This window comes from Burkholderia sp. MSMB0856, assembly GCF_001524645.2.
Classification (GTDB): domain Bacteria; phylum Pseudomonadota; class Gammaproteobacteria; order Burkholderiales; family Burkholderiaceae; genus Burkholderia; species Burkholderia diffusa.
On the sequence record NZ_CP013427.1, the window covers coordinates 2166799 to 2282141 of the forward strand.

The 115343-nt window shown below is 65.3% G+C and carries 94 protein-coding genes, 2 tRNA genes and 2 pseudogenes (2 of these 98 only partly in view); 32 read left to right on the forward strand and 66 right to left on the reverse strand.

Annotated elements, in window-relative coordinates; all coding sequences use genetic code 11:
• The 20 genes and pseudogenes from WS87_RS11305 to WS87_RS33560 form a co-directional block, all read right to left on the reverse strand.
• On the reverse strand, positions 1 to 1202 hold the start of the coding sequence (locus WS87_RS11305; RefSeq protein WP_059815576.1) for a cytochrome P450. The gene continues 2830 nt to the left of window position 1, outside the view; only the first 1202 of its 4032 coding nucleotides appear in the window; it begins with the start codon at positions 1200 to 1202; its stop codon lies off the left edge, out of view.
• On the reverse strand, positions 1199 to 7231 hold the full coding sequence (locus WS87_RS11310; protein WP_059815580.1) for an SDR family oxidoreductase: 6033 nt from the start codon (positions 7229 to 7231) through the stop codon (positions 1199 to 1201). Before WS87_RS11310 ends, WS87_RS11305 begins: the two co-directional genes overlap by 4 nt.
• Positions 7232 to 7306: 75 nt before the next feature.
• Positions 7307 to 8911, reverse strand: coding sequence for an acyltransferase domain-containing protein (locus WS87_RS11315; RefSeq protein WP_082750553.1), 1605 nt, complete (start codon positions 8909 to 8911; stop codon positions 7307 to 7309).
• Positions 8893 to 10320 carry a TolC family protein gene (locus tag WS87_RS11320; RefSeq protein WP_059815586.1) on the reverse strand — a complete coding sequence of 476 codons (1428 nt, stop codon included), beginning with the start codon at positions 10318 to 10320 and terminating at the stop codon, positions 8893 to 8895. Before WS87_RS11320 ends, WS87_RS11315 begins: the two co-directional genes overlap by 19 nt.
• Before the next feature lie 3 nt (positions 10321 to 10323).
• Complete coding sequence (locus WS87_RS11325) at positions 10324 to 12540, reverse strand: peptidase domain-containing ABC transporter (RefSeq protein ID WP_059815589.1); 2217 nt, start codon at positions 12538 to 12540, stop codon at positions 10324 to 10326.
• An 11-nt stretch (positions 12541 to 12551) separates the two neighbouring features.
• Positions 12552 to 13829 (reverse strand): HlyD family secretion protein, encoded by a 1278-nt coding sequence (locus WS87_RS11330; protein ID WP_059815593.1) that lies wholly within the window; start codon positions 13827 to 13829, stop codon positions 12552 to 12554.
• Between the two features lie 151 nt (positions 13830 to 13980).
• Positions 13981 to 14175, reverse strand: coding sequence for a hypothetical protein (locus tag WS87_RS11335; RefSeq protein WP_059449338.1), 195 nt, complete (start codon positions 14173 to 14175; stop codon positions 13981 to 13983).
• 794 nt (positions 14176 to 14969) lie between these two features.
• Positions 14970 to 17294, reverse strand: coding sequence for a xanthine dehydrogenase family protein molybdopterin-binding subunit (locus tag WS87_RS11340; RefSeq protein ID WP_059815596.1), 2325 nt, complete (start codon positions 17292 to 17294; stop codon positions 14970 to 14972).
• Entirely contained in the window at positions 17291 to 17752 is a 462-nt protein-coding gene (locus WS87_RS11345) for a (2Fe-2S)-binding protein (RefSeq protein WP_059691184.1), read from the reverse strand. The genes WS87_RS11340 and WS87_RS11345 overlap by 4 nt, the downstream gene beginning before the upstream one ends.
• A 291-nt stretch (positions 17753 to 18043) precedes the next feature.
• Positions 18044 to 19045 (reverse strand): annotated as a pseudogene (locus WS87_RS11350) (hemagglutinin repeat-containing protein); the annotation flags it as partial.
• 329 nt (positions 19046 to 19374) lie between these two features.
• On the reverse strand, positions 19375 to 20367 hold the full coding sequence (locus tag WS87_RS11355; protein WP_059816369.1) for an IS5 family transposase: 993 nt from the start codon (positions 20365 to 20367) through the stop codon (positions 19375 to 19377).
• A 195-nt stretch (positions 20368 to 20562) separates the two neighbouring features.
• Positions 20563 to 20934 carry a hypothetical protein gene (locus tag WS87_RS33555; protein WP_159085659.1) on the reverse strand — a complete coding sequence of 124 codons (372 nt, stop codon included), beginning with the start codon at positions 20932 to 20934 and terminating at the stop codon, positions 20563 to 20565.
• Positions 20931 to 21257: a hypothetical protein gene (locus tag WS87_RS11360; protein ID WP_059815602.1), complete on the reverse strand. Its 327-nt coding sequence runs from the start codon at positions 21255 to 21257 to the stop codon at positions 20931 to 20933. Before WS87_RS11360 ends, WS87_RS33555 begins: the two co-directional genes overlap by 4 nt.
• Positions 21258 to 22668: 1411 nt before the next feature.
• Positions 22669 to 25065, reverse strand: a pseudogene (locus WS87_RS11370) (hemagglutinin repeat-containing protein); the annotation flags it as partial.
• A gap of 366 nt (positions 25066 to 25431) precedes the next feature.
• Complete coding sequence (locus WS87_RS11375; protein WP_059815608.1) at positions 25432 to 26523, reverse strand: IS5 family transposase; 1092 nt, start codon at positions 26521 to 26523, stop codon at positions 25432 to 25434.
• Between the two features lie 181 nt (positions 26524 to 26704).
• A complete protein-coding gene (locus tag WS87_RS11380; protein WP_059815611.1) occupies positions 26705 to 26974 on the reverse strand; it encodes a hypothetical protein in 270 nt (89 codons plus the stop codon).
• Positions 26971 to 36474: a two-partner secretion domain-containing protein gene (locus WS87_RS11385; RefSeq protein WP_236873182.1), complete on the reverse strand. Its 9504-nt coding sequence runs from the start codon at positions 36472 to 36474 to the stop codon at positions 26971 to 26973. The genes WS87_RS11380 and WS87_RS11385 overlap by 4 nt, the downstream gene beginning before the upstream one ends.
• A 71-nt stretch (positions 36475 to 36545) precedes the next feature.
• Positions 36546 to 37448, reverse strand: a complete 903-nt coding sequence (locus WS87_RS11390; protein ID WP_059815613.1) for a hypothetical protein — start codon at positions 37446 to 37448, stop codon at positions 36546 to 36548.
• A gap of 79 nt (positions 37449 to 37527) precedes the next feature.
• A complete protein-coding gene (locus WS87_RS11395) occupies positions 37528 to 39234 on the reverse strand; it encodes a ShlB/FhaC/HecB family hemolysin secretion/activation protein (RefSeq protein WP_059815615.1) in 1707 nt (568 codons plus the stop codon).
• Positions 39235 to 40260: 1026 nt separating this feature from the next.
• Complete coding sequence (locus WS87_RS33560) at positions 40261 to 40590, reverse strand: recombinase family protein (RefSeq protein WP_236873183.1); 330 nt, start codon at positions 40588 to 40590, stop codon at positions 40261 to 40263.
• A gap of 42 nt (positions 40591 to 40632) precedes the next feature.
• Between WS87_RS33560 and WS87_RS33565 the strand changes: the two genes are divergently transcribed.
• The 12 genes from WS87_RS33565 to WS87_RS11460 all read left to right on the forward strand — a co-directional run bounded on the left by WS87_RS33565 (position 40633) and on the right by WS87_RS11460 (position 52044).
• On the forward strand, positions 40633 to 40956 hold the full coding sequence (locus WS87_RS33565) for a hypothetical protein (RefSeq protein WP_059815623.1): 324 nt from the start codon (positions 40633 to 40635) through the stop codon (positions 40954 to 40956).
• A gap of 316 nt (positions 40957 to 41272) precedes the next feature.
• Positions 41273 to 42535, forward strand: coding sequence for a tyrosine-type recombinase/integrase (locus WS87_RS11410; RefSeq protein WP_059815626.1), 1263 nt, complete (start codon positions 41273 to 41275; stop codon positions 42533 to 42535).
• 297 nt (positions 42536 to 42832) lie between these two features.
• Positions 42833 to 43042, forward strand: a complete 210-nt coding sequence (locus WS87_RS11415; protein ID WP_059815629.1) for a helix-turn-helix domain-containing protein — start codon at positions 42833 to 42835, stop codon at positions 43040 to 43042.
• Positions 43043 to 43045: 3 nt separating this feature from the next.
• A complete protein-coding gene (locus tag WS87_RS11420) occupies positions 43046 to 43870 on the forward strand; it encodes a hypothetical protein (protein WP_059815631.1) in 825 nt (274 codons plus the stop codon).
• A gap of 66 nt (positions 43871 to 43936) precedes the next feature.
• Positions 43937 to 44191 (forward strand): helix-turn-helix transcriptional regulator, encoded by a 255-nt coding sequence (locus WS87_RS11425; protein WP_236873184.1) that lies wholly within the window; start codon positions 43937 to 43939, stop codon positions 44189 to 44191.
• A 145-nt stretch (positions 44192 to 44336) separates the two neighbouring features.
• Positions 44337 to 44552: a hypothetical protein gene (locus tag WS87_RS11430; RefSeq protein WP_159085660.1), complete on the forward strand. Its 216-nt coding sequence runs from the start codon at positions 44337 to 44339 to the stop codon at positions 44550 to 44552.
• Entirely contained in the window at positions 44549 to 45184 is a 636-nt protein-coding gene (locus WS87_RS11435; protein WP_059815638.1) for a hypothetical protein, read from the forward strand. The genes WS87_RS11430 and WS87_RS11435 overlap by 4 nt, the downstream gene beginning before the upstream one ends.
• A gap of 39 nt (positions 45185 to 45223) precedes the next feature.
• A complete protein-coding gene (locus tag WS87_RS11440) occupies positions 45224 to 47461 on the forward strand; it encodes a VapE domain-containing protein (protein ID WP_159085661.1) in 2238 nt (745 codons plus the stop codon).
• Between the two features lie 1227 nt (positions 47462 to 48688).
• Positions 48689 to 49333 (forward strand): recombinase family protein, encoded by a 645-nt coding sequence (locus WS87_RS11445; protein ID WP_236873185.1) that lies wholly within the window; start codon positions 48689 to 48691, stop codon positions 49331 to 49333.
• Between the two features lie 333 nt (positions 49334 to 49666).
• Positions 49667 to 50653 (forward strand): SET domain-containing protein-lysine N-methyltransferase, encoded by a 987-nt coding sequence (locus WS87_RS11450; protein WP_159085662.1) that lies wholly within the window; start codon positions 49667 to 49669, stop codon positions 50651 to 50653.
• Between the two features lie 143 nt (positions 50654 to 50796).
• Positions 50797 to 51717, forward strand: coding sequence for a hypothetical protein (locus tag WS87_RS11455; RefSeq protein WP_059815651.1), 921 nt, complete (start codon positions 50797 to 50799; stop codon positions 51715 to 51717).
• Positions 51718 to 51762: 45 nt separating this feature from the next.
• Entirely contained in the window at positions 51763 to 52044 is a 282-nt protein-coding gene (locus WS87_RS11460) for a hypothetical protein (protein WP_059815652.1), read from the forward strand.
• A 399-nt stretch (positions 52045 to 52443) separates the two neighbouring features.
• Here WS87_RS11460 and WS87_RS11465 read toward each other — a convergent pair whose 3' ends face one another.
• The 6 genes from WS87_RS11465 to WS87_RS11485 all read right to left on the reverse strand — a co-directional run bounded on the left by WS87_RS11465 (position 52444) and on the right by WS87_RS11485 (position 56688).
• Entirely contained in the window at positions 52444 to 52806 is a 363-nt protein-coding gene (locus tag WS87_RS11465; protein WP_059815656.1) for a hypothetical protein, read from the reverse strand.
• A gap of 67 nt (positions 52807 to 52873) precedes the next feature.
• The gene (locus WS87_RS11470; protein ID WP_082750557.1) at positions 52874 to 53944 is read right to left on the reverse strand and encodes a tyrosine-type recombinase/integrase; all 1071 of its coding nucleotides are present in this window, start codon (positions 53942 to 53944) and stop codon (positions 52874 to 52876) included.
• Positions 53945 to 54450: 506 nt separating this feature from the next.
• Positions 54451 to 54699 (reverse strand): hypothetical protein, encoded by a 249-nt coding sequence (locus WS87_RS11475; protein WP_159085663.1) that lies wholly within the window; start codon positions 54697 to 54699, stop codon positions 54451 to 54453.
• Positions 54692 to 55027, reverse strand: a complete 336-nt coding sequence (locus tag WS87_RS11480; protein ID WP_159085664.1) for a hypothetical protein — start codon at positions 55025 to 55027, stop codon at positions 54692 to 54694. Before WS87_RS11480 ends, WS87_RS11475 begins: the two co-directional genes overlap by 8 nt.
• On the reverse strand, positions 55020 to 55193 hold the full coding sequence (locus WS87_RS33955) for a hypothetical protein (RefSeq protein ID WP_179952334.1): 174 nt from the start codon (positions 55191 to 55193) through the stop codon (positions 55020 to 55022). Before WS87_RS33955 ends, WS87_RS11480 begins: the two co-directional genes overlap by 8 nt.
• A 346-nt stretch (positions 55194 to 55539) precedes the next feature.
• Positions 55540 to 56688 (reverse strand): AlbA family DNA-binding domain-containing protein, encoded by a 1149-nt coding sequence (locus WS87_RS11485; RefSeq protein ID WP_059815675.1) that lies wholly within the window; start codon positions 56686 to 56688, stop codon positions 55540 to 55542.
• Positions 56689 to 56812: 124 nt separating this feature from the next.
• Here WS87_RS11485 and WS87_RS11490 point away from each other — a divergent pair, with 124 nt between their 5' ends.
• The 3 genes from WS87_RS11490 (at position 56813) to WS87_RS33570 (ending at position 59127) form a co-directional block, all read left to right on the forward strand.
• On the forward strand, positions 56813 to 57358 hold the full coding sequence (locus WS87_RS11490) for a YfbU family protein (RefSeq protein WP_059815678.1): 546 nt from the start codon (positions 56813 to 56815) through the stop codon (positions 57356 to 57358).
• A gap of 117 nt (positions 57359 to 57475) precedes the next feature.
• The gene (locus WS87_RS11495) at positions 57476 to 58429 is read left to right on the forward strand and encodes a HipA domain-containing protein (RefSeq protein ID WP_159085665.1); all 954 of its coding nucleotides are present in this window, start codon (positions 57476 to 57478) and stop codon (positions 58427 to 58429) included.
• Complete coding sequence (locus tag WS87_RS33570) at positions 58426 to 59127, forward strand: HIRAN domain-containing protein (RefSeq protein WP_159085666.1); 702 nt, start codon at positions 58426 to 58428, stop codon at positions 59125 to 59127. The genes WS87_RS11495 and WS87_RS33570 overlap by 4 nt, the downstream gene beginning before the upstream one ends.
• Before the next feature lie 208 nt (positions 59128 to 59335).
• Here the strand turns inward: WS87_RS33570 and WS87_RS11505 are convergent.
• Both WS87_RS11505 and WS87_RS11510 read right to left on the reverse strand, forming a co-directional pair.
• Positions 59336 to 59412, reverse strand: a tRNA-Arg gene (locus tag WS87_RS11505).
• 173 nt (positions 59413 to 59585) lie between these two features.
• Positions 59586 to 60416, reverse strand: a complete 831-nt coding sequence (locus tag WS87_RS11510; protein WP_059506104.1) for an undecaprenyl-diphosphate phosphatase — start codon at positions 60414 to 60416, stop codon at positions 59586 to 59588.
• 484 nt (positions 60417 to 60900) lie between these two features.
• Between WS87_RS11510 and WS87_RS11515 the strand changes: the two genes are divergently transcribed.
• From WS87_RS11515 to WS87_RS11535, 5 genes are all read left to right on the forward strand, one after another.
• Complete coding sequence (locus WS87_RS11515) at positions 60901 to 61812, forward strand: aldose epimerase family protein (RefSeq protein WP_059815689.1); 912 nt, start codon at positions 60901 to 60903, stop codon at positions 61810 to 61812.
• Between the two features lie 136 nt (positions 61813 to 61948).
• Complete coding sequence (locus tag WS87_RS11520) at positions 61949 to 62641, forward strand: peptidoglycan DD-metalloendopeptidase family protein (RefSeq protein ID WP_059815694.1); 693 nt, start codon at positions 61949 to 61951, stop codon at positions 62639 to 62641.
• 379 nt (positions 62642 to 63020) lie between these two features.
• Positions 63021 to 64640 carry an acyl-CoA synthetase gene (locus WS87_RS11525; RefSeq protein ID WP_059815699.1) on the forward strand — a complete coding sequence of 540 codons (1620 nt, stop codon included), beginning with the start codon at positions 63021 to 63023 and terminating at the stop codon, positions 64638 to 64640.
• Between the two features lie 88 nt (positions 64641 to 64728).
• A complete protein-coding gene (locus tag WS87_RS11530; protein WP_059523428.1) occupies positions 64729 to 65055 on the forward strand; it encodes a DUF2288 domain-containing protein in 327 nt (108 codons plus the stop codon).
• Positions 65056 to 65065: 10 nt separating this feature from the next.
• Positions 65066 to 66436: an MATE family efflux transporter gene (locus WS87_RS11535; RefSeq protein ID WP_059815703.1), complete on the forward strand. Its 1371-nt coding sequence runs from the start codon at positions 65066 to 65068 to the stop codon at positions 66434 to 66436.
• 25 nt (positions 66437 to 66461) lie between these two features.
• Here WS87_RS11535 and WS87_RS11540 read toward each other — a convergent pair whose 3' ends face one another.
• Positions 66462 to 66647: a hypothetical protein gene (locus WS87_RS11540; protein ID WP_059523432.1), complete on the reverse strand. Its 186-nt coding sequence runs from the start codon at positions 66645 to 66647 to the stop codon at positions 66462 to 66464.
• Positions 66648 to 66783: 136 nt separating this feature from the next.
• On the opposite strand from WS87_RS11540, the gene WS87_RS33960 reads away from it, so the two are divergent.
• Positions 66784 to 66954, forward strand: coding sequence for a hypothetical protein (locus WS87_RS33960; protein ID WP_162840567.1), 171 nt, complete (start codon positions 66784 to 66786; stop codon positions 66952 to 66954).
• A 206-nt stretch (positions 66955 to 67160) separates the two neighbouring features.
• Here the strand turns inward: WS87_RS33960 and WS87_RS11545 are convergent, their stop codons facing one another.
• Together WS87_RS11545 and sixA are read right to left on the reverse strand one after the other, a co-directional pair.
• Positions 67161 to 67967 (reverse strand): GNAT family N-acetyltransferase, encoded by an 807-nt coding sequence (locus tag WS87_RS11545; RefSeq protein ID WP_059815707.1) that lies wholly within the window; start codon positions 67965 to 67967, stop codon positions 67161 to 67163.
• 159 nt (positions 67968 to 68126) lie between these two features.
• Complete coding sequence (sixA, locus tag WS87_RS11550; protein WP_059815711.1) at positions 68127 to 68588, reverse strand: phosphohistidine phosphatase SixA; 462 nt, start codon at positions 68586 to 68588, stop codon at positions 68127 to 68129.
• 162 nt (positions 68589 to 68750) lie between these two features.
• Here sixA and WS87_RS11555 point away from each other — a divergent pair.
• Positions 68751 to 68827: transfer RNA gene (locus tag WS87_RS11555), tRNA-Pro, on the forward strand.
• Positions 68828 to 68979: 152 nt separating this feature from the next.
• Positions 68980 to 69420 carry a hypothetical protein gene (locus WS87_RS11560; protein ID WP_059691228.1) on the forward strand — a complete coding sequence of 147 codons (441 nt, stop codon included), beginning with the start codon at positions 68980 to 68982 and terminating at the stop codon, positions 69418 to 69420.
• Positions 69421 to 69472: 52 nt separating this feature from the next.
• Here the strand turns inward: WS87_RS11560 and ppx are convergent, their stop codons facing one another.
• Complete coding sequence (gene ppx, locus WS87_RS11565; RefSeq protein ID WP_059815716.1) at positions 69473 to 70987, reverse strand: exopolyphosphatase; 1515 nt, start codon at positions 70985 to 70987, stop codon at positions 69473 to 69475.
• 279 nt (positions 70988 to 71266) lie between these two features.
• Here ppx and ppk1 point away from each other — a divergent pair, with 279 nt between their 5' ends.
• Entirely contained in the window at positions 71267 to 73330 is a 2064-nt protein-coding gene (ppk1, locus tag WS87_RS11570) for a polyphosphate kinase 1 (RefSeq protein WP_059815721.1), read from the forward strand.
• Between the two features lie 120 nt (positions 73331 to 73450).
• Here ppk1 and phoR read toward each other — a convergent pair whose 3' ends face one another.
• The 11 genes from phoR to WS87_RS11630 all read right to left on the reverse strand — a co-directional run bounded on the left by phoR (position 73451) and on the right by WS87_RS11630 (position 85691).
• Entirely contained in the window at positions 73451 to 74770 is a 1320-nt protein-coding gene (gene phoR, locus WS87_RS11575) for a phosphate regulon sensor histidine kinase PhoR (protein ID WP_059815725.1), read from the reverse strand.
• A gap of 57 nt (positions 74771 to 74827) precedes the next feature.
• Positions 74828 to 75529 (reverse strand): phosphate regulon transcriptional regulator PhoB, encoded by a 702-nt coding sequence (phoB, locus tag WS87_RS11580; protein WP_006750313.1) that lies wholly within the window; start codon positions 75527 to 75529, stop codon positions 74828 to 74830.
• A gap of 30 nt (positions 75530 to 75559) precedes the next feature.
• A complete protein-coding gene (gene phoU / locus WS87_RS11585) occupies positions 75560 to 76264 on the reverse strand; it encodes a phosphate signaling complex protein PhoU (protein ID WP_059523442.1) in 705 nt (234 codons plus the stop codon).
• A gap of 18 nt (positions 76265 to 76282) precedes the next feature.
• Positions 76283 to 77131, reverse strand: a complete 849-nt coding sequence (pstB, locus tag WS87_RS11590; RefSeq protein WP_059815729.1) for a phosphate ABC transporter ATP-binding protein PstB — start codon at positions 77129 to 77131, stop codon at positions 76283 to 76285.
• Between the two features lie 15 nt (positions 77132 to 77146).
• Positions 77147 to 78040, reverse strand: coding sequence for a phosphate ABC transporter permease PstA (pstA, locus tag WS87_RS11595; protein ID WP_059691171.1), 894 nt, complete (start codon positions 78038 to 78040; stop codon positions 77147 to 77149).
• On the reverse strand, positions 78037 to 79020 hold the full coding sequence (gene pstC / locus WS87_RS11600; RefSeq protein WP_059815732.1) for a phosphate ABC transporter permease PstC: 984 nt from the start codon (positions 79018 to 79020) through the stop codon (positions 78037 to 78039). Before pstC ends, pstA begins: the two co-directional genes overlap by 4 nt.
• A gap of 94 nt (positions 79021 to 79114) precedes the next feature.
• Positions 79115 to 80149 carry a phosphate ABC transporter substrate-binding protein PstS gene (pstS, locus tag WS87_RS11605; RefSeq protein ID WP_059815736.1) on the reverse strand — a complete coding sequence of 345 codons (1035 nt, stop codon included), beginning with the start codon at positions 80147 to 80149 and terminating at the stop codon, positions 79115 to 79117.
• 455 nt (positions 80150 to 80604) lie between these two features.
• On the reverse strand, positions 80605 to 81960 hold the full coding sequence (gene glmM, locus WS87_RS11615; RefSeq protein ID WP_059523459.1) for a phosphoglucosamine mutase: 1356 nt from the start codon (positions 81958 to 81960) through the stop codon (positions 80605 to 80607).
• Positions 81961 to 81996: 36 nt separating this feature from the next.
• On the reverse strand, positions 81997 to 82890 hold the full coding sequence (gene folP, locus WS87_RS11620) for a dihydropteroate synthase (protein WP_156437262.1): 894 nt from the start codon (positions 82888 to 82890) through the stop codon (positions 81997 to 81999).
• Between the two features lie 76 nt (positions 82891 to 82966).
• Positions 82967 to 84862: an ATP-dependent zinc metalloprotease FtsH gene (gene ftsH / locus WS87_RS11625; protein ID WP_059465595.1), complete on the reverse strand. Its 1896-nt coding sequence runs from the start codon at positions 84860 to 84862 to the stop codon at positions 82967 to 82969.
• 166 nt (positions 84863 to 85028) lie between these two features.
• Positions 85029 to 85691, reverse strand: coding sequence for an RlmE family RNA methyltransferase (locus tag WS87_RS11630; protein ID WP_059523464.1), 663 nt, complete (start codon positions 85689 to 85691; stop codon positions 85029 to 85031).
• 193 nt (positions 85692 to 85884) lie between these two features.
• Between WS87_RS11630 and WS87_RS11635 the strand changes: the two genes are divergently transcribed.
• Positions 85885 to 86412, forward strand: coding sequence for a YhbY family RNA-binding protein (locus WS87_RS11635; protein ID WP_059815739.1), 528 nt, complete (start codon positions 85885 to 85887; stop codon positions 86410 to 86412).
• Positions 86413 to 86470: 58 nt separating this feature from the next.
• Here WS87_RS11635 and WS87_RS11640 read toward each other — a convergent pair whose 3' ends face one another.
• From WS87_RS11640 to gloB, 8 genes are all read right to left on the reverse strand, one after another.
• Positions 86471 to 86929, reverse strand: coding sequence for a DUF4149 domain-containing protein (locus WS87_RS11640; protein WP_059523468.1), 459 nt, complete (start codon positions 86927 to 86929; stop codon positions 86471 to 86473).
• A 14-nt stretch (positions 86930 to 86943) separates the two neighbouring features.
• Entirely contained in the window at positions 86944 to 87420 is a 477-nt protein-coding gene (greA, locus tag WS87_RS11645) for a transcription elongation factor GreA (protein ID WP_021163362.1), read from the reverse strand.
• Between the two features lie 118 nt (positions 87421 to 87538).
• On the reverse strand, positions 87539 to 90793 hold the full coding sequence (gene carB, locus WS87_RS11650; RefSeq protein ID WP_059815741.1) for a carbamoyl-phosphate synthase large subunit: 3255 nt from the start codon (positions 90791 to 90793) through the stop codon (positions 87539 to 87541).
• A gap of 59 nt (positions 90794 to 90852) precedes the next feature.
• Positions 90853 to 91512 carry a leucine efflux protein LeuE gene (leuE, locus tag WS87_RS11655; RefSeq protein ID WP_059523472.1) on the reverse strand — a complete coding sequence of 220 codons (660 nt, stop codon included), beginning with the start codon at positions 91510 to 91512 and terminating at the stop codon, positions 90853 to 90855.
• A gap of 37 nt (positions 91513 to 91549) precedes the next feature.
• Positions 91550 to 92695, reverse strand: coding sequence for a glutamine-hydrolyzing carbamoyl-phosphate synthase small subunit (gene carA / locus WS87_RS11660; protein WP_059523474.1), 1146 nt, complete (start codon positions 92693 to 92695; stop codon positions 91550 to 91552).
• 361 nt (positions 92696 to 93056) lie between these two features.
• Positions 93057 to 94289 (reverse strand): MFS transporter, encoded by a 1233-nt coding sequence (locus tag WS87_RS11670; protein ID WP_059815744.1) that lies wholly within the window; start codon positions 94287 to 94289, stop codon positions 93057 to 93059.
• 163 nt (positions 94290 to 94452) lie between these two features.
• Positions 94453 to 96039 (reverse strand): transglycosylase SLT domain-containing protein, encoded by a 1587-nt coding sequence (locus WS87_RS11675; protein ID WP_059815747.1) that lies wholly within the window; start codon positions 96037 to 96039, stop codon positions 94453 to 94455.
• Between the two features lie 152 nt (positions 96040 to 96191).
• Positions 96192 to 96998 carry a hydroxyacylglutathione hydrolase gene (gene gloB, locus WS87_RS11685; protein WP_059523480.1) on the reverse strand — a complete coding sequence of 269 codons (807 nt, stop codon included), beginning with the start codon at positions 96996 to 96998 and terminating at the stop codon, positions 96192 to 96194.
• 18 nt (positions 96999 to 97016) lie between these two features.
• Here gloB and WS87_RS11690 point away from each other — a divergent pair, with 18 nt between their 5' ends.
• The 3 genes from WS87_RS11690 to dnaQ are packed head-to-tail and all read left to right on the forward strand — an operon-like array spanning position 97017 to position 99042.
• A complete protein-coding gene (locus WS87_RS11690; RefSeq protein WP_059523482.1) occupies positions 97017 to 97829 on the forward strand; it encodes a class I SAM-dependent methyltransferase in 813 nt (270 codons plus the stop codon).
• Complete coding sequence (rnhA, locus tag WS87_RS11695; protein ID WP_059815751.1) at positions 97826 to 98269, forward strand: ribonuclease HI; 444 nt, start codon at positions 97826 to 97828, stop codon at positions 98267 to 98269. The genes WS87_RS11690 and rnhA overlap by 4 nt, the downstream gene beginning before the upstream one ends.
• Positions 98270 to 98307: 38 nt before the next feature.
• Complete coding sequence (gene dnaQ, locus WS87_RS11700; protein ID WP_059815754.1) at positions 98308 to 99042, forward strand: DNA polymerase III subunit epsilon; 735 nt, start codon at positions 98308 to 98310, stop codon at positions 99040 to 99042.
• Between the two features lie 34 nt (positions 99043 to 99076).
• Here dnaQ and WS87_RS11705 read toward each other — a convergent pair whose 3' ends face one another.
• Positions 99077 to 99409, reverse strand: coding sequence for a YnfA family protein (locus WS87_RS11705; protein ID WP_059523489.1), 333 nt, complete (start codon positions 99407 to 99409; stop codon positions 99077 to 99079).
• 539 nt (positions 99410 to 99948) lie between these two features.
• Here WS87_RS11705 and proP point away from each other — a divergent pair.
• Positions 99949 to 101436, forward strand: coding sequence for a glycine betaine/L-proline transporter ProP (gene proP / locus WS87_RS11715; protein WP_059815757.1), 1488 nt, complete (start codon positions 99949 to 99951; stop codon positions 101434 to 101436).
• Positions 101437 to 101545: 109 nt separating this feature from the next.
• Here the strand turns inward: proP and WS87_RS11720 are convergent, their stop codons facing one another.
• Entirely contained in the window at positions 101546 to 101743 is a 198-nt protein-coding gene (locus WS87_RS11720; RefSeq protein WP_044844954.1) for a hypothetical protein, read from the reverse strand.
• A gap of 349 nt (positions 101744 to 102092) precedes the next feature.
• A complete protein-coding gene (locus tag WS87_RS11725; protein ID WP_059815760.1) occupies positions 102093 to 102722 on the reverse strand; it encodes a glutathione S-transferase in 630 nt (209 codons plus the stop codon).
• 145 nt (positions 102723 to 102867) lie between these two features.
• On the opposite strand from WS87_RS11725, the gene phaZ reads away from it, so the two are divergent.
• Positions 102868 to 104091, forward strand: a complete 1224-nt coding sequence (phaZ, locus tag WS87_RS11730) for a polyhydroxyalkanoate depolymerase (protein WP_059815763.1) — start codon at positions 102868 to 102870, stop codon at positions 104089 to 104091.
• Here the strand turns inward: phaZ and WS87_RS11735 are convergent.
• From WS87_RS11735 to madL, 11 genes are all read right to left on the reverse strand, one after another.
• The gene (locus tag WS87_RS11735; RefSeq protein WP_059816374.1) at positions 104078 to 104746 is read right to left on the reverse strand and encodes a phosphoribosyltransferase; all 669 of its coding nucleotides are present in this window, start codon (positions 104744 to 104746) and stop codon (positions 104078 to 104080) included. The genes phaZ and WS87_RS11735 overlap by 14 nt on opposite strands.
• Before the next feature lie 174 nt (positions 104747 to 104920).
• Positions 104921 to 105442 carry a phospholipase D-like domain-containing protein gene (locus tag WS87_RS11740; RefSeq protein WP_059815765.1) on the reverse strand — a complete coding sequence of 174 codons (522 nt, stop codon included), beginning with the start codon at positions 105440 to 105442 and terminating at the stop codon, positions 104921 to 104923.
• A 150-nt stretch (positions 105443 to 105592) separates the two neighbouring features.
• Positions 105593 to 106525, reverse strand: coding sequence for an acyltransferase domain-containing protein (locus tag WS87_RS11745; protein ID WP_059815768.1), 933 nt, complete (start codon positions 106523 to 106525; stop codon positions 105593 to 105595).
• Positions 106522 to 107388, reverse strand: a complete 867-nt coding sequence (mdcB, locus tag WS87_RS11750) for a triphosphoribosyl-dephospho-CoA synthase MdcB (RefSeq protein WP_059815771.1) — start codon at positions 107386 to 107388, stop codon at positions 106522 to 106524. Before mdcB ends, WS87_RS11745 begins: the two co-directional genes overlap by 4 nt.
• A complete protein-coding gene (mdcG, locus tag WS87_RS11755) occupies positions 107385 to 108053 on the reverse strand; it encodes a malonate decarboxylase holo-[acyl-carrier-protein] synthase (RefSeq protein WP_059816378.1) in 669 nt (222 codons plus the stop codon). Before mdcG ends, mdcB begins: the two co-directional genes overlap by 4 nt.
• A complete protein-coding gene (gene mdcE, locus WS87_RS11760; RefSeq protein ID WP_059815773.1) occupies positions 108040 to 108747 on the reverse strand; it encodes a biotin-independent malonate decarboxylase subunit gamma in 708 nt (235 codons plus the stop codon). The genes mdcG and mdcE overlap by 14 nt, the downstream gene beginning before the upstream one ends.
• The gene (locus WS87_RS11765) at positions 108734 to 109669 is read right to left on the reverse strand and encodes a biotin-independent malonate decarboxylase subunit beta (protein ID WP_059815776.1); all 936 of its coding nucleotides are present in this window, start codon (positions 109667 to 109669) and stop codon (positions 108734 to 108736) included. Before WS87_RS11765 ends, mdcE begins: the two co-directional genes overlap by 14 nt.
• Positions 109666 to 109980 (reverse strand): malonate decarboxylase acyl carrier protein, encoded by a 315-nt coding sequence (gene mdcC / locus WS87_RS11770; RefSeq protein ID WP_059815779.1) that lies wholly within the window; start codon positions 109978 to 109980, stop codon positions 109666 to 109668. Before mdcC ends, WS87_RS11765 begins: the two co-directional genes overlap by 4 nt.
• A 10-nt stretch (positions 109981 to 109990) precedes the next feature.
• The gene (gene mdcA, locus WS87_RS11775) at positions 109991 to 111637 is read right to left on the reverse strand and encodes a malonate decarboxylase subunit alpha (RefSeq protein WP_059815783.1); all 1647 of its coding nucleotides are present in this window, start codon (positions 111635 to 111637) and stop codon (positions 109991 to 109993) included.
• A 154-nt stretch (positions 111638 to 111791) separates the two neighbouring features.
• Positions 111792 to 112559: a malonate transporter subunit MadM gene (madM, locus tag WS87_RS11780; RefSeq protein WP_059523510.1), complete on the reverse strand. Its 768-nt coding sequence runs from the start codon at positions 112557 to 112559 to the stop codon at positions 111792 to 111794.
• Between the two features lie 11 nt (positions 112560 to 112570).
• Positions 112571 to 112966, reverse strand: coding sequence for a malonate transporter subunit MadL (madL, locus tag WS87_RS11785; protein WP_059449382.1), 396 nt, complete (start codon positions 112964 to 112966; stop codon positions 112571 to 112573).
• A gap of 333 nt (positions 112967 to 113299) precedes the next feature.
• Here madL and WS87_RS11790 point away from each other — a divergent pair, with 333 nt between their 5' ends.
• Together WS87_RS11790 and WS87_RS11795 are read left to right on the forward strand one after the other, a co-directional pair.
• Positions 113300 to 114148 carry a LysR substrate-binding domain-containing protein gene (locus WS87_RS11790; RefSeq protein ID WP_039322076.1) on the forward strand — a complete coding sequence of 283 codons (849 nt, stop codon included), beginning with the start codon at positions 113300 to 113302 and terminating at the stop codon, positions 114146 to 114148.
• A 176-nt stretch (positions 114149 to 114324) separates the two neighbouring features.
• The gene (locus WS87_RS11795; RefSeq protein ID WP_059815786.1) at positions 114325 to 114603 is read left to right on the forward strand and encodes a DUF4148 domain-containing protein; all 279 of its coding nucleotides are present in this window, start codon (positions 114325 to 114327) and stop codon (positions 114601 to 114603) included.
• A 39-nt stretch (positions 114604 to 114642) separates the two neighbouring features.
• On the opposite strand, the gene WS87_RS11800 is transcribed toward WS87_RS11795, so the two are convergent.
• On the reverse strand, positions 114643 to 115343 hold the 3' portion of the coding sequence (locus WS87_RS11800) for a 3-hydroxyacyl-CoA dehydrogenase NAD-binding domain-containing protein (RefSeq protein WP_059815789.1). It continues 217 nt past the right edge of the window; 701 of the gene's 918 nt are visible here — the last part of the coding sequence; its start codon lies beyond the right edge, outside the window — the gene reads right to left on this strand; it ends in the stop codon at positions 114643 to 114645.

Genomic DNA, 115343 nt, shown 5'->3' on the forward strand with positions numbered 1-115343 from the left:
GCGGTCTGGTAGCCGATGCATTTGCGCATCCCGCCGCCGAACGGAAAGTACGCGTACTTGTGACGCGCCGGCGCGTACGATCCGAAGTTCTCCGGATCGAATGCGTCGGGGTTCGCCCACAGCGCCGGATGACGATGCGTGACGTATGGCGACATGAATACCGACGAGCCGGCCGGCACGTGATAGCCGCCGATCTCGTCGTCGTCGACCAGATCGCGCGTGAAGCCCCAGATCGGCGGATACAGGCGCAGGATCTCGTCGACGGTCTGCACCAGGTATGGCAGGCGTTCGAGATCGGCCGCGTCGGGCGCACGGCCGCCGAGCACCGCATCGAGCTCCTCGCGCAGGCGGCGCAACACGTCCGGATGCTGCGCGAGCGCGTAGAGCCCCCACGCCATCCCGCTGCCGGTGGTTTCGTGGCCGGCGAGAAACACCGTCATCACCTCGTCGTGCACCTCGCGCTCGGTCAGCGGCGCACCCGTTTCCGGATCGCGCGCGGCGAGCAGCAGCGAGATCACGTCGCTCGTTTCGCAGCGCCCCGCGCGATGCTCGGCGACGATCGCGTCGACGATCGTGTCGATCCCGCGGCGGGCATGCGCGATCCGGCGATTGAACGGCGTCGGCATCCAGCGCGGCACGAAATCGTTCAGGTTGCCCTGCGGCATCATCGCCGCGATGCCGAAGCGCACGGCCGGCCCGACATCGTCCGCATGCCGCGAGATGTCCGCGTTGAACAGCATCAGCCCGAGCATGCGCAGGCTCACGCGCATCATTTCCTCGACGACGTCGAACGGCGCATGCGCCGGCTGCTTCAGCCAGCGCTCGACGAGCGCGAGCGCCGCATCGCCGAGCGCGGCCGTATGCGACTCGACCTGCTTGCGGTGAAACAACGGCTGCACCACGCGGCGATGACGCCGCCAGAACTCGCCGTCGGTCGTCAGCAGGCCGTCGCCGAAGAACATCTTGAAGTTGTCGTAGAAGCGGCCGCGCACGTAGTTGCGGTGGTTGTCCTGCAGCACGTGCTGGACACCGTCGGGATGCGCGAGCGCGTGCGTGAGAAACGGGCCGAGACGATTGCGCGCGATGTCGCCGTACTGCTGCTGCAGCTTCAGCAACATGGTGACGGGATTGCGCTTGTACTCCGCGAGATTGCCCATCACGACGCTGCCGCGCGGGCCGGGCGCGAGTCGCTTCATGGTCATGCGCTCACCTGCTCGGAAGCCGCGCGGCCGGCGAGCTGCGCGTCGACCTCGCCGCGCGCGGCGAACGCACCGGTCACGCGATGCACGTAGCCGATCACGATGCCCGTCACGTCGCGCATCTGCATCAGGATCCTGCCGTCCGGGCGCACCGCGACGAACCGGTTGCCGCTGCTCGCCGGCCCCTCGAGCGCGAACGCGCGCGGCGTCACGCGCAGCGCGATCGACGCGTGGCGGTTCGACAGCTCGCAGTCGTTGCCGGCTTCGTAGATGTCGATGCGGCCGATCGACATCGGCGCCGCGAGCGGGATATAGTCGCCGGCAACGTGATCGAGCGCGGCCACGCGCGCGAGCCCGTCGAGCAGGATACTTGGCACCACGAAGCGCGAGAACACCGGATCGTCACCCGGCACATTCAGCCGGAAACGCGCCTGCTTGCCCGCGTCGCTCATGCCGGTATCGGTCGTCGACACGAACATGCCGGTCAGCCGCACCGGCGCCGCGTCGAAGTGATACGGATCGGCGACGGGCGTGAACGTCGCCATTGCCGGTTCATGCCACACCGGCGCCGGCGCATACGCGTCGGCCAGACAAACGGTGATCTCGAAATGGGGCTTGTCGCGCACGAGCACCTGCCCGCCCGGCGCCAGCACGTCGCCGGAGATCCGCACGTGCACGTGCACCGCGTCGCCGTCGCGCGACGCGATCCGCGCATGGATGCGCTTCACGCTCGGCCGCTTCGCATCGTAGACGCGCAGGAAATGCAGGAATGCCGCGTCCGCGAAGCCGACGACCTTGAGCCCCGGCACGAGCCGCAGCGCGGCCTCGGCGGCCACCTCGGGCACGAAGGTCCCCGGCAGCGTCGGAAAACCGTTGACGACGTGATGCTGCAGATACGCGTCGCGTTCGAGGTCGAACACGCGCTCGAACGTCACGCTGTCGTCGGTGCGCGCGAGTTCCGCGCCGAGATAGAAATCCGGATCGCGCGATGCGTCGGCGGCGGCCGGCGCGCTTTCGCCAAGATCGAAGTAACCGGGCAGGTGCGTCTCGATCGCGCGCCGCTCGGCCTCGCCGAGATGCACGGACATCGCCGCGCGCTCGCCGAGACCGAGCTCGCGCATGAAGTGATGCTGCCCTTCCGCGGTGCGCATGCTCGTGAACAATCCGCTCTTCTCGAGAAACGCACGCGTGACCGGATTCGCGCCGAGCCCGACCGAGCGCCACAGCGTCCAGCCGATCGTGAATTCGTCGTGACCGAGCGCCGCGCGGTGATACGACGCCTGTGTGTTCAGGAAGTCGTTGCCCGACGCGTAGTCGGTTTCGCCCGCCTGCCCGGTCAGTCCGATGAACGAGCCGAAGTTGCACCACAGGCGCGGCTGCCGCGTGCCGAACGCGTCGCGCAAATTCCAGTAGCCGCGCACCTTGATGTCGCGCACCGCGACGAAATCGTCCAGCGACTTCACGCTCACCGACGCCGAACGGTTCAGCCCGGCCGCGTTGACCAGCAGGTCCACGCGCGGCTCGCGCGCGAGAATCGTGTCGATGGCCACCTTCACGCTGTCGGGATCGAGCACGTCGGCGCGCAGGTAGGTCACGCGATGCGTGCCGCAGAACGCGCGCATCGCCTCGATGTTCATGCACGCCGTGCGCGCGTCGCCACGCCGCTCGAAGGCGCGGATGATCTCCGGCAACGGCCGTTCCGGATGCCGCGCCTTCTGCTGGCGGATGTAGTCCGGGCGGCTCTTCGCGAACGTTTCGTCGTCCATCGCGAGCAGGTCCGCGTCAATCGCGTCCAGCGCACTGCTGCCGATCAGATACAGCGTCGGACGCACGTGCGCGGCCAGCGTTTTCATCAGTTCGCCGGTGATCCCGCGCGCACCGCCGACCGCAACGACGACCGAATCCTGACCGAGCGACAGCCGCTCGTCCGCGCGCAGTTCGCCCGCATCCGCGATCACGCGCGGCGTTCGGCGACGACCGCCGCCCAACGCGACGACCGGCAGCCAGTGACGTGCACCGCTTTCGCGCTCGGCATCGCGCAGCGCGTCGGGCAGCGCGCGCGTATCGGTCAGCACGGCAACCGGGCGCGCTTCCGGCATCTCGATCGCGAGTGCCTTCACGAGGCCCGTGAACAGGCCGGCATCCGGATGCGGCACGTCGCCGGCGAGCGCGTCGAGCAGCAATGCGATGAAGGTGCCGCCGCGCTCGAGTGCCGCATGGCAGCGCTTGACCGCGAGGAACGCCAGGTCGTGCAGTGCGAGCCGCTCGGGCGTGGCCGGCGCGGCGGCGCCCGTGGCGAGCGTGCCGGCGTCGAGCGACGTGAGCACGCGCACGTGGCCGATATCGTCGGGCACGATGTCGAGCGCCGCTGCGTCGATCCGCTCGATCCAGTGCCAATCCGGCCGGTGCGCGGCGAACGGCCGCGTCGACAGCACCACGCAGCCGGGGCCCGGATTCGCCTGGCCGGCCAGCGTGTCCGGCATGTCGGTCACGATCACGCAGCGCGGCGCGATGAACGGCGTCGGCCGGCCCGCCGGCCGCCACGGCGCGTCGCGCCATTCGATCCGGTAACGCGCGACGCCGAGCGGCTCGCCGTCGGCCGCGACGCCGGTCCGGCGCAACGTGCCCGGTATCAAGGTGCCGGGTTCAACAGGTGCGGCCGCAACGGTCGTCGATGCGGCCGGTTCGACGGACGCAGCGACCGGAGCCGCCTCATGTGTCGGCGGCACAGGCCGTGCCTCGCGATCCGGCTCGCGCGGCGTGGCCCGTTCGCATGCAACATGCAGCGCGTAGCGCGCACGATCGCCGCCGCCGTCTCGCGTGAGCGTCGTGCCGGCTTCGTGCGCGACGATTGCACGCAGCACGTCGATCGCCGAATCGGCACCCGCATACGTGACCGCGCGCCCCGTCGCGTCGCGCGGCGCGGCCGGTTCGACCGCGGCCCGCGCGTCGTCGCCGCCGACCACCGCGAGCACCGGCAGCCCTTCCGTGTGCGCACGCCGCACCGTCGTGACCGCGAACAGCACGATGCCCTCCGCGAGCGGCAGCCCGAATGCCGGGCGCACTTCTTCCGCCGAGTTGCCGTTGATGCCGCCGACGATCGCCATGTCGAGTTCGCCGCTGCACAGGAAGCGCTCGGCCGCCTCGAACGCGGCCAGCGTCGACGCATGGCCCGCATCGACCGTCATGTTCATGCCGTGCAGGTCGTGATAGTTGGCGACGCGCGCGGGGATCACGTTCGGCATCATCCCCGGAAACGAATTCTCGGTCGTCGGCGCGACGAGCCGCTTCGTCGCCGCGCGCATCGCCTCCAGCACGCGTTCGGTTGCCGCGCGTTCGTCCGGCCGCGTCGCGTCGAGCACCGCGGTCGCGATGTCGTCCAGATAACAGCGGCTCGCGTAAAGCGCCGCATTGCGCGTCGGCCCCATGTGCCCCATCACGAGGCCGATCGTGTCCGCGTGCTCGCGCCAGAATGCGCCGAGGCGTTCGCGCAGGTCGTGCGCCGCGTCGAGCGCCATCAGCTGGCAGCGATCGAGCGCGCGAAGCACCGCCGGCGGCATCTTCACGCGCGCGAAGCTCGGCAACGGGTAGCCGATCCCGAAGCTCGCGTCGGGCGCGCGGCCTTCGCCGCGCAGCCACGCGGCAACCTGGGCGTCGTCGTCGAGGCCCGGAAACTTCGCGGACCAGCCGACGATCGCGAGCGGCTCGCGAGCGAACCGGCCGCTCGCTTCGCCAGCGGGCAGATCCGCGCGGTATTCCGACACGATCAGGTGGCCGTTCGTGCCGCCGAAGCCGAACCCGGACACCGCCGCGACGCGTGCCGAATCGCGCCGAACCGGCCACGAAACCGGCGCCACCGGAATCCGCAGGTTCGTGCCGGCGATGTCGAATTCCGGCGGCGGCTCGCTGAAGCGGTGCTGCGGCGGGATCACCTGATGCCGCAACCCGAGCAGCACCTGAATCACCGACACGACACCTGCCGCCCAGCCCGTATGCCCGACCAGCGACTTGTTCGACGTCACCTGCACCGGGCGGTCGCGCCGGATTGCATCGCGCAGGCTCTGGAACTCGGCGAGATCGCCAGCCGGCGTGCCCGTTGCATGCGCAACCACCCAGTCGACGTCGGCCGGCACCGTCGCGGTGCGCGCATACGCGCGGTCGATTGCGATGCGCTGGCCGGCCGAGTTCGGCGCGTAGATCGCCTTGCCCTTGCCGTCGGACGACGAGCCGAACGATTTCAGCACGCCGAGGATGCGATCGCCGTCGGCGCGCGCCCGCGCGACGCGCTTCAGGATCACGACGCCCGCGCCGTCCGCGAACAGCACGCCGTCGCAGTTGCGGTCGAGCGGCCGCACTTCGCCGCTGCGCGACAGGCCATGCAGCTTCGAGAACAGGATCGAGCCGCGCGGCGCAAGCGCGAACGCGCCGCCGCATGCGACCACGTCCTGCTTGCCGAGCAGCAGTGCCTTGATCCCGAGATCGATCGAATACAGCGACGACGAGCACGCGGTGTCGACCATCATGCATTGCGCGTCGTCCGGCAGCACGCCCTTCATCGCGTTCAGGCCGACCCGGTGCGGGAAGAACGATGCGAGATCACCGGCGCCGCGCGCATAGCGCGCACTGAGCACCGCATCGAGCGCGGCCACGCGGCGCTCGCGCTCGGCCGCGTCCATGCCCGCCTCGATCAGCACCGCGTTCAGGCGCTCGCGTGCGGCGGCCAGCACCATCCCTTCCTCGAGATGCTGGCTGCCGTCCGCCGTGTAGCCGACGAGGAACGCCACGCGATCGGCATCGCGCAGCGTCACGCCGTCGAGCGACTGACATAACGCGTGACGCAGCCACAACGTCGTCAGCTCGCGCGGCGCGGTGCCCGCGTCGAGCTCGGCGCGCACCGTCGGGCACGGGTCGAAATGCTCGATGAAGACCGAGCGCGACTGATAGCTCTTGTCCTCCGCCGACGTGTCGGGCGAATAGAACGAGCGGTAATCCCAGCGATCGGGCGGTACGTTGCCGAACAGCTCGGGGCCGTCGAGCAGCGCGCGCCAGAATGCGTCCGGGTCGCTCGCGCCGGGCAATGCGAGACCCATGCCGACCACGGCGATGTCGTCACTGTCCGGCGCGTCGTCGGGCGATGCGGCGGGTCGACCGGTCAGCGCCGAGGCCGGTTGCTGCCGGGTCTTTGCAGGAGCCGTCGGCACGGAAGCGGGCACGGTCTCGCTCGCGGCACGCTCCGCGCTCGCCCATTCCGCGCGCGGCGACAGCCCCTCGCTGCACAGTGACAGCCCGCCATCCGCGACGACCACCTGACCGGTGATCCAGCGCGCCGCGTCCGAGGCGAGAAACACGACGAGATCGGCAAGGTCTTCCGCCCGTGCGAGCCGCTTCAGCGGCGTCGCCGCGATGCTCGAACGCTTCGTGTTCTCCGGGTCCGGAAACTGCGCGGCGACGTCGCCGTCGATCAGCGTCGACGATGCGCCGTTCACGCGAATGTCGCGGCCCGCGTATTCGACCGCGAGATAGCGCGTCAGCGATTCGAGCGCCGCCTTCGCGGTGCCGACGACCAGATAGTTCGCAGGCACGAGCGTCGCGCCCACCGACGACACGTTGACGATCGCCCCGCCGCCCGAGCGCGCCATCAGCGCCGCGGCTCGACGCGCGCACCAGAACGCGCCCTTCAGGTTGGTGTCGAGCGCGCGATCGAAATGCTCGGCGCCGATCTCGTCGACGCCGAGCAGCGCACCGGACGCCGCATTGTTGACGAGCACGTCGAGTCGGCCGTAGCGCCGTTCGATCTCGTCGAACATCCGGTCGACCTGCGCCTGCTGCGCGACCGACGCGCGGATCACGTCGACGGTCGCGCCGAGCGCGCGCAGTTCGTCGGCCGTCTGCTTCGACGCGTCGAGCGAGTGGAAGAAATTCAGGATCACGTGCGCGCCCTGCTCGGCGAAACGCCTGCAGATCGCCTTGCCCACGTTTTTCGCACCGCCCGTCACGAGAACGAGCTTGCCGCGCATGCTGGTATTCGACATGGATCGCCTGCCTATCGAGAACTTGTCATTACGGGCAGGGCCCCCCCTGCCGACCAACGTTTCGGCCACCGGCCGTCAAGCGACTGCTTTTCCCTGGTTCTCGTAGACGAAATCGACGATCTGCCCCATCGCCTTGAAATCGCCGCTGCGGAAATTGGCCGGCAGCGGCGGCAGCGCGTAGCGCGCGGTAATGCGCTGGATGATCTCCGTCTGCTTGACCGAGTCGATGCCGAGTTCGGCTTCGAGCTCGATCGTTTCGGAGAACACCTCGGCCGGATATTCCATCGCTTGCGCGTAGATATCGACGAGCTCCGCGAACAGCCGATCGCGCGGCACGTGTGCGGGCTTCGCCGCCGCGAGCGGCTCGTGCGGCATCGACGGCGACGGTACCGCCGTCAGTGTCGGCGCGGCCACGGCGACCGCAGCAAGACGCGGCGCGGCCGCACCGAGCGGCTCGGCCTGCGGCGCGAATGCGGCGACCGTCGGTGCCGCGGCCGGCACGGCGCCGGCCGATGCCGTGCTCGCCGCATCGAACGCGTGACGCAGCTCGCCCTTGAGCCAGTCGACGATGTGCGGCCCGCGCGCAAGCCAGAACGCGTCGAACCCGGAGCCGGCGTTGCCGATGCGAATATCGTCCTTCATGATGTTGTCCTCCTGAAAATAACGGGTGATCGTCGTGACGACGCTCGATTCCTCTGCTGCGTTCGACGGGCCGCCGAACGTCCTGACCGTGCCGGGTCCCGCGATGCGCACGACGATGCGCGCCAGCGCGTTGAGCGCGCCGCATTCGACATAGCGTCCGATGCCGTCCGCGCACGCGGCGCGAATCGCATCCGCGAACCGCACCGGCAGCACGAAGTGCGACGCGAGCCGCGCGCCCGGATCGTCTGCGCCGCTGTAGCGGCGGCCGAGGATCGGCGAATACACGGGAATCGCGAGCGGGCCATGCCGATACGCGGCAAGACGCGCGGCGAACTGCTCGCGCGCGCCGGCGAGATCGGGGTGATGAAAGCCATACGGAGACCTGAGCGTCTGCGCGGCGACACCGCGTGCCGCACAGGCCGCGACGAAGCGCTCCAGCGCATCGCGCGGACCGGACACGACGGTCTGCGACGGATGGTTCTCGACCGCGACGCACACGTTGCGCACCGCATGCGTGACGGCGCTCGCGTCGATCAGCTCGCGCGTCGCGTCGGCACCCGCGGAGATCGCCGCCATCATCCCGTCGGGCGGCGCCGCCGCCTGCAACGACACGATCCGGTCGCAGACGATCCGCGCACCCTGCTCGATCGAATACATGCCGCCGCACACCAGCGCCGCGATCTCGCCGAAGCTGTGTCCGATCAGCACGTCCGGCACCACGCCGTGCGCACGCAGCACGCCGAACATCGCGACCGATGCGCCGTAGATTCCGAGCTGCAGCAGATCGGGCGCTTCATGCAGCCACGCATCGAGCCCGGCATCGTCGCGCCACAGCGCGCCCGTCAGCGGGCGGCCCAGGCGCTCGCTCGCGACCGCGTCGAGCATGTCGAGGGTCTGCCGCACGCTCCCGTGTTCACGTGCGAGCTGCCGCAGCGCGCCCGCATAGAACGCCCCCTGCCCCGGGAACAGGAACGCGCATCCGCGCGCCTGCGCGCCGCGCGCGTGCGGCCCGGCGTCGTTCAACCCGCGTCGTTCCATAATCCCAATCTCCCAAGGCTCTCGGCCAGCTTCAGTCTCGCGATCCGCCATTTCGACACCGCGAGCACGCGCTGCCGCCGCGCATCCGCGAGCGCCGACTGGGCATTCAGCAATTCCGTGAACGTGCCGACGCCGGCCTTGTAGCGGCCACGCGCGATGTCGAGCGAATGCAGTGCGGTGTCCAGCAGATGCCGCGAGTTGTCCAGGTTCGTCGTGTCGGTCTGCAGGCTCTGGTAGCTCTTCCATACGTCGAGCGACACCTTGAGTTCGGTGTTGCGCACGTCGGCTTCCTGCGCGTCCGCCTGCGCCTTCGCCTCGGCGACGCGGTAGCCCGACGCGAACCCTTCGAACAGCGGAATCGAGATCTGGATGCCGATCGAGTTGCTGTGACTGCTCTGCAACTGAAGAAACGACGCCTGCTGCTGGTATGACGGGTTGTTGCGCGCGAGGCTGCCCATCAGCGAAACGGTCGGCAGCGACTGCGCGCGCACCGCGCGCACTTCGTCGCGCGCCGCTTCGAGCTTTTCGCGCGCGGCGATCAGTTTCGGGTGATGGCGCTTCGCTTCGGCGATCAGGTCGGCGACGCCGCGCGTGAAGTCGTCGCGATCGGGCGACGGTTCCGCGTCGGCGATGCGCAGCGGCGTATCGGCGTCGGCGCCGAGCGTGGTCGCGAGCGTGCCGATCGCGTTCTGCAGGTCGCCTTCCGCGCTCACGCGATCGAGCAGCGCCTTGCGGTAGGTGGTCTGCGCCTGCAATGCATCGCCGAGCGTGCCGGCGCCGCCGTCGTGCCGCGCGCTCGCCTCGGCCAGGCTTTCCTGCGCCGCGTGCTCGACCGCCTGCGCGGCGGCGAGCGCCGCCTGCGCGTCGCGCAGCGCGTAGAACGCCTGCGCCGCATCGTAGAAGACGCTCTGCAGCGCATCGTCGTGCGCCGCGTTCGCCGCGCGCAACAGCGCGCGCGCACGGTCGAGCGTCGCGCCGCGCTTGCCGAAATCGAACAGCACCCAGCTCAGGTTGAGCATGCCGTAGCGGCTGGTGCTGCGCTGGTCCTGCGAGTAGCCGCCGCTGTAGTTCGTCGTCAGGTTGTCGCGCTCGATACCCGCCGTCGCATTGAGCGTCGGCCAGTACGCGGCCTTCGACACGCCGACCTCCGCCGCCGCCGCACGCGCATCCGACCACGTGCGACTCAGTTGCGGATGCGAGCAGATCGCGAGCAGGATCGCGTCCTCGAGCGCGAGCGGCCGCTCGTCGACATGCCGCGCGCCGCATGCCGTGGCCGACGCCATCGACCCGGACGGCGTGGCCGCGACTTCATTGCGCGTGCCGTAGACGTCGAGCATCTGCGCGCATGCCGTCGGCACGCACGCTGCGAGCGCGGCGACAGCCAGCACGGTAGCGAGTGGACGCTTCATCGCTCAACGCCCCGCGACCGGTTCCGCGGCGCCGGCGTCATGCGTCGTCGGTGCCGGCGGCGCGCCGGCGGACGTCCTGGCCGCCATCGCCGTGCGCATCGCGGCGGTCGACTGGTCGAGCACGACCTTGCCGCCCTGCAGCATGATGACGCGCTGCGCCGACGCGATCGTCTCCGGCCGGTGCGCAACGATCAGCCGCGTCATCGCGAGTTGCGTGACGGCCGCGTTGACCTGCATCTCGCGCTGAATGTCGAGATGGCTCGTCGCCTCGTCGAGCACGAGAATGCCCGGCCGCTTGTACAGCGCGCGCGCGAGCAGCACGCGCTGCTTCTGCCCGCCGGACAGCACCGTGCCCATGTCGCCGACCAGCGTGTTGTAGCCCATCGGCATCGCGGCGATGTCGTCGTGCACGGCGGCGATGCGTGCGCATTCGGCGACCCAGCGCGGGTCCGCATCCGGATCGAAGAAGCTGATGTTGTCCGCGATCGAGCCCGCGAACAGCACGTCGTCCTGCAACACGGTGCCGACGAGCCCGCGCAACCGCTCGATGCCGAGCCGGCCGACCTCGAGCCCGCCGATCCGCACCGTGCCGCCCGTCGGCTCGTGGATGCCGAGCAGCACGCCGATCAGCGTCGTCTTGCCGCAACCCGACGGCCCGACGATCGCGACCGACTCGCCCGCCGCGATCTTCGCGCTCACGCCGTCGAGCACCAGCGGCTCGCCGTCCGCGTAGCGGAACGACAGCCCGTCGATCTCGATGCTCGCGTCGAGCGCATCGGCCTCGCCCGGCACGCTGCGCAGGCTCGCGTCCGGCTCGCTTTCCGCGAACACGATGTCGGCCAGCCGCTCGCCCTGGAGCTGCAGCATCCTGACTTCGAAATACTTGTCGATCAGGCTGCCGACCCGGCTGTCGAACTGGTTCTTGTACGCGTTGAACGCCATCAGCACGCCGACCGTGAACTGGCCGTCCATCACCATGCGCGCGCCGAGCCAGATGATCAGCACGTTCTCGATGCCGAACAGCAGGCCGTTGAGCTGCTGGTAGAAGATCTGCAGCTTCTGCACGTGCAGGCTCGCATTGACCTGCTCGACCAGCAGCGTGATCCAGCTCGCGCGGCGCTCCGTCTGGCGGTTGAAAAGCTTGATCGTCTTCACGCCGCGCACCGTTTCGAGGAAATGGCTCTGCTGCTTGGCCGCGTGCACGATCTGGTCCTCGGTCGCGCGCCGCAACGGGCCGTACCACAGCCACCGGACGAGCGCATACAGCGCCATCGTCGCCAGCGCGACGAACCCGAGCACGCGGCTGTAGACGAACATCATCGCGAGCGTGACGATCGTCATCAGCCCGTCGATCACCGCGCCGAGAAACGACGTCGTCAGCGTCTGCTGGATCGTGTCGATCGAACCGAAGCGCGACACGACATCGCCGAGATGGCGTCGCTCGTAATAGCGCACCGGCAGGCTCAGCAGGTGCGTAAACACGTTCGCGCGCCACTGGATGTTCAGCGTGACGCCGACGTACATCAGCGCCCACGCGCGAATCGTGCCGGTCGCCTGCTGCATCAACAGCAACAGGCCGAAGCCGAGCGCCAGTACCGTCAGCAGATCGCGATCGGCGCTGACGATCACTTCGTCGATCACCCACTGCAGGAAGAACGGCTGCACCAGCATGAAGACTTCGAGTGCGATGGCGAGCGCGAGGATCTGCGCCAGCGAGCGCGACAGCCCGGACACCGGGCCCAGCAGCTCGCGCAGCTTCACCGCCGGACGCGCCGCGCGCGGCGCGAATCCGGCGGCCGGCCACAATTCGAGCGCGACGCCGGTAAACGCACGCGACACTTCGGCGAGCGGCACCTTGCGAATGCCGTGCGACGGATCGTGAATCGTCGCGCTCTTGCCATTCACTTCCTTGAGCACGACGAAGTGGTTGAAATTCCAGTGCAGCAGGCACGGCAGGCGAAGCTGGCCGAGCTGCGCCATGTCCAGCTTCACCGCGCGCGTGCCGAGCGCGAGGCGCTGCGCGACTTCGATCACGCGCCCGAGTCCCGCGCCCTTCAGCGATACGGGGAATTGTCCGCGCAGCGTCGCGAGATCCACGTGATGGCCGTGATAGCCGGCCACCATCGCGAGACACGCGAGCCCGCATTCCGCGGCTTCGGTCTGCAGGATCATCGGCAGCCGGCGGCCGAGGCCGAACGAGAGTCGATCGAGTAATGCCATGCGCGACCTCGTCAGAGTTTGCCGGTCAGGCTGTAAAGCGGCTCGAGCACCCACTCGTACAGGCGCCTGCGCTCCTGCAGGATGTCTGCCTGCAGCGTCATGCCGGCCTGCAACGGTTGCCGCGCGCCATACGCGGTGACGTGCTGCGCATCGAGCGCGACGATCACGCGATAGAAGGTCGCGTCGCGCCCCTCGCCCGGCGTCGCCGCCGGGCCGCCATCGTTCGCGAGTTCGGCCGCCGACAGCGCCGTGCGCGCGATCGACACGACCACGGCGCGATACTGGCCGAACTTCTGATACGGGAACGCCTGATAGCGGATCAGCACCGGCTCGCCGACCCGCACGAAGCCGATCGCCGTGCTCGGCACGAACAGATGCGCCTGCCAGCGCGCGCCGCCCGGCACCACGCTCGCGAGCGGCCGGGACGTATCGACCGACTGGCCGACGTCGGCGATCGCCGCCGTCACGACACCCGTTTCCGGCGCGGTGACGACGATCCGGCGCTTCGCCTCGCTTTCAATCAGGTTCTGGTCGACGTCGATCACGTTGCGATCGATCTGCGCGAGCTGGTTCTGCTGCTTGAGGTCGAGACCGGCCAGCTGGTTGTTCGCTTCCGTCAGCGACTGCGCCGTCGACGCGCGCTCGCGCAGCAGCCCGTTCAGCTTCGACTGCTGGTCGAGCAGGTCGGCCTCGCGCTGCTGCGCCTGATCCTTCGAAATGTAGTCCTGGGCCAGCAGGCCGCGATACCGTTTCGCGCCGTCGGCCGCGATCGACGTGCGCAACCGCTGCGCCGAAAGCTGATCGTCGATCTGCGCAAGCTCGCCGCGCAGGCTCGCGATCTTCGCGCGCACCGTCGCGCGTTCGTCCTGCTGCAGGCTGCGCGTCTTGTCCATTTCCGTGAGCAGCGACGCCTTGCGTTGCCGCGCCTGCGCGATCAGCGCGGCCTGCGTCGCGCCTTCCGCCGCGCTTTGCAGGTCGGTGGACACCGTATAAAGCGTCTGCCCGCGCGCGACGTGCTGCCCTTCCTTCACGTCGCGCTCGACGACGATGCCCGGCTGCAACGCATAGACCTTCACCAGCCCCGCATCCGGCATCACGACGCCGCTGACCGTCGTACGACGCGTGTAGGTGCCGAACGCAAAGAACAGCAGCACGCATGCGGCCATCACGGCCGCGGCGACCGCCAGCAGCGTCAGCGGCACGGGGCGCACCAGCACGATCTCGCCCAGCGCGCCGGCGCGCTGCGCCTGTTGCGCTTCGTGCCGGAAGAGAGAAGTCGGGTTCGTCAAGATACGGGATTACAGACAGTCAGTTGGGTTCGACGGATGCGTCCCGGTTGCCCGGGAAGATCGCCGCGGCGCCCCGCTCCGGTGCCGCGGCGAGCCGCGATTCACGCGATGGCGACGCAGCGCGCGCCATCGCACGGAAATCGCGTCCGGCTTACGCGTGCTGGCCGGTCAGCAGGCCGAGCAGCGCATTGCCCGTGCCGACGACAGCCGTCGTCAGTGCTTCGCCGACGTTGTAGAGCGTCTGGCCGTACAGCTCGACCACGTTGCCCAGCGTGTCGAAAATCGAGCCGCCGCTGTAGTAGCCGCCGGAAACTTGTGCGATTTCCTGCTGATTCAGTTCTTGCATTGCGTTTCTCCAGATTGAGAATGCTAGATAACCCATCTAGCGAGGCATCGAACCACGCCGCGATCGCGACGCAGATCAATATGTTAAATATGTTAAATTCATGGGCAATGCGATTGCATTGCGCTGTCACATTTCATTAACCAACTCGACAAAACGGCGCACATCGCTCCGCCCAATCGAATATTTCGAGCCACCTTTTCGCAATACTCTCGAGGTCAATCCGTATTCGATAACGCATTCCGCTTTCGATATACCGTCAATTCCTTCGACACCGGCCATCCGGCTCGGCGGTTTCGATCTGCAGACGAGCGGGCGCCACAGCTCAGGCGCCACCGCGGCTGGAACGCCATGAACCATCGGAATGAGAACGATAATGAATGCCCGCCTTAGGACTGACCGGTAACAAGCATGCGCTAAATTCCCCACCCAATCGGTCATTACCGAATGGCTGAATCACGCCCGATTTTTCTCATTGAATTTTTTACAAAATTGAATTCGACGCGCCAATGATCCGACACTTTCCGGTCGCTCTTTGTACGATACCGCACCATCGGGCAAACCCGATATCCGACGGCAATTGATTCTATTTCCGCGGGGAATTACGGGCTTGAATGCCGAGATTGAATTTCCGTGGTTGATTCTGGAAAGCGGTTGTCCCGGCGGCCGGACGGGCGGGTGGTCCCGTCGAATTTATATGCAAATGAAATGCATGAATGGGATCGCGTGCAATGGCCTGGGTGTGCGAGCGAATGCGCGCACCGGGCCATGCAGACGGCCCGGCGCGCGGCACTGCATCACCCCGCTTTCGGCTTCGCGAGTTGATCCGCGACGGGCAGGCTGCGGATGCGCATACCCGTCGCCGCGAAGATCGCGTTGGTCAGCGCCGGTGCGACCGGCGGCAGGCCCGGCTCGCCCACGCCGCCGAGCGGCGTCGCGTAGTCGTCCGGCGCGACAAGGTGCACGCGGATTTCACGCGGCGCCTCGTTCATCCGCAACACCTGGAAGCCGTTGAAGTTGCTCTGCTCCGGGCGTCCGTCCTTGAACGTGATCTCGCCGTGCAGCGCAATGCCGAGCCCCATCACCACCGCACCTTCGAGCTGCGAGCGCACGCGCTCCGGGTTGACTTGCGGCCCGCAGTCGATCGCAATGTCGACGCGCGGCACCGCGATCGCACCGTCCCCGCCGACCTGCACTTCGCACACGGCCGCCGTGTACGACACGAAGCTGCGATGCGCGGCAATGCCGAGCCCGTGCCCCTTCGGCAGCTTGCGTCCCCATCCGGCTTCGCGCGCGACCGTCTCGATCACGCGCCGCAGCCGTCCGGTATCGACCGGATACAACGCCGGATCCTCGCCGTAGTTCACGTTCTTCACCGTGATGTGCGGTTCGAATCGCCGCGCCGGCCCGATCAGGTCGAGCAGGAAATCCTTCGGATCGCGGCCCGCCGCATGCGCGAGCTCGGACACGAAACTCTGAATCCCGAACGCGTGCGGAATGTTGTACACCGAACGAAACCAGCCGATCCGCGTGTGCGCTTCCGCGGCCGGATTCTCGATCCTCACGTTCGGGACTGCGAATGGAAGATCCGCGATGCCTTGCGCGAGCTCGCCCGGCTGCTCATGCACGACGCCTGCCCTGAAAGTCGACTGGATCGAAGGCGCGACCGTGCGATGCTGCCACGCGACCACCTTCCCCGCCGCGTCGAGGCCGCCTTCGAACGCCTCCAGCGACACCGCGTGGAAATAGTCGTGCGCGATGTCGTCCTCGCGCGTGAACGTCAGCTTCACGGGCGCGCCGACTGCCTTCGACAGCAACGCGGCCTCCACCACGTAGTCCGGCTTCGACTTGCGGCCGAAGCCGCCGCCGAGCAGCGTCACGTTGACCGTTACCCGCTCGGTCGGCAACGCGAGCGCCTTCGCGATCTCGTCGCGCGTGGTCTGCGGCGCCTGCGTGCAGGTCCACACCTCGCAGCGGCCGTCGGCCACGCGCGCGACTGCCGCCGGCGGCTCCATCGTCGCGTGCGCGAGATGCGGAACGTAGTACGTCGCGCGCACCCGCTTCGCGGCGCCCGCGAGCGCCGCGGCCGTATCGCCGTCGTTGCGGATCACGTCGCCCGGTTGCGCGGCCGCCGCTTCGAGCGTCTTGCGGTAGGCGCCCGAATCGTAGCCTGCATGCGGCCCGTGCTTCCAGTCGATCTTCAACTGCGCGCGCGCCTGGATGGCCGTCCACGTGTCGCGCGCGATCACGGCCACACCGCCGAGCGGCTGGAACCCGGACGGCAGCGGTGCCGACGCGAGCTGCACGACCTTGACGACACCCGGCAGCTTCTCCGCGGCCGACGCGTCGAACGACGCGACCGTATCGCCATAAACCGGCGGACGTGCGACCACCGCATACAGCATGCCGTCGAGCCGCGTGTCGATCCCGTAGCGCGCGCGGCCACCGACGATGTCGCGTCCGTCGATCAACGCCGTCTTGCCCTTGCCGATATAGCGGAATTCGGCCGGCGCCTTCAACGGCACGCTCTTCGGATCGGGCACCGGCAGCGCGGCTGCCTTGGCGGCCAGTTCGCCGAAGCCGAGCTTGCGTCCGGTTTTCGTATCGACGACCTCGTGGACCGCCGCCTTCACCTGACGCACGTCGACGCCCCACGTCGCCGCGGCGGCCTGCTCGAGCATCGTGCGTGCAGCGGCGCCCGCGCGGCGCAGCGCCGCGAAACTCTGGCGCAGGCTGCGCGAGCCGTCGGTGTTCTGGTTGCCGTAGCGCGGCTCGTCGCCGACCGCCTGCGCGACCTTCACGCGCGCCCAATCCGCGCCCAGTTCATCGGCGACCACGAGCGCGACGCTCGTGCGTACGCCCTGCCCCATCTCGGAGCGGATGCAGGTCACCGTGACCGTGCCGTCCGGCGCGATCGCGACGAACAGGTTCGGATCGTCGCGCAATCCGTGCGGCATGCCCGCGCCGCCGTACTGCGGATTCGGGCTGACCGGCGGCTGCACCGGCGCGGCCGCGCGCGCGAGCGACGGCACACCGAACGCGAGCAGCAGCCCGCCGGCGGCGAAGCCGAGCAACAATGCGCGGCGGCTTTCGTTGTGGACGGAGAGTTCCGGCGCGTTCATGCGGCACCTCCACGGCGCACCGCCAGCCGGATCGCCGCGCGAATGCGCGTATAGGTGCCGCAGCGGCAGATGTTGCCGGACATCGCGTCGTCGATGTCGGCATCGCTCGGGTGAGGATTGGTCTTCAGCAGCGAGGCGGCCTGCATGATCTGTCCGGACTGACAGTAGCCGCATTGCGCGACGTTCAGTTCCTGCCAGGCTTGCTGCAGCGGGTGGGTCAGGTCGGTCGACAATCCTTCGATCGTCGTCACGCGCTTGCCGGCGGCGACCGCGACGGGCGTGATGCATGCGCGGATCGCTTCACCGTCGAGATGCACGGTGCATGCGCCGCACAGCGCCATCCCGCAGCCGAACTTGGTGCCCGTGTGACCGAGGACGTCGCGCAGATACCAGAGCAACGGCATGTCGGGGTTGCCGTCGAAATGCTGTTCGCTACCGTTGACGGTCAGCGTGATCATCGTTCATCTCCTGTTGGCGGCGCCGCGTCGCGCGGGCGTCGTGTGGGGATTTGAACGGCGCTGGGCACATTCCGAACGACCAGGTGGGCCTGACGCCGTTTCGTTTCCGGATTGCATCGGGTGGCGATGCAATCGCGGCGATGGTGCCGTCTGGTTGCCCGTGCAACGGTTCGGCGGGATTCGGACGATTGCGCGTATGCGGGGATCGCCGCAGGTATTATCAGACGAATTCGCGATTGTCGTCGGGTGGGGAGATTCAGGGTGGGGGGTGTGGTCGGTGCGGCACGACCTATCACGATTGAGCGTCGCCACATCCTGCTTCTGGTTCGCCGCCTTGTCCGTGATCGTGATGTTGCCGGCACTGATTGCGCTCTTCGTGGTTGCATTGCTGCTATCGCTCTCGCTCACGTAGAGCGGCAATACACCGCCTGCATTCTTACCGCTCGCCTGGCCGTGCGTGGCGTAGTTATTCCCACCGTCGCCAACGCCGCCACCGGCACCGGCACCGGCACCGGCACCGGCACTAATCGTGACGCTGCTCGCGTTGTAGCTCGAGCTGTTCTGAATATCCGAGAAGGACAGCGTCCCGGTCGTCAGTTGGTTCTTGTCCGGCGTCGCCGTACTTGCGATATACGCGCCCTTCAGGTCCGTATTGCCCTTCAAGCTGATGTCGAATCCGCCATCGCCAGCCTGGATACCGGCTTGCTCGTTCACGCCCGCGTAATTGCCGCTCGCATGACCACTCTGCGCGCTAAAACTCGCGCTGCCGCCGCCCTGCCTGACGCTGAACCCGCCGCCCGAACTGCTCTGGTGGGCCTCGCTATGGCTCGTATCCTGCACCGACGCGAGATTCAGGTTGCCGCCAACATCCGCGATCACCTTGTTCGCGTTGACGTTCGCGCCGACGATATTGGTGTCGCCTCCGCTGATGATCGTTGCCGTGTTACTCGCGTTGATGTGCGTATTGTTCTGCGTCGCTGCATCCGAGTTCGCGTCGCCGTGCGCGCGCGACATCGACGCCGACACGCCAAACCCGCCCGTGCCATACGAAACGCCCACGCTTGCACTCTTCGACTCGTTCGTGCTGCGCGTGCTGTCCGTGTCCGTGCTATTGACCAGGTTGACCGTGTTCGTTGCCTGCAACAGCACATCCTTCGCGCTCACGTCCGATCCCTGGATCGTCACGTTCCCCTGCCCGGCGTCTGCGTTCTTGTCACCCGTTGCGACGAACGCAGCCGTACCGCCAGCCTTCACGCTGCTGCCGTTGTTCTGCGTACTGTTCTCGGTGAACGTCGGCTGCCCCCGCTACAAACAACGAACCCGGCAAACGCCGGATTCGTCGTCTCAGGCTTTATCGCCCTGATCTCCTCTTCTCGCAAAACCACATTATCAATGTGCATGGCGGAATCACTAGACCCATCAGCGTCATCCATTTAAAAAGTCGATCCCACGACGGCAGATGGTAGCCTCCCGCCCCCGCTAACCACGCTAAGGAATCGCTGATCAATAGGCTATGCCGCGAGGTTGTCGGCGGCGCTGGCGATGAAATTTCGGACAATGAAGCAAAGCGCCCCCAATTCGGGGGAATTTGACGCGAGGATGCGCCTCATTTTCCGCATTTTTCACACACATGACGGTCTGCTCCCATGAACCGACCGCAGCCGGTTTCGCGCGATCACGAGGTTCGCCAGAGCGAACAGACTGAACAGCTGCGCCGTGTTCTTGGACAGTCCCTTGTAGCGCACCTTGCGATAACGGAACAGGTTCTTGACGATATGAAACGGATGCTCGACCCGCGCGCGGATTTGCGCCTTGGTTCGCTCGACCGCGGTCACGAGATCCTTCAGCGGACCGTCCTGCATCGCCTTGATCTTTCCGCGCTTGGCCGCCACACGCCATTTCACCGGCTTGCCCTTCATTTCGTCGCGTTTGTCCACACCGATGTAGCCCGCATCGCCGAACGCTTCATCTTCATGCCCGTGCAGCAGGGCGTGAGCCTGCGAAACGTCGGACACGTTGGCCGCCGTGCCCACCACGCTGTGAACCAGTCCCGAATCGGCGTCGACCCCGAGATGGGCCTTCATCCCAAAGTGCCAGGCGTTTCCTTTCTTCGTCTGATGCATCTCCGGGTCGCGGCTCTTCTCGGCGTTCTTGGTCGACGACGGCGCTTCGATGATCGTCGCGTCGACCAAGGTACCTTCCTTCATCATCAGCCCGCGTTCGCACAGCGAGATACCGATCTCATCGAACAGCTTGCGCGTCAGGTCATGCTCGAGCAGCAGGCGCCGGAACTTCAGCAGCGTGGTCGCATCCGGCACATTCTCGACAGCCAGATCGATTCCCGCGAAGGCACGCATCGCGATGCTGTCGTACAGCGTGTCTTCCAGACCTTCGTCCGACAGGCCGTACCACTGCTGCAGGAAATAGATTCGAAGCATCCGCTCCAGACCTATCGGCGGACGGCCGCGCTCACCCTTCGGGTAGTACGGCTCGATCGCCGTCAGCAACCGCGACCACGGCACGAGCTTCTCCATCTCGTCCAGGAAACGCTGACGCCGGGTCACGCGCTTCTTGCCCGCGCTTTCCGCTTCCGCAAAGCTCATCTGCCGCTTCATCATCGAGGGTCCGTTCCGTGAACTGCCTTCTACAACGTTCTCGGCTACGTCAGCGATGACCGCCGAGTTGGTTAAATCAGTGTTTCCCTAACCCTGGCCACACCAGAAACTCAAAGAAAACTCCAATCACAACAAATATCAGCGAAAAGAATATAAAAAAATAGACAATGGTCGCCAGTTCGCGCTTAAATTTCATCATTGATTGAAAGGTCGAGAAACATCACGATTAAATATTGCATTCACACTGCCACCGGCGCTTTCTGATCCAACCGCACCCGCAACCGTTCCACCTACCGACGGCAATGCACTTGGCGGCACATATTTTGATACTCCAAGCCCCAAATCAATCCAATCCGGCCGATACCACGGGTTGAATTTTTGATTCAATATTCCCGCAACTTTTCCGCCTGCACCATAACCAATCAGAGATCCAGCGGCTGCGCCGGCCATACCCATGTTCGGATTGCCTCCCTGGGGAGCCGAACCGGTCAGAGCAGCACCCGTATTCATCAGCAGGCCCGGTGATAAACCCGTACCAAACGTCAACGCTCCTGCGACGCCGGTCATCGCAGTATCAATAAAGTAATCTTCCCGTCATTGAAGACATACTGAGCACCGGCGTTCACTGCAGCGCCAATGCTACCGCCCGTCGCCATGCCAGCAGGAGTCGGAATGCCACCAGCCGTCACCATCCCGAGTCCGATCATCCCCACTCCAGCCAACGTCATTCCCACCGGGTCCTGCTTCGTATTCGACGTCACCAGATCGTTATACGTCTGCCCGTGGCCCAACTGCTGCTGTCCTCGGTCATACGCATCCTGATTCGGCTTGATGTACTCGCTGTTGTAAGCGTGATCGCATACTGCGGGTCGTTCTTGTAACCGGCGCAATTCAGATTTCGGCAGCCCACGATGCTCCGAACTTCGTAATCGTGCTTTCCCCCCGATGCCTCAGCCATCAACGCCGCCGCTCATCGAAATGACGGGCACATGAGTATGCCAACCCATAAATGCCGGGCTACAGTGAGGAAATAATAGTCAAAAGCCGCACTTTTGACGCGCCGAAGCATGCGCAACAAGACTGACCCAATGCCCTGTCTGGCAATCGCACACAGCAACCAGCACTGATCCCAAAGCTGCTCACGCTGTTCTGGACGTCTGAAAAGGAAAGCGTTCGAATCCTAGCGGCCTGATCTCTTTTTTTCGTAGAACCATATTAGCGTGCCAGACGCGAGACTGAACAGAACTACAAACACCGCCATCCTACCAACCCGGTTCCACGTCGGCAGCTGATACGGAGCGTCGTATAGCAACCATTGCAATGCAGGACTAGCCGCCAGCTCAACAATAACCACACTAATCCCCATACCTAAAAACCAAAATAAAAAATAATATGCCCAACGAAGTAATTCAAAATTTTTATTAAGCCTCATTTATTCACAGCTCCATTCAATCCATTTTGAACCAATCCACCGGCTTTTTCTTGTGTCACGCCCCCAACTGCCCCACCCAGCCATGATGGCAATACACTCGGGGGAACATATTTCGAAATACCCATACCGATACTCTGCCACTCCTGCCGGTACCAAGGGTTCAGCGCGTCATTGAGTCTACCTTCGATTTTAGAGCCGATCGGGTACCCAATCGCCGTCCCCACCGCCGCCCCCACCATTGCTCCATTCGGATTCTGTCCTTGTAGTGCCGAACCGGTCAACGCACCGCCGACCCCTGTCAGGAACACGGGAACAAACTTCATCCCCGTGGATGCAGCCCCCGTCGCGCCCGCCAGCGCAAAACCCGTCCAGTCAAACGGCTGATTACCCGTGAGTTGCACACCGCCATTCGCCATCAGTCCAACTGCCGCCCCGATACCCATCATGCCGACCGGGGCCAACGAACCTCCCGTCACCAACCCGAGCCCGATCATCCCCCCGCCTGCCAACGTCGTTCCCACTGGGTCCTTCTTCATATTCGACGTCACTAGGTCGTTATACGTCTGCCCTCGAGCCAACTGCTGCTGTCCAAGGTCGTACGCGCCCTGATTTGGCTTGATGTACTGACTGTTGTAAGTGTGATTTGCATATTCCGGATCGTTCTTGTAGCCGTTGCAATTCAAGTTCTGACAGCCGATGACGCTACGAATCTCGTAATCGTGTTTACCGCCAGATGCCTCCGCCGTCTGCTTATCGGAGTTCCTCAGAATCTCGGCAACTATCCGGCCCTCTGCTTGTTCCACGCTTATTCCAAGCTTTTCCGCAACAATCTTCGCATCCTTCTTCGCTCTCGAATACTCATCCGGATGGAGTTGTCGATTGAAACGATCCACACTGGCACCGGTCAACGCGCCGGTTCCGCCACCTACAAGCGCGCCGGCCCCACCTGCCAGCAGGTTCGAGGTCACGTTGCCGAGCAGCTCGTCGACATTTGCATTTCCGGTCGGCCCCGCATCCTTGATCGACTGCGCGATTTCATTCAGTTGCGGTGCGAGCTTCGCCGACACGCCAGCACCTGCAGCTCCACCGACAGCACCCAAGCCTCCACCGGTCAACCCGCCGGTCAGCGCCCCTCCGGCGATATGCAGCGCAACACGGTTGTCACCGCCCTCAGCCCAACTGTCAGCCTCCTGCTGATACTGTGCCTTGAGCGTAGGATCGGTTGCGCTGTCGGCATTCTTCTGTGCCGACTCCCGCTTCCTGTCCGCATAGCTGCCAATCTGCTTTGCGATCGCCTCCGACGCCGCCTGCGCGGCGTTGATCAGATCTGACTGACTGCTCAGGACCTGTTGCAGATCCGGGGTCTTGCTGACCGTGCCATTCAGGCCCGACGTATCACGATTGAGCGTCGCCACATCCTGCTTCTGGTTTGCCGTGTCCGTGATCGTGACATTGCCCGCGCTGATCGCACTCTTCGTGGTCGCGTTGCTGCTGTCGCTCTCGCTCACGTAGAGCGGCAATGCACCACCCGTATTCTTGCCGCTCGCCTGACCGTGCGTGGCGTAGTTGTTCCCACCGTCGCCAACGCCGCCACCGGCACTGATCCCAAAGCTGCTCGCGTTGTAGCTCGAGCGGTTCTGAATATCCGAGAAGGACAGCGTCCCGGTCGTCAGCTGGTTCTTGTCCGGCGTCGCCGTACTGGCGATATACGCCCCCTTCAGGTCCGTATTGCCCTTCACGCTGATGTCGAATCCGCCGTCGCCAGCCTGGATACCGGCCTGCTCGTTCACGCCCGCGTAATTGCCGCTCGCATGACCGCTCTGCGCGCTGAAACTCGCGCTGCCGCCGCCCTGGCTGACGCTGAACCCGCCGCCCGAACTGCTCTGGTGGGCCTCGCTATGGCTCGTATCCTGCACCGACGCGAGATTCAGGTTGCCGCCAACATCCGCGATCACCTTGTTCGCGTTGACGTTCGCGCCGACGATATTGGTGTCGCCGCCACTGATGATCGTTGCCGTGTTACTCGCGTTGATGTGCGTATTGTTCTGCGTCGCTGCATCCGAGTTCGCGTCGCCGTGCGCGCGCGACATCGACGCCGACACGCCAAACCCGCCCGTGCCATACGAAACGCCCACGCTTGCACTCTTCGACTCGTTCGTGCTGCGCGTGCTGTCGGTGTCCGTGCTGTTGACCAGATTGATCTTGTTCGTTGCCTGCAACAGCACATCCTTCGCGGTCACGTCCGATCCCTGGATCGTCACGTTACCCTGCCCGGCGTTCTTGTCACCCGTCGCCACGAACGCCGCCGTACCGCCGGCCTTCACGCTGCTGCCGTTGTTCTGCGTACTGTTCTCGGTGAACGTCGACTTGCTGTGAGACGAGCCAAAACTCAGTTCAACCTTCGCCTCGACCTTGCCCTTCGGATCGTTCAGTGCCTTGGTCATGCTGCCGGTCGCACCGACCAGATCCGCCATCCCACCCGCCGCCGCAATCGCATGAAGCGCTGCCGCCCGGCCGTCCTGACTGCCGCCCGCGCCCTGCGCCTGTTGATTCACGTTCTGGATCGCATCGATCACCGGCGACTTCACGGCCAGCGTGAAACCCGAACTTTTCACCTCGTGAGTTTCTTCGTGATGACGATCCGTTTGCGACGCATCGATCGTCACTTCCTTCGCGACGCCGGTCACGTCCTTGCCCGCAACGATGTCGGAACCTGTCACATGGAGCTTGTTGCCCGCCACCATCGACACGCTACCGTCCGTGCTGCCGATCAAGCTGCCCTGCGAACCCTTCACCGTATCGCGGCTGGTGTCGATCGTCTGGTTCGTGCCATACGAGATCCCGGCGCCCGCGCTGCCGAGGCCGGACTTCTTCACGTCCTTGTAGTGATACTCGCTCGAAGCCGTATCCGCTGTCGTGACCGTCACGTCGTGGCCGGCAGAAAGGCTCACGTCGTTGGTCGCCGCGATCGTTGCGGCCTTCGCCGTCAGGTCGTTGCCGGCCTGCACCGCAACCGTGCTGCCCGACAACGTCGTACCGACCGCATTCGTGTAGCTGCTCGAATCGATCGTGTGTGTCGACTTCGACGACAGGAAGCCGTTCTCCTTGCGATAGTGCTCGTCGTTCGCGCTCGCGCTCTGCTCGCCGGCGTTCAGGTTGACATCGTGCCCGGCGCTCACGCCAATTGCGCCCTGCGCGTTGGCGTACGCAGCCGTCGCATTCACGTCGTGGCCGGCGACTATCGCCAGGTTGCCCTGGATGCAGATCGCCGATGACCTGCTCGCTTACGCCGGATTCCTCCCCGGTCAGCATGTCCTCTTCCGCGGCGATCGTCACTACATGATCGCCGGCGCGCCCATGACCCGCAGCACATCAGACAGCGCACTCGCTCATCTCCGACTGAACAGCCACACACACAAACATCGAACCCGGCCATGGCCGGGTTCGATGTTTTTTACCTCCATGCATCAGTCTCGGCTAGCTAACAAGCCGTTGAATTACTGTCCGTCCTGACGTATTTTCCCTTCCGCCGTTCACGACGATCACCGCGAAGCGTTCGATTTCGGCTCGCTCTGCCGATTTCAATGCGAATGGATCAACGTCGCGGGCTTCCCGGTGCCCACTCTGCTACCTCAGGCGCTCTGCGGGCGCAACGCGGCCAGCGATCTCAACCGCGTCAGGTTGTAGGCTGCCATCGTCAGAGTCAGCAGTTGGTCCACTTTCTCGAGACCACGAACCATGACCTGTCGCAGCGGGCCTATCGTCTTGCCCCAGCCGAAGCACTGCTCAATGCATTTCCGTTTGCGCTGGCTCAGCGCGTAGCCCAGGTGCCGCGTCGTGCGTTTATCGATCGCGCTGCCGCCGCTGCGTTTCGTGTTCCGCGCCACATGCGGCGTCACGTTCGCGTCCCGGCAAGCCTTGATGAACCCGCGCGTGTCGTAACCCTTGTCGGCCCCGACCGTGATGCGTCGATCTGGTCGCGCGACGTCCTGCAACATCTCGGCGGCAACGTCGCGTTCGGCTCGGCCATTCCCCCGGCTGGCCTGTACATTGACCACCAGACCGTGCCGATTGTCGGTCAGCACATGACCGAGATAGCTCGGCAGCGCCGGTGCAACATTGCTCTTTCGGTACAGGCGGCTGTCACCGTCGCTCTTCGATTCATGGGTTTCGTTGCTGCGCGGCTGGCCGTGCCAGTTGCCTGGCGGCCGGTCGCCGTCGCTACCATCTTTGCGACGGATGCTCTTGTGGCTAGCCCAGGCCTGAATCAGTGTGCCATCGACGCTGAAATGTTCGCCCGACAGCAGGCCCCGTTTCTGCGTCGTTTCCACCGTCGCGTTGAACAGCTCCGTCACCGCGTCGAATTCCAGTAGCCGATCCCGGTTCTTGCTGAACACCGAGTGGTTCCAAACCGCATCCTTGATCGACAGGCCTACGAACCACCGGAACAGCTGGTTGTACGAGATCTGCTCGACCAGTTGCCGCTCGCTGCGGATGCTGTACAGCACCTGCAACAGTATCGCCCGCATCAGTTTCTCAGGCGCGATGCTCGGTCGGCCTCCCTTCACGTCGACTTCGTACATCGCCGAGAACTTCGCATCCATCTTCGACAGTGCTTCGTTCAGCCACGTCCGGATCTGGCGCAGCGGATGCGCCTGCGGAACAAATTCCTCTAGCCTTACCGTGCTGAACAACGATTCGTTGTAACCGTCCGCGCCTCGCATCTGCCTGCTCTTCCTTGATCTCGGGAGCCTACATCGTGCAGGACGGACCGACGTATTTCAACGGTCTGCTAATGTGCGACAAGAAAAGTGCAGCAAGGTATCGGATTTTCATCATGGCTTTTATTTTCTAAGCGAAAATATATTTAAATTATTACTTCGCTCAAAGCAACTTAATTAATTATCATCTTGACTTATCCGACTCGTCGGCCTTCACTTCGTAGCTCTTGCGCGCCTTTTTGTAACTGTTATCGAACGGCTTGATCTTCAGCATATGTGCTCGACTGGAAATTCCGCCAAGGGCCATCACCGCAAAACCAAAGAGGAACGCCCCAGCTCTGATCCATCGGGGCATTTGATCAAGTCCAAGCCCGCCCACAACCAGGCCCAAGCCAACTAAAAAAAGGACAACTCTAAGCCACCCTGAGAAATTACCGTCTTCGATGAGTCTCATTTCTTTCCCTTGTCAGCACTCGGACCGAAAATCGAATTCAACTGTTGGCCTACCCAGTTGCCGATCGTTGTTGAGAATGGCTGCTTTTTTATGAATTCGGATGCGCCATTGATTACCAGCGACGCGATAGGAACCTTATCTCCAACCACTTGACCACCCAGTGCCAAAGCACCTTCGTAAGTGTATTGACCTGCATTGGGACTTACCAGTTGAGACACGGCGTCAGCTCCGATACCTACGACCGTCGCTCCGTAGGCAATTGTTCCAAACGCTGGAGCAAAGGGTGATGGCACGGCGGCCCCAGTTGCCGCAGTCGACGAAATCCACCCTGCAGTATTCGACACCATCGAGGCCGTATCCGCAGTCGCGCCCTTCACATAGTTCGTATCCGACTGGTCGAACTTCGTAAACGGTCCCGTCAGATTGAATCCCGGCCCGCCGCCTGTAGAACGATCATAGTTAAATTGGCTCGGCACCTGACCAGGCGCAGCCGAGTTCGCGTTTGCCACGATGTATGCCTGCAGATCCGAATTCACCTGTGCCGTTGCCTGGGTCAGAATTGGTTTCCCGTCGGCCGTCGAACCCGCATAAATCCATTTAGCCTCAGAGTCCGTCGGCGCTTGCCCCACCAGCGTCTCCGGCGCACCTGATTGATGCTGGCCATCAACCGACACACCCATGATTCGCATTTGATCCTCGATCTGCGCTTGGGTATATTTACCTTTGCTCTTCTCTGCCAGCTGCTTCGCGAGCGTCTTTTCTTCCGGATGCAGTTGCCGATTGAATCGATCGACCGCCGCGCCCGTCAACGCACCGGTCCCTCCGCCGACGAGCGCGCCGGCACCACCGGCCAGCAGGGTCGAAGTCACGTTACCCAGCAGTTCGTCGACGTTCTTGTTGCCGGTCGGACCCGCATCCTTGATCGATTGCGCGATTTCCGTCAGTTCCGGAGCGAGCTTCGCCGACAGCCCGGCACCAGCTGCACCGCCTGCCGCACCCAGCCCGCCCGCCGTCAATCCACCGGTGAGCGCACCGCCTGCGATGTGCAGAGCAACACGATTATCACCGCCTTCAGCCCAGTTCTTCGCGTCCTGCAAATATTGCGCCTTGAGCGCAGGATCGTCGGTCGCGGCAGCGGCATCGCGTGCGGCTTTCTCCTTCCTGTCCGCGTAGCTGCCAATCTGCTTTGCGATCGCCTCCGCCGCCGCCTGAGCCGCATTGATCAGATCCGACTGGTTGCTCAACACCTGTTGCAGATCCGGGGTCTTGCTGACCGTGCCATTCAGACCCGACGTATCACGATTCAGCGTCGCCACATCCTGCTTCTGGTTCGCCTTGTCCGTGATCGTGGTGTTGCCGGCACTGATTGCGCTCTTGGTGGTTGCGTTACTGCTGTCGCTCTCGCTCACGTAGAGCGGCAATGCACCGCCTGTATTCTTACCGCTCGCCTGGCCGTGCGTGGCGTAGTTGTTCCCACCGTCACCGACGCCGCCACCCGCACTAATCCCGAAGCTGCTGGCGTTGTAGCTCGAGCTGTTCTGAATATCCGAGAAGGACAGCGTTCCAGTCGTCAGCTGGTTCTTGTCTGGCGTCGCCGTACTGGCGATATACGCGCCCTTCAGGTCCGTATTGCCCTTCACGCTGATGTCGAATCCGCCATCGCCAGCCTGGATACCGGCTTGCTCGTTCACGCCCGCGTAATTGCCGCTCGCATGACCACTCTGCGCGCTGAAACTCGCGCTGCCGCCGCCCTGGCTGACGCTGAACCCGCCGCCCGAACTGCTCTGGTGGGCCTCGCTATGGCTCGTATCCTGCACCGACGCGAGATTCAGGTTGCCGCCAACATCCGCGATCACCTTGTTCGCGTTGACGTTCGCGCCGACGATATTGGTGTCGCCTCCGCTGATGATCGTTGCCGTGTTACTCGCGTTGATGTGCGTATTGTTCTGCGTCGCTGCATCCGAGTTCGCGTCGCCGTGCGCGCGCGACATCGACGCCGACACGCCAAACCCACCCGTGCCATACGAAACGCCCACACTCGCACTCTTCGACTCGTTCGTGCTGCGCGTGCTGTCCGTGTCCGTGCTATTGACCAGGTTGACCGTGTTCGTCGCCTGCAACAACACATCCTTCGCGGTCACGTCCGATCCCTGTATCGTCACGTTGCCCTGTCCGGCGTCTGCGTTCTTGTCACCCGTTGCGACGAACGCAGCCGTGCCGCCAGCCTTCACGCTGCTGCCGTTGTTCTGCGTACTGTTCTCGGTGAACGTCGACTTGCTGTGAGACGAGCCAAAGCTCAGTTCAACCTTCGCCTCGACCTTGCCCTTCGGATCGTTCAGTGCATTCGTCATGTTGCCGGTCGCACCGACCAGATCGGCCATGCCGCCCGCTGCCGCAATTGCGTGCAGCGCTGCCGCCCGGCCGTCCTGACTGCCGCCCGCGCCCTGCGCCTGTTGATTGACGTTCTGGATCGCATCGATCACCGGCGACTTCACCGCGAGCGTGAAACCCGAACTTTTCACCTCGTGAGTTTCTTCGTGATGACGGTCCGTTTGCGACGCATCGATCGTCACTTCCTTCGCGACGCCGGTCACGTCCTTGCCTGCAACGATGTCGGAACCTGTCACATGGAGCTTGTTGCCCGCCACCATCGACACGCTACCGTCCGTGCTGCCGATCAAGCTGCCCTGCGAACCCTTCACCGTATCGCGGCTGGTGTCGATCGTCTGGTTCGTGCCATACGAAATCCCGGCGCCCGCACTGCCGAGGCCGGACTTCTTTACGTCCTTGTAGTGATACTCGCTCGAAGCCGTATCCGCTGTCGTGACCGTCACGTCGTGGCCGGCAGAAAGGCTCACGTCGTTGGTCGCCGCGATCGTTGCGGCCTTCGCCGTCAGGTCGTTGCCGGCCTGCACCGCAACCGTGCTGCCCGACAACGTCGTACCGACCGCATTCGTGTAGCTGCTCGAATCGATCGTGTGTGTCGACTTCGACGACAGGAAGCCGTTCTCCTTGCGATAGTGCTCGTCGTTCGCGCTCGCGCTCTGCTCGCCGGCGTTCAGGTTGACATCGTGCCCGGCACTCACGCCAATTGCGCCCTGCGCGTTGGCGTACGCAGCCGTCGCATTCACGTCATGGCCGGCGACTATCGCCAGGTTGCCGCCCGTCGCGATCTGCGTGCCCGTATCGCTCGACGCCGAGTGTTCGGCGTGATTGCGGGCGTCCCACTTCACCGCGTCCTGACTGCTCTGGCGAACCGCATTCAGATTGACGTCGTTGTTCGCTGCCAGCACCGCGTCGCCGGTCGTCGCGATAACAGCTGCATTGGCGTTCAAGTCCCGACCGGCAACAGCCTGCAGCGTGCCGGCATTGACCGTCGATACGCGATCGATACCGGTCGCGCTGCCATTCGCCGCTTTCGCCGAACTGGTCGTGCTCGTCAGGTTTAGGTCACGGCCGGCCGACAGCGCTACGGTGTTGCCTTGAATCAACCCACCAAGATTATTGAGATCCTGGTTCGCGCCGGCGAGCACCGTTCCGCCCGACACCGTACCGCTGTTGTCGATCGAATCCGCATGGATGATCGTGACGTTGCGGCTCGCGATCGTGCCCGAGTTCTTGTACGCGCCGTTGGCGTCGACCGTGACGTTCTTGCCGGAGATGATCGTGCCTTCTCCCGTCACGTCCGCCGCGTTCGCGTGCAGATAGACCTGCGGCACAAGCACGGTTTGCCGGCTACCGTCCGGCAACGTCACCGTCTGATTCACGAGCCAGACGATGTCGCTCGTCAGCGCGGCCATTTGCGCGTCGGTCAGTGCCGTACCGACGTTCAGCCCGAACTGCTGCGACGCCTTCACGCCACTCGCCATCAGCGCTTCGTATTCGCTCTGGTTGTCCGTGTAGTCGCCAACGAAACGCTGGCCGGTCGTCTGGATGATCTGTTGCTGAATCAGTTGCTGCTCGTAGAAGCCGTCGCCGATACGCTTGAGAACCGTATTCGGGTCGACCTTGAGCGCATCCAGCATCGTGTCGCTCGACAGCCACTTCCGATAATCGGTAAAGCGCGGGTCCGTCTCGACCAGGAAGTGGCTACCTGGATCGCTCGTGACCTGATACAGCGCATTGTTGGGCAAACGCGTGTTCGGCGTCACCGTTCGCACGACGACGTCGCCCACGTTCGCCTTCACGGCCGATACCTCCCCCACACCGACACCCGACACACCCGAGCCGATCAACACTTGGCCGCCGACATCCTTGCCCGCCACCGGCGTCACGCCCGTACCGCTTGCGCCCTGCGCAACGGACGTCGCCGCGGCCACACTCTTGATCGGATTGGACGGTTTGCTCGGATCGGTCAGCACCACCGGCAGATCGATCGTTTGTGACGGAATAGCCGGCGAGTAGTTGGTCGTGGAGGTTGCACGCTCGTCACCACTGAAGGCACCGCCCGACTGGACCCAGGTATAGATTGCCTTGCCCGAGCCCGTGAAGGTCTCGGTGCCTGTCGCACCGATGTTCTGCACGTTCGCCGGATTGTTGCCGTCGCCGGCCACGATCTGGCTCTTGTCGTTGACGCCGGAGGGCGTGTTGATCGTGATATGTCGGCCAGACGTAATCGTGCCGGGTTGCGAAGCCGTTACCACGTCCTTGGTCGATTTCACGTCGACCGCGTATACGGTATAGGTCTGCACGAGCCGGCTCGCAACGTCCCCGTTATACGCAACGAGCGCCTGGTTCAGGTTCTGGTAGGCGGTAACGGTCGCCTTGTACCACTGCTGGAAAGGCGCGCAAGCCGCATTGGTCGAAGTCAGGCACGACGGGCTCTGTGGATCGAAGGGATTCGGTTTTGCACCCGTTACGTCCGCTTCAGTGGGGGCCTTGATGGAAAACCAGTTGCTACCGACGTTGCTTCTACCTGCGAGCAAACCTGCCATCGCCGACATCCAAAACGGTCCAGACTTGGTCCATGCCGGATTTGCGTCGGGCGGCGGCGTCACACCGAACGTCGTCCAGATGTCGGCCGGCACCGTTCGATACGCGCCGGTCTGAGACGCCACATCTCCTGTACCGAAATTGCTTGCGGGATACGCGGTATTGTCGATCTTGCCAGCCACACCGTTCATCGTGTACTTCGCATAGTCGGCAAACGGATATCTGGTCGACGGCAACAGAATGAACTTCTGGTCGTCATCCAACGCCCACTGGTAGTCCGTACCCGGATGAATTTCCTGACTGTTCTTCTGGTACAGGTAAACAGTGGAAGGATCGATCTTCTCGGTCGAGCCGGGGACCTGGTACCACAGCTGGTTACCGCTGTCGGTCGTGACCGTAGAAGTCTGGAAATTCGAATTCAGGTTTTCGAACCGGTTTGCGCTGATCGTGATGTCACGACCCGCGTCGATCTGCGCGCCGTTGTTCGTCACGAGTTGGGCGCTGCCGGTTGCCCGATGGTTCGCATCCAGCGCGCCGCCGACGCGAATGTCGTTGCTCGCGTAGATCAGTGCATTGTTCTTGTTTTTGAATGTCTGCGCGCCAATGTCGAGGTCGCCGCGCGACGCAATCACACCGCCCACGCCCTGGGCGTTCTGGTCGTTCACGACTGTGTTCGCGCCCACCGCGACCGTATCGCCATAGATCCGGCCACCCGCATTCGTGATGGTGTCCCCCGCCGTCACCGTCGTGGTGCCGCCGTCGATCAGACCTTCGTTCGTAATCGACTGGTTCGCGTGGACGTTCGTAGCGTTCCCACCGAAAATCTCGCCTGTCGCGCGGTTCTGAATGGAATTTGCGTTCACATTGGCAACATTGCCTGCCGACAGTGTGCCGCTGTTGTCGAGCGTGCCGCCAGCCGTGGCCGTCAGATCATGGCCCGCCAGAATCTGGCCGGTGTTGGTCAGATCGCCTTGCGTCGTCACATTGACGTCGCCGGCCGATTGGAGCTTGCCGCCGTTGTTGAGCGTCCCGGTCGAGACCGTCAGTTGCTGGCCGCCGTTGATGTCGCCCTGGCTGTTGATCAGCGTATTCGACGCTGCCAATGTTGCCGTGCCTTTCGACTGAATGCTGCCCGACGTGTTGTCGATAGTCGGTGCAGTGAGCTTCGCATCCTTGTCCGCGCGAATCGAGCCGGACGTATTGTCGATCGCCTGGTTGGCGTTCAGCGTAATGCTTGCGCCCTCCATCCCGGCCGTCAGCCCCGGCACGCCCGCCGTCGTCGGCAGCGTCGAATTGGCGGTCTGTGCATTGCGAATCGTATCGCCCGTCACCGACAGCGCACCGCTCGCGTGCATGGCTCCGCGCGTGTTGTCGACCGTCGTACCGGAGACCGTTACGTCTCGGTTGCCGCCGATCTGGCCGACCACGTTCGACACCGTTCCGGTGCTTCGCACTGTCAATGCACCGTCCGCCACGAGCGACCCCGTATCGTTCGTCACGGATGAGGCGTTGACGGTCGCGGCACCGCTCGACGAGATGGCGCCACCTGCGTTGTTCAGCGCTCCGGTTGCCAACGTGACGCCATTGCCGAGCACCTGACCACCCGCGGACTGCCCCGCCATCACGCTGTTGTCGAAGGTCTGGCCGTGCGTATCGATGTCGGCGGCGCACGTTGCCTGAACCAAACCCGACCGGTTGTCGAACGCCCCCGACCGGCTCGTCAGTGATTGGCTTGCCGCCACTTTACCGAGCGTGTTGTCGATCGCCCCCTGTCCGGACGCGAGCGTGACGTTCGCCCCCGTGACCGTGCCGCCCGAGTTCAGCAATCCCGCATTGGTCAGGGTCGTGTCGCCCGATGCCAGCAGCTTGCCACCAGCGTTGTCCGTCGTGCCAGATGTCGCCACCGCCAACGCGCCGGAAACCGAACCGATGGTGCCGCCGTGGTTCGACACGGTCTGCGCCGCCACGGTGGTGTCGCGTGTCGCCGCGATCGTACCGCCCGCATTCGTCAGTGCGCCTGCTACAGCGAGCTTCGTCGCATTCGCCGACACTGTGCCTTGCGAATTGTCGAACGTACCGGCCTGCGTGTTCAGCGCGCCAGCTGCGGTAATCTTGCCCTGCGTATTGTCGAGTGCCTGAGAGAGGGTCAGCGCCATATCGCCAGTGGACGTGCCGATCTGGCCTGCACGGTTGCTCAGTGTGCCGGCGGTTGCCGTGAACCCGGTCGCCCCCACCAGCTTGCCGCTATCATTCGACAGCGTGCGCGTGGCCGTCAGCGACAATGCATCCGATGTTGATCCGATCTGGCCGCCCGCGTTGACGAGATTCCCCGTCTGGATTTGCGCACCGTGCACGGCCGTCATACTGCCGTCCGTATTGTCGATCGTGTCGCTTGCGACGGTGAGTGCATTGGCCGAGCTCACCGTGCCGCCAGTATTCGTCAGCGACTGCGTCGCATGCAGCGTCGTGTCGCCAGCGGCCGATCCGATCGTGCCCGACGCATTGCCAATGCTGTTTGCCGTCACCGACAGACCGTTGCCGCCGACCATGGAGCCCGACTGATTCGAGACGTCGCCCGTCGCCGCCACGGCCAGTGCGTCAGTGGTGCCGATCTTGCCGCCCGTATTCACGACATCGGCCGCTGTGATCTGTGCGGCATGTGCGCTGATCGATCCGACCGAGTTGTCGAGATGGGCCGTGTGAATCGACAGGTCGTTACCGGACGCAACTTTGCCGTTTGCGTTGTTCAGTGATTGCGTGACATCGAGCGAGGTATCGCCCGCCACGGAGCCGATCTGGCCCTGTGCGTTGGAAACCGTATTCGCAGTCAGCGTGAGACCATTGCCGCCTGCAATCTTCCCGTTATCGTTCGCTACGTTCCCGGTCGCCGTCAGTGCCAACGTACCCGTCGACGTGCCGATCTCACCGGCCACGTTCGTCAGGTCGGTTGCAGCGATCTGCGCCGTGCGCGCCGTGATGTGCCCTTGGGTATTGTCGAGCGGACCGGACGAGTTCAGCGACAGCGCATCGGCCACCAACGTGCCGGACCGGTTCGATACCGATTGCGCGGTCACGTTCGCCAGGTTCTGCGAACTGATGACGCCCGAGTCGTTGACCAGTTGCCCCGCATTCAGCGTCACGTTCTGACCGCTCATCGTGCCGGCGACGTTCGACAGCGTGCCATTCGCCGTGACATTGACTGCGCTGGCCGCATTCACGGTCCCGTGGTCGAGCGTGACGTCGTTTGCGAACAGATTGACGTTATCGCCCGCTGCCAGCGTGCCGCCGCTCGTCAGATTCGCAGCGCGTGCCGTGACGGAGCCACCGCCGACGAGATTACCTGCGGAATCTGCCCCGGCGTATGCCTGCCCGCTGTTGTTGAGCGAGGCTGCCGCAGTGAGGTTCGTGTTGCCGCCCGACGAAATCGTTCCTGCGTTCGACAATGCCTGCGACGCGTTCAGATCGGTGGTCTGCGTACTGACAATCGTGCCTTGCTGGGCGACGTTGGTGCCATCGATCCGGGTGTTCGCGGCCGACTGCAGGCGCGCGGTCGGCGCAATCGTCACATCGCCGTTGTTCGAGACTTGAATATCGCCGGTCAGTGACGTGACAGCACCCGCGTCTCGCACGCCCACGCCTCCCTCGGTCCCGATCATCCGGACGCTATTGGCGAACATGCTACCCAGTGCCTGCACGTCGATCGCGACGCCTGGCGCCGCGCCAGTGCCGGCCTGGGCCTGCGCGGCGTTGCCCGCATAGTCGACACGGTTCGCGCCCGCGACCGCATTGATCGAATCCGCCCACACCTGACCGTTGATCGTCATCGCACGCGAAATCAGGTCGATCGCACTGCCATGGGCATCGAGCCCCGCACCGGCAATGCCGATCTGCCCTTGCGTCACATTGAAACCCGCCAACGTGCCGTCCGGATTGAACGTCGGCACGCCGGTCGTCAGCGTGACACGCGGCACATTCAGAAAACCGCAACCCGAACAGGTGATGCCTGCCGGGTTCGCGATCACGAGGTTCGCACGATTGCCCGCGATCTCGGTCGGTCCGAGCAACTGACTGGGATTACCCGACGTGACCTGGTTGACGATCACGCGGGCCGAGCTGTTGCCGAGAAATGGATTGCCTTGGACCCAGCCGGCGAGCTGCGTTTGCGAATTCTGGCCGCTGTTGACCAGCACCGCGCCCTTCGTACCCACGTTGTACTGCGTGAAGTTGTTCAGCGAGACGCCGTTTTTCGGTGCGGTGATGTTGACGAGCGGCACGCCTGATGCCGACACGCCGACGACCGGATGGGTCGGACCGCTACGATCAGGCGTGATCGGCAACGTAGCCTGCGCTTCGGCGATGAGGGGCTGCATGCCGAACGTACAGAGTGCGGCAAACGCAGTTGCCCGGGCCGCGAACCAGATCGAGATTCCGGAATCCTCGGTCGCAGGACGAACTGCGCGCTGTACACGAGAGCGCTCGCTGCCCCCATGCGCCGACGCGTTCTCGTCAACTGCCACCAGCATGCCGCGCACGGCACTGAACACCAAGCGAAAGATTCCGGAATTCATGATCGTTTTATTCTTGAATGCATGTCAGGCCGGTGTCGCGCACATCGCGCAAACGACCGGCCCCACTCACGTTACTTGCAGCTCAGTGCCACCAAGCCGTTGATGTTGCCCGTCGTCGTTGCCGGGATACCGTACGACACGATCAGGTACGGTTGCTTCGCATCCGAACCCATGACCGTGCTCATCAGCGTCGACTTCGTTTTGGCGCTGAGTTCGGTGAGGCCGACCGAGGACGTTCCTACGAACGACTGGTTCTGGTCATTGCCGATCGAGTACTGCAGATTCAGCGTGTAGTTGATGGCCGTATTGCCGAACGTGTTTGTCCCGCTCGTCAGCGTCGCCGTGGCGCCAGTCAGCAAACCCGGCGCCGTATTGCCATCCGCCGACGTCGGACGTGTAGCAAAGGCGAGCGAACATTGCATCTGCACAGGCGAGGTCGCATCAATTGCAACCGGTACGCCGACTGCCCAGACCTGGCCTTGATTCGCGTTATACGTAGCGCCCGACGAATCGGTGCCGTCCGCCCAGCGGCCGATCGCAATGTCGCCATTTCCAGCGAGGTCCGTCACGACGCCCTTCGTCAGCGTCTTGATCGTGCCCGACGAACCATAAGGAATCGCGATATACGCACCCGGCGCCTGCTCCTTGAGCGTCGATACAGGCTGAGAAAGGGCCGCCAGCGTGTAATTCCCGTTCGGCATCTGCCCGCCGTTCCACGACGCGGGCGGTATCAGGACACGAACCGTTGAAACCTGGCTCGAGATCGATTGCGATTGCCCTTCCACACGAATCCCCGACGAAGACGACGCGCTACCCGACGGCGCTGCGTTCGACGACGCGCCACTCGATGCGGCACTGCTACCGCTGCCACCATCGTCACCACCGCCACATGCGCTCAGGCCAAGTGCGGCCACCACCGCAAACGTTGTCGTTACGGCTTGAAAAACACGACGCTTCTCATACACGTTCTGCATAGTCTTTCCTTCTGCTCTTACTCGATCGACAAAATCACCGAGTCGCAACATGTCGTTGCGCTCGGTTCACCCCTACTGCTTAGAACAACGTGCTGACCTGGAACAGCAGCGTCGGCGAACTCGTCTTGAAGCCCTGCGGCTTCGACAGCGGGAAGCCAAGCGACACGTCGTAGTTCAGTGCGGCACCGAGCACGTTCTTCGGTGCGAGATTGCCGCGCACACCAACTACGGCGCCGACCAATGTTTCGCCAAGCAGGTACTCCGAGGCCGGCCCGCGCACGCGCCCGGCATCGACGCCGGCATAAAGCGCCTGCGTGCCAAGCGGCGTCGGCACGTACCAATCAAGTTCATTAGAAACGACCCAGCCGCTCTCTGCTGCCAGCGTCAATTGCTGATCGAAGCCGCGAACGGCGTAACGCGTGCCGATCGTGAAATAGTCGGAAGGGGTCAGTGGCGTACGTGCGTTCTGCATGTTCCAGCCGAACTGGTACGAGAACGTCTGACTGCCGATCTTGAAAGGGACTTGGGCGCTGAGGCTCGCCAACTCCACCTGTGTCTTACCGTCGAAATCGGGTGTGCCAACCACCGTGCCTGAATTGCTGGACAGGCCCGGAAGCGATGCGCGCCAGGCGAACGAGCCGTCGAGGACAACGTTACCGATGTATTGGCGATGCGCGATGCCGAGCTCGTAGCCGATGATGTCGCGATGCTGCACGGGAAGATCGACACCATCCAGCGAGTTGCGGCTGATTTTGTGGAATACGTTGCCGTGAAGCTCCGTACGCGCGTGCGCGTTCCGATAGATCACACCCGACAGGCCGGCCTGAAGCTGCGACTGCACGCCGCTGTATTCGATCGGCGCATCGAAGCCAGCCACCGTCTGCTTATAGCGGGAGCGGCTCGCGTTCAACGTCAGCATCGCATAGCCAACCGGCACGCTGTAGTTGGCAGACACCGACTGATTGCCCTTGTCGGATGCGCCAAAGTTGGCATTCGTCGTGCCGGCAATTTGCAGTTGGTCGTAGAGGTGAAACGGCGAGTCGAACGTGAACGAGCCAGACAGTTCGTACTTGCCCGTGGAATCGAGGCCCGCGTTGTCCGTGCCGATAACGGCATGCCAGCGCTTGCCGGTTCCAGGGTGAAAAACGAGTTCGGAGTCCCCAGGATTCAGACCCGGCACGATGTCGAACGTGGCATCGGACTGGGATTGAAGACGACGCAGGTTCTCGAGCCCTTGATCGATGTCGCGCTGGTTCAGCAGCGCCCCGGCCGAAACGGGTAGCGCCGCGCGCAACCAGCCAATCGTGGGCTTGTCGGCTCGGACCTCGCTGATGCGCCCCGGCACAACGCGCAGCGTCAGCGTGCCCGATTGCAACGATTGCGTCGGCACGAGAACACGAGACGTCACGTAACCGCGCTCGATCAGCGCATTGTTGGCTGCATCCTGGATCTGCTTGAGTGCGGTCTTGCCGACGCACTGGCCCACGACCGGTTGAAGGAAACGCGCGAGCCAGCCGAACGCATTGTCTTCCAGCGCGATTTCCTTGATCGGAAAGCACGGGTTATCGAGGGGCAGGCTCGTGACGCTGGGCGCCGAAGTTTTTTCTCCGGTGGGTGTCAGCACCTTGGGACGCGGATTCAGCTCCTTGGTGGCCTCGAGTTGCTGCTGCTGCAAACGCTGAATTTGCGGGCCGGACGTAGTTTCGGATGGCGGAACGCCCTGGGCTAGCGCAGAAACGCTCGCCAACGCCGAAATCAACGCTGCCGAAGTTTCTCGTTTCTTCACTTGTTAGCGGCGTAATGATTGGTCTCTCACGCCGAAATTTATCGAAATAATCGCCCGCGCATTGTCAGGGATTGCAAAGGCGTCTGATCGCTTGACCGCTTAACTCCGATGATGTATCAGCCTCCTCTCTTGGGCCGAGATCGTTCATTTCAGCACTAGGAATCAACCAATCAAACTTGACAATTAGAAACACTTATATAGGTTAATCACCCGAACACTCAAAGGCACTAAAAATGCGATTCCTCCCTGCTGATTTCGGTGACTCAGGAGCACAGAAACATACATTCCTTCTCTTCATTTTCTGCAAAATCAAGACTCGCCGTTACCGAGCGCCACTTCCCCGAACAAATTTCCGGGTAGTCACCGACTGGTCCTTCCCAGCTAATTCGATCGCTTAGACGATTTCGCTCAAAAAATAAACTTGACTAAATTAACATTTTCAGCCGTTTTGTTATGCATTGAAATGCAGTTTCATTCACGATAAACGCACGCGTCAGCGTGTCGCGTATCTACAACGGATTCTGCAAGGCCACCCGCGCACGGGGCTTATGCGTACGTGCCAGTGACGTAACTACCCGAAAATAAGCGCATCAAATTTGCTTCCGGTTATTTCTATCGTGCAGACCCCGGCGAGCTTCGGGCCGCAACTTTTCACGGAAACCTCATCAATCTTGATTCGCTTGGTCCGACAGCGTCTCATAGCAATCCTCGCCAGCATTCGCCAGCTCGGTCGCACGGTCCTCATATCCGACGACGAAAGCGCCCTTCGCGTTCAAGAGGCCACACTCCGGGCAGACATGCTGACGGATGAATTCCCACGCGGTCTGGCCACCTCAGCGAAGACTGCGCCCTCCTTGCAGGCTTCTGCGGCGTCGATGTTCGAGTTACGGATAGCGAGGATGCTCGTTTGATTCATGGTCATTTGCGGTACTCTGCGCGCGTGCTGGCCCGCGTCGGTTAGGTGATGCCCGGTCTATCCGCCAAGATGCACCCGCGCGTTACTGTGGTACGTGCGATGCCAGCGCCCTACTCGGGAGTGACTCCTTCGGCCCCAGTCGGACCGGCAGCAATCGCGGATTGCGCCGCCTTCATGATGGTCACGTGCGTTGTGCCGTATTCCTTCGCCAGCGAACGCGCCGATGCCGCCGCATCTAGCCTTGCCCGAATCGTCCGCTTCTCATCCGGCGTGAAGCGCTCGGGCCTGCCGCCAACGCGGCCCTCCGCCAGCACTCGTTCAAGCCCCGCATGCGTCCGCTCGACGATCAAGTCGCGCTCGAACTGCGCGGACGCAGCGAACATGCGCAGGATGAGATCGCCCGCCGCGCTCGTCACCTCCTGCACGGGCAAATCCAGCACGACTACAATCCGCGAATCGGCGACTTCTGTACGGAGATACAAATGCTCGAATTTCTGTTCACGTCGATACCTTACGCACTGGTCTACAACGTAGCCAAGGACATCAAGGCATTCTTCGAGTGGGTGGTAAAGGACAAGCTGGTAGATGGGGAGTGGCTTGAGAAGTCCGGGTTCCAGAAGCAATGCAACGCAGAAGGCATAGAGTTGAGATGGGTCAATGCAGAGCGCGTCGCGAGCGCCGAGTTGGACGGATGGGCGATCCTCTACGAACTCGACAAGCCAAACCGAATTCGCCACAAGCTCATACGCAAAGGTCAGGAAGTCCCCACTCTCATGGGGAAACAGCAGAAGGTCGAGGGCAGTTGACAACCCGCCAGCCCACGCGTCGGCTAAAATCCGAGCACACTCTGAGCACAGTGAGTGCAGTTCCGCGTGCTGATCGGAGTGCAACCAAGCAGTGCGCTCGACGCGCAACCCGTTGATGGAATGACTGGCCCGCCCTACACGATTCGAACGTGTGACCTACGGCTTAGAAGGCCGTTTCTCTATACTCACCGCAACTCACCACCCTTCATTAAACCTATATTTTTCAACCACTTCCGGATACCATAGTTCCTCGAAACTACCGCCGACCACGGGATTTTCACGCTTTTTCGTAACCCCGGCGTAACCCCGCAGAGCTATGGAAACCTCTTTCGTCTTCACCGAAGCGCGGCTTCGCGCCCTTCCGCTTCCTGCCGCCGGCCAGCGAGCCAACTACCGCGATGCGAAGCAACCCGGGTTGCATCTCCGGGTATCCGCCGGCGGCGCGCGCACGTTCAGCGTGTTCCGCCGCGTGCGCAACGGATCGCCCGAGCGCATCACGATCGGTCGCTGGCCCGACATCACGGTCGACGAAGCTCGGCGCCAGGCTGCTGGGCTCGTGGCGAAACTGGCTTCGGCGGAAAGCCCCGCGGCGGCGCGCCGCGCGGTGCGCGGAGAAATGACGTTTGGTCAGCTGTACGATGCATACCTGAAGGACCGGATTACCGCCGGCAAGAAGCGCCCCGACCTCATCAGCGGTCTGTGGGAGCTGTATCTGGGCCCACTCCCGGACGCGCCGCGAAAAGCGCACTCGCGCGAGCGGAAGAAGCCGGCTGAGGGCGTCGACTGGTCGAGCAAGCGCGTGTCCGAGATCTCCGTCTCCATGCTCGCGCAGCTGCATCGCCGCATCTGCGCCGCCGGCAAGGGGCGCACGGGCAACAAGGTGATTGCGCTCGTGCGAGCGATCTACGGCTACGGGCTGGACCATCGCATCGTCACCGAGAACCCCGCCATCGGCGTGACGTTTGCCCCGGAGCACGAGCGCGACCGATTCGTGAAGGGTAATGAGCTACCGCGCTTCCTGGCCGCGCTCGAGGCCGAAGAACAGCCTTGGCGCGACCTGTTCACCGTGCTCCTCTACGTCGGCTATCGACGCCGCGCTGTCGAGGCGATGCGATGGCAGGATCTCGACCTCGACACCGGCAGTTGGACCGTGCCTGGCGAGCGCGCGAAGAATGGCGATCCGATCGTGCTGCCCATCGTCGGGGCCGCGCTGACGGCGCTGCGGGCACGCAGTGCCGAAAAGGAAAGCCAGGAATGGGTCTTCCCAGGTGGCGGGCGCCGCGGGCACGTCACCTGCCCCCGTAACGCGTGGGCGCGAGTGCTCGCCCGCGCGGGGATTGACGACCTGTGGCTGCACGATCTGCGGCGCACGCTCGGGTCCTGGCTCGCGATGTCGGGCGTCTCGCTGCCGGCGATCGGCCGGGCGCTCGGGCACAAGAATGCGAGCTCAACCCAGGTCTATGCGCGGCTCCAAACCGAAGCGGTCGCGAGCGTCGTGCAGGTTGCTCACGACGCGATCGCCGCGGCCGCGGCAAATTCCGGAGCGCTGCCGACTCCGCGCGGGCAATCACAATCCTGATGAACTGGGGACGGCCGCTGTCCGCACCTCATCGATTTTCTATCTCGCGCTTGTAACCTCGCGCGATTTCGCTAGAATCAAGCGACGGGGCACGGATCCCGGGCGGTAAAAAGTCCGTGGTCGAGCGGAAGGCGACTGGCCCTTCCGTGCGCGGTGGTACGTCAGCGTTTCACATCCGCTGAAGCCCATCGAGAACGCGGCGTGACACTTCCATCGGACGGGAGCAGATGTGGCAATCAGTTGCCACTGCCTGCTCCCTTTTCGTTTGCGGCATGGCAACCAGACGGACACGTCACCATGCCGACCCTCACCGCCACGCAGGAAATCTCGCCCGCGGTCCTGACGACCGATCAGGCCGCCGTTTATCTCGGCATCGCCCCCAGAACGCTCGAGCAGTGGCGTTCGAACCGCCATCAACGCATCCCATTCGTCAAGATCGGCGGGCGCGTTCGCTACAGGCTCAAGGACCTCGACGCCTGGATCGCGTCGCGCGTGGTGGAGGCCTGAGCAATGGCCGCGAAGCTTTACCGCACGAGCGACGTCGCAGCGTCGATCCGAAAAGCGCACGAAGCGTTCACGCACGTAACCTGCTGCCGCAGCTACGCGTCTCTGCGGCCGCCTTTCTTCCGGAGCGGGCGGCTCGGCGTCGCCCCGATCTACAGCTACGCATCATGGGTACCCGAATCGGCCGCGCAGCTCGAGCGCTGGCGCTCGGGCGGCGGAGTGCTGATCTCTCGAGACTCCATGCCGGACGCCGCCGGCGAGACGGACGTGATGGTATTTGCCGAGTGCCCTTTCTCGATGGCGCGGATCTCGCGCGCGGCCGGCGTCACGCACGAGCACGTCGTGATCCCTATACCCGTCTGGCACGTCCACGACGAAGCGATCGATGCTCGCACGCCCCCCGTCGAAACGCTGCAGGAAATCTGGAAGGTGTGCCGTGGGAAGCGGATGACCGACCAGGACCTGGCCGACGCAACGGGGATACCACGGTCACGCCTTCAATACATGCGCGCCCGTCTCCGCCCGCGAGAAGAGTGGGAAATGCGACCGCGCCTGGCGCCGGAAGCAGCTGCGCTGTTACCCGCATGGAATTGGCTGATCGGTAACGGGGCTGGCTGCACTGCAGAAAGAAAGGCGGTTCGGTTGGCAGGTCATCGCGCCGCCGTCCGCGAGCTCGCGCGGCGCGGCCACATCGCCATGACGAAATACCAAGTCTATGAGGCTACCGAACCTGTCTGGCAACAGCTGGAGGACAAACGCGCCCAGGCACGCGCCGATCTCGCCGCGGTGCGTGCGGTCGTCGAAAGCATTCCGGACCACCTTGAGGCGTGAACAGGCTCGGGAAACCGCAATAGCCTGAACCCATCGCCATTCACAGCCCTACGGAGGGTCACAGCCGTGCAAGCATCTACTTTAAACGAGAGCCAAGAGCCTTTGCTGCCACCCGGCGGCCACAGCCGACTGGGAAAGTTCGAGCACCTTATGGCGTGTAGCCCCGATTACTTCCGGGATCTCAGCAAGGCCGGCCGGGCGCCGCAGCCGATGCGCCTCGGTCGCCGGCTCGTGGTGTATTCGAATGACGAAGTTGCGCGATGGCTGGCGGACCCGGCCAATTATCGCGCCGACCACATCGAAACCGCCGGGGCCGAATGATATGCGTCGCCTTTCACATCAATCTTCGGCAGTGCCGCCCTACACTCACAAGCTCGTCGCTGTCGGGCCCGCTCGTACCGTGCCGATGGCCGCAGCAATTCCAGAAGCGAACCACACCGCTGCCCTAAGGTCCGTGGATGCGTGCATGCTGCAACTCTTCGAGCGCTTTCGCGAAAGCGGTCCGCGCGTTGATTTCTGTGTCCTGGTCACGCCGGTGGGCGCAGATCATGTGCCGTTGCACGACTACACGGACGAGCTCACCGGCGACGATCCCGACGAACTGCTCGACTTTGCGCTGGCGGCCGGCACGTTCGCAGCTGTCGACGAACTCGACGAATTGCTCGACCGGGAGAATGCATGATCCGGGCCGCGAGCTTCGATCCCTACCGGCCCGTGGTCGGCGCGTCCCGGTACGATGCGGAATTCGAGCGACTTCGTGCGCTGCACGGCGACGATCCCGCAACTCGCGCGCAGGCAGCGGCCCATGAAGCCGGCCACGCAATCATGGCTGCATCCTTCGGCTGGCGGCTCACTGACATCCGTCTTCAGCGCCACACGTCAGGGAAATGGCACGGCTTCGTCAACTTCGAGCATCCGCGGGCAAATCATGCGCTCCAGGTGCACGAGGATCCGGAATTGGTTCTCGCGAGCGTGGTAGTGACACTCGGCGGACGCGCCGCTGAGCAGCGCGTCGGTCGATATCACCCGTGCGGAAGTGTTGGGGAGCTGCTGTATGCCAGCGACATCTGCGCTCAGATTGATGAGTGGGCGAGCTTGGAAGATGGCGTCACGCTCGCGCTAGCCGAGGAAACCGCGGCGGCCCGGTTACATGCGCACGATACGGTATTCGATCTCCTGCGAGCGCACCTGGCGCGCACCGGCAAATTGCTCCCCACGGAACGACGTCGGATGTTTCAGGCGGTGACCCCTTTGCCGATCGAGTTTCCCTGCGCCATAAAGAAAAAGCTCGCGGCAAAAGCAACGCGAGCTTGAAAGGATGGTCGTCGGCAAAAACGAACCAAAAGGCTTAACGTGCAAAATAGTACTCCGAATTGTCTTCCTGTCAACGACTGGCAACCGTACGTCGACGCGCTCTCGCCGATCCTTACTCGTGCCCGCCGCGACGTTCATGGCGTGCGAGGCGCCAGCGGCAACCAGTGCAGGAAAGCCCCCCTCACCAATGCATTGCTGCGCGAGCACGTGGCGGGCGGTACTCGGCGCGGCGTCTACTTCGGGCAGCCTGGGTCGCCACACGTGCAGCTCGCACTGTTCGATCTGGATTCGCACAAGGGCACGACGCCGTGGCCCGACATGCAGGCTGCTGCACTCGCGATCATCACTGCAGCGGAAACGCGCGGATTGCGCCCTATCCCGTTCCGCTCGTCGGGCGGCGCGGGGATCCACGTATACGTCCTCTGGGACGCACCACAGGATGCGCGCAGTGTCCGCGTCCTCCTGCGCGCCGCTCTGGCCGCCGCGGGCTTCGAGGACGGTACGGGCGGCGTCGCCGCGCGCCAGGTCGAAATATTCCCGAAGCAAGACGTGTGCAGCGATTTCGGACACATGGTGCTTCTGCCGCTCGGCGGCCAATCGGTGCCCCTCGACCCTTTCGAGCTCGACGACATGCCGCGCGAGTGGATTCTCTCGATGGAGTGGCCGGCGAGCCGCCCGGTGCCTGCGGCGCCGCTGGAAACGCGCGAGGCGATCGCGCCGCCCGCCGCGCCGGTCGGTTGCGCGCATGTCGCGTCCATGGTCGATGCGATCCCGAACGCCGGCGTCGACGAACTGCCGTACGAGGGCGGCCCAGACGGGCGGGACTACCTCTCCCTGATCATCGCCATTCACCGCGCCTGCCACGGCTCCGAAGACGGCCGCGCTCTCGCGCATCGGTTGGCGGCGCGCTCGACCAAGTACAACCCGGCCGACGTCGAAAAGCGATATGACAGCGTCACGGATCGCGACGGCGGCATCACGGTGCATACCCTGGAGGCTGCCGCGCGGCATTACGGCTGGGGCGCGCCGACTGTCGACGAATTCGACGCGCTGCCGGCGGAAGCATCGGAGCGCGCGCGGCCCCGCTACGTGCGCGACAAGCAGGGGAAAATCGAGGCGACCGCGGACAATGCGTCCACGGCAATTCGGGATCCGCTCGAGGTCGGCTTCGACATTCGATGGGACCAGTTCCGCTCCGAGCTGGTGCTGTCGCGCCCCGGCGCGGACGAATGGCGGACGTTCAGCGACGAGGACTACACCCGCTTGCAGATCCAGTTCGAGCGGCTCGGATTCAAAAAGGCGCCGAAGGAACTCGTGCGCGATGCGGTGTGGCTCGTCGCGCACGAGCAGCAATTCGACACGGCACAGGTCTGGCTGCAGTCGCTGCGCCACGATGGCGAGCCGCGCGTCGAAACCTTCCTGCCGCGTTACATGGGCGCGACAGACACGCCATATTCCCGTGCGGTGTCGCGGTACATGTGGACGGCGCTGGCCGGGCGCGTGCTCGAGCCAGGCTGCGAGGCCCCCATGGTGCCCGTGCTGATCGGCGCGCAGGGGATCGGCAAGACGCGAGCGGTGAAGGCCCTGGCGCCGGCGCTCGACTTCTACACCGAGCTCAATCTGGCCGACCGGGATGCAGAAGCGAGCCGACGCATGCGCGGGCGCCTGGTGATCGAGCTGGGCGAACTGCGCGGCCTGCATTCGCGCGACGCCGAGTCGATCAAGGCGTTCATCAGCCGGACCCACGAGGAATGGCGCGCGCTGTACAAGGAATTCAATACCACCTTCGCACGGCGCTTCTTGTTCGTCGGGACGACAAACCAGGACGAATTTCTCGACGACGATTCGGGTGAACGCCGGTGGCTCCCCGTGAGCGTTCAGTCGTGCGACGTCGATGCGGTGCGCCGCGACTGCCTGCAGCTGTGGGCGGAAGCCCGCGATGCGTTTGAGCTGATTGGTATCGACTGGCGCGATGCCGAAGTGCTGGCACGCACGGTGCACGCGCAGCACAAGATCACTGACCCCTGGATGCCCGTCATTGCACAATGGCTCGTCACATCGGATGAGTTCGACGGCGGTCAGATGCCGGGAATGCGCAAGTTTCTGCAAGTCCATGAAGTTGCCGGCGGCGCGCTCTCACTCGACACAAAGAGACTGGGAAAGCGCGAAGAAATGCGGATTGGCAAATGTTTGCAGAGTCTCGGGTATAGCCGAGCGCGGCGATACGATGGCTCGCGCCGCATTCGAGTATGGGAGAGGACGAGCGGGACCATCTAGCCCATCCCGAAAAATGCGGGTGGTCCTTTGCCGAACCCTTGCCCCTATTGGATGAGGACCACTAGGACCACCAGGACTGCCTTTATAGTTATTACACGCGCGGAAAGTATAGGCGGTACAGGAAGGTTTTCCGAAACAGGGGTCCCGGTGGTCCCGGGCGGTCCCATAGCAAACACGCGGAAAATTGCAGATTGCGACCGGACGTCGCCCCACGTGCTGGTAGGGCTTTGCCAGCCCGTGCAGGACGGATCCCCCTCTCGCGCGCACGCGCGTAGCGCAAAGGCTTTCCCGGAAGCCTCATCCCGGTCGGGTGAAGGTGGCGCCGGAGCCACCTGCGCTCGTCTGAAAAACACGCATGAGGCGGGCCGCGGCGGTCGCGCCGCCGTCCGGTCATCGGCAACGGGGCCGCCGTGCAGCAGGCCCGCACCATTGCGCGGCGCCTCGAGACGGCCGATACGACACCGCCATCGCGCGCCGCCGCCGCGCTCGAACGGAAGGCGGCTCAGGCGCTGAGCCGATCGCGAACGCGCATGATGACCTGGCGCGCCGTGCCGAGCGCCCGCGCTACGCCGAAGCCCATTTCGCCGACGGCGAGCCGCCGCTTCACTTCCCCTTCTGCGCATCGAACAGCACCGACGGACGACCCAGGCGAGCGTGCGCCGGCCGCGTTCGAGCGCGACAGCCGAGCCTGTGTCCGCTCGATGAACAGATCGCGCTCGAGCAGCTTCTGAACCCCCCGGGCACTCCGCCGCGACCGTGCTGCCGCTGATCGCGTCCCCGCTCACGCACCGCTTGTCGACGGTTCGATAGCACTGCGGAGCCGCACGCGCTCGGCAAGCGCTTGCGCGCCGCCACGGCCGACAGCGCCGTCGGGCACACCCCCGCGCTGATGCATTATCCAGGCACCCCGGGGCCCGTCAGCGCGCCCAGTGCGCCCCCCCGCAACGCCTTCCCGCAAGACAACTGGCAGGAGGCCCCTGCCCCGACCTGTCGGTCGCGCGGCAAAACCCCAGCACACCTTACTGGCAATCTCGTGCTAGCTATCCGCTGAACCGCGACACGCCGGCACACGCCCCTTTCACGAAGCATACAAATCTCATCCAGTTACATCGGACTCCATATTATTACTTTGCCTTCTCGCAGCTTCTCTCGTAAACTGACTACACATTGGACGTTCGTTCTTAAATGAAGTCAAAGCGGGGTGGCGTGATGGCAAACGGGAAATTCGTGGCGTACTACCGCGTGTCGACAGCGAAGCAAGGCGCGAGCGGCCTGGGCCTCGACGCGCAGCGCGAGGCAGTCACGCGGTACCTAAACGGTGGATCCTGGGAGCTCGTCGGCGAATTCACGGAGACCGAAACCGGCAAAGGTGCCGACGCGCTCGCCAAGCGTCCGCAGCTGCGCGCGGCGCTCGAGATGTGCCGCAAGCACGGCGCCAGACTGCTGATCGCCAAGCTCGACCGCCTCGCACGCAATGTGCACTTCATCTCGGGGCTCATGGAAAGCAAGGTGAAGTTCGTCGCGGCCGACATGCCGGAGGCTACCGAACTCACGATCCACATCATGGCCGCCTTCGCCGAGCACGAGGCGAAACGGATCAGCGAACGCACGAAGGACGCGCTGGCCGCGGCGAAGGCCCGTGGCGTCGTTCTGGGTGCGACTGGACCCCAGAACCTCAAGCGGAACATCGAAGCCCGCCAGGGAGCCGCTGATGCGTTTGCCGGGTCGTTGGCCGGCGTGCTGGGCGGGTTCCGCGCCGCCGGCTTGTCACAGCGCGCGATGGTGGCAGAGCTGAACAATCTCGGCATCAGGACGGCGCGCGGCGGCCAGTGGTCCCTCGCGCAGCTGCAGCGGGTGCTCGCGCGGCTGTAGTCGGCCCGCCCCGCCCCATCAACGCCGCGGGCCCGGCGCACCCCGCCCGCCGAGCGCGGCGGCGCGCCGGCCGCGCAAACCAAACTCTGGGACCACACGGGGCCCCACGGACGGGGGTGACGAAATTTCGCGGGCCCCCACACCCATCCGCGCGTCGGAAAAACATCAACCTGCAAAAAATTGCGAGTTCACCTGCACGCTCGCTGTTCGTTCCCACCATCAGATCCGCACCGGCGTATCGCACGCGCATGCACGCGTATAGCCCATTCGCGCACGCGTGGAATCGAGGAAAACAATGTACCGTCAAGCGATCGACGCTCGCGTGCGCGATATGTGACACACGTCCGCGCACGCGGGAAACCGCAACAAAATCGTAGCGTCGAAGGACCGATGACCGTACGTCCACATGGCGCGCGGTCACGCACCACTGACGAGGACCGAGTGAAACAATCCGCCATCAACGCAGCCGTCACCGTGACGTTCTCGATGCTCGACCGACCAAGGCCGAAGATCACGCGCGAGAAAGTTGAGGCGCTCGAGCGCGAGATTCAGCGCTTGCCGCAAGTGGACTGCCCCGTGCGGCACTACTTCGCTCCCGGCATGGCCGCACGCGAGATGACGATCCCGGCGGGCGTCGTGATCACCGGCGCGGTACATCGCCACGAGCACCTGTGCACGGTGTCGAAAGGCCGCATCATCGTGTCCACCGATGAGGGAATGAAAGAGCTCGAGGCGCCTTGCACGATCGTCTCCAAGCCAGGCGCCAAACGCGTCGGCTATGCGATCGAGGAAACGGTCTGGACGACCTATCACGCCACAGACACGACCGACATCGACAAGCTCATCGAGGAAATCACCGAGTCGACCACGGCCGAGCTCATGGGCGGCGCGAACAACGTGCAGATGCTCGCGCAGGTCGCACGCGACGACTATGCCGCATTCCTCGACGAGTACGGCCTCACGCAGGAGCTCGTGACTCGCCTCGTAGAGAACCAGTCCGATCAGATCCCGATGCCTGCCAGCGTCGACGCGCTCGAGCGCCGCACATCGCCGATTCACGGCTTCGGTATGTTCGCGCGTCGCGATTTCGCCGAAGGCGAGCTGATCGCGCCCGCGCGGATCGGCGAGAAGCGCACGCCGGCGGGTCGGTACCTGAACCACTCGGGCATTCCGAATTGCCGATTCGTTGCGCTGCCCAACGGCGACTTGATGGCGCACGCGTGCTTGCCGATCCGCCGCGGCGATGAAGTGACGGTCGATTACCGACAAGCAATGCAGGTCAACGGCGCCGGATTCAAACCAATCGGGAGCGCGGCATGAGCGCAGGAATTTCAGCTGGCGCAATCGCAGGCGGCCTCGCAGCAGGGATAGGCGGCTCGCTCGTCTCGGGCCTCATGTCCCCCGGTACCTCTGGCGGCGGCGGTGGGGGCGGCCCATCCTACTACGTGCCCAGCGGCCTCGCCTTGGCAGACCAGGATTGGCAGAACCTGCTCAACCAATCGGGCGCGGTTCAGTCGCAGATCGCCGGAATGATCCCGTACTACCAGCAGGCACTCGGGCAGGGCCTGAGCGTCGGCACGAACCTGTACGGCACGGGCTATCAGAACGCGGCGAACGCGGCGGGCACTGGATACGCCAACGCCAGTAACGCGCTGACGGGGCTGGGAAACCTCGACCTCGCCACGCAGCAGCAACTGCTCGGCGCCGGCCGGCAGGTGTTCAACATGGGCCTCGATCCGCAGAACGCGCTCTACGATCGCACGCTCAACCAGCTCACGCAGCAAACGGGCGCAACGAACTCGATGTACGGACTCGGTTCGTCGGCCGCGGGCGCCGGCGTGCAGAACCAGGCGCTGTCGAACTTCAACATCGACTGGCAGAACAACCAGCTGTCGCGCGCGCTGCAGGGTCTGGGGGGCTACGCCAACGCTGCGAACACAGCCGGGAGCTACGGTCAGGCCGGCGCGAATGCGCTGACGCTGGCGCCGGAGTACATGCTCCAGTCCGGTCAGGTTCCGTACCAGGTGGCGGGAAGCCTCGCCGCACTGCCGGGCACGCTCGCCGGCACCTTCGCGTCGCAGCTGCAGAGCGGCCCGCTGTCGTCGGCGCAATCGATCCAAGGACAGACCATCCCGTACATGAACTACGGGCAAGGCGCACAGGCGGTGCCATACCAACAGCAAGCCAATAATGCGCAATCATTCGGGTCGTCCTTGGCCAGCGGTATCGGGGGGCTAGGTTCCGCGATCCAGAATGCCGGAGGCTTCGGCAACTTCTTCAACGGTACGACCGGATCGTTCGGCGGCGGCGATTTCAGCGGTGCATTCACGTCGAGCCCGTACTACTCGGGCGGCGGGAATTCGTACGGCTTCACGATGGGGTAAGACTACGGTCCGACGCTGTCCAACTATACGTTTTAAGGATCCGCCGTGAACGCAAACGACGCCGAGCAGCAGACACGCCCGATATGGTTCGTCGATGCCACCGTCAGCCTGACCGCGACGGAAAACGAATTCGTCTGGAACGCGCTGACCTTCGCAGTCGCCAACGGGCTGTTGGCCCGTCTCGCCGGGCAGGTCGACCCCAACATCGTCCGCGACATCTACAACAAGATCGTGGTCGCGAACGCCGAACAGGGTTGCGCCAACGCTCAGGCTTTCTGCCTGCAGCAGGGGCTCCCGTTCGGTGGCGGCACGGGCACGATACAGTAGCGGTCAGGTATAGAGGTGCCAACTGCCGTAAAGAGGCGCTGAATCACCTTCCCTGATCGCATGATCTCGCTGCGCGACGCCTCGAACCCAACACACGACGCCGCCCGGCTACGCTGTTACCTTTCCGATGCCCACGATCGCGGCAGCACTGCTCCGGATTGTGGCGCCGGCGACCGCCGTGCATCAGGACACGCGGCCCGTTTTCCCCTCCGCGGCGACCGGCGTGCCGCGGGCAGCAGTCAGAACTTCCCGCGCTCGAACGAGCTGGGTCGCTCGATCTACCGACCGCAAGTCACCGAAGTAGCGTGCAGCGGCGATCTACTGTCACGCCGTGCGGCGTTTCGCAAGGTTCGTCGGTGCGCGCGCACGGCCAAGCATGGCGCGCGCCCGAGTTGCGAGTCAGTTACAACCGTACGCCGTGCAGTAGCGGCTGAACGAATTCCCGTTCGAATCCATGCCGGACATCGACCGATTGCCGCTCCCGAAATTCTGGATCGTTTCGTTCCAGCTCTGGCCGTTCGCGGCAGTGCCGTTGATCGTCGTTGTGTTGCCGAACGTGTTGGCCGTTTCTCGCCACGAGCTACCGGTCTGGGCGTTGTAACCGTTCACCGTGGTCATGTTGCCCATCCGATTGATGCTGTACGAATTGCCGCTCGCGTCGGTGCAAGTCTCCATTGCCGAGCTGCCGAAGCAATTTGCGCGCGCCGCGCTGGACGCGACAAGAGCACCGCCGATAAGTACTACCCCGATTATCTTTTTCATGATGGTCCCCCGTAGTGGGAAAAGGAAGGATAGCTGCAGCGACGCGGAATTCCCACCGGGTGATTGCCTACCCCGCCAGCAGTCGCAGCCCCGATTGCGGCCCCTCACCCACCGTCGACTTCTCGCCAGTCCAGATCGTCACGGCCGCAGCATGCGCGGCGAGATGATCTGGAGCGAGATGGGCATAGCGAAGCACCATTTCATACTTCGACCATCCGCCCAGCTCCATGAGTCGGTTCAACGGCGTGCCGGCCTGCACGTGCCAGCTGGCCCACGTATGGCGCACGTCGTGGAACCGGAAATTCTGGATGCCGGCGCGCTCGCAGCTGCGCTGCCACTGCTCATTGTTCCAGCTCTCGATTGGACGCCCGTTCCGAGCGAACACGCGGGTCTGGTGCTTGCCGATCCACCTGCGGATAGCCGCAACGGCGTCATCGTTCAGCGGTACGCCAATCGGCTTCCGGGCCTTGGCCTGGTCCGGGTGGATCCACGCCCGCCGATTCACCAGATCGACCTGCGACCATTCCAGATTCAGCAGATTCGCGCGGCGCAGGCCCGTAGCAAAGCCCAGGATCGTCACATCGCGCAGCCAGTCGGCGCGGATTGCGTGGATCAGGCGCTGCGCTTCCTCGCGCGTGATCCAGCGGATCCGCTTCGGCTTTCCCGGCAGGTCCGACAGCTTCGGCACCTTGTCGATCCAGTCCCATTCGCGCATCGCACGATTCAGCATCCCGCGCAGGGTCGACAGATAGAGGTTCTTCGTGGCGCTCGATAGCGGCCGCGGCTCCTTCGCGCGGCTGCTGCGCTGCGGCAGTGCGTCGAAGATCTCGTCGCGTTTCAGGGAATCCAGATACCGACCTGAGAAGTGCTGCCGCCAGTGCCGGATGTGGATGCACTTGTTCGTGTAGTCGGACGTACCGGCACACTCCTGCAGCAAGCGCACTGCCGCGTCGTCGAACGTGCGACGCGGCCGCTCCCCCAGCTTTGCCACACGCCAGGCCTCATGTTTCAGCTTGGCTTCGAGCTCTTCCGCTTCTTTTTTATCGGTCGTGCCAGAAGTTTGTCTAACTCGGCCGCCGCCTGGCGCGCGGAAATCGATATACCACGCGTCGGAGCCCTTACGCTTTCGGATTGGCATGGCTTGCTCTCCTGCTCTTTCTGCGCCGGCCGGTCCGGCGGTTGCTGGTTGGTCGCTTCCCGCAGTTTTTCGGGCCATACGCGCCACACGGAGCCCACCTGGAAAAAGCCGAGTTCTTTCCGGTGCGCGTACGCCGTCGCATAGCTGACGCCGAGCAGCTCGGCGGCCTCCTTGAGGTTCAGGGCCCGGTCGGCCATCGGCGGCACGCGAGGCGCCCCCTCGGGCGCTGCTGACGTGCCTGGTGGCCCCTCAGTCATCGGAGGTCCGTCAGACGCTCCCGAGAGCGCCGCGGTGCCCACACCGTACTGTTCGCTGCACACTGGATCGGGGGCTCGCCGCCCGCTCTCCTGCCGCAGTCGATCAAGAGCATCAGCGGCCTGTGCGTCGAGCGATCGCGCCTGAGCTCGACTGCTCGACGCGCGATGGCGAAGGCGTCGCACTACGTCGTCGATGTCATCCATCCTTCGCCTTTCGCGTAGTTGTGGCCGGCCACGCCGGCGAATTGCTCACGCACGGCACACCTCGTCGCAGGTCACGGCACGAAGCAGCGCCGCGGCTTCGCGCCCGATCTCTGCCATCAGCATGGCGACCAACGGGCGGTGGCTTTCATCGCAGTCCTCGGCCAGTTGGATCAGCTCTTTGAGCTGCTCCGCACGCTTCGCCGCGAATTCGCGCAAATCGGTGTTCTCATGCACGGTGACCACGGTTACGGTACCGCCGTCGGCGGATTCGATGAATGCTGGTAGCTCAGACATAGCGTGCCTCCCTATCGGCGAGGCACAGGGCTGCCTCGTGAAAATCAATCCGTCGGCCACTGAGACGTGCGAAAGCAACGCGGGCTGCGATCCGCTCGCGCGCCTGCTCGTGGGTCACGCACCACGCGCGCGCGCAGCACGCCACAGCGCTGAATTCTTGAATGTCGCGGACGCGGCGCACCGCTTCGCGCACGGTCGGCTTCCACAACGGAAACACGTTCTCGCCGCGCCGCCCACGCCGACGCGGATTGACGACGGGCGGCCGATCGAACATCGGATGCGTCAGGACGATGGCTGTTGCTGCCGTATTGCTGGGCTGCTTAGGCATGGCCAGCCTCTATGCGAGCGAGGTCGGCCAGTTGACGCAGCGCGTCGCCGGTCGCATCGAGCGCGTCACGGTCAGACGGCGCGAGTGCGGCGGCGCGCAGTGCGTTGCGGATGATTTCGAGGCGAGACTGCGCTTGCTCGAGGCGTGCGGATGCCTTGGGGGCCATGATGTGGACTCCTACGTTTTGTAAGAGCCTACCGCTCCGTTTCCAGACGGGGTGGGCAGGCACATGACAAGGCTGGAAAACCGGAACGTAGGCACCGGCAGGCGCGAGCGCCTCCCTACCATGGCCCACCCATAAACTGAGGGCGCAATGATACAGCGGACGAAAAAATACCGCCTAGCGGCGGTTGTCCGCCCACGTTTCTCCGGGTTTCCAGGCCCGGCCGCTGTTGTCTCAGCGGCGATTACAGAATAGGTCTGCAATGAACGAGCGTCAAGCGGCCCGCGCAAATATTTGCGCGTCTCGGCGGTTCACGCCATTACTAAGCGCAACCGATGTATCACGAGAATCATCGCCTTTGAGGCCGTGCCGGCCGCCCAGCCGCATTCCATACCATATCAAACAGCGGACCATAAATATTGGCGGCCGAAGTGACAAATGATTCCACGAACAGCTCAGGCAATGCGAGATTTGCATAGTATGCGGGCACCACTGCCGCGTCGCCGTATATTGCCGCCGCCACAGAATTGCTCTGTTCCAACTGCGCTCCTCCGATGTCAACGAACGAGAGCATCACGAACGCCGGACCTTCAACCCCAAGCTTTGTATGCGCCTCAACGAGCGCTTGATGATGATGCTCCGTGACAAGTGCATCTTCGAGCGCCCCAACCCATGCCACTGATGAGTGGTTTGATTGCACGGGCATCACTGTCTCAATGCTCCCGTTCCGGAAAAGCTGCGTATACGAGAACGTCTCTTCAACCGCCGAGATGCTCATGGCTCCGTCCAGATTGATACGAGCACCCCAGCCACCTGCGACTACAGGCGGCCGCAGCAATTGCGCTACTCCGTGAAGACTGTTGATGTCGAAATTCAATGCTCCGAGAATGGATGCGATCGGCACGATATGTAGCACACTGACGGCACCCTTCCGAAGAGGTGCCGACAACGGTCGTTGGCGCAGTCCGATAACGCGATCTTCCCGAAATGCCCGCACCCTTTCGGTCGCCGTGGCACTTTGAAGAAATGCGCTGCGAAGTGTCGTAATGTCCATCGGATCGATACCGGTCGAAGTGCGTGTGTAGAAAGCGCCACTCTTACGCACGCGATGAGGTGCCTGGAAACTGGACGGCGTGCGCACGATGACGATATAGCCTCCATCGGGAACCGCAATGGCCTCGAGATGGACGCCAGGGATCTTGGGCTCGATGAGGTCTGTCAGCGTTGACTGCAACGAGCGCAAGGCTGCGTCTACGTTTTGAAGTTCGATCGGCACGAACCGGGAAATGACCCCGCCCTCCTCGTCGGCGCCTAGGATCAAATCGCCACCACGAGTGTTAGCGAATGCCACGACGTCGGCAGCAAGACTTACCCGCGCGTCCTTCTCGGTCGGGAAATCGCGCTTGAAATCGAGCGTGTGCGACTCTGGAATCTGATTTTCTTTGAGCGCCAGAAGGTCGGCGAAGGTTACGTCGCGCAAGTCAGCTTTACCCAGCATTGCTCGGCTCCGATTGGTGTCTTTCGGCGCAATGTTACAGCATCCTATTGCTTGCGCTTCAGGCCGAAGTCATTGCGCTGCCTATACAATTGCATCTCCTATAACCGCTCGAGGATGACCTTCCATGCAGATGACGAATGCGGAAAAACTGATCACGATCATGCTGTGCGAGATCCAGGAGCACCTGAAAATGAAGGGCGAAGTCGACGCAGGTTTCGTGAAGGATGCCATACTCGATGACCATCTTTGGGCGTTCGAGTGGCGATACCAAGGTATCTTCGGTGATAGCGGCGACCCGAGTCCTCCGGAAGTGTCCTTCGTTGTCGACGTACTCGACATGTGGACGTTTATCGAACGCGGTTACGCAGGACTGTCACCTCAAGACAAAACACGTGTGGACACTGAAGCGTCACCGTTTATTCCGCCGAGGTTCGAGGGCTTCGACGGAAACAACGAAACCGAACACATGTCGATCGCGCGATTCTTGGTCGAGAAACTGGATCGCTTCACGAACTTCAAGGGGCGTGCATTCAATTCGCACATGCCGACCATTCATCGATATGGCCAAATGCTCAAGGTCTTTGAACCGATCCGCGCCAAGCTCGGCAGTCCACGCGATCTTAGCGCCAATGAGTTGATCCGAATTCTTACCAGGAAGGCGAGCGACTAAACACCGCGAAACGATGCCGCGCCCCGAGTGGTTTCGCGGCATCAGACGCTGTGGCTCCGAGCCCCAACCGCCGTGCGTACGGCAGAACAATGCGTTGCATCCTCTCGAACTCCACTGATGGTCGAATCAATAGAACCACGTCGACAGCGGGCAATTATTGATGTCGTGCACTGGGAAACAGACGCTGAGTTCGGTGTGTTCCCCCAAGGTGCTCGCGCGAAGGAAGCCGTGTTCGCGCCCACGGAACCTAGCGACCCCTGCTTGATTCCCTCGCGACGCTATCTGTTCAAGCGGTCCAAACGAAGCTATCCGGATCAATTCTGGGGTGAAGTGATTGCCTATCGGATCGGCTGCCAAATGGGGGTATTAGTACCGCCTGCGTTGGCCGCGAGCAACTCCGGTACCGGCCACTCCGCAGCTCTGATCGAATGGTTCTATGACGATAATGAGCGTTTCGTCCACGCGGGCGATTTCCTGCAGGCGCGAAACCCTGACTTTGACCGTGAACAAGGGCGTCAGCACAACTTCGTTGACGCCGTCGCGCTAATACGGGCCTTGGCTATCCCGCGTTTCCTGCAGGGCGACTGGCGGCAGTGGCTCGCGGACATGGCACTATTCGACGCTGTGATCGGGAACACGGACCGCCACCAAGACAATTGGGGGTTCGTCTTTACAAACCCCGAGGCAGATCGACTCATCTGCACGCTAGCGCCGCTGTTCGACAACGGCACAAGCCTTGGCCACGAGCGCTTCGTCGAGCGAATCGCCGGTTGGCGCGACAGCGATTACGAACGCTACATCAGCCGTGGCACCCATCATATGGGAAAGACACTTGCAGACGGATTTTCGTCGGCCAAGCATGCTGAATTGGTCGCCTACATACTGGAGCAGTGGCCTACCGCGCGCGCAATTCTTGCTCAACGCTTAAACTTGTTGGACGGAGCTGTGGAAGGAATTTTGGACGAATTGATGGAGCTCGATGGGGACCTTCCCCTGTCCCCAGCCCGTGCCCGCTTTGTCGGAAGGCTTCTCACCCGTCGGATTTCACTGTTGCAAGAGATCGTACGATGAACAAGCTGTCCTACATCCGAGAGCCGAGTAAGCTGCTTCTCACATGGCAGCCACCGGCGTCAGAGCCGCATGCTCGAACACGAAGGGTTGTGGCAGAAATCGAGGCGGAAGGAAACGACGTGGTCCTTCGGTACCTCGGCGGCACCGACGACTTCAAGGCTGCGCTGGCGTGTGGGTTCGCCGGTTATCCTGCCTTCCGGCTCAACGCTACCGAGCATCGACAGGGGGTCGTCGAGGCGCTTATGCGTCGTTTGCCGCCCCGGAGGCGCGAAGACTTCAGCGATTTTTTAGCGAAGCATCGCCTACCCGACCCATTCCCTTTGTCGGATCTCGCACTGCTTGGTTACACAGGCGCCGCGCTTCCAAGCGACGGATTCGCGCTCGTGCCGGACTTCCCAGACCGACCTGGGCCGTTCGACTACATCACCGAACTTGCCGGCACGCGCCATGTGTATGGCCTCAATCTTTCCGGCGTTTCTGTCGGAGATGAAGTGCAGTTTGCAGTTGACCGCGAGAATCCAGTCGAAAAAGACGCCGTGTTCGCTGTCCATCGTGGCCGACCGCTTGGCTACATTAACCGTGCGCTTCGAAAGCGCCTTGCAAAATGGGCATCGACAGGCAATTTGTCCGCTCATGTGGAACGTCTTAACGGCAAGCCTGATCGGCCGTTGGTGTATGTCCGGCTGGAATATCGCTGACGGGAGGCGCAATACCGCCGCCATCGCCGCCCATACCACATTTGCGCTGCCGCACAACCACGAGCCCGGGGAAATTTCGGGCTCGATTCGTTTCATGTTCGCTAAAACTGGGGCTGAACGGTCGTCGTCGGGGGCTACCCGAGATCGCATGTACGGGGCCTTTGACGTAACCCCGGCGTAACCCCGCAAGGTCTTGAAGCGCTGAGACTGGCCCGCCCTACACGATTCGAACGTGTGACCTACGGCTTAGAAGGCCGTTGCTCTATCCAACTGAGCTAAGGGCGGTCGAGGGGAAAAGACACGGCCACACGACCCGGGCCGCATTTGACGCGAAAGGCTTCGAGCACAAACCGCACTCAAAGCCCCGAAACGAAACGGGCCCGGCATGAAGCCGAGCCCGAAATTATACCCGATCATCGCGTCATATCATGCGCGACGCGCGACCGGCGCCGCAACCATCAAACCGGCTGCGGATGCAGCATGAACCACCCAAGGCAAAACACCCCGGCAATCACGCAATACAAGCCGAACGAAGCCAGCCGCCCGCGCCCTTCGAAATAGCGCATCAAGAACCGCACACTCAGATAAGCGGCAATTGCCGTCAGCACGCCACCGAGCAGTGCGTCCGCGAGCTGGTCGCGCGCATGGAACAGCTTCGGCAGTTCGAGCACGCCCGCCGCAAAAATGATCGGCGTGCCGAGCAGGAACGAAAACTCCGCCGCCTTCTCCGCCGTCAGCCCGGCCGCGTTACCGGCGATCATCGTCAGCCCGCTGCGCGAGAAACCCGGAATCAGCGCGCCGATCTGCGCAAGGCCCACGAAGAACGCCTGCTTGAACGTCATCTTTTCGGGCGGCTGGTGTGCACGGCTGCGCTGGATCCGATCGCCGATCCACAGCAGCACGCCGTTGATGATCAGCGCGATCGCGACGATCCGCAGGTCGTGAAACACGCGCTCGATGCGCTTCTCGAGCAGCAGACCGACAATCCCGGTCGGGATCGTGCCGATGATCAGCGCCCACATCAGGTGCCCGTCGTCGTTCTTGCGGCCGCCGAGCTGCGCGAAGAAGCCGCTGATCAGCGCGATCCAGCGCGCGCGGAAATACCAAAGCAGCGCGAGCGCGGTACCGAGGTGCAGCGCCACGAGGAACGGCAGCAACTGCGGCGCGTGCTTGTCGATGTGCATGCCGAACAGCGCCGGCACGAGCAGCGTGTGGCCGAGACTGCTGACGGGGAAGAGTTCGGTGACGCCCTGCAGGACGCTCAGGAATACCAGAAACCAGAGACTCACGCGTCGGTCCTTTTAGTGGTGATCAATCGGGTAGAAAAGCGGACGACGCATCGCGCGTCCGAAAAACGCGCCCCGATTATGCCCAGCCAGGATTACTGCGCCAAGGCATTTGGCCGGTTATTGCGGCAATGCACACAAACGCTTGCAACTTGTAAGCGCGCAGAAAGCAAAAAGCCCGCCATTTGCATGGCGGGCCTTTCGATTCCGGCAGAAATTGCCGTCAGCGGCCGAGCTGATAGAAAAACAATACCGTGCTGCCGGTGAACATGCCGAACAGTGCGATTCCCATTGCCATTGCCAGATCCATGGCCCCCTCCACGAAGTGTCATGACCCGGCAACATCACCGGTTTACAGGCATTATCCAGACCGTCGGCAGTCTGAAAAACTCGCGATTTCCCGAGAAGGGTTTTCCCCGACCGCGTCGCGGCCCGATAATGGAGCGCGCCATCGCGCACCCCGCCCACCCGTTCATACCGATTCGCCATGCCGATCTTCCAGCAGCACGACATTCATGAACTTCACGCCGGCTCGTCACTCGTCCGGGTCGCCCCGCAATTCGGCGGCCGCCTGCTGTCGTGGCACGTCGACGGCGAGCCGGTCATTTTCTGGCCGGAAGCCGCCGACTGGAGCAACCTCGCGCGCGTGCGCGGCGGCAATCCGCTGCTGTTCCCGTTCCTCGGCCGCCATCGCGTCGACGGCGAACTGGGCCGCTGGCGCGATGCCGCCGGCGTGGTCCGCGACCTGCCGATGCACGGTTTCGCGCGCGACCTGCCGTTCTCGGCACAACCGTCGGCCGACGGCGCCGCGCTGTCGATGACGGTCGATGCGAACGACGCGCTGCGCGACAGCTATCCATTCGATTTCCGGTTCGAGACGACCTACCGGCTCGCCGACGCCCACACGCTCGACGTCGCGCTCACCACGACCAACCGCGGCGACACGCCGCTGCCCTACTACGCGGGCCACCATTTCTACTTCGCGCTGCCGCACGGCGAGCGCGCGCAAACCACGCTCGAACTGCCGCCGACGCGCCGCTGCATGCAGCGCGCCGATGGCTCGATCAGCCCGCTGGAGCCCGGCGAAGCATCGTACAGCCTCGGCGATCCGGACATTCTCGACCGCTTCCACTGCCTCGACGGCGCGCCCTCCACGCCGGTGCGCATCGTGATGCCAGGTCGCCGCCGCACGATCGAGATCGCGCTCGACGTCCCGGGCTCGATCCCGTGGTACGCGGTCACGACCTGGACGGAAAAGCCGGAATCGGACTTCTACTGCGTCGAGCCGTGGCTCGGCCTGCCGGACGCGATCCACAACGGCCTCGGGCTGCGGATGCTCGCACCGGGCGCGACCGAAACGGCCACGCTGCGGATTCGCGTGCTGCCGCTCGCCGGCTGACGTCGGCCGCATCGGCGAACCGGTGCGCGCCGGCCGCGCCCGCGGCCCGAAACTGCGGTGCTCGGGTCGAACCCGTTAAAATCGGACGTTTTGTATCGCCTGCCGCGTCCCGCGCGGTGGGGTTTTGCGAGGTTCAATGTTCGGAACAACAACGAAGCGGCTCTTCGCGGCCGCCTGCGCCGCGCTGCTCGTCGCGTGCGGCTCCGCACCCGTCGGCCCGGGTTACTACCGCGTCGAGCGCGGCGACACGCTCTACAAGATCGCGCGCGAGAATCGCACGTCGATGGCGAACATCGTGCGCTGGAACCAGATCGCGAATCCCGACGCGATCGAGGTCGGCCAGGTGCTGCGTATCGCGCCGCCGCCCGGCACGACGACCGCGTCGACCACCGGCACCGGCAGTGCGGGCCGCAGCCGCCCCGCGCCTTCCGCGCCGGTCGAATCGGCCGTCAAGCCGGCCACCAGCATCGCGCTGATCTGGCCGGCCGCCGGCAACGTGGTGCGCAGCTTCGACGGCTCGAAATCCAAGGGCATCGATATCGCGAACGTAACGGGCACGCCGGTGCTGGCCGCCGCGCCGGGCACCGTCGTCTATGCGGGCAACGGATTGCGCGGCTACGGCAACCTGATCATCCTCAAGCACAATGCCGATTACCTGACGGCCTACGCGCACAACCGTGCGCTGCTCGTGAGGGAAGGCCAGTCGGTCACGCAGGGGCAGACGATCGCGGAGATGGGCAACAGCGACAGCGATCGCGTCGCGCTGCACTTCGAGCTGCGCTACGGCGGCCGCTCGATCGATCCGGCGCGCTACCTGCCGGCGCGCTGAGCGCGCCACCGCCGAAGGAGGACGACACGCGATGCCGGCATGCATCGCATGTCGTCGCGAGGGAGATCGGGAAGGTCGTGTCAGCGCTTGCGCAGACGGCCGGTGAACCGGCCGGACAACGGATCGACGCGGCTGGCAAACGCCACCAACGCACCGATTCCGAACAGGCTGAACCCCGCAGCTATCAGAAGCAAATCCATGGTCATATCACTGTTTTGTCATGATCTTATGCGTCATAGCGGAATCGTGCACTGAGCCACCCCCGTTGCACGAGTCCGAACATTCCCCTATCCATCAGGCGCCATTGTGGTTTCGGTCGCGTGAAATGCCGATGTAATCCATCGGCCGATGCCGACGATGGACGCGAAGGAGACTTGCGATGCTGCCCGCCGCCGACCGCTACGACAACCTCCTCTCCCGCTTCGCGTGGGACGTTCCGGCCCGCTACAACATCGGCGTGGATGTCTGCGACAAGTGGGCCGACGGCAGCGGACGGCTCGCGCTGATTCACGAGACGACGCAAGGCGACGTGTCCCGCCTCACGTTCGACGACCTGAGGAATGTTTCTAACCGTTTCGCGAACAGCCTCGCGCGGGCGGGTCTGCAACGTGGCGACCGCATCGCGATCTTCCTCGCGCAAGGTCCGGAAACGGCGATCGCCCATCTCGCCGCGTACAAGCTCGGCGCGATCGCGGTGCCGCTTTTCACGCTGTTCGGCGCCGACGCGCTCGAATACCGGCTCGCGAACAGCGAAGCCGCCGCGCTCGTCACCGACGCGGCCGGTTACGCGAAAATCGCGCCGCTGCGCGCGCGGCTGCCGGCGCTGCGCACGTGCTACTGCATCGGCGACGATGCGCCCGATGCGCCCGGTGTGCTGCGCTTCGACACCGCACTCGCCGCCGAATCGTCGGATTTCGTGCCGGCGGACACCGCCGCCGACGACCCGGCGGTCATCATCTACACGTCCGGGACGACCGGGAAGCCGAAAGGCGCGCTCCATGCGCATCGCGTGCTACTGGGCCACCTGCCGGGCGTCGAGATGTCGCAGCAATGCTTCCCGCGCGACGCGCGCCTGTTCTGGACACCCGCCGACTGGGCATGGATCGGCGGGCTCCTCGACGTGCTGCTGCCGTCATGGCACCACGGCGTGCCGGTGCTCGCGCGCCGCTTCGAGAAGTTCGACGGCGAAGCCGCGTTCGCGCTGATGGCGCGGCATGGCGTGACTCACGCGTTCCTGCCGCCGACCGCGCTGAAGCTGATGCGCGCGGTGCCCGCGCCGCGCGAGCGCCACGCGCTGGCGCTGAAATCGGTCGCGAGCGGCGGAGAATCGCTCGGCACCGAGCTGACGGCGTGGGGACGCGACGCGCTCGGCGTGACGATCAACGAGTTCTACGGACAGACCGAATGCAACATGGTGCTGTCGTCATGCGCGGCGCTGTTCGATGCGCAGCCCGGTGCGATCGGCAAGGCCGTGCCCGGCCATGCGGTCGCGATCGTCGACGAGCACGGCACGCCGCTGCCGCCCGGCGTCGAGGGACGCATCGCGGTGCGCCGCCCGGACCCGGTGATGTTCCTCGAATACTGGCGCAATCCCGCCGCGACGCGCGACAAGTTCGCGGGTGATTACCTCCTCACCGGCGACACCGGCACGATCGATGCCGACGGCTTCGTGCGCTTCGTCGGCCGCGACGACGACGTGATCACGAGCGCCGGCTACCGGATCGGCCCGGGGCCAATCGAGGACTGCCTGCTCACGCACCCGGCGGTGCGGATGGCAGCCGTCGTCGGCGTGCCCGACCCGACGCGCACCGAAATCGTCAAGGCGTTCGTCGTGCTGAACCCCGGCCATGTCGGCGACGACGCGCTCGTGCAGTCGCTGCAGGTCCACGTGCGGACGCGCCTGGCCGCGCACGAGTACCCGCGCGCGATCGCGTTCGTCGACGGCCTGCCGATGACGGCAACCGGCAAGATCGTGCGCCGCGCGCTGCGCGACGCGTGAACCGGGCACGCCCCGCCACGTCGGGCGGCCGGCCGCGCGCCCGGATGGTTTATAGTGGCGCCCACGCAGTCTTTTCAGCACACCACCGATGTCCTCCGACCAACACGAATCCGCCGCGGGCGCGTCGCACAGCCCGCTCTACGCCAAACTCCTCGGCGAAACCGCCAAGATCGACTGGTGCGATCTCGAGCGCTTCTTCGCGCAGGGCAAGCTGCTGTCGGTCGCACGCGACCTCGATCTCGTCAGCGTCGCGGAAGCGATCGCGGGCGACGACGCCGATCAGGTCACGCGCTGGCTGTCGTCCGGTCTCGTCGCGCGCATGCCGGCGGAAACCGCCGCCGATTTCGCGGCGCGCAATCCGGAGCTGTGGGCGGTCGTCGTGTCGCCGTGGGTCTGCGTGCAGGAACGCGCCTGACGCGTTCGCCATGTCCGAATCCGCATTACCGCATGGGGCCAGCACCGGATCGGCCGTCGTCTCGCACCGGCGCGTCCTCGCGCTCGCCTTCCCGATCGTCCTTGCGAACCTGACCCAGCCGATCCTCGGCGCGGTCGACACGGCCGTCGCCGGCCACCTCGACGGCGCGCAGTATCTCGGCGGCGTCGCGCTCGGCGGACTGTTCTTCAACTTCGTGTTCTGGGGCTTCGGCTTCCTGCGCATGGGCACGACCGGCCTCGTCGCGCAGGCGCACGGCGCCGGCGACGCCGCCGGCATCCGGCTCAACGTGCTGCGCGCGCTGATCGTCGCGTTCGCGCTCGGCGCCGCCGTGCTCGCGCTGCAGGTGCCGCTGCTGTCGTTCGCGCTGACCGCGCTGGGCGGCAGCGACGCCGTCCGCGCGACGGCGCTGACCTATGGCCACGCACGCATCTGGAGCGCGCCGTTCGCGCTCGCGAACTACGTGGTGCTCGGCTATCTGCTCGGCGCGCAACGCGTGCGGCTCGCGCTCGTCACGCAGGTCTTCATCAATGCGGTGAACATCGGTGCCGTGCTGTTGTACGTGTATGGCTTCGGCTGGGGCATCGCCGGGATCGGCGCGGCAACCGCGACCGCGGACGCGTGCGGCTTCGCGCTCGGCGCATGGATGCTGTGGCGGCTGCGCCCGCGCGGCCTCGCGCCGCTGGCCGCGGGTGCATTGGCGGATCGTGCGGCGCTCAAGCGGCTGATCGCGCTCAATCGCGACATCTTCCTGCGCACGCTGTGCCTGCTCGGCGCATTCGGCTGGTTCGCGCACCTGGGCGCCACGCAGGGTGACGCGACGCTCGCGGCCAACGCACTGCTGCTGAATTTCCAGACCTTCATGGCTTACGGGCTCGACGGCTTCGCGCATGCGGCCGAGGCGCTCGTCGGCGCCGCAGCCGGCGCACGCGACCGCACCGCATTCCGGCAAGCCGTACGGGTCACGCTGCTGTGGTCCGCGCTCGGCGCGCTGCTGTTCGCGCTCGTCTACTGGGCGGCCGGCGGCTGGATCGTCGCACGGCTGACCGACCAGGCAGGGATCCGCGCGGTCGCGCTGCAATACCTGCCGTGGGCGGCAATCTCGCCCATCGTGTCCGTGTGGGGGTTCCTGCTCGACGGCGTGTTCATCGGCGCGACGCAGACGCAGTCGCTGATGCGCGCGATGGTCGTGTCGTTCGCGATCTTCATTGCCGCGACGCTGGCGGCTGTCGGCCCGTTCGGCAACCACGGGCTGTGGTTCGCGCTGCTGCTGTTCATGGTCGCGCGTGGCGCGACGCTCGCGCGCTACTTGCCGGCGTTGACGCGGCGGATCGGCGCCGACGCACCCGCGGGCGGCACCTGACGGCCGCGCAGGCCGGCCGGTTTCGTTATTGCGCGGATGCGGGTGCCGACGGCGCCGGCTCACCGAGCATCGACGGTGGCGTCATGTCGGTCGGCACGCCATGATAATCGGCCGGATCTTGCGGCGGGTGGCCGCGACGAGCTTGGCGGGGATCGCTGGAACAGCCGGCGAGAATGGACGCGGCCAGCACGGCCAGCATGAAACGGGTCATCGGTGAGGCTCCGGAAAACGGCGCGCCCATCGCGCGCCAGGACCGCGCCGAGTCTAGCGGAATTCCGGGTTAGGGGTTGTCCCGCGCATGTTCTACCATGTAGCAGATGGCGCTGTGCCGTTGAAAGGAGGCTGCCATGTCATCTGAAGAGATCGCCGGCCTGATCGGCCTGTTCATCGGTTTGATGGTGCTCGTCGCCCTGTCCTATTTCGAGTCGCGCGAATACAAGCGCAGCCACGGCGGCGAAGGAATGATCCATCACTGGATGGCCGAACATCACCTGCTCGACTGGCGGCGCAAGCACTAGGCAAGCCCGCCCCGTTGTCCGGGCCGCCCGCGCGGCCCACGCCGAACGTGCGTCTGCCCGCACGGTGGTCAGTGCGGTTCGCCCAAATTAACAGGGCCGGATAAAACGCTTTCCGCGGAACGAACAAACGCCGTCGAGCGGCAATCTGCCGCGCGACGGCGTTCGCTTGCGTGCGTGCCTGAGCGGCGCGCCGCGATCGGGATGGCTCAGCCCAGGAAGTGCCGGGCGTAGCGCGCGTTGATGTCGGACAGCCGGAATAGCGTCAGAAAGTCCGCGCAGTTGAAGTCTGGATCCCACGCCGGCGCGCCGCAAATCTTCGCACCGAGACGCAGGTAGCCCTTGATCAGCGGCGGCGGTGCAACGACGGTGCCCGTCTGCAGTTCGTCGACGGGCAGCGCCGTATGAGGGAACGCACGATATTCCGGCGCCGTCAGCGAGTTGGCCGGCAGCGACTGATACAGGTTCGCCGCATAGTGCCCGCCGTCGGCCATGGACACGCTCGCGCAGCCGAGCATCGTCTCGTAGCCGTTCTGCATCATGTACGCGCCGAGACCGCCCCACAGCGCCATGATGACGGCGCCGCTGCGGTAGTCGCTGTGCACGCACGAGCGGCCGACCTCGACCATCTTGCCGCGCAGGTGCGTAAGGCGCGACAGGTCGAATTCGCCTTCGGCGTACAGACGGCCGACACGCGCGGCCTGATGCGGCGGCAGCACACGGTACGTGCCGACCACCTTCAGCGTATCGAGGTCGCGCACCAGCAGATGATCGCAATAGGCGTCGAACGGATCGACGTCGAGACCGGACGGACCGCTGACCTGCGCGCCCATCTCGTCGGCGAACACGGTGTAACGCAGGCGCTGGGCCTCGCGCAGTTCGTCTTCCGTGCGCGCCCAGGCGGCACGCAGACGGTACTCGGATGTGACGGTTTCAGCAGCGCGCGGCAGGTGTCGCCGCGACGTCTCGAGGGGAAGCGAGGCAAAGGGGAGCGTAGGCGTCGGCAGTTCTCGCATTAGGCTTTCCTGATCGTAAGGAATAGGACGACATGCCAGCCAATGTAGTAACCGGTCGTTACCGTTCTGTGGCACGACCGTGTCCTTTCAATGACGTGTCGCCGAATTGACTTTAGCAGAAAGCCTGCGAAACCGTATGATCAATGCCTTCGAACCGCTTCAGACAAGGTCCGGCGTCAATACCGCGCGCAGCACGGCCTGACGGCTGCCGTCGCGCGTGCGGCTCGCGAGCCACACGATACCGCCCTTCTTGACGCTCCAGCTATCGTCGTTGCCGGCGATCAACTGCGCCGCGACGCAGCCGAGCGTCGGCTGGTGCCCGACGATCACGACCGTCGGCGCGATGCCGTCGGGCCACCCGGCGGCCGCCAGCACGTCGTCGACGCTGCCGCCCGGCGCGAGCGCATCGATGGTCCGGTACTGGTCCGTCAGCGCCTCGACGGTCTGCACGGTGCGCGCTGCCGGGCTCGCGAGGATCACACTGCTCGACTCGAGCCGGCCGCGCAGCCATTTGGCCATGGCCTGCGCATCCTTGCGCCCACGGGCCGTCAGCTGGCGTGCGAGGTCGCTTGCCGCGTAGTCTTCGGCTTCGGCGTGGCGCCACAGGATCAGGTTCATCATGATGTCTCTCCATGCTTCGACGAATGATCCGGCCGCACACCCGCGGGCCGGACGATCACGCTTCGAATTGTCGCCAATCGTGAGCGGTTCGTGATGATATGCGCCGTATGCAAAAACGTGATTGACCCGGTTACCCATTAGACGATAGAATCTTTGGCTCGTCGGAGCGTAGCGCAGCCTGGTAGCGCATCTGATTTGGGATCAGAGGGTCGTAGGTTCGAATCCTATCGCTCCGACCACGAGATCACGACAAGGGTTGCAAGCCATCGCGCTTGCAGCCCTTTTTCGTTTGGTCCGCCGCCCGCCTCGGCCACCGGTGCCACCGCCCGCAGCCCGCGCACGAAAATTGCGGGAACACGCGATAATGTCCGCGACCAATCCGCAATCGCGCATGAAAAATCACGTTTTCAAGACCGCCGTGCTCGGCGCGCTGCTCGCAATCGGCACTCTCGGCGCGCCCGGAGTCGCATCGGCCAAGTCGCTCGACGACGCGCTCGACTGCCATTCGAACGGCCACAAGTTCGTCGCGCCGCTGCTCGCGGCAGGCGACATCCAGTCGGAGCCGATGCACGTCGAATCGAATTCGGTGAACGCATTCCGCACGAACCATCCGCTGACCGCCTACGGGTTCGGCGTCTATGTCGTGCTCGGCTACCAGGCGAACGATCCGATTTTCCAGCCCGGCGACGGCACGCCGATCGGCGACTGGGCATACGGCGTCGTGGTGCGCGGCACGAAGAACGCGGTCGAACAGGCCGTGCGCAAGGCCGGCAGCGACGCGACCGTCAAGCAGGCATTCCCGTTCCTGACGGCGATCGTGTGCTCGGACTGAGCGCGTCCAAGGCAACCTGGCGGCGCGAGCGCGCCGCCGCCGTGCCGGCGCGTCACGCACCCGTATAAACCACGCGGTACGGAATGCCGACCTTCTCCCACTCTGCCGCTTCCTGGCTGAGGCTGTAATCGGTCAGCGGGTTCTGCTCGACCCATGCGCTCGGCAGGCGCACTTCATACCCGCCCTTCTTCATCTGCGACACGGAAATGTCCGGCAGCCCGGCATCGGTCCGGCGCCGGCAAAGCAGCGCCGCGAGCCGCAGGCAGAACAGCAGCGGCCATTCGACGTCGCGCGCCTGCGACAGCTTGCCGAGCTTGCCCGCATGCCCGAGCACGAGCGCGGCAAGGCGCGCCTGGTCGGTGCGCGAGAAACCCGGCATGTCGGCGTTGCTCGCGATATAGGCCGAATGCTTGTGATACGAGCTGTGCGAGATCGACAAGCCGATCTCGTGCAACGCGGCGGCCCAACCGAGGAACGTCCGGCCTTCCTCGCGTTCTTCGTCGTCGGAATCGTCAAGCTCGTCGTAGAACCGCACCGCGAGCGCGCCGATGCGCTCGGCCTGCGCACGATCGACGCCGTAGCGGCGCGTGAAGCCCTCGACGGTCACCGCGCGCATGTCCTCGTGCTGAGTCCGGCCGAGCAGGTCGTACAACACGCCGAGACGCAGCGCTCCGTCGGTGGTATCGACGTAGTCGACGCCCAGTTCCTCGAATACCGCGAGCATGATCGCGAGGCCGCCGGCGAGCACCGGCACGCGATCGGGCTTCAGCGCGATCAGCTTCAGCCGGTTCACGTTCTCGGACTTGATCAGCGCGCGCTTCAGGCGTTCGAGCCCGCCGCGCGAAATGCCGTGCGTGATGCCCGCGTCGTTGAAGCCGTTCGCCTCGACAAGTTCCGCGAGCGCGCGCGCGGTGCCGGACGAACCGATCGCCTGGTCCCATCCGGCCTTCTTGTATTCGCTGGAAATGATCTGGATCTCGCGCTTGGCCGCGAGTTCGGCTTGCCGCATCGTATATTCGTCGACGTTGCCGGCCGGGAAGAACGCACGGCTATGGCTCACGCAGCCGATGTAGAGGCTCTCCATCACGATCGGCGTGTAGTGCGAGCCGATGATGAATTCTGTCGAGCCACCGCCGATGTCGACGACGAGCCGCTTGCCCGCGCTCGCCGGCACCGAATGCGCGGCGCCCGCGTAGATCAGGCGCGCCTCTTCTCGGCCCGCGATCACTTCGATCGGGAAACCGAGCGCCGCTTCGGCCTCGCCGAGAAATTCGCCCGCATTCTTCGCGACGCGCAGCGTGTTGGTCGCCACCGCGCGCACATGATCGGGATGGAAATCGCGCAGGCGTTCGCCGAACCGCTTGAGCGCCTCCCAGCCACGCTCCTGCGACGCGCGATCGAGCATCTTGTCGCTCGACAGGCCCGCGGCCAGTCGAACGGGCTCGCGCAGCGCATCGACGGGATAGATCTGGCTGCCCGCCGGCGTTTCCTCGACGCGCCCGACGATCAGCCGAAAGCTGTTCGAGCCGAGATCGACGGCAGCCAGCAAGTGGGGGGATGTAACCATCAGAAGGGGGCTCCGTGCGCGTTCGCCCGCGGCAGCCGGTCCGGCGACGCTGGACGATCAATCAAAGGCGACATTTTAAGCGTGGAACGCTTGCCATTGCCACGCTTCACGGGCATGTACACGGGTAGATTGTATATGGCCGAAACATTTATGAGACGAAACGGTTCAGGCGTAGAATTTCCCGATATAAATACATTATCGTCATCAGCACGTCATCGTACCGTGAGAGTTTCCGAGCGTCCTTTCGAATCATCGCCCGAATCATCCCCTACTCTGCCGATGTCCGTCCGTTATCCGCTTCTCAATCGTGAACTCGGCATCCTCGGTTTCAACGAGCGCGTGCTGGCCCAGGCGGCTGACCCGCAGATTCCGTTGCTCGAGCGCCTGCGCTTCATCTGCATCACGAGCAGCAACCTCGACGAATTTTTCGAAGTCCGGATGGCCGGCCTTCAGGAACAGATCCGCGACAACCCCGGCGCACTGACGCCCGACGGCATGTCGTTGCAGCACGCCTATGACCTCGTCGTCGAGCGCGCGCAACGGCTCGTGCACCGCCAGTACACGATGCTGCACGAAACCGTGTTGCCCGCGCTCGAACAGGAAGGCATCTACTTCCACGCGAGCGACACGTGGAACGAAGAACAACTCGAATGGGCGCGCCGCTACTTCCTCGATGAACTGCTGCCGGTGCTGACGCCGATCGGCCTCGACCCAGCGCACCCGTTCCCGCGCGTGCTGAACAAGAGCCTGAACTTCGTCGTCGAGCTCGAGGGCCGCGACGCGTTCGGCCGCCAGGCGGTGATGGGCATCGTGCAGGCGCCGCGCGCGCTGCCGCGCGTCGTGCGCATGCCGCAGGCGCTGTCGGGCTTCGAGCACGGCTTCGTGCTGCTCAGCTCGTTCATGCAGCGCTTCGTCGGCGAACTGTTCCCGCAACTGGTCGTGAAGAGCTGCAACCAGTTTCGCATCACGCGCAACAGCGAGCTGTTCGTCGACGAGGACGAAATCACCAACCTGCGCGTCGCGCTGCAGGGCGAACTGCCCGCGCGCCACCTCGGCAACGCGGTACGGCTCGAAGTGTCGGCCGACACGCCGGCGCATATCGTGCGGCGCCTGCTCGAGGAAAGCCTGCTCGGCGAGAAGGACTGCTATCGCGTGGCCGGCTCCGTGAACCTCGTGCGGCTGATGCAGATTCCCGATCTCGTCGATCGCCCCGATCTGAAGTTCTCGCCGTTCACCGCATCGATCCCGCCCGCGATCGTCAACGCGCCGACGATGTTCGACGCGATCGACGACGGCGACATCCTGCTGCACCATCCGTACGAAAGTTTCCAGCCGGTGCTCGAACTGCTGCAGCAGGCCGCGAAAGACCCGAGCGTCGTCGCGATCAAGCAGACGATCTACCGCACCGGCACCGATTCGCCGCTGATGGACGCGCTGATGGAAGCCGCGCGCAACGGCAAGGAAGTGACCGTCGTCGTCGAGCTGCTCGCGCGCTTCGACGAGGAAACCAACATCAACTGGGCATCGCAGCTCGAAGCCGTCGGCGCGCACGTCGTGTACGGCGTGGTCGGCCACAAATGCCACGCGAAGATGATGCTGATCGTGCGGCGCGTCGTGCAGAACGGCAAGGCGTCGCTGCGCCGCTACGTGCACCTCGGCACCGGCAACTATCACCCGCGCACCGCCCGCCTCTACACCGACTTCGGGCTGATGACGGCCGACCAGAAGATCTGCGAGGACGTCCACCACGTCTTCCAGCAACTGACCGGGATCGGCGGCGAGCTCACGCTGCACGAACTGTGGCAGTCGCCGTTCTCGCTGCATCCGCGCATCATCGAATCGATCCGCGCGGAGATCGACAACGCGCGCGCCGGCAAGCGCGCGCGCGTGGTCGCGAAGATGAACGCGCTGCTGGAGCCGTCGGTGATCGCCGCGCTATACGAAGCGTCGCAGGCCGGCGTCAAGGTCGACCTGATCGTGCGCGGCGTGTGCGCGCTGAAGCCCGGCGTGCCGGGGCTGTCGGACAACATCACGGTGCGCTCGATCGTCGGGCGCTTCCTCGAACACCACCGCATCTACTATTTCCACGCGGATGGCGCCGAGGACGTCTATCTGTCGAGCGCCGACTGGATGGACCGCAATCTGTTTCGCCGCGTCGAAGTCGCGTTCCCGATCCGCGAGCGCAAGCTGAAGCGCCGCGTGATCGCCGAAGGGCTGTCGGTCTGCCTCGGCGACAACCAGTCGGCCTGGCAGATGCTCAGCGACGGCCACTACCGCCGGCGGCGCGCGGGCAAGACGATCCGCAACGCGCAGCTCGGGCTGCTCGCGAAGTTCTGTTCGTAGACACGGGGCGGCGCGCGGGTTCGCGTGCCACGTCACCAAATAAAAAAGCACAGCCCGAGGGCTGTGCTTTTTTATTTGCGGCGGGATGCCGACGTGAGGCACCCGATTCGCGTCATGCGCTCACGCTTCGAACGTCGCCGGCCGGATCGCGATGATCCGCGATGCCGGGAAGCGTGCGGTAAACGTGCTGCCGCGTCCTTCCTCGCTCTGCACGTACAGGTGCGAGTCATGCCGCTGCAGCACGTGCTTGACGATCGCGAGGCCGAGCCCCGTGCCGCCCGTATCGCGCGAGCGGCTGCGGTCGACGCGATAGAAGCGTTCGGTCAGCCGCGGCAGGTCGGCCGCCGGGATGCCGAAGCCGCTGTCGGTGACGGAAAACACGCCTTGCGCGCCCTCGCGCCGCCACGACACGAGGATCTTGCCACCGTCCGGCGTATAGCGGATCGCGTTGGTCACGAGATTCGCGAACGCACTGAACACTTCGGTCTGCGCGCCCGTGACGCCGAGCGTCTCGTCGATCGTGAACGCGATCTCGTGATGCCCGTTCGACAGCGTCTGCGCATCTTCCTTCAGATGGTCGAATACGGCACGCATGTCGATCGCGTGATCCATCGGTGGCTTGCTTTCGCCCTCGAGCTTCGCGAGCACCAGCAGATCGGTGACGATGTGCCGCATCCGCGACGCCTGCTGCTCCATCATCTCGAGATAGCGCGCGCGATCCTCCTCGTTCAGCGGCAGTTCGCGCATCGTCTCGAGGAAGCCCGACAGCACGGTGAGCGGCGTCTTCAGTTCGTGCGACACGTTCGCGACGAAGTCGCGCCGCATCGCGTCGGTCCGCTCGAGCTCCGTGATGTCCTGCGTGAGCAGCAGCTTGCGGTTCTCGCCGTACGGAAACACCTGCACTTCCAGCACGTTCTGCCGCGAGTCGCCCATCCCGCGCATCACGAGCGTCTCGTCGTAATGCTGCGCATTCAGGTAGCGGACGAACTCCGGATGACGAACCAGATTCGTGATGTGCTGCCGCAGGTCGCGCTTCGCGTCGAGGCCGAAATGCACCTCCGCGATCGCGTTGCACCACTCGATCTGGTCATGGTCGTCGAGCATCGCGACGCCGTTCGGCGACGCCTGGATCGCCTGGATGAAGCGCGAATGCTGCTGCTCGACCTGCCGCACCTGCGCATGCCACTGCTTCGCGAGCTTGTGCAGCCGGTAGTAGATTTCACCCCAGATGCCCGGTGCGCTCGGCACCTCGCCGTAGACGGGCGCATCGAGCAGACGCCACAGGCGTTGCGTATGGAAGGTGCTGAAGAAGCCCTGCGCGACCAGCATCACGACCGCGAACCCGAGGCCCGCGATCGGGCCGGCGAACACGCCGACCAATACGCTGATCAGCACGAGCAGCATGAGCGACACGAGAAAGCGCGCCCAGATGATGTTCATGATTCAGCGCCCGAAAGAATGAACGGCATGCCGTGGCACACGGCATGTCCGGATACGTTACGCGTGCTTGGCGAGCCGGTAGCCGCTGCCGCGCACGGTCTCGATCATCGCATCGCAACCGGCCGGTTTCAAGGCCGCGCGCAATCGTTTGATATGGACGTCGACGGTGCGCTCCTCGACGAACACGTGATCGCCCCAGACCTGGTCGAGCAGTTGCGTGCGGCTGTGCACGCGCTCCGGATGCGTCATGAAGAAATGCAGCAGGCGGAATTCGGTCGGGCCGAGATCGAGCTTGATCTCGCTGCCGTCGCCGTGCGCGGCAACCCGATGCGTGGCCGGATCGAGGCGCAGCCCGTTGATCGACACGACGTCCTCGGTCAGCTGCGGCGCGCGGCGGCGCAGCACGGCCTTGATGCGCGCCATCAGTTCCTTCGGCGAGAACGGCTTCGTCACGTAGTCGTCCGCGCCGATCTCGAGGCCGAGCACCTTGTCCTGCTCGTCGCCGCGCGCGGTCAGCATGATGATCGGGATGTGCTTGGTCCGTTCGTTGTTGCGCAGGTCGCGCGCGAACGCAATGCCGGACTTGCCCGGCAGCATCCAGTCGAGCAGCACGAGATCGGGCAGCACGTCGCTGATCAGGTTCTGCGCCTGCTCGGCGTTGTACGCGCGGATCGGGCAGTGACCGGCATGCTGGAGATTCACCGAGATCAGTTCGGAAATCGCGGGCTCATCTTCGACGACGAGAATGTTGCTGGGCATCGGCACCTCTGTTCTTCCTTACGGAGTCGATTAACTGTTGGCTTCGCGATCGAGCGTGTCGCGCGGCTGGTGCCGCACGTCGGTGCCCTTCACGATGTAGATGATGAATTCGGCGATGTTCTTCGCGTGGTCGCCGATCCGTTCGATCGCCTTCGCGATGAACAGGTACTCGAGGCCGACCGAGATCGTGCGCGGGTCTTCCTGCATGTACGACACGAGCTTGCGCACGAACGCGCGGAATTCGAGGTCGATTTCCTTGTCGTCCTTGACGATCTGCGCAGCCGCCACCGTATCGAGGCGCGCGAACGCGTCGAGCGCACGGCGCAGGATCGTCACGGCCATCTCGCCCGACACCTTGATCTCGGCGATGTTCACCGCACGCGCGGCCGGCTCGTCGATCAGGCGGCGCACGCGCTTCGCGATCTTCTCGGCCTCGTCGCCGGCGCGCTCGAGGTTCGTAATCGTTTTCGAAATCGACATCAGAAGACGCAGGTCGCGCGCGGCCGGCTGCCTCCGCGCGATGATGTTGCCGCACTCCTGGTCGATGTCGACTTCCATCGCGTTCAGCGTTTCCTCGGCCGCGATCACCTTCTCGGCCGTCTCGCGGTCGAATTCGTTTAGCGCATGCATCGCGCCGACGATCTGCGACTCGACGAGCCCGCCCATTTCCAGCACTTTCGACGACACGGCATTCAGGTCCGCGTCGAACTGGCTCGACAGATGTTTATCCGACATGGTTGTGATTCTCCGTCATCAGCCGAAACGGCCGGTGATGTAGTCTTCCGTTTCCTTGCGCACCGGCTTGATGAAGATCTTTTCGGTTTCGCCGAATTCGATCAGCTCGCCCAGGTACATGTAGGCCGTGTAGTCCGAGCAGCGCGCGGCCTGCTGCATGTTGTGCGTGACGATCACGACCGTGTAGTCGCTCTTCAGCTCCGCGATCAGTTCCTCGATGCGGCCCGTCGAGATCGGGTCGAGCGCCGAGCACGGCTCGTCGAGCAGCAGCACTTCCGGACGGATCGCGATACCGCGCGCGATGCACAGACGCTGTTGCTGGCCGCCGGACAGCCCGTAGCCGCTCTGGCTCAGCTTGTCCTTCACTTCGTTCCACAGCGCGGCCTTCGTCAGCGCCCACTCGACGCGATCGTCCATCTCCGAGCGCGTGAGCTTCTCGAACATCTTCACGCCGAACGCGATGTTGTCGTAGATCGACATCGGGAACGGGGTCGGCTTCTGGAACACCATGCCGATCCGCGCGCGCAGCAGCGAGATGTCGCGCTTGGTGGTCAGCAGGTTCTCGCCGTCCATCAGGATTTCGCCCTCGGCGCGCTGCTCCGGATAGAGCGCGTACATCTTGTTGAACGTGCGCAGGAGCGTCGACTTGCCGCAACCCGACGGACCGATGAACGCCGTCACCTTCCCTTCGGGAATGCGCAGGTTGATGTTCTTCAGCGCGTGGAACTTGTTGTAGAAGAAGTTGAGGTTGTTGACCTCGATCTTCGCGTTCAGCGGCGCCAGCGGACGGCCATGCGCCGCATCTTGCGTGCCGGCGGGCGCAGCGGTGCGCTCGACGGGATTCAGGTGGCTTTCTGCCATATTCATCGGATTGCTCCGCCGTTACTTTTTCGAGAAGATCGAACGCGCCAGGATGTTAAGTCCGAGCACCCCGAGCGTGATCAGGAACACGCCCGCCCATGCGAGCGACTGCCATTCGGCGAACGGGCTCATCGCGAACTTGTAGATCGTGACGGGCAGGTTCGCCATCGGCTGGCTCATGTCCCACGAGAAGAACTGGTTCGACAGCGCGGTGAAAAGCAGCGGCGCCGTTTCGCCGGCGATCCGCGCGACCGCGAGCAGCACGCCCGTCACGATCCCGCCGACCGACGCGCGCAGCGTGATCTTCAACACCATCCGCCACTTCGGCGTGCCGAGCGCGACGGCTGCTTCGCGCAGCGCGTTCGGCACCAGCTTCAGCATGTTCTCGGTCGTGCGGATCACGATCGGAATCTGCAGCAGCGCCAGCGCGATCACGCCGGCCCAGCCCGAGAAGCGCCCCGACTTCGCGACGACGATTGCGTAGACGAACAGCCCGATGACGATCGACGGCGCCGACAGCAGGATGTCGTTGATGAAGCGGATCGTGCTCGCCAGCAGGTTCTTCTGGCCGTATTCGGCAAGATAGACGCCCGCGAGGATACCGATCGGCGTGCCGACCAGCGTGCCGAAACCGCACAGCAGCAGGCTGCCGACGATCGCGTTCGCCAGGCCGCCGCCTTCCGTGTTCGGTGCCGGCGTCGATTCGGTGAACAGCTGCAGCGACAGACCGCCGACGCCGAGATGCACCGTGGTGTAGAGAATCCACACGAGCCACAACAGGCCGAACGCCATCGCGGCGAGCGAAGCGGTCAGCGCGATCGCGTTGGTCAGCTTGCGCTTGCGCTGCAGGCGGTTGCGCATCGCGTCGAGCGCGGCGCCATTCGGCCCCGGGAAATTCATGACGGGCTCGCTCATTTCTTGCCCTCTCCCTTCTCGAGACGAAGCAGCAGCAGTTTGGAGATGGACAGCACGATGAACGTGATCACGAACAGGATCAAGCCCAGTTCCATCAGCGCGGACGTATGCAGGCCCGGTTGCGCTTCCGCGAATTCGTTCGCGAGCGCCGACGTGATGCTGTTGCCCGGCGCGAACAGCGACACGCTGTCGAGCAGGTTGGTATTGCCGATCACGAAGGTCACGGCCATCGTTTCACCGAGCGCGCGGCCGAGGCCGAGCATCACGCCGCCGATCACGCCGGTCTTCGTGTAGGGCAGCACGACTTTCCACATCACTTCCCACGTCGTGCAGCCGATCCCGTAAGCCGATTCCTTCAGCAGCACCGGCGTGACTTCGAACACGTCGCGCATCACCGACGCGATGTACGGGATGATCATGATCGCGAGGATCACGCCGGCCGCGAGAATGCCGATGCCGATCGGCGGGCCCGACGTCAGCGGACCGAGCACCCACACGTCCTTGAAGAGACGGCCGATCGGCTTCTGGAAGTATTCGGCGAAGATCGGCGCGAACACGAGCAGGCCCCACATGCCGTACACGATCGACGGAATCGCGGCGAGCAGCTCGATCGCGATGCCGAGCGGGCGACGCAGCCACACGGGCGACAATTCGGTGAGGAACAGTGCGATGCCGAAGCTGACGGGCACCGCGATGACGAGCGCGATGAGCGACGTCACGATCGTGCCGTAGATCGGCACGACCGCGCCGTAAATATCCGAGTTCGGATCCCACTCGGTTTGCAACAAGAAGCCGAGGCCGAACTTCTGGATGGTCGGCATCGACGCAATGATCAGGGAAACGATGATCCCGCCCAGCAGCAGCAGGGTCACGATCGCGGCCAGCCGTGCGAGGCCGCCGAACAGAACGTCTCCGAGACGGCTCGGCGCGCGTTGCTGCGCGGCATCGGACCGGGAAGACGTGTAGGAAATATCAGACATGGGCGCCTGTTCTGGATCGCCGGGCGCCGTGACGCCCGGCCTTACCGCACACACTGCCCGGCCGGCACGGCCGGGCAGCGAACCGCTGGATTGCTTACTCCGTGGCGACCGGCTTGCCCGATGCGTCCGTCACCTTCGTCTTCCACTGCTTGCGGATTTCCGTCTCGACCGTCGCCGGCAGCGAGATGTAGTCGAGGCTGTCGGCTGCCTTCTCGCCGTTCTTGAACGCCCAGCTGAAGAACTTCAGCGTTTCGGCGCCCTGCTCCGGCTTGTCCTGCTTCGCGTGCAGCAGCACGAACGTCGCGCCGACGACCGGCCATGCTTCCTTGCCCGGCTGGTTCGTCAGGATCTGGTAGAACGACTTCGACCAGTTCGCGCCGGCAGCAGCGGCCTTGAACGTTTCGGTCTTCGGCTCGACCACCGTGCCCGTCGAGTTCTTCAGGGCCGTGTAGGTCATGTTGTTCTTCTTGGCATACGCCCACTCGACGTAGCCGATCGCGCCCGGCAGGCGCTGCACGAAGGCCGCGACGCCGTCGTTGCCCTTGCCGCCCGTGCCCGTCGGCCAATTGACCGTCGTGCCTTCGCCGATCTTCGACTTCCACTCGTCGTTGACCTTCGACAGGTAGTTCGTCCAGATGAAGCTCGTGCCCGAGCCGTCAGCACGGCGAACGACCGCGATGTCCGTATCCGGCAGCTTGACCTTCGGGTTCAGCGCGGCGATCGCCGGGTCGTTCCACTTCTTGATCTTGCCGAGGTAGATGTCGCCGAGCACCGGGCCCGACAGCGTCAGTTCGCCGGCCTTCACGCCCGGCACGTTGACGACCGGCACCACGCCGCCGACCACCGTCGGGAACTGGAACAGGCCTTCCTTCGCGAGTTCTTCATCCTTCAGCGGAGCGTCCGAACCGGCAAAATCGACCGTCTTCGCGTTGATCTGCTTGAGGCCGCCCGACGAACCGATACCCTGGTAGTTCACCTTCGCGCCGCCGGCCTGCTGGTAGTCAGCAGCCCATTTCGTATAAATCGGCATCGCGAACGTGCTGCCTGCGCCCGTGATGTCGGCAGCTTGCGCGGCGACTGCGAAAAGCGCGCCAGCCAGGCCGGCAATCGCGGTTTGCATCAATTTCATGAGACCTCCAGTGTGTGAGCGGATGACTACGGCACCGCGAAGGTTAGGGGCTCCTCATGACGATAATGTGACAATCGATGAAACTGGCGTGACAGTAACATGACTGGTTGAAAGGGTGTATCGGGCCCTGTGCGGGCGGCCGCGCAGGGGCAGCGCGGCGGGAAATGGCGGCAAGAATTGCCGGTCAGGAAGGGCTGTTCGGCGCTCGCCGAGCGAGGTCCGGAGCGAATCGTGTTCGCAGCACACTGGGCAGGAAAACCCTTTGCCGCGGTCATCACGATTCAGGGTCGGATGTTTTCTTGCGTCAGACGAAATCCGCGCCGAAGTCATCCTCTATTTAATAGCGCAAACCTTTGCGTCTGACGAATTGCGGCGCCCGAGGGCGCCGCTTGTCGAATTATCGGAGAGGCGGCGCGCGCACGGCCGGACCGGTCGCGCGCCGTCACCGATTCGGCTCAGCTCGTCGCCGCGCGCACCGCGTCGGCGATCGCTTCCGCGTGACGGGTCGCGTCCGCTGCATGCTGTGCCTCGACCATCACGCGCAGCACGGGCTCGGTGCCCGACGCGCGGATCAGCACTCGGCCGCGGCCGGCGAGCGCGCTTTCGGCTGCGTCGATCGCCGCGCGAATCGATGCGCTGCCCTTCCAGTCGGCACCCGGCTTCATCCGCACGTTGATCAGCTTCTGTGGGAACAGCGTGACGCCGTCAAGCATCTGTGCAAGCGTGCGGCCGCTGCGCTTGAGCGCGGCCAGCACGAGCAGCGCCGACACGATGCCGTCGCCGGTCGAATGGCGGTCGAGCGAGAGGATGTGGCCCGAGCCTTCCGCACCGAGCTGCCAGCCGCGCTCGCGCAACTGTTCGAGCACGTAGCGATCGCCGACGGCCGCCCGCACGAACTGCACGCCCTCGCGCTGCAGCGCGACCTCGACCGCGAGGTTCGTCATCAGTGTGCCGACCGCGCCGTCGACCTTGCCGGCGGTCGCAATCCGGTCCTTCACGAGTACGTAGAGCAATTCGTCGCCGTTGTACAGCCGGCCCGTCGCATCCACGACCTGCAGGCGGTCCGCATCGCCGTCGAGCGCGATGCCGAGGTCCGCATGGTTCGCCCGCACTGCACGCACCAGTGCGTCGGGCGCCGTTGCGCCGACACCGTCGTTGATGTTGAAGCCATTCGGCGCGACGCCGATCGGAATCACGTCCGCGCCGAGTTCGTGGAATACGTGCGGCGCGATCTGGTACGCGGCGCCGTGGGCGCAGTCGATCACGAGCTTCAGCCCGCGCAGGTCGTATGCGGCCGGGAACGTGCTCTTGCAGAACTCGATGTAGCGGCCGGCCGCGTCGTCGAGGCGACGCGCCTTGCCGAGCCGGTCCGACGACGCGCATTCGAGCGGCTTGTCGAGCCATGCCTCGATCTCGGCCTCGGTATCGTCCGGCAGCTTGTTGCCGTCGGCGGAAAAGAACTTGATCCCGTTGTCCTGATACGGGTTGTGCGATGCGCTGATCACGACACCGGCCGACAGGCGCAGCGCGCGCGTCAGATACGCGACGCCCGGCGTCGGCATCGGGCCGGCCAGCATCACGTCCACGCCAGCCGCCGAAAAACCGGCCTCGAGCGCGGCCTCGAGCATGTAGCCCGACACGCGCGTGTCCTTGCCGATCAGCACCGTCGGACGCGCACCCGCCGCGACGTCGGCCGCGCCGGCCAGCACCTTGCCGGCCGCATAGCCGAGACGCAACACGAAATCAGGCGTGATGGGCGCCTCGCCCACCGTGCCGCGAATGCCGTCCGTGCCGAAATATCGACGTCCCATGGCGAACCTTCCTCCTTCGTCTTTCTGACTTCTGACTTATCGTTGCCGCGCGGCTTCGCGCACGGCGTTCCAGACCTTCAGCGCATCGACCGTCGCCGCGACGTCGTGCACACGCACGATCGCCGCACCGCGCCCGACTGCGCACAATGCTGCCGCCACGCTCGCCGCGACGCGTTCGATCGGCGGCTTGCCGCCGATCACCGCGCCGAGCATCGACTTGCGCGACATGCCCGCGAGAATCGGATACGCGCGCCCGTCGGGCCGCGCGGGCGCCGTGTCGGGCAACGCGGCCAGCAGCGCGTAGTTGTCGTCGACCACCGCCTTGCCGAATCCAAACCCGGGATCGACGCAGATCCGTTCCGCTGCGACGCCCGCGTCGCGCAGCGCCTGTGCGCGTGCGGCGAGAAAGTCGCGCACGTCGGTCACGACGTCGCCGTAGTCGGGCTCGCCGACCTGCATCGTCTGCGGCTCGCCGAGCATGTGCATCGCGCACAGTCCGCTGTTGCCTTCACGAACCGCGTCGATCGCACCCGGCTGGCGGAACCCCCAGATGTCGTTGATCATATCCGCGCCGGCAGCGAGCGCCGCACGCATCACGGCAGGCTTGTAGGTGTCGATCGACAGCGGCACGTTCAACGGCCGCAGTGCTTCGACGAGCGGGATCACGCGCGCGAGTTCCTCGTCGAGCGGCACAGGCGGTGCACCGGGACGCGTCGACTCGCCGCCGATGTCGATCAGGTCGACGCCTTCGGCGATCATCCGCTCGGCCTGGCGCAGCGCATCGTCGCGCGCGAGGAAGCGGCCGCCGTCGGAAAACGAATCGGGGGTGGCGTTGAGAATGCCCATCACGAGCGGGCGTTCGAACGTCAGCGAGAAACGGCCGCACTGGAGTGGCGCGGGAATGGAGGCTGAAACTGCGGATTCGGGCACGGGCGGGAGGTGTTGATGAATGCAAAACGGGCCGGTGTGAAGCCACACCAGCCCGTGAACGGTGCTACGGCGAAGGTCAGGCCGGCGAAGCAGGCGCCGGCGCGTTGCCGGGCTTCACTTCGGCGGCCGTGCCGCCACCCGAGGAATCGCCGCCAACGGCCGGCGAACTCTTCGGCGAGCGCGGCGGACGCCCTTCCATGATGTCGTTGATCTGATCGGCGTCGATCGTCTCCCACTCCATCAGCGCGGCCGTCATTGCCTCGACCTTGTCGCGGTTCTCTTCGAGCAGGCGACGCGCAAGGCCGTACTGCTCGTCGAGCACGCGGCGGATTTCGCCGTCGACCTTCTGCTGCGTCGCTTCCGAGATCGTGCGGGTGAAGCCGCGGCCGAACGGGCCGCTGTCGTTCTCGTCGTCGACGTAGACCATCGGTCCGAGCGCGTCGGTCATGCCGAAACGCGCCACCATCGCACGCGCCGTCTGCGTCGCCTTGTTGAAGTCGTCCGACGCGCCGGTGCTGATCAGGTTCAGGAACAGCTCCTCGGCGACGCGGCCGCCGAACAGGATCGCCAGGCGGTCGAGCAGGTAGTCCTTCGAGTACGTCTCGTTGTCATGCTCCGGCAGCTGCCACGTGACACCCAGCGCGCGACCGCGCGGGATGATCGTGACCTTGTGCACCGGGTCGGCCTTCGGCAGCAGCTTCGCGATCACCGCGTGGCCCGACTCGTGGTAAGCCGTCGCACGCTTCGCTTCTTCGCGAATCACCGCCGACTTGCGCTCCGGACCCATGAAGATCTTGTCCTTCGCGTCCTCGAAATCCTGCATCTCGACGATGCGCTTGCCGCGGCGGGCGGCGAACAGCGCCGCTTCGTTCACGAGGTTCGCGAGATCGGCGCCCGAGAAGCCCGGCGTGCCGCGCGCGATGACCGCTGCGTCGACGTCGTTCGCGATCGGCACCTTGCGCAGGTGCACGCGCATGATCTGCTCGCGGCCGCGGATGTCCGGCAGGCCGACATAGACCTGGCGGTCGAAACGGCCCGGACGCAGCAGCGCCTTGTCGAGCACATCGGAACGGTTGGTCGCGGCGATCACGATCACGCCCGAGTTCGCTTCGAAGCCGTCCATCTCGACCAGCATCTGGTTCAGCGTCTGCTCGCGCTCGTCGTTGCCGCCGCCCATGCCGGCGCCGCGATGACGGCCGACCGCGTCGATTTCGTCGATGAACACGATGCACGGTGCGTGCTTCTTCGCCTGCTCGAACATGTCGCGCACACGGGCCGCGCCGACGCCGACGAACATTTCGACGAAGTCGGAACCCGAGATGCTGAAGAACGGCACCTTCGCTTCACCGGCGATCGCGCGGGCGAGCAGCGTCTTGCCGGTACCCGGAGGGCCGACGAGCAGCACGCCGCGCGGAATGCGACCGCCCAGCTTCTGGAATTTCTGCGGGTCGCGCAGGAAGTCGACGAGCTCGGACACTTCTTCCTTCGCTTCGTCGCAGCCTGCGACGTCGGAGAAGTTCACCGCGTTGTTGTTCTCGTCGATCAGCCGCGCACGCGATTTCCCGAACGAAAATGCGCCGCCTTTGCCGCCTCCCTGCATCTGCCTCATCATGTAGAACCAGAACACGATGATCAGGATCGTCGGCCCGAGGTAGTACAACGCGGACATCAGCGCGTTCGGCTCGTCATCGGCCTTGCCGCTGACCTGCACGCCGTACTTCATCAGATCGCCGACCATCCAGATGTCGCCGGGAGACACGATCTGGTATTTCTGGCCATCAGCCGGAGTGACGGTGAGGTTGCGCCCCTGCACGATGACGTTCTTGACCTTGCCGTTCTTGGCGTCGTCCATGAACTGCGAATAGGACACACCTTCCTGGACGCGGGGCTTGTCGAACTGCTTGAACACCGTAAACAGCACCAGTGCGATCACCAGCCACACTGCTGCCTTCGAAAACATATTGTTGTTCAAAGCACCACTCCTTCACTCGTAGACGAGCGCCTACATTTTCCTTGCGGCGCTCCTCGGTCATTCTAATCCAGTCCGACCACCCCTGCCATAAGCATTGACAACCGTCGCGATAGCGCTTCGCTTGTCTGGCAAGGGCCGGAGCCCGTTTGCGGCACCGCGCCCCGCGTCACCGCGGATGCTTCAGTTGCCGGCCCAAAATGAACGTTTCGGACGATTTGTCGCGGGACGCCTTCGGCTTGCGCGGCGCGACGATCTTAAACTGCTGTTTGAACTTTTCGACGATCTGGCTGTAGCCGCTGCCGTGGAAACACTTCACGAGCAGCGCACCTTCCGGCTTCAGATGATTCTGCGCAAATTCGAGCGCCAGATCGCACAGATGCTCGATGCGCGCCGCGTCCGCCGAGGCCACGCCCGAGAGGTTGGGGGCCATGTCCGAAATAACAAGGTCCACCGAGCGGCCTTCGAGCACTTCCTCGAGCCGGTGAAGGACCTCGTCCTCGCGGAAGTCGCCCTGGAGGAAGTGGACGTCGGCGATCGGTTCCATCGGCAGGATGTCGAGCGCGACGATCGTGCCGTCGATGCCGCCTTCGCGCTCCGCGTCACGCTTCTTGCCCTGCGCGAGCTTGTTGCGGGCATACTGGCTCCAGCTGCCCGGCGTCGCGCCGAGATCGACGATCACCTGGCCCGGACGGATCAGCTTGTCCTGCTCGTCGATTTCCTTCAGCTTGTACGCGGCACGCGCGCGATAGCCCTCCCGCTGCGCCATTTTGACGTACGGGTCGTTGATGTGGTCGTGCAGCCAGTGCTGGTTAAAGCGGTTTTTTGCCATTCGAGAGAGAGATTGCTGCTATTTGCTTCGTGAAGCCGTGCTTTTGGCGGATAATACGCGTCTTCTTCGCGCGGCTGCGGCCCCTTCCGGGCCCAAGCCGCGATTTTACGTGGTTTCGGCGCGCGGCTGATGCGGTAACTTCCCGCGATTCGCTTCTGATGCAGCGCGCCCCTATTTAGATTTCGACATTTCCATGCCCGCCCTTTCGCTTTCCCCCGCCGAGCGCTCCGCGCTGCGCTCCCAGGCCCATGCGCTCAAGCCCGTCGTGCTGATCGGCGCCGACGGGCTGACCGACGCCGTGCTGAAGGAAATCAAGGTGCACCTCGCCGCGCACCAGTTGATCAAGATCCGTGTGTTCGGTGACGAGCGCGACGAGCGCGTCGCCATTTACGACGAGATCTGCGACCGCCTGAACGCGGCGCCAATCCAGCACATCGGCAAGCTGCTGGTGATCTGGAAGCCCGAGGCTGCCGTGGCGGCCCCGACCCGCGGCCGTCGTGCCGGCGCGCTGCCGAGCGCGGCCGAAGCCGTCGACGACAAGAAAGGCCGTGCGCCGCGCACCGTCAAGGTCGTCAAGGTGTCGCCGAACGCGAGCCCCGTGCGCCGTCCGAGGCCGGTAAAGGTCACGGTGCGCGGCAACGAGCGCGTGACGGCGGGCGGCACCGTGAAGCGTGCGAAAAAGCGTCAGGCCAGCACGAAGCGGCCGCACCAAGGCAAGTAATCCTGCCGCGCGGCACGGGGCACCCCGTGCCGCCCTGCCGGTGCGGCGCACACGCCGTTCAGGCGTCTCGCGCCGGCAAACGCCAGATCAGCATCAACCCCAGCACGCTCTCGACGAGATAGAACAGGCTCGACACGCCGTGCAGCATCCCGAAGCGGCTCGCATACGGCGAGTTCGCGATATCGGTGCCCGCCTCCATCGCGGCCACCCGCAGCGCGTTCATGAACGGCTGCAGCGCAAAATACCCGACCAGCACGCACGCGACCATCGCCGCGACGATCCAGCGCACGCGCCGGTAATCGCCGCTACCACGCCGCACCTGCTGGTTCGACAGCGCGAGCAGCAACACGCCGCATACGACACCGAGGATCGCCTCGATGCGAAACAACTGGGCGGCGACCGAGCCGGCCGTCATCCGCTCCAGCGTCTTGAACAGCACGGGCGCGACCGCATACCCGATCGTCAGCAGGCTGCCGACCCACACGGCCGACAGCAGACGGAACACGCGATGCGGCATCACGTCGCCCCGCTTCAGATGTAGCTGACCGAGATGATTTCGTATTCGCGCACGCCGCTCGGCGCCTGCACGGCCGCGACGTCGCCTTCGGACTTGCCGATCAGCGCGCGTGCGATCGGCGAGCTGACCGAGATCAGGCCGTGATCGATGTCGGCTTCGTCGTCGCCGACGATCTGGTACTTGACGGTATCGCCGGACTCGAGATCCTCGAGTTCGACCGTCGATGCGAAGACCACGCGGCCTTCAGCGTCGAGCACGGTGGGATCGATGACCTGCGCGGCCGAAAGCTTCGATTCGATTTCCGCGATGCGACCCTCGATGAAGCCCTGCTTTTCTTTCGCAGCGTCGTATTCGGCGTTTTCGGACAGATCGCCCTGTGCGCGGGCCTCCGCGATCGCGTTGATCACGGCCGGCCGCTCGACGGACTTGAGGCGCTGCAATTCATCGCGCAGTTGCTCTGCGCCACGCTTTGTCAACGGAATGGTGCTCATAAACGGCTCAATCGCTAAAAACGGCTATAAAAAAAATCACCGCGATTAAGCGCATTTCCGGCGAACCGGAAACACCGCTTAATCGCGGCACGTGTTGCTTCGACAGGTAACTGAACGCTTAGTTTAGGCGAGCATGAAGACCTTGTAAATCATAGACTTCCAGATCCTTCAGGTAGCGCAAGCCTTCGACAGCCGCGCGCGCGCCCGACATCGTCGTGTAGTACGTGACCTTGTGCGCCTGCGCGCTCATGCGGATCGAACGCGAATCGGCGATCGCCTGGCGCGTCTCGTCGACCGTCGTGAACACGAGTGCGATCTCGCCGTTCTTGATCATGTCGACGATGTGCGGACGGCCGTCCTTCACCTTGTTGACGACCTTCACCGGCACGCCGGCCGCTTCGATCGCGGCAGCCGTGCCCTTGGTCGCGACGATCGGGTAGCCGAGGTCGTGCAGCATGCGCGCGACTTCGACCGCCTTCGGCTTGTCGGCGTCCATCACGGTCAGCAGCACCGTGCCCGACTCCGGCAGGCGCGAGCCCGCCGCGAGCTGCGACTTGAACAGCGCCTCGCCGAACGTCTGGCCGACACCCATCACTTCGCCGGTCGAACGCATTTCAGGCCCGAGGACCGGATCGACGGTCGGGAACTTGACGAACGGGAACACCGCTTCCTTCACGCTGAAGTACGGCGGCTCGACTTCCTTCGTCACGCCCTGCTGCGCGAGCTTCTGGCCGACCATCGCGCGCGCCGCGATCTTCGCGAGCGGCAGGCTGGTCGCCTTCGACACGTACGGCACCGTGCGCGATGCGCGCGGGTTCACTTCGAGCACGTAGATAATGTCCTGCTTCGAACCGTCCGCCTGCGGCACCTGCTGGATCGCGAACTGCACGTTCATCAGGCCGACCACGTTCAGCGCCTTCGCCATTGCGCCCGTCTGGCGCTTCAGTTCGGCAACGGTTTCCTTCGACAGCGAGTACGGCGGCAGCGAGCATGCCGAGTCGCCCGAGTGGACGCCCGCCTGCTCGATGTGTTCCATCACGCCGCCGATGAACACCGACTCGCCGTCGCAGATGCAGTCGACGTCGCATTCGATCGCGTCGTTCAGGAAGCGGTCGAGCAGCACCGGCGAATCGTTCGACACCTTCACGGCCTCGCGCATGTAGCGCTCGAGGTCGCGCGGCTCGTGGACGATTTCCATCGCGCGGCCGCCCAGCACGTACGACGGGCGCACGACGAGCGGGTAGCCGATTTCGGCCGCCAGTGCGAGCGCTTCGTCTTCGGCGCGTGCGGTGCGGTTCGGCGGCTGGCGAAGGCCGAGGTCCTGCAGCAGCTTCTGGAAGCGTTCGCGGTCTTCGGCCGCATCGATCATGTCCGGCGACGTGCCGACGATCGGCACGCCGTGTGCCTCGAGGTCGAGCGCGAGCTTCAGCGGCGTCTGGCCGCCGTACTGGACGATCACGCCGACCGGCTTTTCCTTGTCGACGATCTCGAGCACGTCTTCCAGCGTCAGCGGCTCGAAGTACAGGCGGTCGGACGTGTCATAGTCGGTCGACACCGTTTCCGGGTTGCAGTTGACCATGATCGTTTCGTAGCCGTCCTCGCGCATCGCGAGCGCCGCGTGCACGCAGCAGTAGTCGAACTCGATGCCCTGGCCGATTCGGTTCGGGCCGCCGCCCAGCACCATGATCTTCTTGTTGGTGGTCGGCTGCGCCTCGCACTCTTCCTCGTAGGTCGAGTACATGTAGGCCGTCTTGGTCGCGAACTCGGCCGCGCAGGTGTCGACGCGCTTGTAGACCGGGCGAACGTTGAGTTCGACGCGGCGCTTGCGGACATCTTCCGGCGTCGCGCCGAGCAGCTTCGCGAGGCGGCGGTCGGAGAAGCCGCTCTGCTTCAGGTAGCGCAGCTCGTCGAACGTCAGCGACGCGAGCGTGCGGCCCGCGAGCGCCTTTTCCTTCAGGATGATCTGCTCGATCTGCTCGAGGAACCACGGGTCGATCGCGGTTTCCGCGAAGATTTCCTCGGCCGTCATGCCGATGCGGAATGCATCGCCGACGTACCAGATGCGGTCCGGGCCCGGCTCGTGGATCTCGATCGCGATCTCGTCGCGGTCGGTCGACTTCTCGTCGAGACCGTCGACGCCGACTTCGAGGCCGCGCAGCGCCTTCTGGAACGATTCCTGGAACGTACGGCCGATCGCCATCACTTCGCCGACCGACTTCATCTGCGTGGTCAGGCGCGAATCGGCTTCGCGGAACTTCTCGAACGCGAAACGCGGGATCTTCGTGACGACGTAGTCGATCGTCGGCTCGAACGATGCCGGCGTCTGGCCACCGGTGATTTCGTTCTTCAGCTCGTCGAGCGTGTAGCCGACCGCCAGCTTCGCCGCGACCTTCGCGATCGGGAAGCCGGTCGCCTTCGATGCGAGCGCCGACGAACGCGACACCCGCGGGTTCATCTCGATGACGACCATGCGGCCGTCCTTCGGGTTGATCGAGAACTGCACGTTCGAGCCGCCGGTGTCGACGCCGATCTCGCGCAGCACCGCGAGCGATGCGTTACGCAGGATCTGGTATTCCTTGTCGGTGAGCGTCTGCGCCGGCGCGACCGTGATCGAGTCGCCGGTGTGCACGCCCATCGGGTCGAGGTTTTCGATCGAGCACACGATGATGCAGTTGTCGGCGCGGTCGCGCACGACTTCCATCTCGTATTCCTTCCAGCCGAGCAGCGACTCTTCGATCAGCAACTCGCGCGTGGGCGACAGGTCGAGACCGCGCTTGCAGATCTCTTCAAACTCTTCGCGGTTGTACGCAATGCCGCCGCCCGAGCCGCCGAGCGTGAACGACGGACGGATCACGACCGGATAGCCGCTGCCGCCGGTGCCGGCCATGATCTCGGCATGCACCTGGGTCGCCTCTTCCATCGAGTGCGCGATGCCCGACTTCGCGGAGCCGAGACCGATTTTGGTCATCGCTTCCTTGAATTTCTGGCGGTCTTCCGCCTTGTCGATCGCTTCCGGCGACGCGCCGATCAGCTCGACGCCGAACTTCTCGAGCACACCGTGGTGGTGCAGGTCGAGCGCGCAGTTCAGCGCGGTCTGGCCGCCCATCGTCGGCAGGATCGCGTCCGGGCGCTCCTTCTCGATGATGCGTGCGACGACTTCCCACGTGATCGGCTCGATGTAGGTGACGTCGGCCGTGTTCGGGTCGGTCATGATCGTCGCCGGGTTGCTGTTCACGAGGACGACCTTGTAGCCCTCTTCACGCAGCGCCTTGCAAGCCTGCGCGCCCGAATAGTCGAACTCGCAAGCCTGGCCGATGATGATCGGGCCGGCGCCGATGATGAGGATGCTTTTGATGTCTGTGCGTTTTGGCATGGCTTGTGAATTCAGTAAGTAATCTTTGTCGTGGCGTTGTCGCGGATCGGCGGCTGCGCTCAGCTCATGGTGGCGAGCGCGAGCTTCACCGAGAAACCGATGAACAGGCCGCCCACGCTGCTCGCCGCGCCCGCCGCGAGCTTGCGGCGGCGGCGGAAATGCTCGGCGAGCCGCGCGCCCGCGAAGATCAGCGTGCTCAGGTACAGGAAGCTCGCGCATTGCGCGATCGCCCCGAGCACGACGAACGACAGCGCGGGATGCGGGAACGCCGGGTCGACGAACTGGATGAAGAACGAGATGAAGAACAGGATCGCCTTCGGATTCAGGAGGCTCACGATCAGCGCCTTGCGGAACGGCCGCTCGCCGTCGACCGCACGCGGTGCATCGGCCGGCGCATCGGCGCGCGCGCGCAGCTTCCGCCACGCGCCGCGCAGCATCCCGGCACCGATGTACAGCAGGTACGCGGCACCGCCGTACTTGACGACGGAGAACAGCAGCGGGTTCGCCTTCAGCAGCGACGCGACGCCCGCGGCGGACAGCACCATCAGCACCGTGTCGCCGAGGAACACGCCGCAGGCCGCGCGATATCCGGCCTTCACGCCGCGCTGCGCCGCGAGCGACAGCACGTACATCGAGTTCGGCCCCGGCAGCAGGATGATGAAGATCACGCCGAACACGTAGGTCCAGATATCCGTGATGCCGAGTGCGTGGCCGAACATGATGCGAATCTCCCGTTCTTCGGTTGCTTCAGTTGCGTCAGGCGTTGCGCTGCTTCGCCGCGTCCATCAGTGCGGTGAAGCGGTCGAACAGATACGCGATGTCGTGCGGGCCGGGTGACGCTTCCGGGTGGCCCTGGAAGCAGAATGCCGGCTTGTCGGTCAGCTCGAAGCCCTGCAGCGTGCCGTCGAACAGCGACACGTGCGTCACGCGCGCGTTGGCCGGCAGCGAATCCGCGTCGACCGCGAAACCGTGGTTCTGCGACGTGATCACCACACGACCGTCGCCGAGATCCTTCACCGGGTGGTTCGCGCCGTGGTGGCCCGTCTTCATCTTCAGCGTCTTCGCGCCGACCGCGAGGCCCATGATCTGGTGGCCGAGGCAGATGCCGAAGGTCGGCACGCCGCGCTCGATGAATTCCTTGGCCGCCGCGATCGCGTAGTCGCACGGCTCCGGATCGCCGGGGCCGTTCGACAGGAAGATGCCGTCCGGATTCAGTGCCAGCGCGTCGGCCGCGCTCGCCTCGGCCGGCAGCACCGTCACGTGGCAGCCGCGCTCCGCGAGCATGCGCAGAATGTTGTACTTGACGCCGAAGTCGTACGCGACGACGCGGTACTTCGGCGCTTCCTGCATGCCGTAGCCGCTGCCGAGGCGCCATTCGGTCTGCTTCCACTCGAACGGCTTCGTGGTCGACACGACCTTCGCGAGATCCATGCCCGCGAGGCCCGGGAACGAGCGCGCGAGTTCGATCGCCTTCGCCTCGTCGTTCGAGCCGGCCAGGATGCAGCCGTTCTGCGCGCCCTTGTCGCGCAGGATACGGGTCAACTTGCGGGTATCGATGCCGGCGATCGCGACGACGCCTTCGTCGCGCAGGTAGTCGCCGAGCGTGCGGTCCATGCGGAAATTCGATGCGAGCGTCGGCAGATCACGGATGATCAGGCCGGCGGCATGGACTTTCGTGGCTTCGACGTCTTCGGCGTTGACGCCGACGTTGCCGATATGCGGGTAGGTGAGCGTGACGATCTGACGCGCGTAGCTCGGATCAGTCAGGATTTCCTGATAGCCGGTAATCGCGGTGTTGAACACGACTTCACCGATCGTGTGGCCTTCGGCCCCGATCGAATAACCACGAAAGACCGTGCCGTCGGCGAGTGCAAGCAAGGCGGGAGAAAAAGACGGCAACACGGGAGGCTCCTTGGGGAACACCCTGCTGCCGACCTGTTTACCCTGCCGCGCGAGCGCCGCGCTGCGTAGGCGCGCGGAGTCGCTAGCTGGACGCGACCTGCGGTGTCGGCACGCGAACCCGGCGCGTGGCGCACGAGGCTTCGCGGCATCGCCCGACAGGCGGCGTGCGGCGGATGAACGGGATGAGTGAGGTAGGCGCTAGGGTGCGAGGTTGATCAGCACAAACTTTCAAATTATAGCCCGAAAATGGCCTTATCTTCAATCGATATGGCCGTCCGATCACACATGCGGCGCGCGCAATGCCGTGGCATCACGCGCGCCATTCGTTGCTGCGGCCCCGTTTCCGCAGCCGCCCTACCCGTCAGCGTACCGCCGGATCAACATGCTTGCCAGCGCTGCGCGCGGGCCACACGTACCAGACCGCGCTCGCGAGTTGCAGCACGAGCAGCACGCTCCACGCCGTGACGTGCGCGGCAGCCGGGTAATGGCCGTCGACGGCCGGCCAGTGCGACAGCACCGCGCCGATACCGATCTGGAACGCAAAGATCAGCACGAAGATCACGAGCGTCAGTGTCGTATTCGCGCGGCCGATCAGTTGGGCCGGGAAGTGGCCGGCCAGCACGGCATAGGTCAGGATCCCGACGCCGCCGAACATTCCGTAGGCCGCCCACAGCACGGCCGGCGGCAGCGGCACGCGCGCGACGATCGCGATTTGCGTGGCGACGAACAGCACCATGCCGACGCCGCAAAACGCCTGGACGGACACGCCGCGGCGCTCGAGCACGCGCGCCGCCGCGCCGAAACCGACACAGCCGGCCATCATCGCGAAGCCGAGCACCGACACGAGCCGTGCGGCGTGCGGCGCATCGAACCCCGCGACGTCGCGCAGGTACGGACCGACCCACAGCGACTGCATCGCGTAGAACACGCCCTGCGTGACGATCGAGAACGACGAGATCTTCCAGAACGCACGGCTGCCGAGGATGTGCCACGTGCCCTTGAACTGGCTGACGAGTCCGCCCTGATGGCGCGGCCGCTCGGCATCCGGCGCGCCGAAGCCGATCGCGGCCGCGACGACGATCGTCAGCACCGCGAGGCCGCCGCAGATCACACGCCAGTTCGTCACGCCGAGCAGCCAGGTCAACGGCGAGCCGACCGCGACGCCGCCCAGGCCGCCGACAGCCATCACGAGACCGTTGACGAGCGGCAGCCGGCCGACCGGAAAATGCTGCGCGAGCGCCTTGAATGCCGCACCGAGACAGACCGATACGCCGACGCCGATCAGCAGCCGGCCGACCATCATCGTGCCAAGGTCGTGCGCGACGCCGAACACGGCGGCGCCGGCAGCCGCGAACAGCAGCATCCCGGCCGTCACGCGGCGCGGGCCGAAATGGTCGAGCAGCACGCCGGCCGGAATCTGCGCGCCGGCAAAGCCGAGAAAATAGAGACTGGTGAGCAGCCCGAGATCGGCGGCCGAGAGCCCGAGCTCGTGCGTGACGAACGGCGCGAAGCCAAGATTGACGCCGCGGAACACATACGACACGAAATATCCGACCGCAAACAGCGCGAGCACCCTCACCTGCACCGACGACATCGCTCCTCCTCGTGATCCGATCCCGGCCGCGCGAAGCAGCGCTGCCGCTGCCGCGCACAAACGAAAACGCCGTCACCTCGGTGACGGCGTTGCTTCGTGTTTCATCGGATGATAACGCAAGCGCGCGATCCGGCCGGACCGCCGCGCTGCAGTCGCGACCGCGTTACTTCTTCTTGCCCTTGTTTGCAGCGGCCTTTGGCGCCGCCTTGGCCGGCGCCGCCTTCGCGGAAGCAGCCTTCGTCGCGCGGGCCGCCGGCTTCGCGGCACCGTGCTTCGCGCCGCGCGACTTGCCGCCGACGGACAGGCTCGCGCGCTCGATACGCGCGCCGGCGGTCGACGTCGCGATCCGCTCCGGACCCGGCTCGGCAGGCACCGCGCGACCGACAGGGACGTGCAGCACGAGCGCCTGGCCCGGCATTGCGAGATCGCGATGCGTACGGTTCCATGCCTTCAGCTGGCTGACCGACACGCCGTAGCGGCCGGCGATCGCCGCCATCGACTGCTTGCGGCGCACGCGGATCAGCATCTTGCGCGTGTCGGGTACGTCGGGCTCCATCGCGAGCGCGCCATTTTCCGCAACGTCCGCGCTGATGTCCTCGTCGTCGTCATCGCCGCGCGGCACAACGATGGTCGAGCCCGGCTTCAGGCGCATGCCGGCGGGAATTTTGTTGACGGACATCAGCGTATCGGCGTCGACACCGATCTTCTCGGCGATCGCGGCCGGGCGCGCGCGCTCGCTGACCGTATAGGTGGTCCACGTCGACAACTGGCCGTTGTAGGCCTTCAGGTTCTTCTCGAACGCTGACGCGTTGTCGAACGGCAGCAGGATCTGCGGCTCGGTCGCGCCGAGGATCACCGGCTTCGAGAACGACGGGTTCAGCGAGCGGAACTCGTCGAGCGACAGGTTCGCGAGCTTCGCGGCCACCGCCACGTCGATGTCGCGCGACGTCGTGACCGTCACGAAATACGGGTGGTTCGGGATCTCCGGCAACGTCAGGCCGAACTGCTGCGGATTCGCGATGATGTTCTTCACCGCCTGCAGCTTCGGCACGTAGTTGCGCGTCTCGTTCGGCATCCGCAGGCTCTGGTAATCGGTCGGCAGGCCGGCCGCCTGGTTGCGCGCGATCGCACGCTGCACGTTGCCCTCGCCCCAGTTGTACGCGGCCAGCGCCAGATACCAGTCGCCGAACATGTCATGCAGGCGCGACAGGTAGTCGAGCGCGGCGCTCGTCGACGCGAGCACGTCGCGGCGCTCGTCCTGCCACATGTTGCGCTTCAGGTTGTACGTGCGGCCCGTGCCCGGCATGAACTGCCACATGCCTGCCGCCTTCGCGACCGACAGCGCCTGCGGATTGAACGCGGATTCGATGAACGGCAGCAGCGCGAGCTCGGTCGGCATATGGCGCGCCTCGAGTTCCTCGACGATGTGATACAGGTACTTCTGCGAGCGCTCGGTCATGCGCTGCACGTAATCGGGACGCTGCGTGTACCAGGTCGTCTGCATGTCGACGAGGTCGCTCTGCAGGTCGGGCATCTGGAAGCCGCGACGGATGCGGCCCCAGAGATCGGAATCTGCACTGGTCAGGTCGCCGACGGATTGCTTGTCGACGTCGACAGTTTCTTTGGCGGTGGCTGATTTACGGAGGTAGTTGGACGCCGCCTGCGAATCGGCGGCGTTGTTGGCGACAGGAGCCTGGCTCGCACAAGCGGCGAGTAGCAGGACCACCATCGCACTCAATATAAGTCGCATGAAAATCTCGGCTTCCGACGGCTGGAAATTGCTGGCGATACTACGGAAGTGCGTGCTTCACGTCAATAAAAACACCGAAAACTCAGCCAAATCCTACATTTGGAGCAATTTTTACAGACTCCGCTTGAGCTTTTGGAGTCCTCCGGAAATCGTCATCGGAACCGGTTTTTCCACTCCCGCATCAGCGTGAACGCCGCGAGGCGATCCGGCACCGTTTCGTGCAGCTCGGCCTCGAGCGTCGCATGGATGGCCGGGCTGTCCGACCGCATGAACGGGTTGACGGCGCGTTCGTGCGCGATCGTGGTGGGCAGCGTCGGCACGCCGCGCGCGCGCAGCGCCTGCGCGTCGTCGCGCCAGGCGGCGAGCGCCGCATTACCCGGTTCGCACGCGAGCGCGAAGCGGATGTTCGACAGCGTATATTCGTGCGCGCAATGCACACGGGTGTCGCCGGGCAGCGCCGCGAGCGCGTCGAGCGACGCGAGCATCTGCGCGGGCGTGCCTTCGAACAGGCGGCCGCAGCCGCACGAGAACAGCGTGTCGCCGCAAAACACATGAGGGGTCGCGGCGCCCTGCCCGGCCGCCTGGAAATAGGCGATGTGACCGCGCGTATGCCCCGGCACGTCGAGCACGTCGAACGTGAGCGCCGGCGCGTCGAGCGTCACGCGATCGCCGCCCGCGAGCGGCCGCATGACCACGCCGATCGACTCGGCTGCCGGGCCGTAAACGACCAGCGGCACATCGTCCGGTTGGCCATCGCGCAGCGCGGCGACACCGCCGACATGGTCGGCATGATGGTGCGTGAGTAAAATAGCGGTCAACCGCCAGCCGCGTTCGGCAAGAACACGGCGTACGGGCGCGGCTTCACCCGGATCGACGGCGATCGCATCGCGGCCGTCCGAGACGAGCCAGATATAGTTGTCTTCGAATGCCGGAACCGGCACGTATTCCAGCTCGTTCATGGGCGCGCAATCATCGTTATGTCCGATCGTCAAATTATAGACTGGCCCGCCTGGACCGACTCGCCGCCCGGCCGCTACGTGCTGGACTGGGAGCAGGCGCAGCTCGACCGGATCGTGTCCGACGTCTTCGGGTTTCACGCGCTGCAGCTCGGCCTGCCGCAGCTCGATGCGCTGCGCGAGAACCGCATGCCGTATCGTGGCCTCGTGCTCGATCCGGCGAGCGGCGCGAGCGCGCCCTACCAGTATCCGTGGGCGCGCGAGGCGCACGCGCCCGAACATGCGCCGGCCGGTCGCAGCACGACGTGGAGCGATCTGCTCGACCTGCCGTTCGAGTCGCAGAGCGTCGACCTGATCGTGATGCCGCATACGCTCGAATTCACGTCGGACCCTCACCGCCTGCTGCGCGAAGCCGAGCGCGTGCTGATGCCGGAAGGCCAGCTCGTGATCACCGGCTTCAATTCGCTGAGCCTGTGGGGCATGCGGCAATCGTTCGGACGCATGGCGAACCGTCCATTCGTGCCGGCCGCGCGCGACCAGATCGCGTTCATCCGGCTCAAGGACTGGATCAAGCTGCTCGGCTTCGATCTCGAGCGCGGCCGCTTCGGCTGCTACCGGCCGCCGCTCGTCACCGACAAATGGCTTGCCCGCTACGGCTTCATGGAAGCCGCCGGCGACCGCTGGTGGCCGATCTTCGGCGCCGTCTACATGGTCACGGCCGTCAAGCGCGTGCGCGGCATGCGCCTCGTCGGCCCGATCAAGATGAAGAAGCCCGTGCTCGCGCCGGGCCTCACGCCGGCGGCCACCCCGACCACCCACCAAGAACACTCATGACCACCGACACCATCGACATCTATACCGACGGCGCCTGCAAGGGCAATCCCGGCCCCGGCGGCTGGGGCGCACTGTTGCGCTACGGCGACCGCGAAAAAGAGCTGTTCGGCGGCGAGCCCGACACGACCAACAACCGCATGGAACTGATGGGCGTGATCGCCGCGCTCGAGGCGCTGAAGCGGCCGTGCCGCGTGATCGTCCATACCGACTCGCAATACGTGCAGAAAGGCATCAGCGAGTGGATCCACGGCTGGAAGAAGAAGGGCTGGGTCACCGCGGCGAAAACCCCGGTGAAGAACGCCGACCTGTGGAAGCGCCTCGACACGCTCGTCGCACAGCACGAGGTCGAGTGGCGCTGGGTGAAGGGCCACGCGGGCCACCCCGAAAACGAACGCGCGGACGCGCTCGCGAATCGCGGCGTCGAATCGCTCGTGGCCTGAACGCAGGCCACCCCACTGTCTTTCCCGATTTATCCGACATGCGCCAGATCATTCTCGATACCGAAACCACCGGCCTGAATCCCCGCACGGGCGACCGCCTGATCGAAATCGGCTGCGTCGAGCTGCTGAACCGGCGGCTCACCGGCAACAACCTGCACATCTACGTGAACCCCGAGCGCGACAGCGATCCGGGCGCACTGGCCGTGCACGGCCTCACGACCGAATTCCTGAGCGACAAGCCGAAGTTCGCGGAAGTCGTCGACCAGATCCGCGACTTCGTGAAGGACGCCGAGCTGATCATCCACAACGCGCCGTTCGACCTCGGGTTTCTCGACGCAGAATTCGCGCGGCTCGACCTGCCGCCGTTCACCGAGCATTGCGGCGGCGTGATCGACACGCTCGTGCAGGCCAAGCAGATGTTCCCCGGCAAGCGCAATTCGCTCGACGCGCTGTGCGACCGGTTCGGCATCAGCAACGCGCACCGTACGCTGCACGGCGCACTGCTCGACTCGGAACTGCTCGCCGAAGTCTATCTCGCGATGACACGTGGCCAGGACAGCCTCGTGATCGACATGCTCGACGACGCAGGCGCCGACGGCGGCGCGGCGAACGGCCAGCGCGTGTCGCTCGCGTCGCTCGACCTGCCGGTTCTCGCGGCGAGCGACGACGAACTCGCCGCCCACCAGACCCAGCTCGACGAACTCGACAAGTCGGTCAAGGGCACCTGCGTGTGGCGCAAGCCCGCCGACGCGGACGCCGCCGAGGCCGCCTGACGCGGCATCTCCCGACCGGCGCCTGCAGCCGCGCTCACGCGCGCGGCTGCAGCGCGATGATCGCCATCCCGCCGAGCGCGAGCACCGCCCCCGCCACATCCCAGCGGGACAGCGCAATGCCGTCGACCACCCGCAGCCAGATCAGCGCCACCGCGATATACACGCCGCCGTACGCCGCATACGTGCGCCCCGCCGCGCTCGGATGCAGCGTCAGCAGCCACGCGAACAATGCAAGCGACAGCGCGGCCGGCACCAGCAGCCACACGGGCCGGCCGCCCTTCAGCACGAGCCACGGCAAGTAGCAGCCGACGATTTCGGCCAGTGCAGTGACGGCGAACAGCGCCGCAATCCTGATCAGTTCGGTCATCCGGTTCCTCGCAGATTCGGCCCCCAACCGGCGGGCCGCGCGACCCCGCCGCGCGCCGCCGATCATACCGGAGCCGGCCTCGCCGGAACGGCCGCCAGACCGGGGATTCCGGGCAATTTGCACGATCGTCTGCCATCGTGCTATCATGTCGCCTGTTTCAACATTCAATCTCTGTCTACTCAATTTCGACAGGAGTCCGTCCGCGCGTTGCGGGCCGGTGCTTCGACCGAAATTGCATCCACAGGAAAGCCCGCCCGACAGGCCCGCTTTTCTCGTTTCGTTGCCCCTCCGGGGCGCTTGCCGGAACGCCGGACACGTCCGCGCCGGCATCTGCCGCTCGCATCACGCGGCCCATTCTTCATGAGCGCACCGTCGCGACGGCCCATCGGGCCCGCGTCGAAGCAGTCCCTTACGGCCCTTTACCGCCTCATGTGCAGTAAGCGCTTAAATGGCCTGCCCCGACGCGCAGCACGCGACATCGCGCTCGCCGGCAAACCGTGTCGGACGGCCCGCCCGTTCCGGCGCAGTCAAAGGAGTGCATGACCTTGACCGCAACACACGTCAGCCCGACCGCTGCTTCTTCCACCACGTCGTCCGGCGAGGCCCCGCTCGCCGCGGACGACATTACCGTCGTCGACCAGAGCCTGCTCAAGCGCGCCGTCAGCGCGATGGCCATCGGCAATGCGATGGAATGGTTCGACTTCGGCGTCTACAGCTATATCGCCGTCACGCTCGGCAAGGTGTTCTTCCCGTCCAGCAGCCCGTCCGCGCAGCTGCTCGCGACCTTCGGCACCTTCGCCGCCGCGTTCCTCGTGCGACCCCTCGGCGGCATGGTGTTCGGCCCGCTCGGCGACCGCATCGGCCGCCAGCGCGTGCTCGCCGCCACCATGATCATGATGGCCGTCGGCACCTTCGCGATCGGCCTGATCCCAAGCTATGCGTCGATCGGCATCATGGCGCCCGTGCTGCTGCTCGTCGCCCGCCTCGTGCAGGGCTTCTCGACCGGCGGCGAATACGGCGGCGCCGCCACCTTCATCGCCGAGTTCTCGACCGACAAGCGCCGCGGCTTCATGGGCAGCTTCCTCGAATTCGGCACGCTGATCGGCTATGTGATGGGCGCCGGCGTCGTCGCGCTGCTCACCGCGTCGCTGTCGCAGGAAGCGCTGCTGTCGTGGGGCTGGCGCGTGCCGTTCCTGATCGCGGGCCCGCTCGGCCTGATCGGCCTGTACATCCGGATGAAGCTCGAGGAAACGCCGGCGTTCAAGCGCCAGGCCGAAGAGCGCGAAGCGCAGGACAAGGCCGTGCCGAAGGCACGCTTCCGCGAAACGCTAATGCGCAACTGGCGCGCGCTGCTGCTCTGCGTCGGCCTCGTGCTGATCTTCAACGTGACCGACTACATGGTGCTGTCGTACCTGCCGAGCTTCATGTCGTCGACGCTGCACTTCGACGAGTCGCACAGCCTCGTGCTGGTGCTGATCGTGATGGTGCTGATGATGCCGCTGACGCTCGCCGCCGGCCGCCTGTCGGACAAGATCGGCCGCAAGCCCGTGATGCTGGCCGGCTGCGTCGGCCTGCTGGTCCTGTCGATCCCGTCGATGATGCTGATCCACGCGGGCACCACCGCGTCGGTGTTCGGCGGCCTGCTGATTCTCGGCGTGCTGCTGTCGTGCTTTACCGGCGTGATGCCGTCGGCACTGCCGGCGCTGTTCCCGACCGAGATCCGCTACGGCGCGCTCGCGATCGGCTTCAACGTGTCGGTGTCGCTGTTCGGCGGCACGACGCCCCTCGTCACGGCATGGCTCGTCGACGTGACCCATAACCTGATGATGCCCGCGTACTACATGATGGGCGCCGCCGTGATCGGCATCGTGTCGGTCGTCGCGCTTGCCGAAACCGCACGCCAGCCGCTCAAGGGCTCGCCGCCGGCCGTCGCGACGCGCCGCGAGGCGCACCAGCTGGTGCGCGAGATGCGCGAGAACGACGACGACGCGGAAATTTACGGCGTCGTGTCGACTGCACGCGCCTGAGCATCGCCCAAGAAAAAGCCCCGGCAAAAGCCGGGGCTCGATCGAACCCGATCCGCCCGACCGGCTTGCGCCGGCCGGGCTTTTTTTCATCTGTTGGATGGACGCGCGATCATGCGTGCGCTTCACAGTGGCGGCAGAAGATCAGCGCCCGCGAACGCGACACCGCGGCCTGCGCACCGCGCGCCGCGACGATCAGGCCGACCTGGCCGAGATTGAAATCGCGCTCGACCATCAGCTGCGTCAACGCGGCAAGCGGCAACACGACGGACGGGTGGTACAGACTCGATTCGATCAGCGCTCTCATCATCGGCTCCATCAGGCAATGCATATTCGATGGAGTGGATTCTAGGGATCGGCTGCAACCGGATAAACAGCGCGAATGCGAAGTCACTTGTCAGCGGCGGATAACAATCGGCCGCGCCTTTGGCGGACAGGGCCGAGCGGCCGGCGGCGGACGGCGGACGGCCCGGGAACGCAAGACGGACCGTGCGCGACGGGGTCTTGCGGACGCCGCACCAGGCGAAAACGAGTGACCACGCGGCCGATGGCGGCGGAGTCGATCCGTGCCGGATGCCGGCACGAGTCCCGGCGAGATCGCACGCCGGTTGCGTCGCCTGCCACCCTCGCACCCGTGCCGACGCGACAGCCGCCGGGCTTCAGTCGAGCGGCGTCTCGACAAACGCCGGCAGCGCTTCCGCCCGCGCCGAATGTGCGGCGAGCGCCGGATAACGGGCCGGATCGATCCGCGCGAGCGCCGGGTACTCGGTGCTCGTGAATTGCGTGAAGCGCCACGCGACGGCGACGGTCACGTCGGACTGCAGCAGGCGCGCACCGCCGAACCAGCCATTCGCGGCCGCGACGAGCGGCTCGAGCTTGTCATACGCGGCCTCGATCTGGCCCAGCACCCGCTCGAGCCACGGGGCGTGCTGCTTCTCGGCCGGCCGCAACGCGTGCTCGTACACCACCTGCACGGTCTTCTCCGCCGCCGCCAGCGCGAATCCGACCGGCACGAGCGTGCGCAGCCGCGCGTCGGCGGCGTCGGGCAGCAGACGCCGCTCGGGCGCAACGCGATGGTCGAAATAGTCGACGATCAGCGACGAATCGATCAGCGTTGCACCGTCGTCGGTCACGAGCGTCGGCGCCTTCACGACCGGGTTGAATGTCTGGAACTGGTCGAACTGACGGAACACCGAGATCGACTCGTGTTCGAACGGCAGGTCGAGCAGCTTCGCCGAAATGGCGGCACGGCGCACGAACGGGGAATCCAGCATGCCGATCAGCTTCATCGCGAACGCTCCACTTGAGGGGATGGGATCGATGACTGTAGCAGCGCCGTATGTCGCCGCCTAGGGCCGGTCACGTTTCCGACACCCGCTGCGCGGCCAGAGTGACCATAATGCAGATTCACGCCCCCTCCGACCAAGGTTCGCCATGTGGTACGCCGTCGTCGAGCAGCAGCGGGAATGGATGCGCGCCTGGCGCGCGGCGACGTGCCACGCGTTCGACGTGTGGCCAGCCGCGACGCTGGCGCACGCCGCGTCATCGTGCTACGACGACCTGTTCGAGCCGCTCCTCGGGCCCGCCGTCGGGCCGCCGCGCTTCGAGATTCGGCGCGCGGCGGTCGACGAGCGAATCGTCGCGCGCACGCCGTTCTGCCAGCTGCGACGCTTCGCGCGCGACGACACGCGGCGCACGGTGCTGCTGTGCGCGCCGCTCGCCGGACATGCGGCCGTGATGATGCGGGAAACCGTCGAGGCGCTGCTCGCGGACGGCGACGTCTGCGTGACCGACTGGGTCAATGCGCGCGACGTCCCGCTCGCGGCGGGTCGCTTCGGGCTCGACGAATACGTGGCGACGCTCGACGGCTTCGTCGACGCGCTCGCCCGCGACGCGCGGCCGCTGCACGTCGTCGCCGTGTGCCAGGCCACCGTTCCCGCGCTCGGTGCACTCGCGCTGCGCGCCGCGCGCGGCCTCGCACCGCCCGCGAGCGTCACGCTGATCGGCGGGCCGCTCGACGCGCGCGTCAACCCGACCACGCTCGGCACCACCGCCGCGTCCCGGTCGCTCGCGTGGTGTCGCCGCCACCTGATCGACATCGTGCCGCCGCGCTTCCCCGGCCGTGGCCGGCACGTGTTCCCGACCTATCTTCAGCAAGGCGAGATCGCGCTGCTGTATCCGCAACGCTTTCTGACGCTGATCGAGGACTACGCGCGCGCGGCGTCGCATTTCGACCTGACGGCGCTGGCGGACGCGCGGCGTGCGCTGCGCGAATACACGGCACTGCTCGACATGCCGGCCGAATATTTCCTGGATACCGTCGATATCGTGTTTCAGCGAATGTGCCTCGCGAACGGCACGTGGGACGTCGGCGGGCAGCGCGTCGAGCCGGCCGCGCTGCGCGGCGTCGCGCTGCTGACGGTCGAAGGCGGTTGCGACGCCGTCACGGGCACCGGCCAGACGCATGCGGCGCTCGCCATGTGCCGCGGCCTCAAGGCCGGCGAGCGCCAGCGCCTCGATGTCGACGATTGCGATCATTACGGGCTGTTCACGGGCACGCGCTGGCGCAGCGAAGTCCATCCGGCGCTGCAGCGCGTGTTCGCGCAGGCCGAAGCCGGACGCCCGGGATCGCGCCGGCGCCGTATCAGACGGACGTGACGTCGTCGTCCGACGCGCGGGCCGCGTCGAGGAGCACCCGCACCTCGTCGTCCCCGGTCTGGTCGAAACGCGCGTAGAACTGGCTGATCCCGAAGAACGACAGCGGCTGCAACACCGTCACGAACGCGTCGGCCAGATCGTCGAACGCACGCCCGGCACCATCCGGTGCGACGGGTACGGCGGCCACGATGCGCGCGGGATGGCGCTCGCGCAGCGCCTGCAGCGCGACGCGCATCGACGCGCCGGTCGCGACGCCGTCGTCGACGACGATCGCGATACGGCCGTCGACCGGCAGCGGCGGCCGGGCGCCGCGATACAGCGATTCGCGGCGCTGCAGTTCGGCCGTCTCGCGCGCGATCACGTCGGCCAGCTGCGCATCGGTCACGCCCATCGCGCGGATCGCCGAATGCTGCAGGTGGATCGCTCCGCCGGTCGCGATCGCGCCGATCGCGAATTCCGGATCGGACGGCATGCCGAGCTTGCGCACCACCAGCACGTCGAGCGGCGCGCGCAGCGCCTGCGCGACCGGGAATGCGACCGGCACGCCGCCACGCGGCAGCGCGAGCACGACGACGTCGCGACGCCCCGCATAATCCTGCAGCGCGTGCGCAAGCCGGCGACCCGCGTCGGCGCGATCGACAAAACATTCGGTCACGATCGGCTCCCTGCCGTTGCGCCGGATGCGCGACACCCGCACCGGCCCCTGTTCAACGAGCATGGTTCATCGGACGCGCCGACGCAAGCGGGGTCATACCGGCACGCGCGGCATGCGGATCGTGGCGGGAAAAGGATGGATGGCGTTCGCCCGGGCGGACCGCCCGTCAGGTGCTCAGAGCCCGCCGGCCTGCCGGTACAGCCGCCAGAACGACTGCGCGTACGACTGCGCGAGTTCCGGTGCGCGCTGGAACACGTTCACCGTTTCCGCGTGCGCGGGCGCGCCGTCGGACAGCGTCGTCAGCGCGACGCTGTCGTCGACGATCACGAAGCGCGGCGCGGGATCGCCATGCCGCGAATCGATCGCGACGTCGATGCCGGCCGATTTCAGATAGCCCGCGCCGCTGTATTTGCCCGCACGCGACGAACGCACCAGCACGACGCGCACTTCGATGCCGCGCGAACGCGCGTCACGCAGCGCCGCCGCGACCGCGGGCGGCACGTACGCGTAGCCGGCCAGCAGCACGCGGCGCTGCGCCTGACCGATCAGGTCGACGGTCGCGTCGGCCGCCGCATTGTCATACGAAAAGTACGTGCCGACCGATGCGGCATCGGACGGAATCGGGCTGGCGTGGGCGGTCGCCGCGCACCAAAGCACGGCGAGGAGGAAGGCGGCGGATCTCATGGCGGGCGCCATTGTAGCGACGCCAATTCGCGTGGCAAGCGCCTGCTGCGACGGTGCTGCGCCGGCGCAACACCCGATGCGCAACGCCCGCCTGGCGGGCCGGTTCCGGAATCGATCTTGCCGGGATTTCCGAGCGTTTCCGGGCCGCTCGCATGCCGCTCGTCAGCCGGCTGCGACGCGTGCGAGCCAGCTCGCGATACCGTCGACGGAACGAAAATCCGCGACGCTGCGTGCCGACAGCGCCGGATACGCGCCGCCCGCCATCTCGGTCAGGGCGCGGCCCGGGCCGAGCTCGAGAAACGCGGTCGCGCCGGCCTCGACGCACGCGACCAGGCAGGCCGCCCACTCGACCGGCTCCGCGATCTGGCGCGTGAGCTTGTCCAGCCCCGCATCAACATCGAGCACGGACGCGCCATCGATCCCCGAAAACAGCCGCGTGCCAGGCAACGGCCGGCGCACGTTCACGGCAGCCAGCGACGCGCGAAACGCGGGCACCGCCGACGCGAGCCGGCGCGTGTGCGACGCGATCCGCACGCACACGGGCGCGACGCGCAGCGCACCGTCGCGTGCCGCGTCGTCGGCCACCGCGGCGACGTCGGCCTGCCGTCCGGCCACCACGAATGCGTCGCCCGGATTGGCGATCGCAATCGCCGCATCGCGGCCGTCGCACAGTTGCGCGAGCTGCGCGCGCGTCAGCCCGCGCACGAACGCCATCCGTTCGTCGCCGCCGCTCGCGGCGTCCATTGCGCGCGCGCGCGCGTCGGCCAGATCCAGCGCGTCGTGCGGATCGATCATCCCCGCGACGCTCCATGAAGCGACTTCGCCGACGCTATACCCGGCGACACAGCGCCGGCGCGGCCACACCGCTTCGAGCAACGCAGCCGCCGCGAGCGCCTGAACCGTGCAAAGGATCTGCGCGGCGCGGTTCTCGCGCAGCGCGTCCGGTTCGGCGTGCCGCACCCAGTCGCGCGGATCGTCGCCAAGGAGCCGGCCGGCATGCTCGAACAGCGCATCAGCCTGTGGCGCGGCACCGGTCAACTCGAACATGTCCGCCCGCTGCGCGCCTTGCCCCGAACACAGGATCGCCAGCGTCATCGCCCCACCCCGGCCGCTTCGAGTGCGTCGACGAACACGCTCATCGCCAGCAGATCGGCCGCGCCGCCCGGGCTCAGCCGGCGAGCGACGAACGCATGGTGTGCGGCGGCCGCGCGCAATCGCCAGTCGCGAGCGCGTATGCCGCCGCAGGCGACGAATGCGCGCGCCGTGGCCCGCGCGAAATCGAGGCCGGCCTGCCCGCCCCGGTGCAGCAGGTTCGTATCGTCGAGCGCGGCGATCAGCGCGAAGCATGCGTCGACGCGCGCGGCTTCCGGATCGTCCGGCACGCGGCACTGCGCGCGGCGCAGTGCCGGCAATCCGACGCCGTACACGCTCGCGAACCCGTCGGCCGCCTCGCGACGCGCGCCGCCGACGCCGTAGCGGCGGCTCGCGCGCTCGCCGTGGCTGTCGGGCAGCCGCGGGCCGCCGAGGATCTCGGTGCCCCACCGCCGCGCGACGAACGCGCCGAGCGTCATCGTGCGTGCCGCCGAGCCGGGCACCGCGCGGCGGCCGGCGGCCGCGCACAGCAGCCCGAGCCCGAAGATCGCGCCGCGATGCGTGTTGACGCCGCCGGTCGCGGTGAGCATCGCGTGTTCCGCGCGCAGCCCGATCTTGCGCAGCACGGCCATGCCCGCGTCGCGCGCGCCGGCGTCGGCGAGCTCCGCGAAGTACGGCCGCAGCACGGCCGCGCTGCGCGCGAACGTCGCGGCGTCCATGTCCGCATGGCTGCCGGTGTCGACGTGACTGACGAGGCCCGGTTTCGGATATGTCTCGATTTCGAGCACGAGGCTGCGCTCGGCGAGTTCGGCGATGCGCTCGGCGTCGGACGGCGCCGCCGCGCGGCAGGCGGCCCATGCACTCATCGCGTGCCCCCCGTGAATGCGTCTGCAGACATCAATTCGACCGCCACCGCCGTCTTGACCGCGACTTCCGGCAGCCGCGCATGCAATTCGCGCCAGTTCACGCCCGCGCCGTCGTCGCGCAGCAGTTCGCCGTCGATGCGCATCGGCGCGCGCGCGTCAAGTTCAGCCAGGCCGTCGAGCAGCGCGGCAAGCGACGCGGCGTCCGGCAGCGGGAACACGATGTCGAGATCGGAGGACGCGCTCAGATAGCACTCGCCCGTCAGCGCCTGCCACGCGAGACTGCCGAACACGCGACCCTGCACGCCGCAGCGCTTGCCGAGCACATCCAGCTCGCGCAGCGTCGCGTGCCAGGCGTCGGGCGCGGCGACCAGCACGTCGGCCAGCGTGGGCAGCGGGCCGACCGACTCGACCGCGTCGGCGGCGACGTTCAGGGCGATGCGCCGCTTGCCCGCGGAAGGCGGCAGCGGCACGCCGAGCGGCACGCGCCGCGCATCGGCCTCGTCGGGCGACGCGCGGCGCACGATCAGCGGCCAGCCGCGCGCGGCCCACGCCTGCACGAGCGGATCGGCCGCCAGCGCGGGATCGCGCGAGCATGCGGCGCCCCACCCGGCCGCCGTCAGCGTGACGAGCGTGTGGCGGCGCAGCGGCGTGTCAGCGTGCGTCACGCGCGAGTGCCTCGACGCGCCGCGCGACGTCGGCCGCGACCGGCCGGCCGCGCGCTGCACGACCATCGGTGCGATCGGCCGGCTTGCCGAGCCATTCGCCGACCTGCGCGCCGAGCGCGCGGGCCGGATCGAGCACGGCGTCGACGGCGCCCATCTTCACGAGATTGTCGAGTCCCGGCGCGAACACCGGCGTCGAGCGCGCCATCTCCTTCAGCACGTCGATCGGCAGCTTCGTCACGCGCGACATCGACGGCAGGTCCATCACCTCGGGCTCGGCACCCGGCACCGCGAGCAGCGTGCGCGTCGCGAGCGCGGTCGCGATGAACGCGCCCGCGGCCGTATGGCCGTACAGCAGCCCGATCGTCCGGTGCCCGGCGAGCTCCGCATGCATCAGGCATTTCGCGAGATGCGACAGCCCTTCGTTCAGGCCGAGCAGTTCGTCGCGCTTGCTCATCCGCTGGCTGTCGCTGTCGACGAGCACGAGAAGCGGCGTGCCGCCACCGCGCTCGATCGTGTCGAGCACGTGCGACGCGAGCGTGAGGGCTTCGTCGATGCCGAACGGCAGGCGGTCGGCGACGCCGATCACGTCGACGCGCGTGCCGGTCAGTTCAGCGTGGCCCGTCAGCAGGCCGCCGTTTCGCTCGATCGAATGGCCCTTGGGAAACAGCGAGTTCAGAACTTCATCGAGCGTCATGCTGCGGCTCCTGTAACTGGTCGGCGAGCTTCGCGAATTCGTCGTCGGACATGCCGGGAATCGCTTCCGGCTCGCTCGCGCCGAGCGCGCGCCACACGTCGAGCGCATCCTTGCACGTGCCGAACCGCGCGACGCGCGCTTCGAGCCGCGCCTGCTCCGCGCGCAGCATCGCCGTGTCGAATGCCGGCGCACGGCCGATCAGGTCGAGCGCGGCCGCGCGAAACGCATCGGGCGTATCGGCCACGTAGCGATCCGCACCGCCGATCAGTCGACGGTGCTTGCCGCCCATCGTGCGCCAGATCAGCGCGCGGTCCTTCGCGTCGAACTCCTCGACGCCGCGGTTGGTCTCGATCACCTCGGGCCCCGACACGCTGATGCGCCCCTGCTCGGACACCGCGAGCGCCGAGCAGCACGCAGCGAGCAGCCCGCCGCCGCCGTAGCAGCCCGCGCGCCCGCCGATCAGCCCGATCACCGGCACGCCGGCCGCGCGCGCCTCGACGAGCGCACGCATGATCTCGGCGATCGCGAGCTCGCCCGCATTCGCTTCCTGCAGCCGCACGCCGCCGGTGTCGAACAGGATCAGCACCGGCGTGCCGCGTTCGCGCGCCGCACGCAGCAGTCCCGTGAGCTTCGCGCCGTGCACCTCGCCGAACGCGCCGCCCATGAATCGGCCTTCCTGCGCGGCGACGAACACCGCCTTGCCGTCGAGCCGGCCGTGGCCGACCACCATGCCGTCGTCGAACTGCTGCGGCAGGTCGAACAGCGGCAGGTGCGGGCTCGTCACGCGCTCGGCCGGCCCGAGAAACTCCGTGAAGCTGCCCGCGTCGAGCAGCCCGTCGACGCGCTGGCGCGCCGACGCCTCGTACCAGCTCGCGGCGTTCGCGACGAACGCCGGGGCGTCGTGGATCGCGTCCGTCATCATGCCCCCCCCTCGATCGCGCGCACGGCCTGCGCGAGCCGCAGCGACACCATGTCGGGCCGCGCGCCGCCGTCGTTGATCGACAGCTTCAGGCCGCCCGGCGCGCGCCGTTCGACGAAGTCCGACACGACGGCCTGCCACACCGCGCCGAAACCGACCGCCGCGGTGCGGATGTCGATCTCGCATTCGTTGCCCGGCAGCACGCGCTCGACGAGCACCTCGAGATTGCCGGACGCGACCACGCCGACGAGCGCCGTGGCCAGTTCGCCCCGCGCACGCCCGCGCGCGGTGAAGCGATAGTTCAACTGTTCCATGCCCTCTTCCTCACCAGTTGCGGAACCGGGCCGGCGGCGCATACAGGCCGCCCGACCAGTGCACGAGATCCTTGATCGAGCGCGCGGCGAGCCAGCGGCGGTCGGCGTCGAGCGGATCGATGCCGAGATCCTCCGGGCGGCGGATCACGCCGCGCTCGCGCAGCCGCTCGACCATCCTGCGGTCGCGGCCGCGACCGACTTCCGTATAGCCGGCCACGCCGCGGATCGCGTGCTCGCGTTCGTCCTTGTCGCGACACATCAGCAGGTTCGCGATCCCTTCCTCTGTGACGATGTGTGTGACGTCGTCGCCGTAGACCATGATCGGCGCGAGGTCGAGCTGCAGCTTGTCGGCGAGCTTCAGCGCATCGAGCTTCTCGACGAACATCGGCACGTTCTTGTCGCCGAAGGTCTCGCCGATCTGCACGACCAGCTTGCGGCCGCGCCTGAGCGCCGACGGCGTGTCCGGGTCGGCTTCCGCGCCGGCCTTCAGCCACGGCTCGCTCGGGTGACGCCGGCCGCGCGCGTCGCTGCCCATGTTCGGCGCGCCGCCGAAACCGGCGATGCGCTCGGCGGTGACCGTCGACGAATGGCCGGACAGGTCGATCTGCAGCGTCGAGCCGATGAACATGTCGCACGCGTAAAGGCCGGCGGTCTGACAGAACGCGCGGTTCGAGCGAAGCGACCCGTCGGGGCCCGTGAACCACACGTCGGAGCGCGCGCGGATGTAGTCGTCCATCCCGACTTCGGAGCCGAAGCAGTGGATCTGCTCGACCCAGCCCGATTCGATCGCGGGAATCAGCGTCGGGTGCGGATTGAGCGCCCAGTGCGTGCAGACCTTGCCCTTCAGCCCGAGCTTCGCGCCGTAGGTCGGCAGCAGCAGCTCGATCGCGGCCGTGTTGAAGCCGATCCCGTGATTCAGGCGCTTGATCCCGTACGGTTCGTAGATGCCCTTGATCGCGAGCATCGCGGTCAGGATCTGGGTCTCGGTGATCGCGGCCGGGTCGCGCGTGAACAACGGCTCGACGTAGAACGGTCGGCCGGCCTCGACGACGAAATGCACGCGGTCGCCCGGGATGTCGACGCGCGGCACCTTGTCGACGATGCGGTCGACCTGCGCGATCACGATGCCGTCCTTGAACGCGGTGGCCTCGACGACGGTGGGCGTGTCCTCCGTGTTCGGGCCGGTATACAGATTGCCGTCGGCATCCGCGCTGACCGCCGCGATCAGCGCAACCTGCGGCGTGAGATCGATGAAGTAGCGCGCGAACAGTTCGAGATACGTGTGCACCGCGCCGAGCGCGATCTTGCCGCCGAACAGCAGCTTCGCGATCCGCTGCGACTGCGGGCCCGAATACGCGAAGTCGAGGCGCTTCGCGATCCCGCGCTCGAACACGTCGAGATGCTCCGGCAGCACGACACCCGACTGCACCATGTGCAGGTCATGGATCTTCGCGCTGTCGACATCGGCGAGCGCCGTCGCGAGCAGGTCGGCCTGCTTCTGGTTGTCGCCTTCGAGGCACACGCGATCGCCGGGCCGCAGCACCGCTTCGAGCAACGCGACGGTGTCGCGCGCATCGACCCGCTTGCCGCGCGCGAAGGCCGCGCCGGCCGCGAGGCGTGCATCGCGCGCCTGCCGCGCGTGATTCCATCCCGTCATGAACAGTTCTCCCGCTTCGATGGTTCAGCGGCATTCTAAGCCTGGCGCCGCCGCCGATTGATGATGTTGACGAATCCGACTCAGAGGGCACCGCGATGGATGCGGGCCGCCGCGGCACCGCGCGCGCCGGCCCCATGCGACGCGCCTTGCGCGGTCACGCGCCGACCAGCGCGCGCGTCGTGAAGAACAGCACCGACGGCCCGAGCAGGCAGCCGACGCCGGTATGGAACGTCGCGACCAGCGCGCCATACGGGACGAGCCGGCGATCGGTCGCGGCGAGGCCCGCGCTCACGCCGCTCACGGTGCCGGCCAGGCCGCCGAAGATCATCGCGGAGCGCGGCGTCTTCAGGCCCATGAAGCCGGCCGCGACCGGCGTGCCGATCATCACGATGATCGCCTTCACGAGGCCCGTCGCGATGCTGAGCGCGATCACGTCGGAACTCGCGCCGATCGCGGCGCCGGTGACGGGCCCGACGATGTAGGTGACGGCGCCCGCGCCGATGGTCGTCATGCTGACCGCATCGGTGTAGCCGAACGCGCGCGCGATGCACGCACCGACGATGAACGGCAGCACCGTGCCGAGCAACAGCGACACGACGCCGACGAGGCCGGCCTTGCGCGCCTCGGTCGGCTGCACTTCGAACGCGGTCGCGACGATCGCGAAATCGCGCAGCATCGCGCCGCCCATCAGGCCGATGCCCGCGAACAGCGGCACGTCGGCGATTCCCTTCTCGCCCCCGGTGAACGCACCGCCGACATACGCGAGCGCAAGACCGATCACGATCGCGATCGCGGAACCGTGCACGCGGCCGAAGGTGAGCTTGCGCGACGCGATCGACGACAGCCACATGATCAGGCCGACCAGCGCGAACGACGCGACGAGCCCATTGTGGGCGACGGTTTTTTCGAGCATCTGCAGCATGGCGGCCTCCGTCACTGTTGTTCGAATTGCGGCACGCCCGCGAAGGCCGTGTCGTCGCGCCCCGTGCGCACGAGTACCGCGATGCAGCACGCGCAGATCGCGACCGCGCCGATGGCGGCGAGCAGCGCGACCGGCCCGCCCTTCAGCGCGGCGACCACGTTCTGGTTCGCGGCCATCGCGACGACGACGGGGATGTACATCGCGCCCCAGAAACCGACGCCCGCCTCGGTCTCCTTCGGCAGCCAGCCGCGCCGGTGCAGCCACAGGCGCAGGCAGATCAGCAGCAGCATCGCGATACCGACGCCGCCGACGTTGGTCTTCACGCCGATCGCGGCGCCCAGCAGGTCGCCGAGGAACAGTCCGGCCAGATGGCAGAACGCCAGCAGCGCGGTTCCGTAGATGATCATGAGTCGTCTCCAGTCTCTTCGTGACGGGCGCCTGACGCGTGCGGAAGCCAGGCCCGCACGCCGATCCCGGGCGCGGACGGTCTGTCTCCCGCGGCGGTGCGCCGCGGCCCGGCGGCTCGTCGTGCGAGCGCGTTCTCGGGCGGTCGATGGGATGATGCGGTTTCGGGCCGGACGCCGGATGGCTTAGACTGACCGATGCAGCCGACGGCACGACACGGGCAACGCGTCCGGTGCGCCCCGTTTGCATGGGCCGCACCGGGGCGTGATCCGATACTAGCGCCGCATGATCCGGCCATTTATGAAGTTGTCGAAACCGATTCAGTGGATTTAGCAATGCGTCCATTACCGCCCGAGCTGCTGCGCAGCTTCGTCGCCGTCGCCCAGTCCGGCAGCTTCACCGCCGCGTCCGAGCGCGTGAGCCTGTCGCAGTCGACCGTCAGCCAGCACATCCGCCGCCTCGAGGAGCTGCTCGACCGGCCGCTGTTCGAGCGCGACACGCGCAACGTGCACCTATCGCAGCACGGCGACGCGCTGTTCCGCTACGCGGTGCGCATCCTCGAACTGATGGACGAGGCCGTCACGTCGGTGTGCGGCCCGCCGCTGTCGGGCAAGGTGCGGCTCGCGATGTCGGAGGATTTCGCGTCCGCGCACCTGACGGCCGCGCTCGCGAGCTTCGTGCAGCGCAATCCGGAAGTCGAGCTTGCGATCTCGACAGGGTTGTCGGGCGACCTGTTCGACGCGCTCGACGAAGGCCGCCACGATCTGGTGTTCGCGAAGCGTGTCGCGGGCAGCCGGCGCGGCCGCGTGATCCGCAGCGAACCGCTGTACTGGTGCACCGGCCCCGATTCGCGGATCACCGGCCACGAGGCCGTGCTGCCGCTCGCAATGCATCCGGAGCCGAGCGTATCGCGCCGCCGCGTGCTCGAGTCGCTCGAGGCGGTCGGCCGCCCGTACCGGATCGCCGTCGTGAGCAGCAGCATCGCGGTGCTGCGCGCGGCCGCGAGCGCGGGGCTCGGCGTCAGCGCGTTTGCGGGCTACGTGATTCCGGCCGGGCTCGCGCGGCTCGACGCTGGGCTCCCCGAACTCGGCGAACTCGAATACGTGATCGACCGGCCGGCGGCCGCCTCGCGCTCGACGCTCGCGCTCGAGGCGACGCTGATCGCGGCGGCGGCCGAGCTGTAGCGATCGTCTTCGCCGTGACGCCGACGACGCCGCGCCGCGGCGTAAGCGCGCAACTGACAATCGTGCCCGGAACGCGTCAGCGTCCGCGCAGCACTCGCTCGCGACAATGGGACCCATCGGAACGCACGGCAATGTGCCGCGCATCCGCTATCCCGTCCCCTTGATCGGAGCACACCATGAACGTCTTGCGATTCGCCGTCGCGACCACCGCAGCCGCGCTGCTGTCCCCCGCCTTTGCGCAAACCGATGCCGCTGCCCCCGCGCAGGGCCTGACGCGCGCGGAAGTCGTCGCGCAGCTGAAGCAGGCGTACCTCGACGGCGAACTGCCGACCAACGACGGCAACTATCCGCCGAATGCCGCGACGCGCGCGCGCAATCGCGAACTGGTGCAGGCCGCGCAGCCCGCGTGGCTCGCGCAGACGCCGCGGGCACCGCAAACGGCCGTCCAGCAATAGCCGCTCACGGCACGACCGGAACGCCGCGCGGCAACGCGCTCAGGGCAGGAAGCTGCGGCGCCGCGCGTCGATCAGCTCGACGAGCAGCCGATCGCGCTCGGCCGCCAGTTCCTGCATCGAACGTTCGCCCTGGATCGCGCGCAGTTCGTCGTTCAGCTTGCGATCGACGGCCGGATCGAACGACGGCGTGCCGAGGTCGTCCCACCACGTGGTGATCGGCCCCGCCAGGTGTTCGAGGAAGTGCGCGATCCCGCCCGCGCCGCCGCCGAGGTGATAGGTCAGGCACTGCCCCATCAGCCCCCACCGCAAGCCCGGCCCCCATGCGACCGCCTTGTCCGCATCGGCGACGCTCACCACGCCTTCGCCGACGAGGTGATACACCTCGCGAAACAGCGCGGCCGCGAGCCGGTTCGCGACGTGGCCGGTCATTTCCTTGTTGAGCACGATCGTCTGCTTGCCGAGCGCGTCGTAGAAATCCTTCACGCGCGCGATCACGTTCCGGTCGGTCGCGTCGCCGCCGACCAGCTCGACGAGCGGAATCAGGTGCGGCGGGTTGAACGGATGCGCGATCAGGCAGCGTTCCGGGTGCTTGTCGCACGCGGTCTGGATCTCGGACATCTTCAGGCCCGACGAACTCGACGCGATCGGCACGCGCGCGGGCAGCACGTCGTCCATCTGCCGGTACAGCGCGCGCTTCAGGTCGAGCCGCTCGGGGCCGTTTTCCTGCACGAAATCGACGC

Bases quoted from the DNA above. Each gene is read 5' to 3' on its own strand.
- WS87_RS11310 (WP_059815580.1), bottom strand. From the start codon at position 7,231: ATGTCGAATACCAGCATGCGCGGCAAGCTCGTTCTCGTGACGGGCGGT.
- WS87_RS11315 (WP_082750553.1), bottom strand. From the start codon at position 8,911: ATGGAACGACGCGGGTTGAACGACGCCGGGCCGCACGCGCGCGGCGCG.
- WS87_RS11320 (WP_059815586.1), bottom strand. From the start codon at position 10,320: ATGAAGCGTCCACTCGCTACCGTGCTGGCTGTCGCCGCGCTCGCAGCG.
- WS87_RS11325 (WP_059815589.1), bottom strand. From the start codon at position 12,540: ATGGCATTACTCGATCGACTCTCGTTCGGCCTCGGCCGCCGGCTGCCG.
- WS87_RS11335 (WP_059449338.1), bottom strand. From the start codon at position 14,175: ATGCAAGAACTGAATCAGCAGGAAATCGCACAAGTTTCCGGCGGCTAC.
- WS87_RS11340 (WP_059815596.1), bottom strand. From the start codon at position 17,294: ATGAACGCGCCGGAACTCTCCGTCCACAACGAAAGCCGCCGCGCATTG.
- WS87_RS11345 (WP_059691184.1), bottom strand. From the start codon at position 17,752: ATGATCACGCTGACCGTCAACGGTAGCGAACAGCATTTCGACGGCAAC.
- WS87_RS11355 (WP_059816369.1), bottom strand. From the start codon at position 20,367: ATGAAGCGGCAGATGAGCTTTGCGGAAGCGGAAAGCGCGGGCAAGAAG.
- WS87_RS33555 (WP_159085659.1), bottom strand. From the start codon at position 20,934: ATGACCGGCGTCGCAGGAGCGTTGACGTTTGGTACGGGTTTATCACCG.
- WS87_RS11375 (WP_059815608.1), bottom strand. From the start codon at position 26,523: ATGCGAGGCGCGGACGGTTACAACGAATCGTTGTTCAGCACGGTAAGG.
- WS87_RS11380 (WP_059815611.1), bottom strand. From the start codon at position 26,974: ATGAGACTCATCGAAGACGGTAATTTCTCAGGGTGGCTTAGAGTTGTC.
- WS87_RS11385 (WP_236873182.1), bottom strand. From the start codon at position 36,474: ATGAATTCCGGAATCTTTCGCTTGGTGTTCAGTGCCGTGCGCGGCATG.
- WS87_RS11390 (WP_059815613.1), bottom strand. From the start codon at position 37,448: ATGCAGAACGTGTATGAGAAGCGTCGTGTTTTTCAAGCCGTAACGACA.
- WS87_RS33565 (WP_059815623.1), top strand. From the start codon at position 40,633: ATGCTCGAATTTCTGTTCACGTCGATACCTTACGCACTGGTCTACAAC.
- WS87_RS11410 (WP_059815626.1), top strand. From the start codon at position 41,273: ATGGAAACCTCTTTCGTCTTCACCGAAGCGCGGCTTCGCGCCCTTCCG.
- WS87_RS11415 (WP_059815629.1), top strand. From the start codon at position 42,833: ATGCCGACCCTCACCGCCACGCAGGAAATCTCGCCCGCGGTCCTGACG.
- WS87_RS11420 (WP_059815631.1), top strand. From the start codon at position 43,046: ATGGCCGCGAAGCTTTACCGCACGAGCGACGTCGCAGCGTCGATCCGA.
- WS87_RS11430 (WP_159085660.1), top strand. From the start codon at position 44,337: ATGCTGCAACTCTTCGAGCGCTTTCGCGAAAGCGGTCCGCGCGTTGAT.
- WS87_RS11435 (WP_059815638.1), top strand. From the start codon at position 44,549: ATGATCCGGGCCGCGAGCTTCGATCCCTACCGGCCCGTGGTCGGCGCG.
- WS87_RS11465 (WP_059815656.1), bottom strand. From the start codon at position 52,806: ATGAAAAAGATAATCGGGGTAGTACTTATCGGCGGTGCTCTTGTCGCG.
- WS87_RS11470 (WP_082750557.1), bottom strand. From the start codon at position 53,944: ATGCCAATCCGAAAGCGTAAGGGCTCCGACGCGTGGTATATCGATTTC.
- WS87_RS11475 (WP_159085663.1), bottom strand. From the start codon at position 54,699: ATGTCTGAGCTACCAGCATTCATCGAATCCGCCGACGGCGGTACCGTA.
- WS87_RS11480 (WP_159085664.1), bottom strand. From the start codon at position 55,027: ATGCCTAAGCAGCCCAGCAATACGGCAGCAACAGCCATCGTCCTGACG.
- WS87_RS33955 (WP_179952334.1), bottom strand. From the start codon at position 55,193: ATGGCCCCCAAGGCATCCGCACGCCTCGAGCAAGCGCAGTCTCGCCTC.
- WS87_RS11485 (WP_059815675.1), bottom strand. From the start codon at position 56,688: ATGCTGGGTAAAGCTGACTTGCGCGACGTAACCTTCGCCGACCTTCTG.
- WS87_RS11490 (WP_059815678.1), top strand. From the start codon at position 56,813: ATGCAGATGACGAATGCGGAAAAACTGATCACGATCATGCTGTGCGAG.
- WS87_RS11495 (WP_159085665.1), top strand. From the start codon at position 57,476: ATGGTCGAATCAATAGAACCACGTCGACAGCGGGCAATTATTGATGTC.
- WS87_RS33570 (WP_159085666.1), top strand. From the start codon at position 58,426: ATGAACAAGCTGTCCTACATCCGAGAGCCGAGTAAGCTGCTTCTCACA.
- WS87_RS11515 (WP_059815689.1), top strand. From the start codon at position 60,901: ATGCCGATCTTCCAGCAGCACGACATTCATGAACTTCACGCCGGCTCG.
- WS87_RS11520 (WP_059815694.1), top strand. From the start codon at position 61,949: ATGTTCGGAACAACAACGAAGCGGCTCTTCGCGGCCGCCTGCGCCGCG.
- WS87_RS11525 (WP_059815699.1), top strand. From the start codon at position 63,021: ATGCTGCCCGCCGCCGACCGCTACGACAACCTCCTCTCCCGCTTCGCG.
- WS87_RS11530 (WP_059523428.1), top strand. From the start codon at position 64,729: ATGTCCTCCGACCAACACGAATCCGCCGCGGGCGCGTCGCACAGCCCG.
- WS87_RS11535 (WP_059815703.1), top strand. From the start codon at position 65,066: ATGTCCGAATCCGCATTACCGCATGGGGCCAGCACCGGATCGGCCGTC.
- WS87_RS11540 (WP_059523432.1), bottom strand. From the start codon at position 66,647: ATGACCCGTTTCATGCTGGCCGTGCTGGCCGCGTCCATTCTCGCCGGC.
- WS87_RS33960 (WP_162840567.1), top strand. From the start codon at position 66,784: ATGTCATCTGAAGAGATCGCCGGCCTGATCGGCCTGTTCATCGGTTTG.
- WS87_RS11545 (WP_059815707.1), bottom strand. From the start codon at position 67,967: ATGCGAGAACTGCCGACGCCTACGCTCCCCTTTGCCTCGCTTCCCCTC.
- sixA (WP_059815711.1), bottom strand. From the start codon at position 68,588: ATGATGAACCTGATCCTGTGGCGCCACGCCGAAGCCGAAGACTACGCG.
- WS87_RS11560 (WP_059691228.1), top strand. From the start codon at position 68,980: ATGAAAAATCACGTTTTCAAGACCGCCGTGCTCGGCGCGCTGCTCGCA.
- ppx (WP_059815716.1), bottom strand. From the start codon at position 70,987: ATGGTTACATCCCCCCACTTGCTGGCTGCCGTCGATCTCGGCTCGAAC.
- ppk1 (WP_059815721.1), top strand. From the start codon at position 71,267: ATGTCCGTCCGTTATCCGCTTCTCAATCGTGAACTCGGCATCCTCGGT.
- phoR (WP_059815725.1), bottom strand. From the start codon at position 74,770: ATGAACATCATCTGGGCGCGCTTTCTCGTGTCGCTCATGCTGCTCGTG.
- phoB (WP_006750313.1), bottom strand. From the start codon at position 75,529: ATGCCCAGCAACATTCTCGTCGTCGAAGATGAGCCCGCGATTTCCGAA.
- phoU (WP_059523442.1), bottom strand. From the start codon at position 76,264: ATGTCGGATAAACATCTGTCGAGCCAGTTCGACGCGGACCTGAATGCC.
- pstB (WP_059815729.1), bottom strand. From the start codon at position 77,131: ATGAATATGGCAGAAAGCCACCTGAATCCCGTCGAGCGCACCGCTGCG.
- pstA (WP_059691171.1), bottom strand. From the start codon at position 78,040: ATGAGCGAGCCCGTCATGAATTTCCCGGGGCCGAATGGCGCCGCGCTC.
- pstC (WP_059815732.1), bottom strand. From the start codon at position 79,020: ATGTCTGATATTTCCTACACGTCTTCCCGGTCCGATGCCGCGCAGCAA.
- pstS (WP_059815736.1), bottom strand. From the start codon at position 80,149: ATGAAATTGATGCAAACCGCGATTGCCGGCCTGGCTGGCGCGCTTTTC.
- glmM (WP_059523459.1), bottom strand. From the start codon at position 81,960: ATGGGACGTCGATATTTCGGCACGGACGGCATTCGCGGCACGGTGGGC.
- WS87_RS11630 (WP_059523464.1), bottom strand. From the start codon at position 85,691: ATGGCAAAAAACCGCTTTAACCAGCACTGGCTGCACGACCACATCAAC.
- WS87_RS11635 (WP_059815739.1), top strand. From the start codon at position 85,885: ATGCCCGCCCTTTCGCTTTCCCCCGCCGAGCGCTCCGCGCTGCGCTCC.
- WS87_RS11640 (WP_059523468.1), bottom strand. From the start codon at position 86,929: ATGCCGCATCGCGTGTTCCGTCTGCTGTCGGCCGTGTGGGTCGGCAGC.
- greA (WP_021163362.1), bottom strand. From the start codon at position 87,420: ATGAGCACCATTCCGTTGACAAAGCGTGGCGCAGAGCAACTGCGCGAT.
- carB (WP_059815741.1), bottom strand. From the start codon at position 90,793: ATGCCAAAACGCACAGACATCAAAAGCATCCTCATCATCGGCGCCGGC.
- leuE (WP_059523472.1), bottom strand. From the start codon at position 91,512: ATGTTCGGCCACGCACTCGGCATCACGGATATCTGGACCTACGTGTTC.
- WS87_RS11670 (WP_059815744.1), bottom strand. From the start codon at position 94,289: ATGTCGTCGGTGCAGGTGAGGGTGCTCGCGCTGTTTGCGGTCGGATAT.
- WS87_RS11675 (WP_059815747.1), bottom strand. From the start codon at position 96,039: ATGCGACTTATATTGAGTGCGATGGTGGTCCTGCTACTCGCCGCTTGT.
- gloB (WP_059523480.1), bottom strand. From the start codon at position 96,998: ATGAACGAGCTGGAATACGTGCCGGTTCCGGCATTCGAAGACAACTAT.
- WS87_RS11690 (WP_059523482.1), top strand. From the start codon at position 97,017: ATGTCCGATCGTCAAATTATAGACTGGCCCGCCTGGACCGACTCGCCG.
- rnhA (WP_059815751.1), top strand. From the start codon at position 97,826: ATGACCACCGACACCATCGACATCTATACCGACGGCGCCTGCAAGGGC.
- dnaQ (WP_059815754.1), top strand. From the start codon at position 98,308: ATGCGCCAGATCATTCTCGATACCGAAACCACCGGCCTGAATCCCCGC.
- WS87_RS11705 (WP_059523489.1), bottom strand. From the start codon at position 99,409: ATGACCGAACTGATCAGGATTGCGGCGCTGTTCGCCGTCACTGCACTG.
- proP (WP_059815757.1), top strand. From the start codon at position 99,949: ATGACCTTGACCGCAACACACGTCAGCCCGACCGCTGCTTCTTCCACC.
- WS87_RS11720 (WP_044844954.1), bottom strand. From the start codon at position 101,743: ATGATGAGAGCGCTGATCGAATCGAGTCTGTACCACCCGTCCGTCGTG.
- WS87_RS11725 (WP_059815760.1), bottom strand. From the start codon at position 102,722: ATGAAGCTGATCGGCATGCTGGATTCCCCGTTCGTGCGCCGTGCCGCC.
- phaZ (WP_059815763.1), top strand. From the start codon at position 102,868: ATGTGGTACGCCGTCGTCGAGCAGCAGCGGGAATGGATGCGCGCCTGG.
- WS87_RS11740 (WP_059815765.1), bottom strand. From the start codon at position 105,442: ATGGCGCCCGCCATGAGATCCGCCGCCTTCCTCCTCGCCGTGCTTTGG.
- WS87_RS11745 (WP_059815768.1), bottom strand. From the start codon at position 106,525: ATGACGCTGGCGATCCTGTGTTCGGGGCAAGGCGCGCAGCGGGCGGAC.
- mdcB (WP_059815771.1), bottom strand. From the start codon at position 107,388: ATGAGTGCATGGGCCGCCTGCCGCGCGGCGGCGCCGTCCGACGCCGAG.
- mdcE (WP_059815773.1), bottom strand. From the start codon at position 108,747: ATGACGCTCGATGAAGTTCTGAACTCGCTGTTTCCCAAGGGCCATTCG.
- WS87_RS11765 (WP_059815776.1), bottom strand. From the start codon at position 109,669: ATGATGACGGACGCGATCCACGACGCCCCGGCGTTCGTCGCGAACGCC.
- mdcC (WP_059815779.1), bottom strand. From the start codon at position 109,980: ATGGAACAGTTGAACTATCGCTTCACCGCGCGCGGGCGTGCGCGGGGC.
- mdcA (WP_059815783.1), bottom strand. From the start codon at position 111,637: ATGACGGGATGGAATCACGCGCGGCAGGCGCGCGATGCACGCCTCGCG.
- madM (WP_059523510.1), bottom strand. From the start codon at position 112,559: ATGCTGCAGATGCTCGAAAAAACCGTCGCCCACAATGGGCTCGTCGCG.
- madL (WP_059449382.1), bottom strand. From the start codon at position 112,966: ATGATCATCTACGGAACCGCGCTGCTGGCGTTCTGCCATCTGGCCGGA.
- WS87_RS11790 (WP_039322076.1), top strand. From the start codon at position 113,300: ATGCGTCCATTACCGCCCGAGCTGCTGCGCAGCTTCGTCGCCGTCGCC.
- WS87_RS11795 (WP_059815786.1), top strand. From the start codon at position 114,325: ATGAACGTCTTGCGATTCGCCGTCGCGACCACCGCAGCCGCGCTGCTG.